We start from the raw sequence: 111,680 nt of genomic DNA, 5'->3' as shown, positions 1-111,680 counted from the left end.
CTCACGTGGCCGGCAAGAAGCTCTCCCCGGCCACGCTCGAGATGGAGCGGTTCATACGGGACTACACGGGCTTTCGCGGCGACCTGCCGATTACCCTTCAGCGCTCAGAGTGACCGTTCCTTGCCTGACCCGTAGTCGAGCGGATTCCAACCGGTCTCGGCCGTCACGGTGGCCAGTCCCTCGCGGAAGAGGGGGTCGTTCTCCGCGAACTCGGCGGCTGAGCGGTCGTCCGTGAAGACGGCCATCGCGCGCGTCACGAGCGGCTCGTCGGTCTCGTTCTCGGTGTTGAGGAGGCCGATCAACCAGAGGCCTTCGAGGGTGTCGACATGGGCGCGGTGTCGCGGGTACGCGGCGCGGACGGCTGATTCTCGGTCTTTTGTCCAGCTGTACTCCACGACATGGAGCGCCCGTCTCTCAGGTGGCAAAGCGCGCCCCCAAGCCGCCATCCACATCCCAGGATGCGCCGGTGACGAAGCTTGCCTCCGGTGATGCGAGGAACGCGACCACCGAGGCGATCTCCTCCGGTTCGCCGACCCGCCCGAGGGGTTGGACGCTTTGAAGGTGCTCCCACGCCGCCTCGGGGTCGGGGCGCTCCTGGTACTGCGCGACCATGGGTGGCGTGCGCACGTAACCGGGACACACGGCATTCACGCGGATTCCGTCGGCGGCCAGTTCCAGCGCCATCGATCGTGTCAGCCCCAGCATGCCCGACTTGGCCGCGGCGTAGGGGAACAGTCCCTTCCGGGTCAGGTGGGCGTGGATGGAGGCGATATTGACCACCGAGCCGCCGCCGGCGCGGAGCGCGGGGAGCGCGGCGCGGGTGCACAGCCAGGCGGCTTTCAGGTCGACGGACATGAGCGCGTCCCAGTCGCTGCTCGTGAGGTCGTCGATCGACGCCGCCCGTCCCACACCCGCGTTGTTGACCAGGACCTGCACCTGTCCGAGCTCGCGCTCGATGGCGCCGAACGTGTCGACTATCTGCTGTTCGTCGCCGACGTCGCACGAGAAGAAGCGGTGTCCGGCTCCGAGCCTCTTCGCCGCGGCGCTCCCGGTCTCGATCGAGCGCCCGAGCATGGCTACGGCGAATCCGCGTTGTGCCAGCGATGCCGCGATGGCGAATCCGATCCCTTGCGTGCCACCGGTGACGACGGCCACGCGAGGGGAGTCGGATTCCGTGGGTGTCATGCGCTGGCCAGATCGGTCGTCGCTGCGCTCGCCTTCTGCGCGTCGATGTCGGCCAGCCGCTCGGCGAGAGCGTCGCGGATGTACTTCTGCGAGTCGCTGCCGGTCACGAGGCGCAGCGGAGCCGGGGACACATCGACCGAGGCGATGATGGCGGCGGCGACCTTCTCGGGGTCGCTGACCGAAGGCAGTGCCGGGTTCTGGATGCCGCGGCTCATCGCGGCGGGGGTGCCGTCGTAGGCTTCCAGCGGGGTGGGGAGCTGGGAGCTGTCGACACGGAAGCCGGTCGCAGCGCTGCCGGGCTCGACGATCGTGACCCCGATGCCGAACGGGGCGAGGTCGCGGGCATTGCCCTCCATGAAGCCCTCCACGCCCCACTTGCTCGCGTGGTAGAGCGACGCTCCGGGGTTGGTGGCTTGGCCGCCGTAGGTCGACACCTGGATGATGCGACCGCCGTTCTGCTCACGGAGGTACGGCACCGCGGCGCGCAGCAGCTGGATCGGCGCGATCAGGTTCGTCGCCAGCTGAGCCTGAATCTGCTCGTCGGAGAGCTCCTCGGCGGCGCCGAAGAGGCCGTAGCCGGCGTTGCTCACGATCACGTCGATGCGCCCGAGCTCGGCGAAGGCGCGCTCGACGACGGCGCGGAGCTCCTCAGTGTCGGTGACATCCAGGTGAGCGGTCCAGAGCGCGTCGCCGTAGGTGGCGGCGAGATCGTCCAGGGCTTCCGTGCGTCGTGCGGTCGCGGCCACGCGGTCGCCGCGGCGGAGGAGCTGCTCGGTCATCAGGCGACCGAATCCGCTGCTGGCACCGGTGATCAGCCAGGTACGTCGTTCCATTTCGATTCCCTTCGTTTAGGTTGACGACCTCATCGTGCGCCCGGCTCGGCGGGGCATCCAGGCCTCGGGATTACCTAGTAAAAGCGGGGGCAGGCTGAGCGGTGCGCGAGGTGCACGCGGCCGTATCGTGATCGCATGGAGAAGGACAACCTGCTCGGAGAGTTTCTGAGGGCTCGCCGCGAGTTGATCCGACCGGATGAGGTCGGGCTGCCCTCCGGGTCGCGCCGTCGCGTTCCGGGGCTGCGGCGTGAGGAGGTCGCCACTCTGGCGGGGATCAGCGCGGAGTACTACCTGCGGCTCGAGCAGGGTCGAGACAAGCATCCCTCGCAGCAGGTCCTCGACGCCCTCGGCGATGCGCTGCTCCTGGATCGAGAGAGCCGGGCTCACTCGAACGAGCTCGCACGCGACAGGGGACGACGTCGGCCCGACCGTGCACATGAGTCGACGTCGGTCGTGCCGAAGGGGATCGCGCTGCTGCTCGAGACCCTGAACGTCCCTGCGTTCGTGATGAACCGCTACCGAGACGTCCTGGCGGTGAATCGGATGGCGTCCGCCCTCGAGCCGTCATTGCAGGTCGGACGGAATCGATTGATCTCGCTGTTCACCGACGAGATCGCCCGGTCGTACCATCCCGATTGGGAGTCGAGCACGGCCTCCGTCGTGGCCCAGCTCCGCGCCGACATCGGCACGGATTACAGCGATCCGCGATTCCAGTCCTTGGTCGGGGAGCTGTCGCTCCGGAGCGATCGCTTCCTGATGCTGTGGTCGCGTCATGAGGTGCGCATCGGCGGGTCCGACGCGGCTCTCATCGACCATCCCGAGCTCGGCCGGCTCCATCTCCTGCGGGAGAAGCTCTCCATAGACCCCGAGGGGCTCGTCCTCGTCATCTACCACGCGGCGCCCGGGTCGGCGTCGGCGCACGCACTCGAGCGCCTCTTCTCTGAGACGCCACCCTGAGCGCGGTGGTGGCCCTCTCTGGGGCACGACGACCTCTCTCGACCTGGCGATCCTCGAAGTGGACGCAGTGCATCGGTATCTAAGGGGTACTCGATGCCCTTGCGGGTAACCACTATCCCGGGAGAAGCATGAGGTCATGACCAGTACACGGAACCCAGAGCAGCCGCTGCCCTCGTCGATGGCGGCGGTCGGCTACAGCGCCAACCGACCGATCGATGCGCCGGATGCGCTTATCTCCAGCACCATCCCGGTACCGAAGATCGGCCCCCACGACCTCCTCGTCGAGGTGCGTGCCGTCAGCGTGAACCCCGTCGATGTAAAGCAGCGCGCCCACGCGAACCCCGGCGGATTCCGCGTGCTGGGATACGACGCGGCTGGCGTCGTGGTCGCACGAGGCGAGTCGGTCACCCTGTTCGAGGAGGGTGCCCACGTCTACTACGCGGGAGCGATCGACAGGCCCGGTTCCAACGCGCACTACCAGGCCGTGGATGAGCGTATCGTCGGACGCAAGCCGGCTTCCCTCTCCTGGGCCGATGCAGCCGCCTTGCCGCTGACCGCTCTCACGGCGTACGAGGCGCTGTTCGACAAGCTCCAGCTGACCGAGACGAGCTCGGGCACGCTCCTGATCGTCGGAGCTGCAGGCGGGGTCGGCTCGATCATGATCCAGCTCGCCAAGGTGCTCGCGCCCCGGGTCCGTGTGATCGGGACCGCTTCGCGTCCCGAGACGCAGGACTGGGTGCGGTCGCTGGGTGCCGACGAGGTCGTGGACCACGCCGGGGATCTGGCGGAGAACGTCCTCGCCGCAGCGCCGGACGGCGTTGATTGGATCTTCACCGCCGCATCGGCCAAGCCCGGCGCGGTCGACTCGTACGTGCGGATCGCCAAGCCGTTCGGGCAGATCGTCGCTATCGACGACCCCCACCACCTCGACGTCGTCAGCCTCAAGGGCAAGGCGCTGTCGTGGCACTGGGAGTTCATGTTCGCTCGATCGCTCCGCCAGACAGCCGACATGATCGAGCAGCACCGCATCCTCGACCGTGTCGCCGAACTCGTCGACGAGGGGCGCGTCCGCACGACAGCCACCGAGCGTCTCTCGCCGATCGGCCCTCAGAACCTCATCGCCGCCCACCGGATCGTCGAGTCGGGTCGTGCGATCGGCAAGGTCGTTGTCTCCGACGAGTGACGCGACCGTCCCCCTGCCGCCACTAACGTCCGGTGCGCACCCGTGCGTCGGCCCACTCACGAATCCAGAAGGAAAATACTATGACCACTCCTTACGATCACCTGCCCGCCGTTCCCGCGCTGACCCTGACCAGCGCCGATGTTGAGGACGGCGGCGAGTTCGCGACCGCGCAGTACTCCGCGATGTTCGGCGTGCCGGGCGGAGAAGATCGCTCGCCCCAGCTCAGCTGGAGCGGTGCGCCGGAGGCGGCGAAGAGCTTCGTTGTCTCGGTGTACGACCCCGAGGCGCCCACGCCGTCGGGCTTCTGGCACTGGATGGTCGTCGACCTCCCCGCTGACACGACCGAACTGCCCTCCGGCGTGACCGAGCTTCCTGGCCAGGCGTGGACGGTGAAGAACGATGCACGAGCTGCGCAGTTCATCGGATCGGCGCCGCCCGCCGGTGCGACCGACCACTACGCCATCGCCGTGCAGGCCCTCGATGTCGCCAGCATCACCGAGCTCGGACTCGACGCCGAAGCCACGCCGGCCTTCGTGTCGTTCAACATCCTCCCGCACGTCGTTGCCCGCGGTGTCATCACCGTGATCGGACGGCGGTGACGTCGCTCCGAGGGCGTCGGGTCCTGATCGTCGGTGGCGGCTCTGGGATCGGTCGTGAGATCGCGTCCCGGGCCGTCGCCGACGGCGCCGATGTCGTCATCGCGGGCAGACATCCGGAGAAGGTCGAGGTGTCCGCAGGCATCCGCGCCATCGCGCTGGACCTGACCGATGAGTCGTCAATCGAGCGCGCCGCCGCCGACCTCGGTGCGATCGACGCGATCGTCGCCCTGGCCGCCGATCACGCCAACGGACCGCTCGTGACCCTTGACGTCGATCGCGTGCGACGTGCACTCGACGCGAAGGTGGTCGGACCGATCCTCCTCGCGAAGCACTTCGCCCCTACAATGCCGGAAGACGGCGCGATCGTTCTCTTCTCCGGTGTTGCGGCCAGCCGGCCCAGCCGCGATCTGGTCGTGATGGCGACCGGGAATCGAGCCGCCGAGGGGCTCGCTGACGCACTCGCCGTCGAACTCGCGCCCATCCGCGTCGTCGCCGTCTCGCCCGGCATCATCGATTCAGGGGCGTGGGACACGATGGGAGCAGAGCAGAAAAGCCGATTCTTCGCCTCCACCGCGGCTGCGAACCCGGCGCGACGCATCGGGTCCCCTCAAGACGTCACGGACGTGGTGATGCTCGCACTCACCAACCCGTTCCTCACCGCGACGACCATCCACATCGACGGCGGAGGCCGACTGGCTTGACTGCCACGCGGCGTTCCCGCTCCTCAGTGTCGGGTGATGGTCTCGTTCACCCAGTCGCGCAGGTGAGCGAGCGGGGACGCCGCGCTCACACCTAACGGGGTGAGCGAATACTCGACACGGAGCGGCACCTCCGCGAACACGACCCGATTGACGAGAGAGGCACTCTCCAGACGCTTCAGCGTCGCGGACAGCACCTTCGGCGTGACGCCCTCGAGCGTGCGCTTCAACTCCCCGAACCGGAGCGGACCGTCCTCCAACGCACCGATGGCCAGCGCAGTCCACTTGTTCGCCAGAAGATCGAGCATGTCCCGGCACGGACACGCCGCCGCGTACACGTCATTGCGATCGCAGGCGGCTTCGTGAGGGGAGTGCACGTGTTCGGCGAGCAGTGACATAGGTTGCTCCTTACCGGTATAAGAATAGCTCTAAGTAGCCAATGTATACCAACCCGGAACTCGAGGGTCGGGAGAGCTCTGACGAGGTCCCCGGCGCTCGAGTCCCGTTCGAGCTCAGCGAGTTCGGGGGTCGGTCTGCGGTGTGCCGAGCTGGTTGCCGCCGTTGACTCGGATCGTCTGACCCGTCATCCAGGCGCTGTCGTCGGAGAGCAACATCGCGGCGACGGCCGCCTGGTCGTCCGGTGTGCCCAGACGTGCTGCGGGCATCAGGCTGAGCATCCACTCGCGCATCTCGACCGGCATCAGATCCATGCCGCCGGGTGTAAGGGTCACCCCGGGCGCGACGCAGTTGCTGCGGATGCCCTGTTTTCCCCAGCGAGACGCCGTGTTCTTCGAGAGGGCTTCGATTCCTGCCTTGCTGACGGCATACGCGAGCCTGACAGGTTCGCCCAAGTAGACTGCGTCGGAGACGGTGTTGACGATGCTGCCCCCGCCGCGTGCGAGGAGATGGGGTACTGCGTAGCGGATGCTCCACATGTACCCGGTGAGGTTGACCGTAAGGGTGTTCCACCAGATGTCGTTCGGGATGGTGACGGCGTCGGTGTCCTGGGACTGCATGCTCGGCCTGAGGTCGGCAGCGTTGTTGAAGAGTCCATCGAGTCCTCCGAAATCGGACGCGACCGAATCGATGAATGCCTGGATCTGCTCTTCGACACCAATGTCGACAGAATATGCGCGAGCGGTTCCGCCAGACGCGGTGATCTCGTCTGCAGCCTGGGCTGCGCGTTCGGTGTTGAGGTCGCCGATTGCGACGATCGCGCCTTCGCTGGCTATGCGCTTGGCGGTCGCCAGTCCGATGCCGGACGCGGCGCCGGAGATGGCGATGATCTTTCCCTCGAGACGGGCTGTCATGGTGCTCCAATCTTAAACGGACGAAAGTGTCCGATTCCGAACTCTACGCCCGGTGCTGTTGGCTATGTGCATGGTTGAGTCGAGAGGACCAGGCTCGCGAAGCGATGCTCGGGCGAATCGCGCACGGATCTTGGCTGCGACGAGAGAGGTCGTCGCCGAGCACGGGGCGGGCGTTGCAATTGATGTGATCCTTCGGAAGGCGTCGCTAGGAAGGGGTACCTTCTATCGCCACTTCCAGGATCGAAATGCCCTATTCGTGGCGCTCTACGACGAAGCACTCGATCGGCTGACGGCGGTGGGGCAGGATCTCCCGCCGGAGCAGAGGCTGGTGGCGATCATTCGAGCGGCCGCGCCGATGCAGAAGGAAGTCTTCCCTTTTGCCTCGGCGCTGAACCGGACCGCGCCGGAGCATGTGCTCCGCGAGATCGACCGCCGATTCGGACAGATCATCCGGGAACCGCTCTCTGCGGCGAAGCGGGCAGGGCTGGTCCGACCGGACCTGGACGCGGACGACATCATCACGCTGCTGACCATGATCGGTGGAGCGTCCGTTTTCCGTCCTGACGCAGATGAGCCGCGACACAGGGGCAAGGCCCTCCGCTTTGTGCTGGAGTCGATCGTGCGCCACCCCTGAGTCAGCGGCCCAGGAAGGTTCGCATCTGCTCGAGTGCTAGGTCCAGCTCTGCACCAATGACGGCGAAGTCATCCTTTTCGAAGCATGACAGCAGCGCCTTCTCCCAGGCCTGCAACATCAGAGCGCACTGCATCCCGGCGAGAAGGGAGTCCCCTCGGTCAGGTGATCGCTCGAGCAGGGCTGACCGCAAGCGTGTGATCCATTCGTCCTGCTGCTGAAGATGCCGTCTCCGCAGCGCCGGCTCGGCCCGATTGACGCTCATAATCACGGCGATGGTCGTCGGGTCCTCGGCGACGGCGGCGACGGCGACATCGAATGCTCCGCGGAGCGCCTCAAAGGCTGTCTCCGCGGAGGGCCGCCGGCCTAGCGCGGCGGCTATGGCGGGGCCCATTGCTTCGACACGTTGCAGGACGGCGTCCTCCTTGGTCGGGAAGTACCGGAAGAAGGTTCGCTCGGACACTCCGACCGTTGCAGCTATTGCGGCCGCGGTTGTGTTCGCGAAACCCACCTCCCGAATGGAAGCCAAGGCTGCTGTCATGAGTTCGGCACGAATCGCGTCACGCATCCGCTCCCTGACGCCCCCCGAGGGGGTCACCTTCGAGGTTTCCATCACGACAGTTTATCTGCCATAGTCTCTCACTGTCGATATGGCATTGACTGACACGAAGGCAGTCACAGAGATTGGAGCAACATGGCCGACACGATCCAGATCGGTGACTTCACCGTCACCGTGCTCACCGACGGTGCGTCATACCTGCCGCCGTCCGCGTACCCCGGTGCCGACTTCTCGCAGTATCCGGGTCTGCTGGACGATCACGGAACCCACAAGATCCGCATCGGCGCCCACCTCGTGCAGGGGCCGGCGGGTACCTTCCTCATCGACGCCGGGGCTGGTGAACTGGTGCTCCCCTTCCCCCCGGAGCTCGCCGCCGCGAACGACCTCCAGGACCCGCCCCCGAACATGGCCTCCGCCGGTGCGCTGCCGAGTGCCCTGACCGACGCCGGCGTCACTGTCGATGAAATCGAGCACATCTTCATCACGCACCTTCACCTCGACCACGTCGGCTGGCTGATGAAGAACGGCCAACCGTTCTTCCCGCGCGCGACCGCGTACTTCGGTCGCGAGGACTGGGCGGAGCTCGTCGACAACGTCCCCCAGGACGACCCGGCACGAGTTCTCATGCATGAGGCCGAGAACGCTGGCATTCTTCGAACGTACGAGCCGGAGGACGTCGAGGTGCTTCCTGGCGTGACAGCCATGCACGTCCCCGGGCACACCCCGGGACACATGATGATCCAACTCGAGTCCAAGGGCGAGAAGCTCTGGTTCGTCGGAGACCTCATCGAGCACCCGGGACAGCTCACCGACTCGGGCATCCACTTCATGACGGATGTCGACCGTGACCGAGCGGCGAGCGAGCGAGCACGCCTCTTCGCTCAGGCGAAGGAGGAGTCGATCGTGATCGCTGCTGCCCATCTCGACAACCCCGTGTTCCGGCGCATCAGCGCCGATGACACCTGGACTGACGCCACGCACAACTAGCCGCACGCCCAGCGCGGTGCCCCTGGCCGCAACCCGAGGGGCGCCGCGCCGCCGAAGAGAGTTTCCCCATGGCCGATCAGCCGAAGACACCCCCGTTTCCACGGCGTCTTGCCGTACCGATGGTAATCGGGGCGGTGCTGAACCCTGTCAACACCTCGATCATCGCCGTCGCTCTGGTGCCTATCGGGGTGGCTCTCGGGGCCCCCGCCGATGAGACGGCGTGGCTCATCTCAGCCCTTTTCATCGCGACCGCCGTTGGTCAACCTCTCGCCGGCCGGCTCGCCGACACCCTCGGTCCTCGCAGGCTGTACCTCGCGGGCGCCATCCTCACAGTGGTGGCCGGGGTCATCGGCGCGCTGGCGCCGACGATCTGGGTCTTGGTCGGGGCTCGCGTTGTGCTCGGGCTTGGCACAAGCGCGGCTTACCCCGCCTCGATCGCCATGTTGGGTCAGGAGAGCAGACGAAGCGGACGGCCAACGCCAGGCTCAGTCCTGACACTTCTCGCGATCGCAGGCCAGACCGTGGCCGTCGTCGGTCCGACGCTGGGTGGTGCACTCATAGAGCTCGGAGGGTGGCGCGCCACGTTGGCTCTCAACGTCCCTCTTGGACTACTCAGCCTCATTCTCGGCGTTCTCTGGTTGCCTCGAGATCGACCGCGGGGAACCGGCACCGGTGCTGGTCCGCGCGTTGATGTGGTCGGCGTCCTCCTCTTCACCGTCACGCTCGTGACGATCCTCATCTTCATCAAGCAGCCTTCCGCAATCGGGCTGTGGCTGCTCGTGGTTGCCGTTGCGGCCGCCGCCTGCTTCGTCGCGAGGGAACTCCGGACCGTCGATCCGTTCATCGACCTACGTGTCCTTGCCGGGAGCGGACAGCTGCTCGTGGTCTATCTGCAGATGTTCCTGTCGGCGATCGTCACGTACTCGTTCATCTTCGGCTTCACTCAATGGTTGGAGGGTGGACGGGGACTCAGCCCCGCGGTCGCCGGGCTGATCCTCCTTCCGTCGTTCGCATCCGGACTGCTCATCGCTGCTGTCACGGGCAGGAGCAAGCGCTTCAGAGGCAAGTTGGTGGTCTCGGCCGTTGCTCAGATCGTGGGCGTGATCATGCTGCTTCTGGTCCGCGACGGTGCCGAGTTGTGGTACCTGATCCTGATCGCGATCGTAATGGGGATACCCCAGGGCCTCGTGAACGTCGGAACACAGAGCGCTGTCTATGAGCTTGCAGACCAAGAGAAGCTGGGGGCAGCAGCCGGGTTGCTGCGCGCGTTCATGTACCTGGGAGCGATTACATCATCGGCACTCGGTGGCATCGCATTCTCCGGAGGCCACGGAGCTGATCAGCTCCGGCTTCTCTCGGTGATGATGCTGACATCTGCGTTGCTTTTCGGTGTCCTACTGTTCGCGCGAAGGCCGGGCCAGCCCGCGGTGGCGCGGGACTGACGCTGGTTACGCGCTCCGCGCAGCCTGTCCCAGCTGTCCGCGATGAAGAACGATCAGGACAAGTCCCCGGTCACCCGGCACCTGAAACGCCTGCTGCGTGAACGAAGACTCTTCCCCATCTGAGGTCACGAGATCGACTTCTGTCACCACCGGTGGGGCAGCCAGATGGTTTCCCCACAGTCCACGGAACGTGGCGTCACGCAGCGACAGGACACCAACCAGATCATGAAGCTCTGGGTCACCAGGGTCGCTCGAGTAGCGAAGAGCAGCAGCAGTCGTCCGAGCTGAACGCTCCCACTGCAGGTCGCATCGCTTCCAGTCGTCGCCGAACACGACCAAAGCTGCGTTGGATCCGGGCTCCCATCGACCGGGCAGTTCGGAACGCGCCGACTCATTGGACATTCGGATACCAAGATTCCGGTCCACGATCATCGCGGGCGTGGAGGGCCACTGCGCCAGCATCGATCGCAGACCCTCATCTACGGCCGCTGCGAGTTCCTCCGAATCCTGCAGCCTTACACCTCCGGACTGTATTCGAACCAGCCGATGCATGTACTCAACGCCGTCACTGCCCAGCCTCAGCGCCCGAGCCAGCGCCCGCAGCACCTGATCTGAGGGTTGATGGTCGCGACCCTGCTCAAGGCGGATGTAGTACTCCTGGCTGATGCCGGCGAGACGCGCCACCTCATCGCGACGTAGTCCAGCGACTCTCCGCTGTCCGATTGCGACCAGATTGACGTCCTCGGGGCGCATAGAAGCTCTCCGCGCCTTCAGATAGTCGCCTAATGGTGATCCCGTGCCCATCGATTCCTTATTCATCACGAATGCCCACTGGAGATCATCTCATTCGGCGACCGGTGATGCTTCGGTCAAATGACTGCGATGTGGAGCGTGAGCAGTGCCGTAGACGGCGGACGCCGCGACCAGTTTTCACATTCCCATTCGCGCGTGTAGATGGCTAGTGACACAGTCGCAGCGGTGGCGATCATGGCGAGCATGTGGCGGGCAAGTCGCCGTGAACGAAGTGCAGGTGAGATCCGATCGTGTGGCGCTCAACGCGTCCGCCCCGTCTCTGTCTTGTATGCAAGCTGGCCATGCCGGGGTTAGGTTGCCCGTGCCGACAGCGCTCCGGGACTGCATAGCCCTGGAGAGAGCAGGCTGACCACGGTCATCACTTCTAGCGTCTCCCGTATGGACCTTCGCAACCGCCACTGGCCTAACCCGCGTCGGACGGTCCATTTCACCCGCCTTGAGCCGGCCGTTACCTCATCAACCCCCGAACCGATTGTCATGGTGGCCGGCCCGACAACAGAAGGAGTTTCGCATGAACCGTCCTACCTCGCTCGGATCCTGGGTCGCCGACGACTACGACGTGGTCGCGGAGATCGCGGATAACATGCCCACTGGACTGACGGTGGCGGACGACGGACGTCTCTTCGTGTCGTTCCCGCGGTGGGGCGACGACGTCCCCTTCACCGTCGCCGAGATCGTCGATGGCAGGCCCATCGCGTATCCGGACCTCGAGAGCAACACCTGGACCGAGGGAGACGGTTCGGGGCGCCTGGTCTCGGTGCAGAGCGTCATCGTCGATCCGAACGGTCACCTGTGGCTGCTCGACACGGGCGCGCCGAGCTTCGAGCCCTTCGTCTCACACGGCCCGAAGCTCGTGGAGATCGACCTCAGCACTAACAGGGTCGTCCGGGTGATCGAACCCTCGCAGGACGCGATGACGGCGACCACATACCTGAACGACGTGCGCTTCGACTTCTCGCGCGGAGACGCCGGCGTCGCCTACATCACGGACTCCCAGGCCGTGGGGGCCCTGATCGTCGTCGACCTCGCCACAGGAGAATCGTGGTCCCGGCTGAGGGGGCATACGTCTACCAAAGCCGTCGACCAGTTCCGGGCGGTCGTCCAGGGGGTGGTCCGCGAGGGCTACCGGGTCGGGGCGGACGGTATCGCCCTGAGCGCCGACGGGTCCCGTCTCTGGTACTCGCCGCTGTCGAGCAGGCGCCTGTACTCGGTGTCCACCGCCGCTCTGCTCGACCGCGAGCTCTCTGAGGACCTCGTGGCCGCCACCGTCACCGATCACGGCGACAAGAGCGCGTCGGACGGCATGGAGTCCGACACCGACGGCAACCTCTACGTCACCTCCTACGAGCACTCCGCGGTCCTCAAGCTCGATGCCCGCGGTGTCTGGTCGACCGTGATGCACGGCCCCGAGCTGCTGTGGCCCGACACTCTCGCTCTGGCTGCGGATGGGAACCTGTACCTGAGCGTGAATCAGCTGCCTCGGTCGCCGCTGTTCAACGGGGTGGACGATCGTGTCGGGCCCTATCTCATCGTCCGGGCTCAGGTGCACGCGGCTCCGATCCGGCTGACGAAGACCTCCGCATGAATGCAATCGTCCACTTCAAACCGGGCGACGCTGATGTCCTTGAGCTCATCGACCGTCCGCTCCCGGATGTCGGCCCAACTGACATTCGGGTCAATATCAAGGTCGCTGGGGTCAACCCGACAGACATTGATGCACGCCGCAGTCGCACCGGAAAGATACAGCACTTCCGCGAGCCTCATGTTCCCGGCCAGGACGGCGCTGGCGTCGTCGATGCGTTTGGCCATGATGTCCAGGGTTTCGCCGTCGGTGATCGCGTCTGGGTGTGGGATGCGGCCTGGCGGCGCCATGAAGGCACCACGCAGGAATACGTCGTCCTGCCGTCCCATCAGGTTGAGCATCTCCCCGCCGAAGCCACCTTCGACTTGGGTGCATCTTTGGGTATCCCTGCGCTGACGGCACACCGGGCCCTAACGAGCTTCGCCGATGGTCCTGCCGAACTCATACCCGGTGCGCTGCGTGGGAAGACCGTTCTCATCCAGGGCGGGACCGGTGCCGTCGGGCACAGTGCCGTACAACTCGCAGTGTGGTCCGGCGCGGAGGTAATCACCACCGTGGGTGACTCCACCAAGGAGGCTCTCGCGCGAACTGCCGGAGCGCACCATGTCATCAACTATCGGGACGGAAACATTCGCGATGAGATAAAGCGAGTGCGTCCCGGGGGAGTGGACATCATCGTCGAGGTGAATGCTCGTAGCAATCTGCCTACGGACATGTCCGTCATCGCCCCGCACGGGGGAATCTCTATCTACACGGCGGGTGGCGGCGAGACGCGCGTTCCTTCGTATCAGGCGATGACAAAGAATGTGCAATTTTCTTTCATTCTTACCTATACGACGGCCCAGGTGCAGAAGGAGGCTGCACTCCGATCCGTCGGATTAGCCGTCGCGAGCGGGGCCCTGAACGTAGGCTCGGATGCAGGTCTGCCGATAACGAGGTTTCCGCTTTCCCAAGCGTCGGCAGCGCACCTGGCAGTGGAGCGTCACGTCACAGGAAAGGTACTTATCGACGTTGCAACGGGCGGTGGCCCCGCCTGAGTCATTGCTGCTCGGTTCGTGGCGCGGAGGCAGTCGGTTGCGGGTACTACGGTGCGTGGTTGGCATCAACGATTCCGACCACGCACCCACGGGCCGGTCCGCGCCATTGCCGGCTGCGATGATCGGTATTGCGGGAAGGCGTGAAGGAGCGGCACAGTTGGCGCTATGCCGCGATTCGTTCCACTGCCTGACAGGGACGGTCCTGCTGGAAGCGCACGGATGTGGATTAATCCCGAACACGTCGTCTCGGTCGTGCCGAAAGTGCACCGAGACGGCACCCACCACATTCTGCGGGTTGAGATTCTGGGCACGCCGGCCTTCGACACATGGCTGGGTGAATTCGACTCTGGAGCTGACGCCGACACGCGTTGGGGGGAATTCCTGCACGACCTCGGCGACTAGCCGGCTGCTAATCCGTAGTGCTGGTAGCGAGCAATATTCGAGTCCATGGTAATCCCTGGCGTATAGCTATCGAGGCCGCCCGTCAGAGTCCAAAGATGCCGATCTATCGCCGTCATGCCAGCAAAACTGCGGAGTGGTCTGGGCGGGAACTCGTGCCATCGCCACTGGCTGCGGAGTCCGATTCCGAGGTCTGGTTCGCTCTCCCTAGGGAGGGCGACGGGGACCAAATCTGGGAAGCGCTGAACGGCCGGCTCACTGAGACCGGGCTCGTCGAGGTTCGTGCTGCTCCAGCCCTCGCCTATGGGGTCGCCTTTGGTGACAGGGTGAGCGTGATCCGCTCCGCAGAGGGCTCACTTGTTGTGAACGAGATTCGCGAGCGGGGTTCGTTCGGAGCGTTCCGGATCTGGCTTGGTGAAGATGAGGCGCTTACTACGAAGTGGAAATCGGTTGCCGAGAAGTATCGGGAACTCGGCTGTCTCATCGACGTCTATTCGGAGAAGTTGATTGCGCTTGCGTGCCCGGAGGACAGAATCACGACAGTCCGCGATGCTCTTGAATCGCAGGCGTCAGAGTCAGGTCTGATTTGGGAGGAGAGTTCCTTCCCGCCATCGGCGCTATGAGGCCAACGATTCACCGAAATTCTTGGCGGGCGGCTGTGTAGCGAGCGAACTCGACTGCGTTCTCGTTGGCGTGTTTTGTGGTGCCTTGGTAACTGTAGGCGAAGAGTTCTGCGACGAGTGGTGCGGGCATGGCGGTGACGAGGTCGTCGAGGGCCCGGTTTCGGGTGGCGAGTGGGTTGAGGCCAAGTTCGCGGATCTGGGTGAGCAGATAGCTGTGGGTGATGTGGTGGCCGGCCTTGCCTCCGGGAAAGACCCAGGGGGGAGTGGTCGGCATTTCTTGTTCTGGCTGGTGAGCGGTGGGCGAGGTGCTGATCGATCAGAGTGGCGAAGAGCGCCGGGAGCTCGTTGGGCTGGGCGTCGAAGGTGATGGTCATGCCGTTCGGCTCTCTTTGGACGGCATCGGTCGTGAGTGAGCAGACGCGTGAGAGTGGTTGTGCGAAGAGCAGCAGGAGCAGGGCCGCAACTCGGGTGGAGACCGGGATGGTTGTGTTCTCAAGACAGTTCCGGATGCCGTCGAATCGGTCTTCTGGCGTCAGGCGCCTGCTGCTGCGCGCGGATCGATGCGGGACGACAAGTGGCGGACTGAGTCGTTCGTCCACGGCGAAGATGATGAACGTGCGGATGTTGAATCTGGTCGTTGGTCCGCTCGAGAGCCAGCGGTCGATGTCGCTTTGGGTGCAGGTGGACAGTGTGTGATTGGCGTCGTCCGTGAGCCAGGCGAGAAAGGTGATCGCTGCAGTGATCTCTTGTTTCGCGTTGTGAGTCGCGGCTTGGCTGGTCGTGTCGGCGGACGATCGTTTCCGGATGCTGCGGAGGTGATGCCAGCGGGCGAATTGTTCGACTGGGCGGCGCATCGTGGCGTCGGTGATCGGTGCGAGTTTGTCGGCGAGCCAGCGTTCGAAGCGGGCGAGGGCGTCGTCTCGGGGCGGGAGTTGTCCGGTGTCGATGAGGATGGCGCGGATGTGTTCCATGTGGCGGCCGGGAGGGAGTGCGTCGAAGGCTTCGTGGGTGGGCGAGAGGGTGCCGCTTCCGAGCTGGGTGAGGACGTCGATCACGCCGGGGTGTCGCATCCAGGTGATGATGCTCTCGGGACGGTCGGCGGTGACCAGCGATTCCAAGAGCGCCATCGCGGTTGGCTTCGCGGCGCCGTCGGGGATAAGGAGACCTGCGAGGTCGATGCGGAGGCTGCAGCGGGCGCAGGTGCCTTTGCGATAGCGGGGTTGTTCTTCGCGGCAGGTCCCGCAGTGGAACTGGGTAGGAATGCCGGCGCACTCAACACAGATGCTCCGGCCCTGCGTGTCTAGTCCGGGCAGCATCCGGTCGACGCCGCATCCGGGACAGGTTCCGCGGGTGTTGGTGGCGGCGGTGAAGCAGATCCCGCAGAGATCCCTGTCGGGCCAGCGGGCGGCGATCCTGTTGCAGTCGCGGCCGCAACGGTCGCAGTGCAGGTTCCCGGTCGAGCGGGGCCGACCTCGTCGTTCAGCCGGCCTTGGCTGCTGCTTAGTCATCGCTGACGACGCGTGCCCGTCGTGGGCGGACCTGGGTGTTGAGGTCGATGACTTCGGAGTTCACGATCTTCTTGGTGGGCTTCGCGTTCTCGGCGGTGACGGTGATGAGTTCGGCGGGGGTGCAGCCGAAGATGTCGCAGAGCGCCGAGAGGATCGGCAGGGAAATGCGTTCAGGCCGGTTCGTGACGAGGCGATAGACCTGTGAGGCCGACAGGGTGATGCCGCGTTCTGTGAGGTGGGAGGCGAGGTCGGTGGTGTTGTGCATCGCGTTGCGGGCCATGAGCTCGGTGAGGTGCCACTGGTAGTCGACGGCACGGCTGGTCATGGTGTGGGGGCCTTCCTGTTGAGGGCGTCAGTGATGGTCTGGTCGAGCACGCGGCGGAGTGTTCGGGTGCGGTAGTCGCTGGAAACGGAGGTGTAGAGACCCGTGGTCGAGGCGTATTCGTGGCCGACTTGCCGCTGGACGAAGAGAGCGTCGTAGCCGTCCTCGATCAGGTGCGTGACGTAAGAGCGGCGCAGCGAATGGAAATCGAGTCCGGGGGAGAGGGCGAGCTCGTCACGGTAGCGGCGGAACCTCGGGCTAAACGCTGCCTCGGCGACCAGGGTCCCGCGTTCGCTCGGCAACAGTTCGTGGCCATCGGTCATCCGGGTGCGGCCGCGTTCCTCCCACTCGTCGAGGATCTCGGGCGTCCAATCGAACACCGTCAGAACACTGCGGCGTTTCGGCGCCGAACCCTTCATCGCCTTGCCGTGCCGGACGTTGAAAACACCCTTCGACCCCAACTCCCTCGCGTGCCGGTTGCGGGTGAAATCGACGGTCTCGAGGTGACGGACCTCGTTGCGGCGAAGACCGTAGGCATAGGCGATCTTGAACACGACACTGTCTCGGAACGCCGGCAGCCACCCCTTCCTGTTGTGACGGGCGATGCGGATCGTCTCGTCGTCGGCGCGGTCGAACAGCGATTGCAGCTCGACCTTTGTGAAGGCTCGCTTGCCCGGGCCTGCCTCGGCCTCCTGAACGTGGGTCGCGGTGTTCCACTCGAAGCAGACCTGCGTCGGGTGAGTGCCGAACAGCTCGAGGCAGACCCTCGTCCAGCCGTAGCCGGGGTCGCTCACGTAGCCGCAGAACAGGCTCAATGTGTTCTGATAGTTCCGGAGAGTCGTCTGCTTGACCCCGCTCGTGGAGCGGAGATCTCCGAAGAACTCGTCGACGAGTGCGGGTGACCAGTTCCAGGGATGCTCATTCGTGAAGGCCAGGAAGCGGGTAATGATCTGCTCCCGCTGCGCGATCGTTTGGAAACTCAACGCCCGTGACAGTTGCTGATTCCGCCACCCATCGAGCATCTCCTGGACGATCTGATCCTCAGGGTGAAGCAGAGTGATCCGAGGCGGGGGAGAAGCAATCCCTCGGAAATCGACGGTCATCGTAGGCCTCCGCAGTGCATCAGTTGCATGATTATTGCATTTGATGCACGATGACTAAAGTGTCGAAAAATACTCACCTACTAAGATGCTTCAGATGTCGGAGCGTGGCCTTCTCCACTTTCACCAGTCCGACGTCTTTGTGGCGGGGGAGTTGGGGTCCGCTGGCTGCCAACTCGAGAGCCTTCAATGCCAGCGAGCGGGCAGCATTACGATCGCCAACACGCTCAGCGATCCGAATTTGAGCCAGGTGCCAGCGGAAGAGGGTCGAGTTGAACTTCAACTGGTCGCGGCTCATCCACGAATCGAGTAAGGCGCGAGACTCGTCGAGATCGTTTGGTCGCCCTGAGTCGAGGAGGACTTCGGCGAGAGAGATCTCGGTCGCACCAGATGTGCCACTGAGCGAAGGTTGCTCGATGATGACTTTTCGAAAGTACTTGATCGCTTCTTCCCGATCGCCTCGATGCGCAGCGATCTCCCCGAGGCTCTCCCATGCCGACACGGTTTGAAAGAAGTATGTGCCTTCGGCGATCGATCGATGAAACAGCTCTACGGCATCGCTTTCACGACCGCCGCCCAAAAGTCCGAGCGCTTTGATCCTCAGATACTGTTGACGATTTGACCTGAGAGCTCTTCGGAGCTTGGACTCGAACAAATCTCGGGTGTCTGCGTCCCACTCGGGACCTCTAAACCAGTCATCGCTCACAGTCGGATCATCTCGGCTCGTGGGGGATGAGAGGCAAGACGCGCCGAGACTGAAATGGTGCGATTGCATCAGATGCAATAATGCTCATTCTTGTTGACATAATGTGCATTATCGGTGGTTCGGAATCGATCTGTCAGAAGAGGCGGTCCGGAGCGTCGTCCGCGAGCATCAGGATGCCGATCACGCGGCCGGCGGAGTCGTAGGCGACGCGGCCCGTGAGGTCGTCGCGAGCGAAGTGCAGCGCGGTCTGGAAGACGTGGGTGACCAGCTGGCGATGCGCCCAGCGTTCGATCGGCGTTCTGCCGTCGGGCTGCTGGGGAACGGCGTTCGCGCAGCCGACGAAGGCTCCGGATGCGCGCACGGCATCGGCCCAGGCGCCCAGCAGCTTCCGCTTGGTGAGCGCCCGCGCGCAGCTGTAGCTCATCATCGTGCGAACGGATTCGTAGTCGCCCGCGGACAGCGACTCGAACAGCTGCGTGGTGCGCAGTGCGAGCTGATCGCCGGACCGGCCGGTCTCGTCGCCGAACCGCGTGAACGCCGCCTGGCGACTCGTCCCGAGCGCATCGCCGATCTCCCGCCACGATGCTCCGGCGGCGCGGGCGGCCGTGACCGACTCGCGAAGGCGGTTCTCCGACGCCTTCAAATCGGCCGCGGCCCGGCGGATGTCCAGAGCGGGATCCATCATCTGAGGATAGTTCGGGAGATGTGAATTGTCAAGCTATCTTGACGAATCACCGATTCATACGATCGGCCAGCTGCCGCCGCGACGAGATGCCGAGCTTCCGGAACACCTTGCGCAGGTGGTAGTCGACCGTGTTCGCGCTGATGAAGAGCGCCGCCCCGATCTCGCCGTTCGTGGCGCCTCGCGCGGCCAGCCGGGCCACCTCGCTCTCCTGCGCCGTGAGCTCAGGCGATGCCGCGTCGGCCGGAGCCACCACCCGCACTCCCCCGGCTTCGAGCTCCCGCCGAGCACGGGCGGCGAACCTCTCCGCGCCCACCGTCGTCAGCCCGCGGAGCGCCTCGTGCAGCTGCACCGCGGCCTCGGCGCGACGCCGCTGCCGCCGCAGCCACTCGCCGTAGAGCAGTCGCGTTCTCGAGCGGTCTCCGAGGTGCCCAGGCCGGTCGAGCGCCGCGAGCGACGCGAGGAAGTGCCGCTCGGCGACGGCGACGTCGTCGGCGAGCAGCGCACGGGCCCTCTCGTGCAGCCCCGCCGCCACCGCCGACCCGCTCGCCGAGGCGTACCGGCCGAGCGCGCGCGCCGCCTCCTCTCCCGCCCCGCGGTTCCCGCTGCGCACCGCGGCCTCCACGAGCTCGGCGTAGTGGTGGAAGGACGCCTGGAGAAAGGGCTGCCGCAGCAGCCCACGCAGCCTTTCGAACGCCGGCTCGGCCGCCCCCTCGGCGATGTCCTGCACCGCGACGGCCGCCACCGCCATCCGGGCGACCCCTCCCCATCCGGCCTCGCGCAGCGTGTGGGCGATCTGATCGACCACGACCGCCGGTGTGCCCTGCCACGCCAGCAGTGCCGCGTTGACGGCCTGATCGTCGGCCGATCCCAGGGCGCGGCGCAATTCGATCGACTGCGCGATGTAGGCGGCGGCCGAGGCGGGGTCGGAGCGGCTGATCTCGACGGCGCTGAGGATCCACAGCGCCCCGTCGACCTCGCGCAGCGCCCCGCGCCGTCGACCCACAGACACCACCCGCTTGAGCAGACGGGCTGCGGCCTCCCAGTCCCAGAGCGCGAGGCTCGGCACGGTGACCGCGAACGCGAAGCGCACCACCTCGTCGTCGTGCAGCGTGTCGAGGGCGGCGACCGCGGCCCGGAGCCGCGGCACGGCATCTTCGTAGGGATCGAGCACGAACGACGCCACCGCATCGAGCACCACGGCTGCGGGATCGCCGCGTCCGCTCGCGTCGGCCTGCGCGGGCGGAAGGGAGCGGATCGCGACCGCCACGTCGGCAGGCGTCGCACCGGTCGCCCTCTCCTCGGTGACGGTGGCCGCGTTCACGGCGAGCAGCAGCGCATACCGTGCGAGGTGGGGTGCCGTGCCGCGCAGCAGCGACGCCGCCTCGATGAGCCGCGCCATTCCGGCCCTGAGCGCATCGGAGTCGGCGAGGAACATGCCGCACATGGCCTCCACGATGAGCCGGCGCCCGCGCCCCACGTCGTCGAGTGACGCCACCTCCACTCGATCGAGCATCTGCAGGGCGAGCGTGGCTGCACCCGCGCTGATCGCGGCCTCGGCCGCCGCCACGAAGTGCTCGTGGCGAGCGGCCGCGTCAGGGCTGAGCTCCCCCGCGCGCGTCAGCAGCTGTGCCCGCGAGAGCATCCCTCCCCGGGCGCCGGCGTCGTCGGCCGCGACCGCGAGCGCCGCGGCGATGGACTCGTCCTGCCTTGCCGCGGCCGCCGCGGCGTGCCAGGCGGCGATTCCGTCGCGCCCCCGTGCGGTCGCCACCTCACCGAGCAACCGGTGCACGCGGCGCCGTTCCGAGTCGGTCGCCTGCAGCGAGACGGCCGAGCGGATGAGCGGATGCCGGAACGAGATCGCGTCGCGCACCGTCACCAACCCTGCCTCCTCGGCGGCGGCGGGCGCGTCGTCGGTCACTCCCATCGCCTGGGCCGTCTCGTCGACGACGGCGGTCGATCCGGTCGACTCGAGGGCGGCGATGAGCAGCCAGGTGCGGGTGCCGGAGGGCAGCGACCGGATGCGCGCCGTGTACACCTGCTCGAGCCGGCGCCCGATCGGGAGCGGCGCGTGGCCCAGCACCGTGGCGGTGAGCTGCTCGGCCTTCCTGCCGGCGGCCATCTCGCGCAACGCCAGCGGATTGCCGCCCGTGGCGCTCACGCACCCGTCCACCACCGTCGCGTCGAGCCTGCCCTCCACGGATCGCTGCAGGAGGGCGGCCGCCGACTCGTCGTCGAGCCCGCCGAGCTCGATGCGCGGCACCCCGGCGAGCATGCGGTCCACCACCTCGTGCGGGCGGGACGCGAGCACGATGCACACGGCGTCGGCCGCGAGCCGGCGCGCCACGAAGCCCAGGGCGAGCAGCGACTCCGCGTCGACGTCGTGCGCATCGTCGACGACACAGACCACCGGGCGGGCGTCTCCCGCGCGCGCGAGCGCCGAGAGCACGGCGAGGCCGACGAGGGCGAGCTGCGGCGGCTCCCCTTCCTCGAGCCCGAGCGCGACTCCGAGGGCCGCGCGCTGACCCTCCGGGATCTCGTCGACGTCTCGCGCCAACGGACGGAGCAGCCGCTGCAGTGCCCCGTAGGCGACGGCGGTCTCGACCTCGACACCGTCGGCCCGCAGTACGAGGAATCCCTCGAGGTCGTCGAGCGCGGCCGACACGACCGAGGTCTTGCCGACGCCGGGCTCGCCGTGCAGCAGCACCGCTCCCCCGCTGCCGTTGCGGGCGCTCGACAGCAGCGCGCGGAGTCGCTCTCGTTCCGCGGCGCGCCCCAGGAGCTCGGAATGGTCGATGCGTTCACGGTAGCGGTCGCGACGACACCGCCGAAACCCCGCCCGCCCTCGGAGCCTCGTAGTCCCGGTGACACACCGCGACGGCACGACTACGTGCTTCACGTGGTGCGCGGCCCGCCCGCATCCGCTTGTCTGATCGCACACCGAGGGAGGGCCGCCCATGCCGCACGTGACCACCGACGACGGCACCCGCCTGTTCTACCGCGACTGGGGCCCCGACGACGGCGAGCCGGTGCTGCTCAGCCACGGCTGGCCGCTCAACGGCGACGCCTGGGAGGCCGCCGCGCACCACCTCGCCCGTGAGGGCTACCGGGCGATCGCGCACGACCGGCGGGGCCACGGCCGGTCGACCCGGAGCTGGTCGGGCAACGACATGGACACCTATGCGGACGATCTCGACTGCCTGCTCACCGCGCTCGGCCTGTCGGGCGTGACGCTCGTCGGCCACTCGACGGGCGGCGGCGAGGTGGTGCGCTACCTCGCCCGCCACGGCAGCGTGCGGGTGGCGCGTCTCGTGCTCGTCTCGGCGGTGCCCCCGTTCCTCCGCCGCGGCGACGACAACCCCGGCGGCGTGCCGCCCGAGGTCTTCGACGGCCTCCGCGCCGGCGAGGCGGCGAACCGCTCCGAGCTCTACCGGCAGCTGGCCGACGGCCCCTTCTTCGGGCACAACCGGCGATCGGATGTGCCCCAGGGCACCCGGGACGCGTTCTGGTCGCAGGGGCTGGCCTCGGGTACCCGCAACGCCTACGAGTGCATCGAGGCGTTCAGCGCCACCGACTTCAGGGCCGACCTCGCCGACGTCGACGTGCCCACGCTCGTGGTACACGGCGACGACGACCAGATCGTGCCCTTCGAGCTGAGCGGCCGGCTCTCGGCGGAGCTGGTGCCCGGTGCCCGCCTCCTCGTCTACGAGGGGGGAGCGCACGGGTTGCCCGACACCGAGCGCGACCGCCTCCACGCCGATCTTCTCGCGTTCCTCCGCAGCTGACGACGCACATCCGCCGCCCTTCGACCGCACCGCACCGACCGCATCCACCGGCAACTCCACCCTCACGAAAGGTACCGACATGAGCACCGCCCCCGACACCATCGTCCTCGTCCACGGCCTCTGGGTCACCCCGCGCAGCTGGGAGGAGTGGAAGGCCCGCTATGAGGCGCAGGGCTTCACCGTCGTCACCCCGACCTACCCGGGCTTCGAGATCGAGGTCGAGGAGCTCCGCGAGAACCCCGAGGTGATCGCGAAGCTGACCGTGCCCGAGACGCTCGACCATCTGGCCGGCGTGATCGAGGCGCTGCCCACGCCGCCCATCATCATGGGTCACTCCTTCGGCGGCCTGTTCACGCAGATGCTGCTGGCCCGCGGCCTCGGTGTCGCGGGCGCCGCGATCGACTCCGCCCCCGTCGAGGGTGTGCGCGTGACGCCGCTCTCGCAGGCGCGATCGCTCTTCCCCGCCCTCAAGAACCCGGCGAACTACCACCGTGCGGTGGGCTTCACCCCCGACGAGTGGCACTACGCCTTCACGAATACGCTGAGCCGCGAGGAGTCGGATGCGGCCTACGAGCGCTACGCGATCGCCGCGCCCGGCAACTGGGTGTGGGCGTACGGGCTGCTGGCGAACTTCCAGCCCGGGCACCAGGCCACCTGGGTCGACTTCTCGGTCGACCGCGCTCCCCTGCTGTTCATCGGCGGCGGCTCCGACCACATCATGCCGCCGGCGGTCAACAAGTCCAACGCCAAGCACTGGGGCAAGTCGCCCGCGCTGACCGAGTACCACGAGTTCCCGGGGCGTGATCACTGGACCTGTGGCGCCCCCGGCTGGGAGTCCGTCGCCGACTACGCCCTGGAGTGGACCCTGGCGCACGCCCGTCCCGTCTCCCCGCGCGAGACCGTCTGAGGTGAGGAAGTCTCGGGGGCTGTGTCATACTGCTTGAGCACCTGACCCGGCTTCCATCCCTATCCGTCGCTCTCGTCTGCGTGCGCGGTGGCGCATCCGCGTCGCCGATCGGCGAACGAGAGCGACGGGGCAGGGATGCGACTGGCTTCGCTCGACGGGTTGCGCGGTCTCGCGGCCGTGGTCGTGGTGGTGGGCCACGCCCGGCTCGTGCTCCTCGGCGACCCCACGTTCGTGTGGCCGGTGCCGGCCGAGCTCGTGGAGGCCGGGTCGGCGGTCGGCGGGCGTGCGGTCTGGCTCTTCTTCGTGCTCTCCGGCCTCGTACTCACCCGCCTGGCGCAGCGCTCCGGCTTCGAGTACGGCCCGTACCTGCTCTCGAGGCTCGTGAGGCTCTACCTCCCGGTGGCCGCGGCGGTGGCCTTCACGATCGTCACCATGCTGCTCGTCCCGCGCACGGGCACCGGATTCGGACCCTGGATCGACACCCACCCCGAGCGGTTCAGGGTCACCGACGTCGTCGCCGACCTCACGCTCGTGAGCGGGGTGAGCGGTAACCTGTCGCCGCTGTGGAGCCTCCAGTGGGAGGTGTTGTTCTCGATGCTGCTGGTGCTGTACGTGACGGTGCTCAGGCGCGCGCCCTGGTGGTGCGCCGTGGCGGCCGGGGTCGTGACGAGCGCCGCGGGCGCCGCGATCGGCTCGGCCCTGCTCCAGTACCTGCCCATGTTCGCGATCGGCGTGGGGCTCGCCTTCGGATGGGAGCGCCTCGGCTCCGCGATCGCGAGGTTCCGGCGCGTGGTCTCGGGCGGACCCGCCACCGCGATCGCCGTAGCGGCACTCGCGGCGGCGGCGTGCCAGCCCTGGGCGACCGGTCAGCTCCTCCGAGCGGGCTTCACGCCGAGCGTCGTCAACGCCCTCGCCGTGGGCGCCGATGCGGTCGCCTCGCTCCTGGCCGCCGTCGTCGTCACGCTGGTGGTGGGCTTCGACCCGGTTCTTCAGCGCCTGTTCTCCAGCCCGCCGTTCCTGTGGCTCGGCACGATCTCGTTCAGCCTCTACCTCATCCACGAGCCCGTCCTGATCGCGGCGGCGCGCCTGGCGGGTCCGGTTCCGCTCACGGTCGGGGTGTCGCTCCTTCTGTGCCTCGCCGTCGCCGTAGTCTTCCAGCGCGTCGTCGAGGGCCCCGCCCACCGCCTGTCGCAGGGGCTGCGTCGCGGCCGAATCGGGGTGAACGGCCCCGACTGAGTTCACTCGCGACTCGCGCGCACGATACGGCGGTGCCGCACGTCGAGGAAGCGCACGAGCTCGGCGAGCACCGTCTCGATGTACTCGCGGCGGGGATGGGTGGCGCTCCACGCGGCGATGACGGGCACGAGCAGCGGACCGTCGGGGCCGACGACCGGCACGGCCACGCATCCCCGGGCCGAGTCGTCGGTGAGCAGCGCGATCCCTTGTCCGCCCGCGGCGAGCCCGGCCGCCACCGAGGGGTGCCGCACGATGAGTGGCGCCTGCTGCCACTCGATCCCGGATTGCGATGCCGCGTGGTCGACCACCCGCCGCGCCGCGTTGTTGGGCGTGAGCAGGATGAGCGGCTCGGGCGAGAGCTCCTCGAGCGTGAGCGACGCCCGGCCGGCGAGCGGGTGCCGCCGCGGCATGTGCGCCCGCACGAGGCCGTCGGAGAGGCGCATCCGCTCCCAGCCCGGGGGCGGGTTCCTGGTCGAGATCGCGATGTCGGCGTTCCGTGCCGTGGCGATGTCGAAGACGAGGAACGGGTCGGCCGGTTCGCAGTCGAGCAGGGGTGCCGTCGTGCCCCGTGACACCAGGAACGGCACGATACCCGAGTCGATCGTGGCGGAGGGTGCGACCACGTGGAGGGTGCGCGCCCCTTCCCCTCCCTCTTGCTTGGTGCGGCCGATCACGTTCTCGGCGTGGGAGAGCAGATCTGTTACGCGTTCGTAAAATCTCGCGCCTGCGGGCGTGGTTCTGAGCGGCCCCGGCCCGCGGATGAGGAGCTCGACGCCGAGGTCGCGTTCGAGCCCGCTGATCTGGCGGCTCATGGCGGGCTGCGTGATACCGGTGCGCTGGGCCCCGCGCGAGATGGAGCCCTCCTGCACGACGGCGACGAAGGAGGCGAAGACGCGGAGGTCGAGCATGCAACCAAAGCATAGACTGTGAACCTTCATGCATTTGAGATCGTGGGCGCGGTGTAGTCGACTCGTCGCTGTCGGAATCGGTTCCGGCAGAACGACGAATCGGATGGCATGAAGCTCGACACCCTCATTGAGAACGGCAGGATCTGGACCGGCGACGCCCGGCGCCCCTGGGCCACGCGCATCGGCGTCTTCGCCGGCCGCGTGATCGGGGTCGACGACGAGCTCGACGGCACCGACGCCGAGACGAGGCTCGACCTCGGGGGTGCTCCCGCCGTCCCCGGCTTCCACGACGCCCACCTCCACTTCAGCCTCTACGGCCACCGTCTGCTGCAGGTCGACCTCTCGATCACGGCGTGCCCCGATCTCGACTCCCTCTACCGCGCCGTGCAGACGGCCGCCGAGGCCGCGGAGCCTGGCGAGTGGGTTCTCGGCACCGGCTACGACCAGAACAAGCTCGGCGCGCATCCGCTGCTCTCGGTGCTCGACCGCGTCGCTCCCGAGAACCCGGTCTTCCTCGAGCACACGTCCGGCCACATGGGCGTGGCGAACAGCGCCGCCTTCCGGGCGGGCGGGCACGGCGACCTGCGACTGCTCCCCCGCATCGACGGCGGCCTGGTGGAGACGGATGCGGAGGGTCTGCCCACGGGTCTGCTCCAGGAGCGCGCACAAGAGCTGGTGAACGAGCTCTTCCTCCCGGTGACCCTCGCCACGCACCGTCGCGGCTCCCGGCTCGCCTCGGCCGAGCTGCTGAGCCTCGGCATCACCAGCATCACCGAGCCGGGCGTGGGCGTGCCCGGGCAGATCGGCCGCACGCCGATCGAGATCCGCGCCTACCAGGACGGCATCGACGCCGGCGAGATCAACCTGCGGCTGAACGTGATGCCCTACATCCGGGCCTTCCACGAGCTGGGCGAGATTGGTGGCGGCGAGGAGGGCTGGGGGCTCGACCTCGGCATCCGTTCGGGCCTCGGCGATGACCGGCTGCGCCTCACCGGCGTGAAGGTGCTCACCGACGGCTCGCTGATCGGGCGCACCGCGGCCGTGTGCTGCGAGTTCCACGATGCCCCCGGCAACACGGGCCTGCTCATCCAGGACGAGTCGGAGCTGAAGCGCATGGTGGTGGGCGCGCACCGCAACGGCTGGCAGGTGGCGATGCACGCCATCGGCGACCACGCCCTCGACCTCGTGATGGACGCCGTCGACGAGGCGCAGCGACTGCACCCGCGCGCCGATCCGCGGCACCGCATCGAGCACTGCGGCATCTCGCGGCCCGACCAGCTCGACCGGGTGGCCGCTCTCGGCCTCATCCCCGACCCGCAGGGCACCTTCCTGCTCGAGACCGGCGACGGCCTCCTGGCGGCCGTCGGGCCCGACCGCATGGAGATGCTCTACCGCATGGCCAGCTGGCTCGAGCGCGACATCGTGCTGCCCGGGTCGACCGACGCGCCGATCGTGGCGGCCGACCCCATCCGCAGCATCCACGCCATGGTCAACCGCCGCACCGAGCAGGGGCAGCTGATCGCGCCCGAGGAGGGCATCACACCCGCCCAGGCGCTGCGGGCCTACACCTACGGCTCCGCCTACGCCGCGCACGAGGAGCACCGCAAGGGCACGCTGTCGCGCGGGATGCTCGCCGACCTGGCCGTGCTGAGCGACGACCTGCTCGCCGTGGCGCCCGACCGCCTCGACGGAGTGAGCGTGGGCGCCACCATCGTGGGCGGCGAGCTGGTGCACGACTCGGGGGCGGTGACACGCTCGTGACCACGACGGCTGACGACAGGAGCATCGAGATGACGGACACACTGAGCATCGGCCATGTCATCGACGGGGAGTCGATCCCCGGCACGGGGGATGCCCTCCTCCTCGTCGACCCGGCGAGCGGGGTGACGATCGGCTCCGCCGCGGTGGCGGGGGCGACCGAGGTCGACGCGGCCTTCGCTGCTGCGCGCCGAGCCTTCGGGAGCTGGGGCCGCACCACGCCGCAACATCGTTCCGAGCGCCTGCTCGCGCTCGCGGCGCTGATCGTGGAGCACGCCGACGAGCTCGCCGAGCTCGAGATCCGCCTCACCGGCAAGCGCCGCGAGTTCACGAGGGCGGTCGAGATCGAGCGCGGCGCCGACGTGCTGCGCTTCTTCGCCGGAGCGGTGCGGGTGACGACCGGCCTCACCCAGACCGAGTACTGGGAGGGGTTCACCAGCTCCATCCGCCGCGAGCCGGTCGGCGTGATCGCGCAGGTCACGCCCTGGAACTACCCGTTCATGATGGCGATCTGGAAGATCGCGCCCGCCCTGGCCGCGGGCAACACCGTCGTGCTGAAGCCCGCCGAGTCGACGCCGGCCACCACGGTGCGGCTCGCCGAGCTCGCCGCCGAGGTGCTCCCGGCCGGCGTGCTCAACGTGGTGTGCGGTGCCCGGGCGACGGGTGAACTGCTCTCCGCGCATCCGGAGGCCGACATGGTGGCCATCACGGGCAGCACCCGAGCCGGGTCGCAGGTGATGGTGACGGCCGCCGCCGACCTCAAGCGCGTGCACCTCGAACTCGGTGGCAAGGCGCCCTGCCTGGTGTTCGACGACGCCGACCTCGAGGCCGCCGCCGCGGGCATCGCGGGCGCGGCCTTCTTCAACGCCGGCCAGGACTGTACGGCGGCCACCCGCGTGCTCGTGCACGAGTCGGTCGCGGAGCGGTTCGAGCAGCTGCTCGCGGCCCAGGCCGCCGCCCTGCCCGTCGGCGCTCCCGATGTGGACGCCTACTTCGGGCCCGTCAACAGCGCCGCGCAGTTCGACCGCATCCGCGGTGTGCTCGACCGGCTGCCCGCCCACGCACGCGTGATCGCCGGGGGCACCACCCACGGCCCCGGCTACTTCGTCGAGCCGACCGTGGTCGCCGGCGTGCAGCAGCACGACGAGGTGGTGCAGACCGAGATCTTCGGGCCCGTGCTCACCGTGCAGACCTTCTCGACCGAGGAGGAGGCGCTCGAGCTCGCCAACGGCGTGGAGTACGCGCTCGCGTCGAGCGTGTGGACGCGCGACCACGGCCGGGCCACGCGCCTCAGCACGCGCCTGGACTTCGGTGCCGTGTGGATCAACTGCCACCAGATCATCCCCGCCGAGACCCCGCACGGCGGCTTCAAGCACTCCGGCTTCGGCAAGGACCTCAGCTACTACGGCCTCGAGGACTACACCCGCATCAAGTCCGTCACGAGCGCCCACATCTGACCCGAGAGCACCCAGGAGACCACCATGACCGAGTTCACCGCCGTCGTCTACGACGGCCCGGGCACCGAGCCCCGCTTCGACACCGTGTCGCTGCGCGAGCCCGTGGGCGAGGAGGTCGTGCTGCGCATGACCGCCGCCGGCATCTGCCACTCCGACCTGCACGTCGTGAACGGCGACTGGCCCTACGACCACCGGCTGGCGCTCGGCCACGAGGGCACGGGCGTCGTCACCGCGCTCGGCCCCGACGCCACCGGCCTCGAGGTGGGCGACCACGTGCTGCTGAGCTGGTTCGCCACCTGTGGCCGCTGCCCCGCGTGCCTCGAGGGCACCACCTGGCTCTGCAGCCGCAGCACCACGGTCGGCAACGCCGCGCCCGACGGCGGCACCCCTCTCAGCTCCCCCGACGGCGTCGAGGTGCGTCCCTACCTCGGCGTGGGCACCTTCTCGGAGTATGTGCTCACCGGCCGTCGCTCGGTGGTGAAGATCCCCGAGTCGTTCCCGGCCGACGTGGCGGCCCTCATCGGATGCTCGATCCTCACCGGCTTCGGCGCGGTCGTCAACACCGCCCAGGTGAAGATCGGCGACACCGCCGTGGTGGTGGGATGCGGCGGCGTCGGCCAGGCGATCCTGCTCGGCCTCGGGTTGGTGCGCGCCTCGACCGTCATCGCGGTCGACATCAACGACGCTCAGCTCGAGGGCGCGCTCGCCCTCGGCGCGACCCACGCGCTGCGCGGTGACGACCCGGAGCTCGCCGCGAAGATCGTGGAGATCACGGGCGGCGGCGCCGATTTCGCCTTCGACGCGATCGGGCAGCCCGCTGTCTCGGCCTCGCTCCCGCTTTTCGTGAAGCAGGGCGGCGCATCCGTTCTCGTCGGTCTGCCCCGGCGCGACGCCACCGCCGCCATCCCCACGTGGCCCGTGGTGGCGGCCAACCAGCGCATCCTGGGCTGCCACTACGGCTCGTCGAACATCCAGCACGACTTCCCGCTCATCGCCGAGCTCTACCTCTCCGGTCAGCTCGAGCTCGACCGGCTGGTGGGGCGGCACGTGCCCTACTCCGAGACCATCACCGCCCTGTTCGACCTCCCCCACGCGACCGGTGGACGCACCGTCGTCGACTTCGCCGCGTGACCTCGACGTTCCACCCCGCACCGCGCATCACCCCATCCCCAACCGCAACCATCCCGCACCGCTACCGAAAGGACTGGACCATGTTCAGCAGCACCACCCTCCGACGCGCGACCGTCGCGCTCGCGGCCGCTGCGGCCGCCTCCATCGCCCTCGCGGGCTGTTCCTCCGGCGCCGCCTCCAGCACCGACTCCGCCTCCGGCGAGTCGAAGGGCGCGCTCGCCATGAGCTTCGGCGGCCTCGACGTGCCGATCTGGAACGCCGAGCTCGTCTACATGAAGGAGCTGGCCGAGGAGGCCGGCTACGAGTTGCTGAGCGACGACCCGCAGTGGGACGTGCAGAAGCAGATCGCCGACTGGCAGGCCTGGATCCAGCGCGGCGACGTCAAGGCCATCATGGGCTTCCCCGTGCAGGCCGACGCGATCGTCCCCGTCACCGCCGAGGCGGTCGCCGCCGGTATCCCCGTCGTGGGCTACGCCAACGTCTGGGAAGGCACCACCGGCAGCCTCGGTTCGGACTACTACGCCGACGGTTACATGGTGGGCGAGGCCGCCGCCGCGTGGATCAACGAGAACATGGCGGGCGAGACGGATGTGCCGGTCGTCATCATGGGCGAGCAGACCTCCGACCTCGGCCGAGGTCACGCCGAGGGCACCCGCGACGCGCTCAACGAGCTGGTGGAGGGCGGGGTCTCGATCGCGGAGATCGACGCCCAGACCCGCGACGAGGGCTACTCCACCGCGCAGAGCCAGATGATCGCCGAGCCCGACACCAAGGTGTGGCTCGGCACCACCGACGGCGTGCTGCTCGGCGCCTACCAGGCCGTGATGGACTCGGGTGTGGCCGCCGACGACCCGACGTACGCGTTCGGCTCGCTCGACGCCACCAACGAGACGCTCGACGTCATCAAGATCCCCGACACCATCTGGCGCTTCGGCTACTCGATCACCGCCAAGGAGATCGCGGAGGCGAACATCAAGCTGCTGCTGCAGGCCGCGAACGGCGAGGAGGTCGACGACATCGTGCTCACCTACAACGTGGTCGACGGCTCCAACGCCGACGAGTTCTACAGCGAGTGATCCCCGCGAGTGCCCGTCCCGCCCCGGCGCGACGGGCACTCGCCGTACCCCGAAAGGACGCCCATGATCTCTCCAGAAGGCACCTCTCCCGAACGGCTGGGCTTCTCCGGCCTCTCCGTGCGCTTCGGCTCCACGGTCGCCCTCGACGCGATCGAGCTCTCCTTCGCCCCGGGCGAGATCGTGGGCCTGCTCGGGCACAACGGCGCCGGCAAGTCGACCCTGCTGAACGTCGCCACCGGTGCGGTGCCCCGCACAGAGGGCAGCATGCGGCTCGACGGCGACGAGCTGCCCGAGCCCGTCACCCCCGGCCGGGTGGCCGGGCTCGGCATCGCCGTCATCCATCAGGAGCCGGCGCTCGCACCGAACCTCTCGGTCTTCGACAACCTCTACCTCGCCAGCGGTGACACCTCGTCGCGTTCGTCGAGGCGTGCCCGTGCGCGTGCCGCCCTCGACGCGGTCGGGGCCCGCGGCATCGGGCTCGACTCGCCGGTCGGGATGCTCCCGCTCGGCAACCGGCAGATCGTCGACCTGGTGCGCGCCCAGCTGCGCGGCCACCTCAAGGTGCTGCTGCTCGACGAGCCGACCGCGGCGCTCGGCGAGGCGGAGACCCGGGTGCTGCACCGCCTCATCCGGGAGCTCTCGGAGCAGGGCACCACCATCGTCTACGTCTCGCACCGGCTGCCCGACATCATCGACGTCTGCCGCCGCGTGGTCGTGCTGCAGGGCGGTGCCGTCGTGATGGACAGCCCGGTCGAGGGTCTCGACTCGCGCGACCTCTCGCACGCGCTCGCGCCGCAGGTCGATCTCGAGGCGAGCTGGGAGTCGACCGCCGCCGGCCCCGGCCTCGAGCTCGGATCCCCGTTCGGCATCTCGTGCCGGGCCGGTGAGATCGTGGGGCTGTACGGCATCGCGGCCGGGCCGCAGTTCCGCATCCTGGAGCAGCTCTACGGGCTCCGCAGTGGCGCGGGTCCCGTGCCCGAGGCGACCCTGGCCGGCTCCCCGCTGTCGTTCTCGGCCCCGGCCGCCGCCATCGCGCGCGGGGTGCACTACGTGCCCGCCGACCGCGAGCGGGACGGCCTCATCGCCGGCATGAGCGCGCTCGACAACGTCTACCTGCCGTGGCGCGGCCGGCTCAGGATGGGCGCCCGCGCCGCGCACCAGGGCTACGCCGAAGCGCGCGAGACCTACAACATCCTGGGCCCCTCGGGCGACGCCGCCATCGCCGCCTTCAGCGGCGGCAACCGGCAGAAGCACCTGCTCGCCCGCTGGACGCTCCCCCGCAGACCAGAGCTCCTGCTGCTCGCGCAACCCACCCAGGGCGTCGACGTCGGCGCGAAGGTCGACATCCGCCGCGCCCTCCGCGGTCTCGCCGCGGCAGGCACCCCCGTGCTCGTCGCCTCGAGCGAGAGCGACGAGATCGCGTCGATGTGCGACCGCGCCTACGTGGTGACCGGCGACCGTGCGGTGCCGGTGGAGCGCGACGAGCACATGGAGGAGAACCTCCTCCGCATCCTCCTCGAATCGACCCCCAACGAAAGTGCAGCCTGATGAACCGGTTCCGCATCATCCTGGCGCAGAACGGCACCCTGTTCGCGCTGCTCGTCCTCATCGCGGTGTTCGCCACGCTCAACCCGCGCTTCTTCTCGCTGCAGAACGGCGCCACCGTGCTGCTGCAGATCGCCGAGCTCGGCATCGTGGCCATCCCGCTGGCCTTCCTCGTGATGACCGGCACGCTCGACCTGTCCATCGGGTCGGTGGCGAGCCTCGGCGCGGTGATCTCGGCGTTCACCGTGGTGGGCACCCAGAACATCCTGCTGGGGCTGCTGGCCGCGGTGGCGGTCGGTCTGGTCACGGGCGCCATCAACGGCTTCCTCGTCTCGTTCCTGGGGCTGAATCCGCTCGTGGTCACGCTCGGGTTCCTCAGCGTGTGGGGAGGCCTGGCGCTCTTCCTCACGAACGGGGCCACGGTCACCGGCATGGGACAGGCCTTCCGTGACTTCGGTCTGTGGCGGCTGGGCCCGGCGAACCTGCAGCTCATCGTGCTCATCCTGGTGCTGGTGTTCGGCTGGTTCGTTCTCAACCGCCGCCCGTTCGGCCGCAACGTGCTCGCCATCGGCGGCAACGCCAAGGCCGCCCGCCTCATGGGTGTGAAGGTGCGGCAGACTCGGTTCGTGCTCTTCATCATCACGGGTGTGGCCGCGGCGGTCGTGGGCTTCCTGCTCACGGCCAAGCTGCAGTCGGCCCCGCCGACGGTGGGCACGGGCATGGAGATCCAGGCGCTCACCGTGGTGCTGCTCGGTGGCGTCGCGATGGAGGGTGGCGCCGGGCGTATCAGCGGCGTCATCGCCGGCCTGCTCTTCGTGGGCGTGCTCCGCAACGGGCTCGTCATCCTCGGGGTGTCGCAGTTCCTGCAGACCATCCTCATCGGCGCCACGCTGGTGGTGGCGATCCTCCTCGACAGCTCCATCCAGCGCCTGCTCAAGGCCAGCTGGAACAACATGGTGAGGCCGGCCTCCTCGTGAACGGAGCCGAGAGCGTCATCCGCACCCTGGCCGACGCCGGGGTGCGGGTGTGCTTCGCCAACCCGGGCACCTCGGAGATGCACCTGGTCGACGCGATCGACCGGGTCGACGGGATGCGCGTGGTGCTGGGCCTGTTCGAGGGCGTGGTCACCGGCGCGGCCGACGGCTACGCGCGCATGACGGGCGAGCCCGCGGCCACCCTGCTGCACCTCGGTCCGGGGCTCGGCAACGGGCTGGCGAACCTGCACAACGCGCGCAAGGCGCAGGTGCCGATGGTGAACCTCGTCGGCGACCACGCCACGGCGCATCAGCGCTTCGAGGCGCCGCTCACCGCCGACGTGCAGGCGTTCGCGGCGACGGTCTCGCACTGGGTGGAGGAGCCCGTGCTCTCCTCCGAGGTGGGCGCCGCGACGGCCCGGGCGGTCGAGGCGGCCCGGAGCGCTCCCGGGCGCATCGCCACGCTCGTGCTGCCGGCCGACACGGCGTGGGGCGACGGGGGCGTACCGGCCGTGGCGGGTGCGGGCACGCCGCCGGCCGCCGTGCGCGGAGCGGTCCTCGACGCGGCCCGTGCGGCGTTGCGCCGGGGCGGGCCGGTCGCGCTGCTGTTGCGAGGTCCGGCGCTGCGCGGTGAGGCCCTCGTGGCCGCGGGCCGGATCGCCGCCGCCACCGGGGCGAGACTCTTCTGCGACACCTTCGCGCCCCGTCTCGAGCGCGGCGCCGGCCGGGTGCCCGTCGAACGGATGCCGTACCGCGCGGCCGACGCGACGGCGGCGCTGGCCGGACTGCAGACGCTCATCGTGGTGGGCACCCAGGCGCCCGTGGCGTTCTTCTCCTATCCCGGCCAGCCGAGCGAGCTCACTCCCGAGGGCACCGAGGTGCTCGTGCTGGCCACCGAGCAGGAGGACGGCGCTGCGGCATTGCTCGAGCTCGCCTCTGCGGTCGCGCCCGATGCGGTGCCCCGGCTCTCGCCGGCGCAGCTGCCCACCGCCCCGGCCGACGGGCCCCTCACGGCCGACGCCGCCATGCGCATCCTGGCCCGGCGCCTGCCCGAGGGGGCGATCGTGAGCGACGAGGGTCTCACCAGCGCGTACTCCGGCTACGCCCACCTCGCGGGAGCGGCACCGCACGACGTGCTGTTCCTCACCGGAGGGGCCATCGGCGACGGCATGCCCCTCGCCGTCGGTGCCGCCGTGGCCTGCCCCGACCGCCGGGTGGTGACCCTCGAGGGCGACGGGAGCGCGATGTACACGCTGCAGGCGCTCTGGACGCAGGCGCGGGAGCGCCTCGACGTGGTGACGGTCGTGTTCGTGAACCGCGCCTATGCGGTGCTGGAGGAGGAGCTCGCCTGGGTGGGCGGTGGCACCGCGGGGCCCAAGGCGCGTTCCACGCTCGAGCTCGGCGACCCCGACATCGACTACTCCTCGCTCGCCCGCGGACTCGGCGTGTCCGCCGTGCGGGCCGACACCGTGGCCGACTTCGACCGGGCGCTTGCCGAGGCACTGGAGACGCCGGGGCCGGTTGTTCTCGAGGCGGTCGTCTACCATGACTGAACGATCGGAGTGCAGATGAGCGAGACCACGACCTCCCCCGCGGAGGCGTTGCCCCCCACCCATCCCGAGGCGACCGCGCGGGACAGCTGGAGCGTCGCGGACGGCCGTGTCGACCTTCGCAGGCAGGCTCTCGACCCCCGGCCCGCCGAGCTCGACACCCTTCCCTCCCCCGTGACGGCCGACCTCGCGCGCAGTGCCCTCGTGGTGATCGACATGCAGAACGACTTCTGTTCGCCCGAGGGGTGGCTCGCCGGATGGGGGGTCGACGTGAGCGGGGCCGCGCCGGTGATCGAGGCGGTCGGCCGCCTGGTCCCCGCGGCGCGAGCCGCCGGGGTGCCCGTCATCTGGGTGAACTGGGGCACCCGCCTCGACCAGGCCAACCTGCCCGCGGGCGTGCGCCACAGCATGGACCCGTTCGGCGACGGCCGCGGCATCGGCTCGGTGGGCGCGCACGACTCGCGGGCCATGACCCGGGGCAGCTGGGGTGCGGCGCTCGTCGACGGCCTCGAACGCGCTCCCGGCGACATCGACGTGGACAAGCACCGGCTGAGCGGGTTCTGGGACACCCCGCTGGACTCCATCCTCCGCACCCTCCGGGTCGACACGGTGTTCTTCGCCGGGGTGAACTCCGACCAGTGCGTGTACTCCAGCCTCATCGACGCCGCGTCGCTCGGCTACGACGTGGTGCTCGTCGACGGCGCATCCGGAACCACCTCCCCCGCTTACTGCCACGACGCCACGCTCTACAACACCCGGCAGTGCTACGGGTTCACGGTCGACGCCGGGCCGCTGACGGAGGCGTTCGAGCGGGCGGCCGAGGCGGTGCCGGCGTGAGCGGGGCGCTGGAGGCCTTCGGTCACGAGTTGCACGAGGTCGACCTGGCCGAGATCCGCGCCACGCTCGGGACTCCGGCCCAGGGTGCCTTCGACAAGATCACCGACCACCTCGACGAGAACTGCCTCCGCTTCCTCGCGCACTCCCCGTTCTGCTGCCTCGCCACCGTGGGCGCCGACGGCGCCTGCGACTGTTCGCCGCGCGGCGACTACCCCGGCTTCGTGCGGGTGCTCGACGAGCGCACGGTCGCCATCCCCGACCGCGTGGGCAACAAGCTCGCCGACTCGATGCAGAACATCGCGGCCACCGGGCGCATCGGCATCCTGAGCTTCGTGCCCGGCATGACCGAGACCCTGCGCATCAACGGGCGCGCCATGGTGACGAACGACCCCACGGTGCTCGCCATGCTCGAGCAGGACCACTCCGTGCCCGACCTCGCGATCGTGGTGCGCACCGAGCAGGTCTACCTGCACTGCGGCCGCGCCATCCTCAGGGCCGGGCTCTGGGACGCCGAGATGCAGGACCTCGCCGACGAGGTGCCTCCGGCGGGCCGCATCTGGGCGAGCATGTCGGGGCTCGACGAGGAGGTGGGCGACGAGATCGGCCGGGGCGTGGGACTGGCCTACCGGAAGCTGTACTGATGCGGGGACGGGAGGGGATGCTGCCGCTGGTGGTGTCGTCGATCGACCGGCAGACGCCGTCGATCGTGAGCGTGGTGCTGGAGCATCCCGATCGCGAGCAGCTACCGGACTGGAAGGCGGGTGCGCACATCGACGTGCAGCTCGTCACCCGGCATGAGCGGCAGTACTCCCTCTGCGGCGACCCCGCCGACGCCCGTCGCTACCGCATCGCGGTGAGCCGCGCGGAGCTCTCGCGGGGAGCCTCCCACTACGTGCACGAGTTCTTGCGGGTCGGCTCGCGGGTGCACGTGCGACCGCCGCGCAACCTGTTCGAGCTGGGGCCCGCCGAGCGCTATCTGCTCGTCGCGGCCGGCATCGGCATCACGCCGATGCTCGCGATGGCGCGAGAACTGGATGCGCGGGGCGAGCCGTTCACGCTGGTGTACCTCGTGCGCGACGAGAGCGAGGTGGCGTTCGGCGACGAGCTGGCCGAGTGGGGCGATCGGGTGCGGGTGCACTCGGGCGCGAGCGACGGGCGGCTCGACCTCGCGGGCATGCTCGCGGGCCTCGATCCTGGCACGGCCGTCTACGCGTGCGGGCCCGCGCGGTTCTCGGATGCGCTGTCGGCGGCCGAGGCCGGCGGGGTGCTGCCGGCCGGTTGCAGCCTGCACCTCGAGCGGTTCGAGCCGGTGCAGCGCGAGACACTGCCCGACGAGGCGTTCACGGTGGTGTGCGCGGAGTCGGACATCACCCTCCAGGTGTATCCCGACACCTCGATGCTGGTCGCGCTCTCGCAGGCGGGCATCGAGCTGCCGGCCTCGTGCCGGCGCGGCGTGTGCGGCACCTGCGTGGTGCCGTTGCTCGACGGCGCCGCCGAGCACCGCGACTCGCTCGGCGCGGACGCGGCGTCGGGGGTGGTCTACCCCTGCGTGTCGCGGGCGCCCGGAGGCACCCTCACGCTCGGGATCTGACGGCGCCGAGCGGTCAGCTCACGCTCCCACGTAGGCGGCGAGGTGCTCACCCGTGAGGGTGGAGCGGGCCGCGACGAGCTCGGCCGGAGTGCCCTCGAACACCACCTGCCCGCCGTCGTGACCGGCGCCGGGGCCGAGGTCGATGATCCAGTCGGCATGCGCCATGACGGCCTGGTGATGCTCGATCACGATCACCGAACGGCCCGCCTCGACCAGCCGGTCGAGCAGCCCGAGCAGCTGCTCCACGTCGGCCAGGTGCAGGCCGGTCGTCGGCTCGTCGAGCACGATGATGTCGCCCTTCTCCCCCATGTGCGTGGCGAGCTTGAGCCGCTGGCGCTCGCCGCCGGAGAGTGTGGTGAGCGGCTGCCCGAGGCTGAGGTAGCCGAGACCGACGTCGGCGAGGCGTTCCAGGATGGCATGCGCCGCCGGGATGCGCGCCTCGCCCGCGGCGAAGAAGGCCACGGCTTCGGAGACGGGCATCGCGAGCACCTCGCTGATGTTCTTGCTGCCGAGGGTGAATTCGAGCACGGCCGCCTGGAAGCGGCGGCCCTCGCACTCCTCGCAGACCGTGGCGACGCCGGCCATCATGCCGAGGTCGGAGTACACCACCCCGGCCCCGTTGCAGGTGGGGCAGGCGCCCTCCGAGTTGGCGCTGAACAGCGCGGGCTTGACGCCGTTGACCTTGGCGAAGGCCTTGCGAATGGGCTCGAGGAGCCCGGTGTAGGTGGCGGGGTTGCTGCGGCGGGAGCCGCGGATGGCGGTCTGGTCGATGGCCACGACGTCGTCGCGCGTCGAGACCGAGCCGTGGATGAGGGAGCTCTTGCCCGAACCCGCCACCCCTGTCACCACGACGAGCACGCCGCGCGGGATGTCGACGTCGACGCCCTGGAGGTTGTGCGAGGTCGCCCCGCGCACCTCGAGCGCGCCCGCGGCGGTGCGCACCCCGGCCTTGAGAGCGGCGCGGTCGTCGAGGTGGCGGCCGGTGAGCGAATCGCTCGCGCGGAGGGCCTCGACTGAGCCCTCGAACACGATTTCACCGCCCGCGGTGCCCGCTCGCGGACCGAGGTCGACGACATGGTCGGCGATGGCGATCGTCTCGGGCTTGTGCTCGACCACGAGCACGGTGTTGCCCTTGTCTCGCAGGCGTAGCAGGAGCGCGTTCATGCGCTGGATGTCGTGGGGGTGCAGCCCCACCGTCGGCTCGTCGAACACGTAGGTGACGTCGGTGAGAGAGGAGCCGAGGTGCCGGATCATCTTCACCCGCTGCGCCTCTCCGCCCGAGAGGGTTCCCGAGGGGCGGTCGAGGGAGAGGTAGCCGAGGCCGATGCCCACGAAGGAGTCGAGCGTCTCGACGAGCGACTCCAGCAGGGGCGCCACGGCGGGCTCGTCGAGGCCGCGCACCCACTCGGCGAGGTCGCTGATCTGCATCGCACACACGTCGGCGATGCTCTTGCCGGCGATCTTCGACGAGCGCGCCCCCTCGTTGAGGCGGGTGCCACCGCAGTCGGGGCAGGGCTGGAACGCCACGGCGCGGTCGACGAACGCCCGGATGTGGGGCTGCATCGCATCGCGGTCTTTGGCGAGCATCGACTTCTGGATCTTCGGCACCAGGCCCTCGTAGGTGAGGTTCATGTTGTCGACCTTCACCTTCACCGGCTCCTTGTAGAGGAAGTCGGCGCGCTCCTGCTCGGAGTAGTCGCGGATAGGCTTGTCGGCGTCGACGAAGCCCGAGGCCGAGAAGATGCGCACCATCCAGCCGTCGGCGGTGTAGCCGGGCACGGTGATGGCTCCCTCGTTGAGCGACTTCGAGTCGTCGAAGAGCTGCGAGAGGTCGATGTCGGAGATCTCTCCCCTGCCTTCGCAGCGCGGGCACATGCCGCCGGTCACCGTGAAGTCGTTGACGACGGTGGTCTTGCCGGTGCCTTTCTCGACGGTGAGCGCGCCGCTGCCGCGCACGGAGGCGACGTTGAACGAGAACGCGTTCGGGGAGCCCAGGTGCGGCTGGCCGAGCCGCGAGAACACGATCCGGAGCATCGCGTTCGCATCGGTCGCCGTGCCGACGGTCGAGCGCGGGTTCGCGCCCATGCGCTCCTGGTCGACGATGATGGCGGTCGTGAGACCCTCGAGCAGATCGACGTCGGGGCGGGCGAGCGACGGCATGAACCCTTGCACGAAGGCGCTGTAGGTCTCGTTGATCATGCGCTGCGATTCCGCGGCGATGGTGCCGAACACGAGCGAGCTCTTGCCCGAGCCCGACACCCCGGTGAAGACGGTGAGGCGGCGCTTGGGGATCTCGACGGAGACGTTCTTGAGGTTGTTCTCGCGGGCGCCCTGCACCCGGATGAGGTCGTGACTGTCGGCGATGTGGGAGGGGGCGTCGGGGGCGTCGGGGCTCGTCGGCGTGTCCATGCCGCACAGCCTACTGGCGGCCTCCGACAGCCGCCGCACGCGGAGCTAGCCCCGGCCCCGCACCACGGCGGCCTCCACCGCGGCCAGCTGCTCGCCCGCCACCAGGTCGAAGGCGGAGATGTCGCGTTCGGCCCGGGCGAGCACCACGGCGCCCTCGGCTCCGGCGATGAGCGAGACCGCCAGCGCCGGGGCGTGAGCGGGATCGACCCCGCCCTCGGCGAGGAGCTCGGCGAGCCGGGCACGCCAGGTGCGGAACACCTCGCCCGCGCGGTCGAGCAGCGCCCCGTCACCGGCGGCGACCGTGACGGCCGCCACCGCGCATCCGGCGGCGTACTCGGAGTGCACCAGCACGGCGCGCCACAGCGCCAGGAACGCCGTCGCGATCTCGGGGGCCGGTTGTCCGGCGAGCGAGTCGAGGATGCGGACGGCCCGGTCGCCGGCCACCCCCACCGCCGCGAGCACGAGCTCGTCCTTGCCGCCCGGGAAGTGGTGGTAGAGCGATCCCCGCGGCGCACCGGAGGCCTCGAGCACCTCGGAGAACGAGGTCCCCTGCAGTCCCCGCTCGGCGAGGAGACGGGCGGTGCTGGTGTGGTCTCCATGCCCATGATCGACATCACCGCCGCGGCGGGAATTTTCGCGGACACGCACGCGCTCGCCTGCCGCGCGGCCGAGATCGTGAAGGAGGTCGAGGCCGTGCCCGACATCCCCATGTTCCGGCGCAACACCGCCGCGTTCGTGCACGAGCTGCCGTCGGCGGCTCTCTCCAACACGGAGGGGGCGAGCGACTACGTGCGGGTTCAGGTGCTCACCAACGCCGGTGCCCTCGACCGCGCGAAGCAGCTCGAGGTGGTGCGCCGGCTCACCGAGCTGGTGAGCGAGTCGGCGGGTGATCCGGGCCTGGCCGACCGCACCTGGGTGCTCCTCACCGAGGCTGCGGAGGGAGGCTGGGGTCTCCAGGGAGTCGCCCACACCAACGCCGAGCTCGTCGCCGCCGCCCGAGCCGAGATCGCCGCGCTGAGCTCGTGACCCGTCACCGCCGTCGCCCGGGTCACTCCCGGAGTGCGTCGGCGGGTTCGATCCGGGCGGCCGAAAGGGCGGGATAGGCGCCCGCGACGAGGCCGATGACGCCACCCGCGACGGTCGCGCCGAGGGTCGACAGCGGATCGAGCACCGGTGTCCAGCCCTGAGCGGCTGCGATCGCCACCACGATCAGCACGCCGCATCCCGCTCCGATGAGCCCGCCGAGCGCGCCGACCAGCACGGTCTCCACGGCGAACTGGGCCGCGATCTGCCGGCGGGTCGCGCCGAGTGCGCGCCGGAGCCCGATCTCGCCCCGCCGCTGGGCCACGCTCAGCATCGTCACGTTGGCGATGCCGAGACCGCCCGCGACGAGGGTGATCACCCCGATCGCGAGGAAGGCCAGATCGAGGTCGCCCGCCACCTCGCCCTGCAGCACCGCCGGCGCGGCGGGGGCCGCGGCAGTGAACGCGTCGGGCGCACCCGAGTCCAGGGCGATCGGAACCTGGTGCGCCACCACCTCCCCGGCACCCGGCTCGATCGCGATCATCAGTCCCGTGGCGCTCGTCGCGGAGCCGAAATCGTGTCGGGCGGTGGAGAACGGGATGATCACCGCCGTGAGGAGCGACTGCTCGACCTCCACGGAGTCGAGCAGGCCGACGACCGTGTAGGCGATCCCGTCCAGGAAGATCGAGGGTGCCGACTCCGCACCGCGCACGCCGAGCCGCTCGGCCGCCTCGGCGCCGAGCACGGCGACCCGATCGCCCCGCAGCTCGTGCCCGCGGTCGAAGGCTCGGCCGTGCACCACATGGGCACCGATCGCTTCCATCAGCTCGCCCGAGGCGACCCGCACGGGCGGGTCGGTCACCGCGGGCGCCGAGGGGTCGTCGATCGGGACCGCACGCACCGCGGGGCCGGGTTCGACCGCACCGAGCAGCACGGCCGACCGGATGCCGGCGAGCCCGTCGACGCGGTCGACCGAGTCGGTCGGAAGGGTGGAGACCGCGTGCTGCTGACCGTCCGCGCCCGCCCGCTCGGCGGGCGTCACCTCGACGTGAGTGGAGGCGACGGCGTCGAAGTGGGCCGACACCTGTCCCGACGCGGTCGCGCCGAGTCCCAGTGCGAGCACGAGGGCGCCGATGCCCACGGCCGTGCCGAGTGTTCCGACGATGAGCCGCCCTGGTCGGGCCGCGGCGCCCGAGAGAGCCTCCGCCAGCACGTCGCGGAACCCGAATCGAGCGGCGGCGGACGACCGGTCCCAGGTCTTCACGCCTTCGCCTCCGTGTCGAGGCGGCCGTCGCTGAGGCGCGCGTGACGCCGGGCGCGCCGGGCGATCTCCCGGTCGTGGGTGATCATCACCACGGCGAGACCGTCGTCGTTGAGCTCGGCGAACAATCGCATCACTCCGTCGGCGTTCGCCTGGTCGAGGTTGCCGGTCGGCTCGTCGGCGAGCAGCAGCCGCGGCCCCGTGCACACCGCCCTGGCGATCGCCACGCGCTGCCGCTCGCCCCCGGAGAGCGTGCCGGGGAATGCGTCCATGCGGTGCGTCAACCCGACCTTCGTGAGGGCGTCCCGCGCCCGACTCGTGCGTTCGTGGCGCGGCACCGACCCGTAGATGAACGCCAGCAGTACGTTCTCGAGCACCGTGCGTGCCGCGAGCAGGTGGAAACCCTGGAAGACGAAGCCGATCCCCGAGCCCCGCAGTGCCGCGCGCTCGGTCTCGCGGAGGTCGCGGGTCGGCGCGCCGTCGAAGCGGTACTCGCCCTCCGTCGGCCGGTCGAGGAGGCCGAGGATGTTGAGGAGCGTCGACTTGCCCGCTCCCGACGGACCCGTGATGGCGAGGAAGTCATCGTTGTGTACGACGAGGTCGAGCTGGTGGAGCACGGGCGGCGCGCCGACACCGAACGAGCGCCCGACGCCGGACAACTCGAGCAAGGCGGTCATCGGCCGACCACCACCCGCGCCCCGGCGACGACCTCGGGATCGTCGGAGCGGATCTCCACGAAGCCACCCGCAGAGAGGCCGGTTGTCACGGTGATCAGCCGCGAGGTGGCCTCGCCGTCGGCGAGCAACTCGATGCGGCTCGCGCCGTCGGCTCCGGCCGTGAGCGCCGCTACGGGCACGGCGAGCACCTCTCCCTCGGTCGCCTGGATCGGGACTCCCACCCGGACGTTGGTGCCTCGCAATGATTCGGCCTGCTCACTGCTGAGCGGCTGAGGCACGAGCACGAGGTCGTACGTCTTCGCATCTGCGCCGTCTTTCCCCGTTTGGCCGGCAGCGGCGGCGCTCCGGGCATCGATCGATCGGACCGTCGCCGTGAACGCCGTGCCGTCGGCCGCCGTGAACTCGGCGGTCATGCCGGGTTTAAGGGCATCGGCGGTGCGCTGGTCGATCGAGGCCTGCAGCACGAGCTCCGCGCCGGAGACCTGCAGGGCGGCCCCCTGCAGAATGGCGCCGCGCTCGGTCTTCACCTCGTCGACCCGGCGCGGGAGCGACGAGAGGTAGGCGATCTCCCCTGCGGGCACCGGTGTCATGGCCTGCTCCTCGGCGCGACCGAGCTGCTCTCGGGCGTCGTCGAGTTGATCCCGGGCGGAGTCGAGAGCAGCGATCTCCGCGGTGGTGTCGGGGGCGCGGTCGAGCTCGGCCCTGAGGGCTCGCGCCAGGGCCAGCGCGTCGTCGAGACGGTCGAGCTCCGCAGGTGCCGCGCCCTCGGCCGCTGCGCCGTCGCGTTCGCGCTGGGCCTGGCGCACCCCGTTGTCGGCCTCGAGGAGGGCTGCACCGGAGGCGGGGTTCGACGCCGTGGCCAGAGCGGACTGGGCCTGGTCGACCCCCGCGGCGGCGGCGCGCTCGGCCTGCCGGGCGGCGTCGAGCTGCTGCTGGGCATCGGGGACGGAGGGCGCCGGATAGCCCGCCCGGCGGTAGAGCTCGGCGACACCGGCCGCGGCTGCGGCGTCGTAGCGGTCGGAGCCCCGATCGCCCGGATCGATGCCGAGTGCCGCCAGTGCGGTCTTGAGCTCCGTGACGTCGGGACCCGACATCCCCGAACGAAGCGTGCGGTAGGCGGGGAGGTCTCCGGGCATGACGATCACCGGCCGCCCGGCGACCTCGAGCGCCACCGAGCCGGCCTCGAGCGTGGCGCCGACCTCCGGAACGTGTCCGGTGACCACGGCAGGGCCTCCCAACCCGGTCGTGTCGACCTTGAGGTCGACCGCGTCGGCGTGAGTCACGTCGGCCCGCAGGGTGAGCGTGTTGCGCACCACCCGCTTCTCGATCGGTGCTGTGATGGGCCCCGCCACCGGCGCCTTCGCCGAGGCCTGCAGCTCGGCCGGCGACACCACGAACCTGCTCAGCACGAGGCCCGCCGCGAGCGACAGTGCGGCGACCCCCGCGATCACGATCACGAGACGTGCACCGCGGAGCCGGACCCGGCGCCGCACCACGGGTCCGCCCGCGCTCATCGCGAGCCGTACTTCGCGAGCATCGCGTCGAGCTCGGCCCGGTGCTCGTCGACGAACCGCTGCTCGATCTCCCGTTCCACTCGATCGGCCACCTCCTGGTACCCCGTCTCGGTCGCGCACCGGAGATCCGCCGTCGCGACCTCGATCTCCCACGCCTGCACCTCAGCGAGCACGGCGGTGTCGACGTCGTCGGCCTGCCCCGAGATGGTGATGCCGTTCGACTCGAACTGGGCGTCGCTCCCCGTGATCTCGCCGTAGCGCTCGGTCACGGCGTTCGGCGCGTCGAGCTTGGCGGTGAAGCCTCCCAAGCCCGCCTCTGCCATGCACGCGGACCAGTCCTCGTTCGGGCCGTCAAGCTCGGGCGAGGATTGGGCTTCGGTCGTCGTCGCGTTCATCCCCTCGAGCAGATCGGCGAACTCCGGGTCGTCCCACACATGCTGCCCTCCGTCCACCTCGTGCTGGGCCGCCCCCATGCACCCGGCCTTCGTCCAGTCGTAGGCGAGTGGCTCGGTGGACTCGCTCTCTGTGACCTCGCCCCCCTCGGCGGCACCGGGGTCTGCAGGAATGCCCCAGAGCGCCTCGTTGTAGGCGGCCGCCTCCGCCTCGCTCAACGACTCCAGGTAGTCGGTGTTCGGATCGACGTACTCTCCGTGGTCGCCCTGCAGGTCGCCGAACGGGTCGGTCGAGATGCCGTAGCCGTACTTCTGCACGAACTCGTCGCTGCCCCACTCCATCCCGAGCGACTCGCTCGACACCATGGGGGTCGACGCGGTGTCGGGCGTGTACTCGAAGCCCTGCTCCTTCATGCACGCGGCCGCCTTCTCCTGCACGCGCGCGTTCTGGGCGTCGAGCTCCTCCTGGCTGGTCGCGGCGCCGTACACCGCGGAGTAGGGCGCCAGTGGGCTCTCCTCGGCGCTCGGCGTGCTGCTGCCGGCGCCGGCAGCGGTGCAGCCCGACAGTGCCAGCCCGAGCGCGAGAACGCCCAGGCCCACTCGTGCGCGATTCAGGTGGTTCATGTCACTCCTCGATCAAGAAGATGAATATTGCTCGCCTGAGACTAGATCGCGCCGCCGACATCGTCACGCATGGTCACGACGCTCACAGCCGATTCGCACGGAGGTGCCAGCGCAGCGATACAGTGAGTGAACATCCGCATCACACAGGGGGCGACATGACCACACCCACCGTCAACACCGATCCGCTCGGTTTCTGGCTCTTCCCGGGAGACCTCTCCGGCACGGCCGTGCGCTGGCTGAAGGGCGGGCTCTGGATCCGCGCCATCCTTTCGGTGGTACTCGGCGTGGTCGTGCTCGTGCTGGCTTTCAACAACCCCGACGCGATCGTCTACACGATCGCGTTCCTGTTCGCGATCTACTTCTGGATCGTCGGCCTCGTGCGCATAGTGCAGGGCATCGTCAACAACACGGTCTCGGGCGGCATCCGGGCACTCCAGATCATCCTCGGCGTGCTGCTGATCGTCGCGGGCGTCGTTGCCATCCGCAACCCCGTCGTCTCGCTCATCGCGCTCGCGCTCGTGATCGGCTTCTCGTGGATCATCGAGGGCGTGATGGCCGTCATCGAGACGGCGAAGGACAGCTCGAAGTGGTTCGGCACCATCCTCGGCGTCGTCTCGGTGATCGCGGGAATCGTCGTGATCTTCCTGCCGCTGGAGTCGATCGGCATCCTCGTGCTGTTCACGGGCATCCTGCTCATCGTCACCGGCATCATGTCGGCCGTCACCGCTGTCACTCTCGGCCGCACGCCCAAGGCGAAGGTGGTCTGAGCCGAAGGTGGTCTGAGCCCCGGCTCAGCCGTCGAGCCCGTCGAGCCCGTCGAGCCCGTCGAGCAGGCGCCGCATCACCGCGGCCAGCTCGGCGGGCTCGACCGCGTCTGGGGTGGCGGCGAGTTCGTCGGCGCTCCACCACCGCCACGCCTCGATGTCGACGCGCTCCTCGGGCGTCCACTCCGCGTCGGCGGGCTCGAACCGGTCGACCACGAGCCGGTACCACTCCTCGTGGTAGTCCCTGAAGACCCCGGATGCGGGCTCCCCCACGAAATCGCGCGACCACGCGGGCTCACCCACCGTCGCCACGACCAAGCCGGTCTCCTCGCGGAGCTCCCGCACCGCGGCCTCGTGATGGGTCTCCCCCGGTTCGAGGTGACCGCCGGGCGTCAGCCAGCGGGTCGGATGCGCCGCCACGTCGGCGCGCGTGAAGAACAGCAGGGTGCGCCCGGTGCGGTCGACCAGCAGCACGCGCGACTTCAGGATGACGCCGCCAGCGGGCGTGGCCGCGTCGGCGGCGCCACTCATGCGGAGGCGACGCCGAAGTCGGAGACGTCACCGACGTACCGCGTGTGGTTCTCGGGGATCGGGTCGACGGCGGCGGCGGCCACCTCGGCCGCGAACTCGCTCACGTTGTAGAGGCGGCCTGCCGCCTCCTTGCGCGCGCCGATGGCACCGGGGTTGGCACGTTCGAGCAGTGTCGCCGTGATGGTGCCCTCGATCATGTCGCCCGACACCACGACGAAGCCGATGCCGAGCTCGTCGAGCTTCGGGATGAGCGCACGCAGCGCATCCTCACCGGCCCGCTTCGACAGCGCGACGGGCTCGTACTCGGGCATCGTGGGTGTGGTGGCGATGAAGTGCGCCTGGTGGCTCGTGACGAACACGATACGCGAGCCCGGCGCCAGCAGGGGCAGCGCCGCGTTCAGCACGTTCACCTGCGCGTCGCGGTTGAGCTGCAGGGCGTAGTCGGCGGCCATGCCGCTCTCCATGCCGCCCGAGGCGTTGAGCACGAGTACGTCGAGCCCGCCGAGTTCGGCCTGCACGGTGTCGAACATCGCGGCCACCGAGGCGGGGTCGGTGAGGTCGGCGCCCACCACGACGGCGGTGCCGCCGGCCTCGCGGATGCCGTTCGCGAGCTTCGCGGCCCTGGCCTCCTTGTTGCGGTAGTTGATGACGACGGAGGCGCCTGCGTCGGCGAAGTAGCCGACGGTGTCGGCGCCGATGCCGCGCGAGGAGCCGGTGACCAGGGCGCGCTTGCCTGCGAGCGAACCGGGGGCGAGTGGATTGGACACAGCTGACTCCTCGTGGATCGGAACGACCCCACGAGACTACCAAGCTGCCGATCGCCCGATCCGCAGATTGCCCCGCGGGCGGGCGGCGATCCCTGCTAGCGTCGAAGACACGGATGCCACGAGCTGAGGAGGTGCGCCGTGTCCGAGTTCCTCGACTCCTACGCCTGGATCTTCTGGCTGGGCCTCATCCTCCTGTTCATCGTGGTCGAGATGCTCACGCTCGAGTTCACCTTCCTCATGATCGCCGTCGGCAGCCTCGGCGGCCTCATCTCTGGTGCCCTCGGTGCCCCCTGGTACCTGCAGATCGTCATCGCCGCCGTGCTCTCGGTCCTGCTCATCCTGACCCTCCGGCCACCGCTGCTGCGGCTGCTGAAACGCGGCGGCGACCCGGCCAAGAGCAACGTCGACGCGCTGCTGGGCCTGGAGGGTCTCGTGCTCGACGAGGTCACGGCGGTGGCGGGGCACGTGAAGCTCTCCAACGGCGACACCTGGACGGCGCGGATCTCCCCCTCCGTGGTCGCGGCGGGTCTCTCGCGCGGTCAGCGCGTGAGGGTCGCCGCCATCGATGGTGCGACCGCCCTCGTGGAGCCCTCGGAAGCCGTCACGACCACCGATTCCGCCACCGACCCGAAGGAGCAGCCGTGAACGACGTCGTGGGCCAGGTCATCCTCATCGTGGTGCTCGTCATCATCGTCGTCTTCGTGCTCGTCGTGGTGGCGAAGTCGGTGCGCATCATCCCGCAGGCCAACGCCGGCATCGTCGAGCGGCTCGGGCGCTACCACAAGACCCTCTCCCCCGGTCTCAACGTGCTCATGCCGTTCATCGACCGCCTGCGCCCGCTGCTCGACATGCGCGAGCAGGTCGTGTCGTTCCCGCCGCAACCGGTCATCACCGAAGACAACCTGGTGGTCTCCATCGACACGGTCGTGTTCTTCCAGGTGACGGATGCGCGGGCCGCGACCTACGAGATCTCCAACTACCTGGGCGCGGTGGAGCAGCTGGCCACCACCACGCTCCGCAACGTCGTCGGCGGGCTCAACCTCGAGGAGGCGCTCACCAGCCGCGACGAGATCAACGGGCAGCTGCGCATCGTGCTCGACGAGGCCACGGGCAAGTGGGGCATCAGGGTGTCGAGGGTGGAGCTCAAGGCCATCGATCCGCCCGCCTCGATCCAGGACTCGATGGAGAAGCAGATGCGCGCGGAGCGGGAGCGCCGCGCGGTCATCCTCACCGCCGAGGGCACGAAGCAGTCCGCGATCCTCGAGGCGGAGGGCCACCGGCAGGCCGAGATCCTGCGCGCCGAGGGCGACGCCCGGGCCCAGGTGCTGCGGGCGCAGGGTGAAGCCGAGGCCATCACGACGGTGTTCGGCGCCATCCACCGCGGCGAGCCCGACAACCTGCTGCTGGCCTACCAGTACCTGCAGACCCTGCCGAAGATCGCCGAGGGCGGGGCGAACAAGCTGTGGGTCATCCCGAGCGAGCTCACCGAGGCTCTGAAGGGCATCGGCTCGGCGCTCGGCGGAGCGACGGCGGCGGTGAGACCCCAGGCGGCCACCCCCGCGGCGCCCGCCGCGGCAGCACCGGATGCGCCCCCTGCGGCCCCCGGGCCTGCTGCGCCGGTCGTGCCGCAGGCGGCACCTCCCGCTCCACCGGCCGAGCGATCTGCACCGCCGGTTCCGCCCGCGCCGCCTGCACCGCAGCAGTGACCCTGGCCCCGTGACCACCGCGTACTTCGACCCCGCGCGCCCGCGCATCTTCGCCCACCGCGGACTGGCCACGCACGCCACCGAGAACACGCTCGCCGCCTTCCGGGCCGCCGTCGACACCGGGGCCGATTACGTGGAGACCGACGTGCACGCCTCCCGCGACGGGGTCGCGGTCGTGGCGCACGACCCGACGCTCGAACGGATCGCCGGCCGCACCGACCGCGTGGACTCCCTCTCGCTCGCCGAGCTGCGCTCGATCGACCTCGGCGACGGGCTCGGCTTCCCGACGCTCGAGGAGGCGCTCCTGGCCTTCCCTGACACGAGGTTCAACATCGACGTCAAGTCTGTCGCAGCGGCCGAGCCCACCGCCCGGGCGATCGCCGCCACGGGCGCGGCCGGCCGGGTGCTGCTCACCTCGTTCTCGCGTGACCGGCGGCGCGCGGCGATGGGGCACCTCGCCCGCCTCCTCGCCGGTTCGAGCGGTCGGCCTGCAGCGGCCTCCGCGGCAGCGGAGGAGTTCGTGCCCGCGCTCGTGGCGGCCAAGCTCGGGCTCGTGCCGGTCGCCCGGGCGCTCCTGCGCGAGGTCGACGCCGTGCAGATCCCCACGCGGGTGGGCCCGCTGCGCACCACGACGGAGGCCACGATCCGCCGGCTGCACGCGGCCGGGGTGGAGGTGCACGTCTGGACGATCAACGATCTCGACGAGGCGGCCGGCATCCTCGCCCGCGGCGCCGACGGCATCGTCACCGATCGCGCCGACGCGGTGCTCGCGCTCGTCGAGCGGCGCCGCGGCCGACAGCCGTCGTAGAAATACCCCCCGAATTGGGAGTTTTGTCGAGTTCGCTGAGAGAGTACTGGCAATAGGCGTCTCCGGAAAGGTTCGCGCCGCTTCGCAGGTTTATAACTGGGAAGCTACGCGAGAGGAGACCACACAATGGCAGATCGCAGCTTGCGCGGAATGCGCCTGGGCGCACAGAGCCTGCAGAGCGAAGAGGGAGTGGTGTTCTCACCCCGGGCCACCTACACCTACCGGTGTGCGAGCTGTGGCCGCGACACCGAGATGGTGTTCTCGGCCGAGGCCGAGGCGCCCGAGACCTGGGAGTGCAAGTTCTGCTCCCGCGAGGCGACCCTGATGGTGGGCTCGGAGCCGGTCGTCATCGACCACTCCGACGCCAAGACGCCCCGTTCCCACTGGGACATGCTGCTCGAGCGCCGCACGCGCGCCGAGCTCGAGGAACTCCTCGAGGAGCGTCTGCAGTACCTGCGCGCCCGCCGCGGCACGCAGAAGATCGGCGCCTAGACTCGGTCAGCGCCCGACCCGGCGAGTGGACAACGCCAGCGCGAGGCCTGCCAGCCCGAGGCCGGCGACCAGCCACTCGACCTGGAAGCCGATCAGCGACGCGGGTGTCTGCACGGTCGCGAGCGGAACGTCGGCGACCATCGCCCCCGCCTGATAGGGCGGGATCGCCGCGATCGTGCTGCCGTCCGGGGCGATGATCTCGCTCGTGCCCACGGTCGAGATGTTCACGACGCTGCGCCCGAACTCCACCGCGCGCAGGCGCGTGATGGCCAGCTGCTGCAGGTTCTCGTCGGTCTGGCCGAAGTCGGCGTTGTTGGTCTGGGCGAACACCACCTGCGCGCCCTCGGCGCTCATCGCGCGCATCACCGCGTCGTCGGTGATGTCGAAGCAGATCGAGATGCCGGCGATCAGCCCGTCGATGTCGAAGGTGAGATCGGTGCTGCCGAACTCGTAGTCGCGGGTGACCAGGTCGACCAGGTCGGGCGCCAGGGCCCGGAAGAACGCGCGCTCGGGCATCCACTCCGCGAACGGCACCGGGTGCCGCTTGTCGTAGAAGTCGGTCACGGCGCCGTTCTGCCAGAGCAGCGAGGTGTTGTAGACCTTGTCGCCGCGTTGCTGGATGGTGCCGGCCACGATGGGCACTCCCCCGAGCTCGGCGCTCACGGCGTCGAGCGTGGCCGCGGCGATGGGGTAGGTCTCCGGGTCGAGGTCGCTCGCGTTCTCGGGCCAGACGAGCACGTCGAGGTCCTCCCCCACGAGGGCCGCCGACCCCGAGGCGTGGTCGCTCAGGATGTCGCCCGGCGCGTGCTGCGAGAACAGCCCTGCGTCGGAGTTGCCCTGCACCGCCCCGATGCGCGAGGTGCCGGAGGTGGGGGCCGGCCACGCGGGCACGGCGAGCGTGGCCACCACGGCGACGGCGGCGGTGAGGATGCGCGTGGCCGCGCGCATCCCGCTCTCTCTCACCAGCTGCAGCAGAAACGCCATCAGCCAGACGAGCACGAAGCTGAGCCCGGCCATGCCCACCCAGGCCACGAGTGACGTGTACGGGCTCTCGGACTGCGACATCGCCACCCGGCCCCACGAGAATCCTCCCCAGGGGAAGATCGAGTTGATGCCCTCGCGGAGCGTCCAGAGCCCGGCCACCACCACCGGCACGACACCCAGACGGCCCCAGCGGCTCGGCCAGGTGCGATCGGCACGGCGGTAGACCAGGGAGATGAGCAGGGAGCCGAGGGCGAAGTAGAGGGCTTCGAAGACGAACAGGCCGAGCCACGGCACCGGGCCGAGGTAGAGCGTCAGCCAGAAGATGTGCACCGCCCAGAACACGCCCCCGGCGACGAGGCCGACGAGGAACGCGGCCCCCGGCCGCCGGCCGACGAGCGCCGTGAGGATGACGCCGGTCGCCACGAGCGTGAGCGGCCACCAGCCCTTGTCGGGGAAGCCGGCGTCGAAGGCGATCCCCGCGCCGACCGCGGCGACCAGCGCGAGCCAGAGCGGCATGAGCGGGCGGCTGAAGCCACGGGCGTCGGTCTCGGTGACGCTGCTCGGGGAGCGGGCCGGAGAGAGTGCGGCAGAGGTCGTGGTGAGAGCCATCACGCCACCGAGGAGTAGGCGACGATGCCGCGCCGCACCGCGTCGATGGAGGCCTTCGCCGTCGAAGCGAGCCGCGCATCCTGGGTGCCCTGCAGCTGGTCGAGCAGGTCGATGGTCTGTTTGCACCAGCGCACGAAGTCGCCGGCCGCCATGTCGGCCTCGCCCAGCACCTCGTCGAGCCCGGCGCCACGCGCCCAGCGGTGCATGGCCGTGCACAATCCGAGCGCCACGGGCTCGGTACCCGGCAGGCGGTGCTCGCGCTCGATGTCGTCGACCTGCGCCCACAGCGTCTGGGTCTTGTCGAGCGCGACGCGGAAGGCACCGCGGGGCAGGAAGCGCTCCGGCAGATCGGACTCGTCGCGCCGGGGCTCGTACACGAGCGCGCAGGCGAGCGCCGCGAGCGAGGCGGCGTCGAGATCGTTCCAGATGCCCTGACGGATGCACTCGGCCACCAGCAGGTCGCGTTCGCCGTAGATGCGCTTGAGCGTGTGCCCGTGCGGGGTGAGCACGGTGCTGCCGTCGGCGGTCTGCTCGAGGTAGTCGAGCTGCAGCAGCACGTCGGTGACCCGGTCGAACACCTTAGCGATCACGTTCGTGCGGGTCTCGATCTGGCGGGTGAGCTTGTCGGTCTCGCGCTTGAGGGTGAACCAGCGCTCCGCCCAGCGGGCGTGCGCCTCGCGGTCTTTGCAGCCGTGCACGGGATGCGCGCGCAGCTGACGCCGCAGGTCGCCGATGCGGCGCTGGCGGCGGTCGCGCTCCGCATGCGACTGCGAGTCGGAGCGCCCTTGGCCCGCGCGTTCCAGGTCGGTGAGCTCGCGACGGATGCGCGCGTACTCCCTGAAGTCGCCGAGGTGGCAGTGCATCGCCGTCTCGTAGCCCTCGAGCGACTCCTCCTGCTGCCTCACCTTGCGCGCCAGGTCGACCACTGCGCGGTCGGCCTGGAACTGGGCGAACGACGACTCCAGCACCTCGCGGGTGCGGGCGCGCCCGAACTGGTCGATGAGGTTCACCGCCATGTTGTACGTGGGGCGGAAGCTGGAGTTGAGCGGATAGGTGCGGCGCGAGGCGAGCGACGCCACCTCCTGCGGGTCGAGACCGCTGCGCCACTGGATGACGGAGTGTCCCTCCACGTCGATGCCGCGGCGGCCCGCCCGGCCGGTGAGCTGGGTGTACTCCCCCGCCGTGATCGGCACGCGCGCCTCGCCGTTGAACTTCTCGAGCTTCTCGAGCACCACCGTGCGGGCCGGCATGTTGATGCCGAGGGCGAGCGTCTCGGTGGCGAACACCACCTTGACGAGCTTCTTCTGGAACAGCTCCTCGACCACCTCCTTGAAGGCGGGCAGGAGACCGGCATGATGCGCCGCCACACCGCGCTGCAGACCCTCGCTCCATTCCCAGTAGCCGAGCACCGCGAGGTCTTCGTCACGGAGCGTCCGGCAGCGCTCCTCGACGATGGCGCGGATCTCGTCGCGCTCCTCCGTGGTGGTGAGGCGCACGCCGGCTCGCAGCACCTGCTTCACCGCCTGGTCGCAGCCGATGCGGCTGAACACGAAGAAGATCGCCGGCAGCAGGCGGTGCTCGTCGAGCAGAGCCACCACCTCGGGGCGGTCGATGCGCTCGAAGCCCTGGCCGCGGAAGTCGCCGCGACCCCGGCCGGAGCCGCCGCCACGGCCGCCCCCCGTGCTCGGGCCGCCGCGTGAACCGCCGCCGCGGCCACCACCGCGCCCACCGCCGCCGCGTCCACGCCCGCCGTGGAGATTCGCCGGGCCACCCCAGGAGCTCCGCACCAACTGCACCAGTTCGGGGTTCACCCGGTTGGTCGCCGCGCGCCCGCTGGAGTCGAACAGGTCGAGCATCTTCGTCTTCACCAGGGCGTGCTGGTCGAGCGGCACCGGGCGGTCTTCGGAGACGATCACCTCGGTGTCGCCGCGCACGGCCTGCAGCCAGTCGCCGAACTCCTCGGCGTTGGAGACGGTGGCCGACAGCGACACGAGCTTGACGCTCTGCGGGAGATGGATGATGACCTCCTCCCACACCGCGCCACGGAAGCGGTCGGCGAGGTAGTGCACCTCGTCCATCACCACGAAGCGCAGGTTGCGCAACAGCGCCGAGTCGGCGTAGAGCATGTTGCGCAGCACCTCGGTGGTCATCACTACGATGCGCGCCTCGGCGTTGACGTTGGAGTCGCCGGTGAGCAGCCCCACCTCGTCGGGACCGTACTCGGCCACGAGCTCGGTGAACTTCTGGTTGGAGAGCGCCTTCATGGGCGCGGTGTAGAAGACCTTGTCGCGCACCGACTGCATCGCGAGGTGCACGGCGAACTCGGCCACCACGGTCTTGCCCGCTCCGGTCGGGGCCGCGACGAGCACGCTGCGCCCGTCTTCGAGCGCGGCGGCAGCCTCGATCTGGAACGGATCGAGGTCGAAGCCGAGGCCGCTGCGGAACACCTCCACCTGTGGATGGCCGGCGCGCCGTCGGCTGGCCGCGAACCTCTCGGCGGGGCTCAGCGCCTCGCCGGTGTCGATCCCGGCCATCAGACGGCCAGCTCGAGGTCGAGTCGTTCCGCGCTCCGCCGCTTGCGGCGGTCGTGCAGGAAGGCGATGCCGGCCGCGCCGAAGTAGAGCACGAGCATGGGGATGGCCAGCAGGAACATCGACATGACATCGGCCGCCGGAGTGGCGATGGCGGTGAACAGGGTGATGGCGAGGATGGCGATGCGCCACGACTTGAGGATGGTCACCGCGCTCAGCACTCCGGCGAAATTGAGGATGACGAGGAAGACGGGCAGCACGAAGGCCACGCCGATGGCGAGCACGAGCTTCAGCACGAAGTCGTAGTAGGCCCGGGCGGTGAGCAGGGCGGTCGTCCCCTCCGGGGCGAAACCGGTGAGCAGCGTCACCATGTGAGGCAGCACCATCCAGCCCGCCACGCATCCGGCGAGGAACAGCGGAACCGCGGCGAGCACGAATCCGAGGGCGAAGCGCTTCTCGTTCTTCTTGAGCCCGGGCATCACGAAGGCGAAGATCTGGTACAGCCACACCGGCGACGAGATGACCACACCCACCGTGAAGGCGATCTGGATGCGCAGGTCGAAGGCCGAGGAGACGTCGGTGAAGTTGAGGCTCGCCTCACGGCCCTGCTGGGCGGCGAGCTCGGCGATCGGCTGCGTGAGCGCCGAGAGCACGAAGTCGGAGATGACGAAGCCGGCGATCATGCCGACCAGCAGCCCCAGGGCCGCGATGAACAACCGCTTGCGGAGTTCGACCAGATGCGCACCGAGCGACATGCGGCCGTCGCGGGAACGGGGCTGCCGTGAGGTCTTGGCAGCCACCGCGGTCAGGACTTCGGGGCGTCGGTGCCGCTGTCGGTGCTCGGCGCGGGCGGTGCGGCGGGCGGAGCTGCGGGTGCGGTCGGGGGCGCCGTGGGCGGAGCCGGTGGTGCGGTCGGCGGCTCGGCCGGGGTCGAGGCGGCCGGTGACGCCGGTGCGACGGGCGCGGCCGGCGCCTCTGCCTCCGTGGCCGGGGCCGCGTTCTCGTCTTTCATCGCCTTGGTCTCGTTGCGGAAGATGCGCATCGACTGCCCCAGGCTCTTGGAGAGTGCGGGGAGTCTGGTCGCGCCGAACAGCAGCAGGATGACGACCAGGATGATGACCAGGTGCCACCCGTTGAGGTTACCGAGCATTGGTGGTCCGCTTCCTAAGGGTGGGGATGGTAGGTGGATTGATGAGGAGTTTACCCCGTGCGAGTCGCGCTTCTCTGCGTGCCTGCTTCAACTCGGCCCGTCTGGCCTCGTGCTCCTCGTGCCGGCGGGCGGTCTCGGCGTAACCCAGGGCGATGGCGCGCTCGGTGGGTTCTTCGGGAGCGAGCTTCTCGGCGTTCTCGGCCAGGGCGCCCACCTTGCGGCTCAGGGCGTCGAGTTCGCGCAGCACGTCGCGCCCCTTCACGAACAGCCGGTAGCCGAGCCAGGCGAGCATGCCGAGGAGACCGAGCACGAGCACGGTCCAGATGATCAACCACGACCACCACGCCATGGATCCAGCCTATTCGAGGTAGCGGCGGAGCGCTGCGTCGGCCCAGTCGGCGACGGCGGCGCGCGCCTCGGGCGGGCCCACCACGGTGAGCGAGGAGGCGTTCGAGGTGACGAGCCGCTTGAGCCCGTGGATGTGGGCGACCCGGATGTGCGCCCGCACCCGTCCGTGGGCGCCGGTCTGCGCATCCGGAGCCTCGTCGACCTGCGAGAGGTACTCGCCGAGCAGCCCCACCGCGGCCGGGTCGACCTCCACCGTCACGATGAGGTCGTCGTCGCCGCCCTGGAAGACCAGATCGCCGAGCCGCACGTCGTCGTGGGCCGAGCTCGCGGGGCGGTCGGTGACCACCAGCGCGGAGAGCCGGTCGAAGCGGAAGGTGCGCACCGCGCCGCGCCGGTGGTCCCAGGCGCGGAGGTACCAGCTCTCGTCGTCGGAGTCGATTCGCAGCGGGTCGACGGTGCGGTGCTCGCGGGTGCCGCGGGAGGCCAGGTAGTCGAACTCGAGCTGCACACCGCGAGCGAGGGCGTCGCGCACCTCGGCGAGCGAGCCGGTGGCTCCCTGGCGGGCGATGGCGACCTGGCTCGGCCGCTCGGAGGCGCCTCGGGCGAGCTTGTCCATGAGGGAGGAGTACACGCCGCGGTCGATGTTCTCGGGCAGCGACTGCAGGTACTGCAGCCCGGCGATGAGCGCGGCGGCCTCACGCGCCGAGAAGCGTGGCGAGTCGTCGAGGGCCACCCGGTGGGTGATGACGATCTCGTCGTGCTCGTCGAAGTCGTCCCACGCGATGTCGAAGAGGTCGCCGTGCTGGTACTGGAAGGTCTCCCCCGGCACGCCCGAGACGGCGATGAGCGAGACGGCGTCACGGATCTGCTGCTCCGAGACCTGGAAGTGCGCGGCGGCGTCGCTCACCGAGACCCTGCCGATGTCGACGAGGTACGGCACGAGGGCGAGCAGGAAGGTGAGCTTGTCCTGTGCGTAGGAGAAGGACTGCCCGGAGTCGGCCATCAGCGGGCCTCCTGCTCGATGCCTGGAGAGGTGGTGCCGGGAGCGGTGGTGCCGGAAGCGGTGTCGCGGTGGGCGGCCGACACGGCGCGCAGCCGATCCACCACCGACTCGACCAGCTGAGCCGGACCGAGCACCCGCACCTCCGGTCCGAATCCGGCCAGCTCGTCGGCGAGCAGGGCGGTGTCGGTGAAGTGCAGGCGGATGCGGCCGTCGCCGGCGTCCTCGGCCCCGCGCCGGCGGCTCAGCCGCAGCTGTGCATCCGTGCCGTTCTGCACCTCGAGCTCGGCCACGTTGGCGTCCCAGATGGCGTCGAGCTCGGCGAGGGCGAGGGCCGCGTAGTCGGCGGCGGGCAGGTCGAGGGGCTTGCGGCCGAGGGTGACGGCGCCGCTGATGCGCGAGAGGAGGAAGGTGCGGGGCTCGTCGAGGTCGAGGTCGGTGGCCTTGAGGTGCCAGCGACCCTGATGCTGCACCAGCGCGAGCGGGGCGACCGTGCGCATCCGTGCGGCCGGGTCGCCGGGCTTGAGGTACAGGAACCGGGCCGAGACCCGCCGGGCGAGCGCCGTCGAGAGGGGTTCGAACGCGCTGTCGCGGGTGCGGATGCGCGGGGCGTAGCCGAGCACGGGCTCGGTGGTCTCGACACCGGTGGAGCGGAGCTTCAGCAGTGCGCGCCGCGACTCCCGTGAGAGCGAACCCTCGCGCCAGGCCATGGCCGCGAGGTTGAGGAGGGTGGTCTCGGCCGCCGAGAACGCGATGTCGGCGGGCAGCTCGTAGGCGGTGCGCGGGATGCGGTAGCGCAGCTGCTGGTTGTTGCCCGGGTCGCCGGGCGACTCGAGGGTCTCCAGCGGAACGCCGAGCTCGCGGATGTCGTCCTTATCGCGCTCGAACTGGCGCTCCAGGCTGGCGTTGTCGCCGCCCGACCGGTAGCGCTGGCGATACCCCTGCACGGTGGAGAGGATCTCGTTCTTCGTGAGCCCGGTCTCCGTCGCGAGGAGGGCCAGCACGAGGCTGAACAGGCGCTCTTCCACCGGAACCGGCGCAGGAGTCAGCTTCTCAGGGGCCACACCGGAATCCTAGTTCGTGCGGCGGGTGCGCGATCAGGATGCGGGCAGCACGCCGAGCACGTCGACCACGTAGGCGGTGGCGTCGCCGTCGCTCTCGCCGGGGATGACGATGAGCACCTGCGAGCCCACGGTCTGGCCCACGAGGAAGGGCGTGACGCCGGCCGGCTGGCTGGAGCCCTGCGTCTGGGTCGCGTCGTCGGACATGAGCCAGAGCTGGGGGCTGCCGTCCCACGTGGTGGAGAGCACGTCGCCGGTGGAGTAGGAGACCGCGAGCGACTGCACGAGCACGGTGTCGCCCTCGGCGATCTCGGCGCCGTCGCCGGCGATGAGGGTGGTGGCCTTGGCCTCGGTGGGGGCCTCGCCGGAGATGTTGACTCCGGGGCGGCCGTTCGCGTCGCGCACCACGCTCGGGAAGCCCGAGGCGCCCGACTGCAGCGTGCCGGAGGCGGCGCTCGGGTAGACGTCGATGACGTCGAAGACCATCACGATCGAACCGGGGGCGCCGGTGACGACCTCGGCCGCCTGCTCGTTCGGCAGGGCGATCGCCACACGCTCGCCCGCGGTGGTGCAGAGCAGGCCGTCGAGCAGCCCGCCGGGCAGGCCGTCGTTCACCACGATGAGGCCGGTCTGCACCGATCCCACCGCCGCGCCGGTCTCGCCGTCGTACGCCGCGTAGCTCACGTTCACCGTGGATCCGCTGCCCACCACCGCGCCGTCGCCCTCGATGAGGGCCGAACGCTCCACGCTCGCGGGCACGAGCGGCGAGGGGAAGCTCGCCTCGGGGTCGGCACCGAAGTCGCCGGAAGCCGTGACGGTCGAGCTCGACTCGCCCGAGACCGCGGCGGCCGAGCAGTCGGGCGCGGCGGGCGAGGTGCTGCAGCCCGCGAGGGCGAGCAGGAGACCTGCCGACAGGGTGAGCGCGAGGGACTTGCGCACGGATCCTCATTTCCTGCGTACGACGAGCCGGCGGGCCCGATGAGCGAACCTATTCTATTCCACCGTCGGAGCCGGCTCGTCCGCCGCGTCGCCTCGGCCGGAGGAGTCTCCGGCCTCGCGGGCCTCGCGGGCCTTGGCGGCGTCGGCGGTGGCCGAGGCGGCGCGCACGCGCTTGCGCAGGCTCTTCGGGCTGATGCCGCGCTCCCCCAGCGCGCCCGGGGTCCAGGCCTCCACGTCGTCGTCGCTGTAGTCGCTCTTCGAGGCCCGGCGCTTGAGCTCGGGCAGCACGGCGCCCGGGGCGAGCCGGCGCGCGGTGACCAGGAACCCGGTGTGGCCGATCATCCGGTGGTCGGGCCGCACGGCGAGACCCTCGACGTGCCAGCCGCGCACCATCGTCTCGCTCGGCACCGGGTTGGTGAACAGTCCGCTGTCGCGCATCGTCTCCACCACACGGGAGAGCTGGGTGACGGTCGCCACGTAGCAGAGCACCACGCCGCCGGGCTTCAGGGCCTCCGCGACCGCCTCGATGCACTCCCACGGAGCGAGCATGTCGAGCACGACGCGGTCGACCGAGTGCGCCTCGTGCTGCTCGGGCAACGCCTCGGTGAGGTCGCCGACGGTGACGGTCCAGTTCTCGGGGTCGCGGCCGAAGTAGCCGCCCACGTTGCCTCTCGCCACATCGGCGAACTCGTCGCGCCGTTCGAAGCTCGACAGCCGCCCTTCGGGGCCGATGGCCCGCAGCAGCCAGAGCGAGAGCGCCCCCGAGCCCACGCCGGCCTCCACCACGGTGGCACCGGGGAAGACATCGGCCTGGGCGAGGATCTGCGCGGCGTCTTTCGGGTAGATGATCGCGGCGCCTCGAGGCATCGACATGACGAAGTCGGTGAGCAGGGGGCGGAGGGCCAGGTGCTCCACACCGACCGAGTTCTGCACCACGGAGCCGTCGGGCAGACCGATGAGGTCGTCGTGCTGGATGAAGCCGCGGTGGGTGTGGAAGACCTTGCCCGACTCGAGGGTGATGCTGTTGAGCTTGCCCTTGGGGCCGGTGAGCTGCACGCGGTCGCCCTCGCGGAAGGGGCCGCTGAAGCGGGCGCTCACGAGGCCGCCCGCTCGTCTGCTACTCGTCCGCCAGCCGTCCGCGCGCTCCGCGCATCTGCCAGCACCGCGGCGAGATCGTCGAGGCCGCGGCCGTCGAGCGTCGTCCAGATGCGGTCGGCGCCGGAGTCGTCGAGGTTCAGCAGGTGCTGCACCCCGATCACGACCGCGCCCGAGGCGACGGCCGAGGTGACGCCGGTCACGGAGTCCTCGATGGCGACCGAGCGCGTGACGTCGACGCCGAGGAGGGAGGCGGCCGTGAGATAGGCCTCGGGGTGCGGCTTCATCTCGGTGACGACGTCGGCCGAGACGACGGTCGCGAAGGCGGGGAACGGGATGTAGTCGGCCACGTGGTGGGCCATGCGCCCGATCGACATGGTGACGAGCGCCTGCGGGATGCCGGACTCGTGCACGGCGGTGAGCAGCTCGAGGGCGCCCGGACGCCACGGCACCTGGTGCGAGATCTGCTCCATCACCTCGCTCGAGAGCAGCTGGATGATGGCGTCGGACTCCATCCGCACGCCGAACTCCTGCAGGATGGCGGCGCTACGGTCGAGGCCCGAGCCGACGAGCGTCATGGCGGCCTCGTGGGTCCAGGTGCCGCCGAACGACTCGACGAGACGCTCCTGGGCGAGCATCCAGTAGGGCTCGGTGTCGACGATGGTGCCGTCCATGTCCCAGAGGACCGCGGCGGGGAGGAGTGCTGTCACGGGCGACAAGTCTACGTGTCGCCTATCCTTGACTGATGGCACCCGCACCGTGCGGAGGTCTCGGAAGGCTGTGAGGTACCCACCACGGTGACAGACAACGGATTCCAGCGGGGCCGGCTCCTGCTCGTCGCGTTCGAGGGGTGGAACGACGCGGGAGAGGCGGCGACCGGAGCGCTCCGGGTGCTGAAAGACCAGCTCGACGTCATCGGCATCGCGGAGGTCGACTCCGAGCGGTACTACGACTACCAGTTCAACCGCCCGAACGTCGTCGTCGACGACGACGGCAAGCGCGTGCTCGAGTGGCCGGGCACGAGTGTCTACGGCCCGAGCGACAGCACCCAATCCGACGCCGGGGCCTCGCGGGTGTACCTGCTCATCGGCACGGAGCCCTCGCGCAACTGGCGCTCGTTCACGGCCGAGGTGATGGCCACGGTGCTCGCCGAGGAGATCACGGGGGTGGTGCTGCTCGGCGCCATGCTCGCCGACGTGCCGCACACGCGGCCCATCTCGGTGTTCGCGAGCAGCGAGAACGCCGTGGTGCGCAGCGAGCTCGACGTGGAGCGGTCCACCTACGAGGGGCCCGTCGGCATCCTGAGCGTTCTCGCCGAGGCGGCCGAGGCGGCGGGCATCCCCACCGTGTCGGTGTGGGCGAGTGTGCCGCACTATGTGCACAACGCGCCGTCGCCCAAGGCGACGCTGGCCCTGGTGGAGAAGATCGAGGAGCTCGTGCGGTTCGAGGTCGACCGCGGCGAGCTCGCCGACGAGTCTGCGGCGTGGGAGGCGGGCATCGACGCCCTCGCGGGCGACGACGACGACATGGCCGCCTACATCCAGCAGCTCGAGCAGGCGCGCGACACCGTCGACTCGCCCGAGGCGAGCGGCGAGGCCATCGCGCAGGAGTTCGAGCGCTACCTGCGCAAGCGCGGCGACGGGCGCGCGGGCGGCGACGGCCGCCCCGACGAGCCCTGGCGCCGCGACTGACCGGGAACCGCGACGCGTCAGAGGCGGATGCCGAGCAGCGCGTCGAGCGCGTCGGCGGCCACGGCGTTCGCCGCGGCACCGTGCGAGCGGTCGAACCACTCGTCGAAGAGCGCCAGCGCGCCGGGCGTGTCGAGGTCGTCATGCAGTCGCGCGCGCACCGCGTCGAGCAGCGCGAGCGGGTCGTCGTCGAAGGCGGCCCCCGCGCCGCCGGCCGTGGCCGTGGCCGCGCGCGCCACGCTCTCGCGCCACCCCGCGAGCCGCTCGGCCGCCCGCACCTCGTCGCCACGGTGCCACTCCCAGTCGTCGCGATACGGATGCGCGAGGATCGCCAGGCGGATCGCCGCCGGCTCCACGCCTTCGGCACGCAGCTGCGACACCAGCACGAGGTTGCCGAGCGACTTCGACATCTTCTCGCCGTCGAACGCCACCAGCCCGCCGTGGGCGTTGATGCGGGCGAAGCGCTCCTCGGTGAGCGCGGTCGCGTGCGCCGCGCTGAACTCGTGGTGCGGAAAGACGAGGTCTCCCCCGCCGCCCTGCACGTCGATGGTGTCGCCGAGGGTCTGCCGGGCGATCACCGAGCACTCGATGTGCCAGCCCGGTCGCCCGCGGCCGAGTGACGCGCTCCACGGCGTGTCCCAGGCGGGCTCGCCCTCCCGGGCGGCGCGCCAGAGCAGCGGGTCGAGCGCCTGCCGCTTGCCGGCGCGCGCCGGGTCGCCGCCGCGCTGGGCGAACAGCTCGGCCATGGTCGCCTCGTCGAGCCCGCTCTCCGAGCCGAGCACCCACGGGGTGGCGGCCTCGGCCGCCGCGATGTCGAAGTACCAGTCGGCCGCACCCGGCACGAGCGCGTCGGGCGTGTCGACCGCGTAGGCGATGCCGCGCTCGCGCAACTGCTCCACGGCCGCCGCGATCTCCTCGATCGTCTCGGTCACCCCCACGTAGGAGTCCGGCGGCACCACGCCGAGCGCCGCCATGTCGGTGCGGAAGAGCTCGACCTGGCTCGCGGCCAGCTCGCGCCAGTCGGCGCCGGTGGCGTTCGCGCGCTCGAGCAGCGGGTCGTCGACGTCGGTGATGTTCTGGGTGTACTCCACCTCGAGGCCCGCGTCGATCCAGCTGCGCACGAGGGTGTCGAAGGCGAGGTAGGTGGCCGCATGGCCGAGGTGCGTGGCGTCGTAGGGCGTGATGCCGCAGACGTAGAGCGTGACCGCGGAGGCGCCGTCGGCGCTGTCGAGGAAGTGCCCGCTCGCGTCGTCGTGGAGCCGGGGCGCTGCCCCACGGCCGGGGAGGGAGGGGATCGCGGGTCGGGTCCAGGAGCGCACCGATCCAGCCTAGTTGCCCTGGGGCAAGCTCCTGCGCGAGAAGGAAGAACCGCGCCCGTCAGGCCGCGATGACCCCGAACGACAGCAGCACGATCAGCACCACGCCGAGCGCGATGCGGTAGATGACGAACGGCAGGAAGCTGCGCTTGGAGATGTAGCTCATGAAGAACGCGATCACCACGAGACCCACCACGAACGCCACCACCGTGGCGACACCGGTCTCCAGCGGCCCGTAGATGCTCGGCTCGCCGATGCTCTTGTACACCTGGTAGAGCCCCGAGCCGAACACGGCGGGGATCGCCAGCAGGAACGCGTAGCGGGCGGCCGCACGCCGCTCGTAGCCGAGGAAGAGCCCGGCGGTGATGGTGCCGCCGGACCGCGACACGCCCGGGATGAGCGCGAGGGCCTGCGCGAACCCGAACACGATGCCGTGCCCGAGTGTGAGGTCTTTCAGACGCCGGCGCTTGGCCCCCACGTAGTCGGCGATGCCGAGCAGGATGCCGAACACGATGAGCATGATCGCCACGATCCAGAGCGAACGGAAGGTGGTCTCGATGGCGTCCTGGAAGAGCAGGCCGAGCACCACGATCGGGACCGAGCCGACGATGATGAGCCAGCCCATCCGCGCATCCGGGTCGTTGCGGGGTACCCGGCCCACGAGCGACTTGGCCCAGCGGCTCACGATCTTCACGATGTCGCGCCAGAAGAACACCACGACGGCCGCCTCGGTGCCGATCTGGGTGATCGCCGTGAAAGCCGCACCCGGGTCTTTGGCACCGGGGAGGAACTCGCCCAGGATGCGCAGGTGGGCGCTGGAGGAGATGGGGAGGAACTCGGTCAGACCCTGGACGAGGCCCAGGATGATGGCGTTGAGAAGGTCCATGGCTCCCTTACGGAGATCGGGGGGTCAGTAGCGGAGCAGCAGATCGGTGAGAACGTCTGTGCCAAACCCTAACGCCTCGATCGGCACCCGCTCGTCCACCCCGTGGAACATGGCCGGGAAGTCGAGGCTCGGCGGCAACTGCAACGGGGCGAACCCGAAGCCGCGGATTCCGAGCAGCGAGAGCGCCTTGTTGTCAGTGCCTCCGGAGAGCAGGTAGGGCAGCACCTCGGCGCCCGGGTCGTGCTCCTGCAGGCTCGCGACCATGGCGTCGACGAGTTCGCCGTCGAAGGTGGTCTCGAGCCCGATGTCCTCGTGCGAGACCACGATCTCGATGTCGGGCCCCACGATCTCGCGGATCTCGGCCATCACCGCCTCCTCGTGGCCGGGCAGCACCCGCACGTCGATCATGGCCTCGGCCCGGTCGGGGATGACGTTGTGCTTGTAGCCGGCGGTGAGCCCCGTGGGGTTCGTGGTGGTGCGGAGCGTGGCCGAGATGAAACGCGAGGCCGTGCCGGTCTGGATCGCGATCTCGTCGGGGCTGAGCTGCGTGGCGTCCTTGCCGAGCAGGGCGGCCACCCGGTCGAGCAGCTGACGCGTGGTGTCGGTGAGGTGCACCGGCCACTCCCGGCTGCCGATCGCGGCGACGGCGGTGGCCAGACGCGTGACGGCGTTGTCGCGGTTGATCTGCGAGCCGTGCCCGGCGGTGCCGCGCGCCACGAGCTTCATCCAGATGAGGGCCTTCTCGCCGGTCTGCACCAGGTAGGCGCGCTTGCCGGCGAGGTCGATCGAGTAGCCGCCCACCTCGCTGATGGCCTCGGTGGCGCCGGCGAAGAGCTCCGGATGCTTCGTGACGAGGTGGTGCGAGCCGAACACTCCCCCGTTCTCCTCGTCGGCGAAGAAGGCGATCACGAGGTCGCGCGCGGGCCGGCGGCCCGAGCTCAGGATGCGGTCGAGGGCGGCGACGATCATCGCGTCCATGTTCTTCATGTCGACGGCGCCGCGCCCCCACAGCATCCCGTCTTTCACCTCGCCGCCGAACGGATCGACCGACCAGTCGTCGGCGATCGCGGGCACCACGTCGGTGTGACCGTGCACGACGAGTGCGGGTTTCGACGGGTCCGCCCCCTCCACACGGCTGACGATGCTCGTGCGACCCGGTGCGCTGTCGAACGACTGCACGGTCAGGCCCAGGCGTTCCAGGTGCGCCGCGAGGTACTCCGCCGCGAGGGTCTCACCGTTCGACCGGCCCTCGCCGTAGTTCGAGGTGTCGAAACGGATGAGGTCGCGGGCGATGGTCGTGGTGAGGTCGAGGCTCATGGTTTCACGCTACCGTCCGCCGGTGAAGGGGAGTGGAATTGCGGCGCCCCGAGACGTGCTATTGTCTTTCCTTGGCAGTCGAGAGATCGGCTGGCCACGACACTCGTCCGGGTGGCGGAAATGGCAGACGCGCTAGCTTGAGGTGCTAGTGCCCGTATAGGGCGTGGGGGTTCAAGTCCCCCCTCGGACACACTGAGTTGAGACAGTGGAAGAAGACCCGGCCTCGTGCCGGGTCTTCTTCTTTTCGGGCTTCTTTTCACGACACGTTCTCCCTGTCGTTCGGTCGCGTCGCCTACGCTGTGGCCTGACACGAAAGGAACTTCATCATGGCCGATCTCATCGTCATCGCCTTCGACTCCGAGACCGAGGCGGAGGGCGCCTACGACAAGGTGCAGGAGCTGCAGGGCGACCTCATCGTGCAGCTCGCCGGGCTCGCACTCGTCACCGTCGACGCCGACGGCAAGACCCACGTCAAGAACCCCGGAGCGGCGGGCAACATCGGGCTCGGCGCCGCGGGCGGCGCGCTCTTCGGCACCCTCATCGGCATCCTGTTCTTCGTGCCGTTCTTCGGGCTCGTCTTCGGCGGCCTGCTGGGCGCGCTGTTCGCCGGCATCGACAAGACGGGGCTCAACAGCGAGTTCCGCTCGCAGGTGAAGGATGCGGTGTCGGCGGGCAAGTCGGCCGTCGTGGTCTACGCCACGAAGCTCACCGAGGACAAGTTCGCCCAGGCCCTCGCGCCCTTTGGCGGCACCGTCATCAAGACCTCGCTGAGCGACGAGGACGAGAAGACGCTCATCCACGACCTCTCGCAGCAGCCGACCGCCTGAGCGCTCTGCCGACCGCTGTGGGCGGGTGCCCTCATCCGCCCACGGCCGCCTTCACCACGCACCACTCGTTGCCCTCGGGGTCGAGCAGCACCTGAAAGCTGCCGACCGAGTCGGCGTGCACCGACCCCACCGCGGTCGCCCCCAGCTCCTCCGCGGAGCGGGTGGCGGCCGCGATGTCGTCGACGGCCACGTCGAGGTGCACCCTGTTCTTCACCGCCTTGCCCTCCGGCACGCGCTGAAAGGCCACCCGCAGCCCTGTGGGCGCGTCGAAGAACGACCAGTCCTCCGATCGGTCGACGGGTGTCGTGCCGCCGAGCACGGCGTGCCAGAAGCGCGCCAGCTCGGCCGGCCGCGCGCAGTCGAAGACGACCTCGTCGAGTGAGCCGAGCATCCGGAGCCCCTAGCGCACGCCGACCATCATGCGGCGCACCCAGGGGGTGAGCGCGAACAGCACACCGCCCACCGCGATCGCCACGAGGCCAGAGATGCCGAAGTAGGGCGGCTCGTCGTTCTCGTTGTAGAACGCGGCCAGAATGCCCGACAAGGCCGTTCCGAGGGCGATGGAGAGGAAGAACAGGGCGACCATCTGTGTCTGGAACACCTTCGGCGCGAGCTTCGTCGAGAGCGAGAGCCCCACCGGCGAGAGCAGCAGCTCGGCGATGGTGAAGACGAAGAGGATGCCCACGAGCGCGAGCAGCGGCGTGCCGTGCGCCCCGGTGCCCGAGAACGGGATGAACAGCAGGAACGCGATGCCCATCACGACCGCGGCCGCCGCGAACTTGTAGGGGGTGGCGGGTTGGCGGTCGCCCCACTTCGTCCAGATGGCGGCGAACACGCCCGAGAGGATGATGATGAAGATCGGGTTGATCGACTGCACCCAGGCCACGGGCATCGTCCAGCCGAACAGGTCGAGGTTCAGCCGGTCGTTGGCGTAGATGGTGACCACGGTGAACTGCTGCTGGTAGAGCGCCCAGAACGCCACGCTGGTGAGGAACATCGGGATGAACGAGATCACCCGCTTGCGCTCGGTGCCGTCGATCTTGGGGCTGGCGAGAATGATCGCGAACAGCGCGATCGACGCGGCGAGGGTCACGAGCGCCACCGCGTCGGCCAGGTTGTCGGCGGTGAGCACCCCCAGAACGACCGCGAGCACGATGACGACGATCGCGGCGATGCCGATGCCCACCATGATGAGGCGGTTCTTGCGCGGCAACGGGTTCGGCACCTCCTTCGACTTCGCCGGCAGGCTGCGGCGCCCGAAGGAGTACTGCACGAGGCCGATGGCCATGCCGACGGCGGCGAGCCCGAAGCCCCAGTGGAAGCCGAGCGATGTCTGCAGCAGACCCGTCAGCAGCGGGCCGAGGAACGCGCCCAGGTTGATGCCGAGGTAGAAGATCGAGAACCCGGCGTCGCGCTTGGCGTCGCCCTCGTCGTAGAGGGTGCCGACGACCGAGGTGGCGTTGGCCTTCACCCCGCCCGAGCCGAGCGCGATGAGGATGAGGCCCGCGCCGAGCCCGACCAGCCCCGGCAAGAGGGAGAGCGCCAGGTGACCGGCCATGACGACGATCGCGCTGAAGAAGAGCGTGCGCTCCGAGCCGAGCAGCCGGTCGGCGATCCAGGCGCCCAGGATCGTGGCGAGGTAGACCGCTCCCCCGTAGGCGCCGATGATGCCGACGGCGACCGGCTTCGGAATGCCGAGACCGCCCTCGGCGGCCGTGTAGAACATGTAGAGCAGCAGGATGCCCTGCATGCCGTAGAACGAGAACCGCTCCCACATCTCCACCCCGAAGACGTGCACGAGCGAGAACGGCTGACCGAAGAACGTCCTCTCCTTCTTCGCGGGGGCGGGAGCGGCGGCGGTCTCAGTCGTCATCCCGCCATCCTGGCACGCGCCCACGCGGCGGCCGGGCATGCGCTCCACCCGCTTTCGGGGGTGGGAGCCGGGCACGGTTCCGGCCTCAGCGGCCGGCGGCGCCCATCCATTTGCGCACCGTGACGATGCGGGCCTGCAGCTGGGTGACGCTCGCCTGGGCGACCGCGGGCCCCCCGCAGATGCGGCGGAGCTCGGCATGGATGAGGCCGTGCGGTTCGTTCGACTGCTTCGACCAGATGCCGACCAGCGAGTTGAGCAGCGTGCGCTGCTCCTTGAGGGTGCGGTAGAGGGGTGCGGGCACGCCACCCTGGTCGGGCGTGTCGCTCTTGGGCAGCCCCGTCTTCTGGGCGTGCTTCTGCTGCCGCGCCTGGCGGTGCTGCAGCAGATCTTTCACCTGGTCGGGTTCGAGCAGGCCCGGCAGCCCCAGGAAGTCGAGTTCCTCCTCGCTGCCGACGACCGCCTGGAAGCCGAACTCGCCGCCGTCGTAGACCACCCGGTCGAAGGTCGCCTCCGACCCGATCGCCACGAACGAGAACTCCTCGGTGAGGCTCTCCGACGCCTTCTCCTCGCGGTTGGCAGCCGCCACCATGGCGTCTTCGGGGTTGTAGAAGTCGCCCTCGGGGTTCGACCCGTCGTCGCGCTTGTCGAGCGCGTGGTCGCGCTCGAGCTCGAGCTTCTCGGCCAGCGCCATGAGCGCGGGCACGTTGGGGAGGAACACGGATGCGGTCTCGCCGCGCCGCCGCGCCCGCACGAAGCGCCCGATCGCCTGGGCGAAGAACAGCGGGGTGGAGGCGCTCGTGGCGTAGACGCCCACCGCGAGCCGGGGCACGTCGACCCCCTCCGACACCATGCGCACCGCCACCATCCAGCGGGAGGTGCCGTCGGAGTACTGCTGGATGCGCTCCGAGGCCTCCTTCTCGTCGGAGAGCACCACGGTGACGCGCTCCCCCGTGATCGACTCGAGGATGGCGGCGTAGGCCCTGGCCACGGTCTGGTCGGTGGCGATCACCAGGCCCCCCGCATCCGGGATCGACTGCCGCACCTCGCTCAGCCGCTTGTCGGCGGCGCCCAGCACCTGTGGAATCCAGTCCCCGGCCGGATCGAGTGCCGTGCGCCAGGCCTGCGAGGTGATGTCTTTCGTGTTGCCCTCGCCGAGCCGGGCCTCCATCTCGTCGCCGACCTTGGTGCGCCAGCGCATGTGGCCGGCGTAGACCATGAACAGCACCGGGCGCACCACGCCGTCTTTGAGCGCGCGACCGTAGCCGTAGCTGTAGTCGCTGCGCGACACGCGGATGCCGTGCTCGTCGGGGAGGTACTCGACGAACGGGATGGGCGAGGTGTCGGAGCGGAACGGGGTGCCGGTGAGGGCGAGCCGGCGGGTGGCGGGCTCGAAGGCCTCGCGCACGGCGTCGCCCCAGCTGAGGGCGTCGCCGCCGTGGTGCACCTCGTCGAGAATGACCAGCGTGTTCGCGCCCTGGGTGAGCTCGCGGTGCAGCGCAGGACGCGCGGCGACCTGGGCGTAGGTGAGTGCGACGCCGTGGAAGTGGCGGCCGAAACGGGACTCGCTGTTCTTGAAGCCCGGGTTCAGCCGCACGCCCGCGCGGTCGGCCGCGTCGGCCCACTGCCGCTTGAGGTGTTCGGTGGGGGCGACCACGATCACGCGGTCGACGGTGCGCCGGTGCAGGAGCTCGGAGGCCAGGCGCAGAGCGAAGGTGGTCTTGCCGGCGCCGGGGGTGGCCGCGGCCAGGAAGTCGCGCGGCTCTTTCGCGAAATAGGCGGTGAGCGCCTCCTCCTGCCAGGCCCGCAGACGGCCCGCCGTGCCCCAGGGTGCACGGGCCGGGAACGAGGGCGAGAGGTGGCCCGCCGCGCTCGTCCCGGGGGCCGGTTCGAAGGCGGGCTGGTCTGTCACGATGTTCGAGGATACCCCCCGCCGATGACACCGCCGAACCGGGCGGAGCTACGCTGGAGGGGCGCGTGAGAGGAGTTCCATCGCATGTCACAGCCCCATCCGTGGCGTCGCTACGTCGCCCTGGGCGACTCGTTCACCGAGGGCATCGGCGACGCCGAGCCCGCCAGCCCCGGAGGTCACCGCGGCTGGGCCGACCGGGTCGCCGAGGTGCTCGCCACCACCGCCGACGGCGAGTTCTCGTATGCCAACCTCGCCATCCGCGGTCGGCTCCTGCAGCAGATCCTCGACGAGCAGGTCGAGCCGGCGCTCGAGCTGCAGCCCGACCTCATCACCATCTCAGCCGGCGGCAACGACGTCATCCGCCCGGGCACCGACCCCGACGACATCGCCGCCCGCTTCGAGGTGGGCATCCGCCGCCTCCGCCGCGACGACGCCACCGTGGTCATCTTCACGGGCGTCGACACCTCGTTCACGCCGGTGTTCCGCGGCATTCGCGGCAAGGTCGCGATCTACAACGAGAACCTGCGGGTCATCGCCGACCGCTACGACTGCATCGTGGCCGACCAGTGGGGTCTCAAGGAGATCCAAGACCCGCGCATGTGGGCCGACGATCGCCTGCACCCCAACTCCCTCGGCCACCACGAGATCGCCCGCATGGTGCTGCGCGCCCTCAACGTCGACAACGACCTGCAGCCGGGCGAGCCCGAGCCGCTGCCCGATCGCAGCTGGCGCCAGGCGCGCGCCGAAGACCTCGTGTGGGCGCGGGTGCACCTCGTGCCCTGGGTGCTGCGGCGCATCACCCATCGCTCGAGCGGCGACGGCATCACGCCCAAGCGCCCGCTCGCCGAGCCCGTGTTCGCGACACCCGCCCAGGCGCAGGAGGGCTCAGCCGAATAGCCGTCCCGGGTTGGCCAGCCGCCAGCCCGCGTCGGCGCCGTCGAGCGCGTCGCCGAGCTCGACCGGCACGGTCAGCTCAGGCCCGTCGAGCGACACCCCGGTCACCGTGAAGCGCGCCGTGCCCACCTCGGTTCCGGATGCGCCCGACTCCAGCGCCTCCGCGTCGACCGAGCGGGTCGCCTCCACCGCAGACCACACCGTCGCGCGCACGTCTTCTGCCGCCACGATGTCGGCCGTGTCGCCCCACGCGGTGGTGTAGCTGCCGAGCACCTCGCCCGCGGTGGCGAGCTGCACGGTCTGGAACCCGCCCGCCGCCGACTGCAGCAGCGCCAGCACCGACGCCTGCAGTGCCTGCTCCGTCGGCGCACCGAGCACCACGCCGACCACCTGCACGAGGCGGTCGCCCGCGGCGACCTCGGCGGCGAAGAGCAGGCAGTAGCCGGCCTCGTCGGTGGTTCCGGTCTTCACCCCGTCGATGCCGGCGGTGCCGAGCAGGTCGTTGGTGTTGTCGATCTGACCCAGCTGCGGGAGGGTGTCGGAGGCGGTGGCCACGATCGCCCCCAGCACCGGGTCGGCCGTGGCGAGGGCCCCGAGCACGAGCAGGTCGTGAGCGGTGCTGCGGGAGCCGGGGTCGAGTCCCGAGGTGTCCACCACGGTGGTGCCCGTGAGCCCCCGATCGGCGAGCCAGGTCGTCGCCGCGGCCAGGTAGGCCTCCACCGAACCGAAGGCCCAGGTGGTGAGGGTGAGGCTGTAGTTGTTGGCCGACTCGAGCATCATGATCTCGATCACCTGACGCTCGCTGAGCACCTGGCCGGGGTACACCGAGGCCCACGACCCGCCCACCGCGATCGTCTGCGCCAGGAAGGCGGCGTCCTGATCGGTCATGGTGAGATCGGGGCCCTGGCCGCCGTCGGTGATGGGCATGGCGTCGAGCACGACGAGCGCGGTGACGGTCTTCGTGATGCTCGCGATCGGCACCGGGTCGGTGCTGCCGCTCGCGCCGAGCACGAGTCCGGCGGGATCGTCGCCCTCTCCGGGCAGCGCGATGGCGCTGGTGCCCTGCGCCGGGGTCGAGAGGGCGGTCGCCGGGGTGATGAGCGGCTCCGAAGCCGTCAGCTCCGCCGCCGCGGCGGGTACCGGGGCCAGCAGGGCGACCGGGAAGTAGGTCGCCGTCATCACCAGCACGAGCAGGAGCGCCCCCACGGCGATCCGCCGTCGCCGGTACACGGCGGGGCTGTGGCGTCGGGTCACCCGCCCATCCTAGGCGAGCGGATGCTGGGCGACCGCTGCGCGCATCCGGCGCCGCGCAACCGCCGCCGTGGGGCTACATCAACCCGCCGTCGACCGAGCGCGGCACCGGGTGTTCGTCTTCGGGCACGAGCACGGCGGTCTCGCGGTTGAGGCTCTGGCCGCGGAAGAAGGGCTTCGCGCGCGGGAAGAACGCCCAGATCACCATGAGCACCGCGCCCAGCGCGAGCGACCCGATGCCGATCACGAACACACCCCCGATGCCGAAGATGACCGTGTAGCCGTAGTCGGGGTCGTACATGTCGACGGCCGACTGGATGAACGCGGCGGTCAGCATGAGGCCGCCGATGAGCGGGAACAGCCCCTTGAAGAGGAAGTTGCGCGGCGTGGTGAAGATCTCCTTGCGGAAGTACCACACGCACGCGAAGCTCGTGAGCGAGTAGTAGAACGCGATGGCCAGGCCGATCGAGAGGATCGTGTCGGAGAGCACGTTCTCGCTCACGAGCGTCATGCCCACGTAGAACGCCACCGCCACCACGCTCATGAACACTGTGGCGAACCGCGGCGTGCGGAACTTCGGGTTGATGCGCCCGAAAGCCTCCGGCAGCGCCTTGTAGGTCGACATGGCAAGGGTGCCGCGGGCCGTGGGGAGGATGGTGGTTTGCGTCGACGAGATGGCCGAGACGCACACCGCCACCACGAGCAGCCATGCCCAGGGGCCGAACACGGCGTCTTTGAGGGCGAAGAACACGTCCTCGGCGTTGTCGGCGTTGCCGAGACCCAGGCCGCTCGTGCCGAGCCCGGCGAACGCCATGGCCGCGACGGTGACCGAGACGTAGGTGACCAGCAGGATGACCGTGGAGAGCACCGCGGCGCGCCCCGGGATGCGCTGCGGGTCTTTCGTCTCCTCGTTGAGCGCGAGGCAGGTGTCCCAGCCCCAGTAGATGAACAGGCACAGCAGGATGGCCTCGGTGAAGCCCGAGAGCGAGGTGAACGCGAACGGGTTGAACCAGTCGAGCTGCGGCGAGGTGGAGCCGGCCGGGGCGGTGCCGGCGAACACGTTCCAGAGCGCGATACCCACGAACAGGATGAGCGCCAGGTACTGGATGCCGAGCAGCACGTTCTGCAGGCGCTCCCCGATCTCGAGCCCCCGCACGCTCACGAAGGTCATCACGCCGATGAACACCACGCCGGTGGCGGTGACCAGCGGCACGTTCTCGTAGAGGTCGGGGTTGTTCGTGAGCAGCCACAGGTACTTGCTGCCGATCTGGGCGAGGTTCGCCAGCACGATGATGCCGGCCACCGCCACGCCCCAGCCGGCCAGCCACCCGGTCCACGGGCCGAACGCCTTCGTCACCCAGGTGAAGGCCGTGCCGCAGTCGGGCACGGCGCGATTCAGCTCACGGTAGGCGTAGGCCGTGAGGAACATCGGGATGAAGGCGAGGATCATCGCGATCGGCGCCTGCGCCCCCACCGCCAGCACCACGAACCCCACGGTCGCCGCGAGCGAGTAGACGGGCGCGGTGGAGGCGAGCCCGATGACCGTCGAACCGACCAGGCCCAGCTTGCCGGCGGCCAGTCCCTTGCCGCCCGTGGCCGTCGACGGCTCCGCCGTGGGCACGGTGCTCTTGTCGCTCACGATCGGGCCTCCCTTGGTTCGGTAGAGGAAGCATAGTGGTCAGGGGCGACGCGCGGTGAGAAGCGCGTAGAGCGCCACGGCACTGGCCGCCGCGACGTTCAGCGAGTCGACCCCGTGCAGCATCGGGATCTCCACCCGCACGTCGGCCGCCGCGAGGGCCTTGCGCCCCAGTCCGTCGCCCTCGGTGCCCATCACCACTGCCACGCGCTCGGGCGCCGACGCCGCGAACTCGGGCAGCGGCACCGAGTGCTCGTCGAGTGCGAGCGCGGCGATGGTGAACCCGGCCTCGTGCAGCAGCGGCCCGGCCTGGCGCCACTCCCCGATGCGCGTCCACGGCACCTGCAGCACCGTGCCCATGCTCACCCGCACGCTGCGACGGTAGAGGGGATCCGCGCAGCGCGGGCTGATGAGCACGGCGTCGGCGCCGAGACCGGCGGCCGACCGGAACGCGGCGCCCACGTTGGTGTGGTCGACGATGTCGTCGAGCACCACGACGGTTCGGGCCGACCGGAGCAGCTCGGCCGCATCCGGGAGCTCGGGCCGGTGCATCGACGCGAGCGCGCCCCGGTGCATGGCGAAGCCGGTGAGCTCCTCGAGCAGCGTGTCGGAGGCGACGAACACGGGCACCTCGGGAAAGCGTTCCGCGATCCACTCCAGCTCGGGCAGCCACTTGCGCTGCAGCAGCACCGAGCGCGGGCGGTGCCCGGCGGCCACCGCGCGGGCGATCACCTTGCTCGACTCGGCGAGGTAGAGCCCGCCGGCGGGTTCGAGCAGTCGCCGCATCGCCACGTCGGTGAGCCCGGCGTAGTCGGCCAGCAGCGGATGCTCGAGCGTCTCGATCTCGATCACGGGCACGGCAGTCTCCTTCCGCCGTCGGCGAATCCACACGTAACTCTGCCAGCTTCGAAACATCCCCGAAAACTTCGCGGCCTAGACTCGCATCAGGCGGCAGCACCGCGCCGCCGAGGAGGTGTCATGATCCCGCTCGTGTCGTCGGTCCCCGGTGTGGCCACCTCTCCCGCGATCGAACAGGCCGTCGAGGTGCTTGCCGGCAAGGCGTTCGTGGTGCTCACGGGTGCCGGAGTCAGCACCGACTCGGGCATCCCCGACTACCGCGGTGCGGGCGCGCCGAAGCGCAACCCCATGACCTTCGACCAGTTCCTCTCCAGCGAGAACTACCGCAAGCGGTACTGGGCCGGCAGTCACCTCGGGTGGACACTGTTCGACGCCGCGCAGCCCAACGAGGGCCATCGAGTGCTCGCCGAGCTCGAAGACGCCGGCGTGGTGACCGGCGTCGTCACCCAGAACGTCGACGGCCTGCACGCGCGCGCCGGCAGCCGCCACCTGGTCGACCTGCACGGTTCGATGGACCGGGTGAACTGCCTGCGGTGCGGTCAGACCTTCGCCCGCGCGAGCGTCGCGCAGCGGATCGTCGAGGCGAACCCCGGCCTCAGCGAACCCGACCTCGTGCGCCTGGCGCCCGACGGCGACGCCGACGTGGCCGAGTACGAGGCCTTCGTGGTGCCCGAGTGCACCGTCTGCGGCGGCACGCTCAAGCCCGACGTGGTGTTCTTCGGCGAGTTCGTGCCCACCGAGAAGTTCGCCGAGGCCTCGGCGATGGTCACGACGGCCGATGCCCTCGTCATCGCGGGCTCGTCGCTCGTGGTCAACTCGGGCATCCGTCTGCTGGAGCTCGCCCGCCGGCGGAAGCTCCCCATCGTCATCGTGAACCGAGGGGTGACCAAGGGCGACGGGCGGGCCACCATCAAGATCGACGCGGGCACCACCGAGACCCTCACCGCCCTCGCCGGGATGCTGCTCTCCTGAGGGCTCGTTCGGGAGCGCCGCCCGCCGCTTAGGATGGGTGGCGATGACTACCTTCACCTTCGTCAGGCACGGGCAGACCGACTGGAACTTCGAGAAGCGCATCCAGGGCACCACCGATGTTCCGCTCAACGACACCGGCCGCGAGCAGGCGAGGGAGACCGGGCTCCTGCTCGCCGAACGCCAGCGCGCGGAGGCCACCTGGAACGGCATCGTCGCGAGCCCGCTCAGCCGGGCCCGCGAGACGGCGGAGATCATCGCCTCGATCGTGGGATTCGACGACGTCGAGCTGGTTCCCGCCATCGCGGAGCGCAGCTACGGCGAGGTGGAGGGCCTCAACGCCGAGGAGCTGCGCGCCCGCTTCCCCGACCCGCTCGCCCCGGTGCCCGGCCGTGAGCGCCGCCGTCACGTGGTGGCGCGCGTGCTCCCCGCACTCGAACTGCTCGCCGAGGAGCACCCGGGAGAGTCGCTCATCGTCGTGTCGCACGGCGGCGTGATCGGCTCGCTCATCCGCTACGTCACCGACAAGGCGCTCCCCGGCCAGGGTCAGTTCATCCCCAACGGCTCGGCGCACGACTTCGTCATCGACGACGGGCACCTCTCGCTCTCCGAGTTCAACGGCGAGGCGATCGACCCCGCCATCCGCCGACGAGCGCCGCTAGCGATCGAGCTGACGCTTCCCAGCTGAACGTCTCGGCCTGGGTGCGCGAGACGCGGGAGCGCTCCGCCCAGGTGCCGGGGTCTTCGAGCGTGCGCACCGCGGCCGCGAAGGCGTCGGGGTCGCGAGCCGGCGCGAGCAGAGCGGCCTCTCCCCCGATCTCCCGGAACACCGGGATGTCGCTCACGACCACCGGTGTGCCCGCCCCCATCGACTCCACCAGCGGGATGCCGAAACCCTCGTCGAGCGACGCCGTCACGAGCGCCGTGGCCTCGCCGAGCAGCTCCTGATAGCGCTCGTCGCTCACCCCGTCGTGGAACACCAGCCGTGCGTCCGGGGCCGCCGCCCTCAACCGCGCCTTGTCCGCATCCGTCGACCGGCTGAGCAGGTGCAGCGTGTAGCCGGGCAGCGCGGCCGTGGCCCGCACGAGGGTCTCCACGTTCTTGTAGGGCATGAACGAGCCCATGTAGAGCAGTGAGCGGGCGGATGCGCGGCGCGCGGCATCGGCGGCGGCCGCGTCGGCGACGTCCCGCCCGGGCAGATCGGCCGCGTTGCGGGCCACCACGACGGGCCGCTTGGTGAGATGGTGCTGCTCGATGAGCTGCTCGGTCGTGTGCGAGACCGTGACCACGGCGTCGGCCCGGTTGAGCAGCATCCGCTGCGGCCACCAGGCGAGGTGGTACAGCCGCCACAGCACCCGCACGAAGGCCGGCAGGTCGTGCGGCGGGGTGGGGTTGGAGTAGTAGATGAGGTCGTGCACGGTGAGGGCCAGCCGGTAGCGGCGGCCCAAGGTGCCCATGGTCTGCATGGGGCTGAACACGGCGTCGGGATGCGCGCGGTCGACCTGGAGGGCGACGAGGGGCTCGAGCGGGCTGGTGGGGCCTGACACCAGGCGCCAGGGCAGCTCGGGGAGCATGGCGAGCTGGCGCTCGTCGCTGATGAGCATGAGCAGTTCGATCGGCTCGCCGGCGTCGTCGAGCAGTTCGCCCCGGTCGGAGAGCGCCTTCAGGGCCCCAGCGATGCCCGCGGTGTAGCGGCTGATGCCGTCGTGCCGGGCGATGCGGGTGTAGCGGCAGTCGAGGGCGAGTCTCATGCGGTCGTGGTGCCCTCGGTCGCGCCGTCGGCGATTCTGGGCCGCTCGCCCAGGAAGAGCTCGATGGCGGCGGCGGCCTCGCAGGGCCTTTCGTAGTGGATGAGGTGGCCCACCTCGTCGAGCACCACCAGTTCGGCGGCGGGCATCGCCGCCTGCAGTGCGTGCTGGGCCTCGATCGGCGTGATGTCGTCGCGGTCGGCGGCCACGAGGAGCGTCGGCGTGGCGATGGCCGGGCCGAACTCGCTCACGTCGTGGCTCACCGAGGCCCGGAACGCGTCGAGCACCACCGAGCGGTTCGTGAACGCGCTGAAGTAGCGGTCGTGCTGGTCGTGGATCCAGCGGCGCAGCTCGCGGTCGTGGGTCTTGGCCATCGACACGCTGATGACGCGCACCACCAGGGCGCTCCGCAGCACCGCGAAGCCGAGGCGCTCGGGCAGGGCGGCGGCGACGCGGTAATAGCCGATGGCGAGCTTGGTGAGCACGCCTCGCGGCCCGCTGAGCGCGGGCGCGGCGATGGGGTTGATGAGCACGATCGAATCGGCGGCGGGCGGCTCGAGTCCGGTCGCACCGGCGGCGGCGGCCGAGACGACGATGGAGCCGAAGGAGTGCCCCACCAGCACCACCTGCGCCGTGGGTGACTCCGCCTTCACCAACGGCACCAGCGCATCCAGCCAGCCCACGTAGCCGGCCAGGTCGTGTTCGCGCGGCAGGGGGCCCGACTCGCCGAAACCGGGCAGGTCGGGGGCGACGATGCGCCTGCCCGCGGCCCCGAGGTGAGCGATCACGGGTTCGAGGCCGTGGTGGTCGCCGCGGAAGCCGTGCACCACCACGATCACGGTGTCGGCAGCCGTGCGGGAGCCGGCGTCGGTGCCTGCCGCGCCGTACTCCCAGATGCGGGTGGTGGCACCCGCCACCTCCGCGACCCGTTCGGTGACGGGTATCCGGGCGAGTTCGACGGCATAGGGCGAGGCGACGGTCATCCGTTCCAGCTTAGACGCCGGTTGCGGTGCGGCCCTGGTGGACTAGCGTGAGTCCTCGAGTGCAACGACCTGCCGAAGGGATGCCCGTGAGCTTCACCGCCCCCATCCAGCTGCCCGGACTCACGCTCGACACCCAGTGGTACAAGCGCTCGGTGTTCTACGAGGTGATGATCCGCTCCTTCGTCGACTCCAACGGCGACGGCTTCGGCGACATCGCCGGGCTCATCTCCAAGCTCGACTACCTGCAGTGGCTCGGCATCGACGCGCTCTGGCTGCCGCCGTTCTACCAGTCGCCCATGCGCGACGGCGGGTACGACGTCTCCGACTTCAAGGCGGTGCTGCCCGACTACGGCACGGTCGAGGAGTTCCGCGAGCTCGTGACGAAGGCGCACGAGCGCAACATGCGCATCCTCATCGACTTCCCGCTCAACCACACCTCCGACCAGCACGAGTGGTTCCTGCAGTCGCGCGAAGACCCGGACGGCCCGTTCGGCGACTTCTACGTGTGGAGCGACACCGACGAGAAGTACGAGAACATCCGCATCATCTTCGTCGACACCGAAGACTCCAACTGGACCTTCGACCCGGTGCGACGGCAGTTCTTCTGGCACCGATTCTTCTCGCACCAGCCCGACCTCAACTTCGAGAACCCCGCGGTGCACGAGGCCATCTTCGACACGGTGCGGTTCTGGCTCGACATGGGCGTCGACGGCATCCGGCTCGACGCCATCCCCTACCTCTACGAGAGCGACGAGGGCAACGGCGAGGGCGAGCCGAAGACGCACGAGTTCATCGTGGCGCTGCGGGCGATGATGGACAGCGAGTACCCGGGCCGGATGCTCGTGGCCGAGGCCAATCAGTGGCCGCGCGAGGTGGCCGCGTTCTTCGGCACCGAGGAGGAGCCGGAGTGCCACATGGCGTTCGACTTCCCGGTGATGCCGCGCATCTACTACTCGCTGCGGTCGCAGAAGGCCGACGAGCTCATCCGGGTGCTGTCGGAGACCACCGCCATCCCGTCGGGCGCGGCGTGGGGAGTCTTCCTGCGCAATCACGACGAGCTCACGCTCGAGATGGTGTCGGAGGAGTACCGGCAGGCGATGTACGGTTGGTACGCCTACGATCCGCGGATGCGCTCGAACATCGGCATCCGGCGCCGGCTCGCTCCGCTGCTCGACAACTCCCGGGCCGAGCTCGAGCTCGTGCACGCGCTGCTGTTCGCCCTGCCAGGATCGCCGTTCCTCTACTACGGCGACGAGATCGGCATGGGCGACAACATCTGGCTGCCCGACCGCGACTCCTCGCGCACACCGATGCAGTGGACGCCTGACCGCAACGCCGGATTCTCGACGGCCGACCCGGGAAAGCTCTTCCTGCCCGTGGTGCAGTCGCTGGTCTACAACTACTCGCTGGTGAACGTGGAGTCGCAGCTGGCGCAGTCGCGCTCGCTGCTGCACTGGGTGCGCAACGTCATCCACGTGAGGAAGGCGCATCCCACTTTCGGGCTCGGCACCATGGAGGTGCTGCCGACCGATCACGAGTCGGTGCTGGCGTTCGTGCGCTCGTACGAGGGCGCGGGCGACTACTTCGGCGACGGGCCCGAAGACGTGCTGTGCGCATTCAACTTCGCGCACAACCCGGTGTCGACCACCATCACGGCGCCGCAGTTCGCCGGGCGGCGGGTGTTCGACCTGTTCGGGCACGCGGAGTTCCCGGCGTTCGACGCCGAGGGGCGGCTGACGCTCACGTTCGGCACGCAGACGTTCTACTGGCTGCACGTGGCGCCGCTGCCGGAGGGCGTGTCGGTGCCGGGTGTGCCAGGGGCGGGCGTGTCGGTGCCGGGTGATGTCGGGGGTGCCGACCAGACTGGCTAGATGCCGAGCATCGACGTCCCCCTCTTCGATCTCCCGGCCGAGCCCGCCGCTCCGGCCCGCACCGCTCCCGCGGTCGTCGACCGTCCCGGCCCGCAGCCGGCGCTGTTCGAGACGGCCGAGGTGCTGCTCAGCCCACTGCCGACCTGGGCCGGCCGACTCGCGGTGTTCGACCTCGAGACCACGGGCATCGACGTGGAGACCAGCCGGGTGGTCACCGCCAACGTCAGCCGTCTCGATGCTGCCGGCGCGGTGGTGCGGCGGCGTGACTGGCTGGCCGACCCCGGGGTCGAGATCCCGGTGCAGGCCACCGCGGTGCACGGGGTCGCGACTGCGCGTGCGCGCGCCGAGGGGCGACCGGCGGCCGAGGTGGTGGGCGAGGTGGTGGCCGAGCTGCGCGCCGCCCTCGAAGACGGCTACGCGATCGTGGTGTACAACGCGCCCTACGACTTCACCCTGCTCGCTCGTGAGGCGGTGCGGCACGGCGTCGAACCGCTGGTCGAGCCCGGGCCGGTGATCGATCCGCTCGTGATCGACAAGCAGGTCGACCGCTACCGCAAGGGCAAGCGCACACTCGAGGCCACGGCCGAGGTGTACGGCGTGGAGCTCACCGCGGCGCACGACGCCGGGGCCGACGCCATCGCGGCGGGGCGCGTGGCGCAGGCTCTCGGGTTGCGGCACGGCGCGGTGCTGCCCGACTCGGCGGCGGAGCTGCACGACGCGCAGGCCGCGTGGCACGAGGCGCAGTGCGCCGACTTCGAAGACTACATGCGCCGCGTGCGCGACCCCGGGTTCACGGCACGGCGGGGGTGGCCGGAGGTGCCGGCGGGCTCGGGGGCTCGCAGCGCTTCCTGAGCGCGTCGGCCCGCGCCGGATCGAGGCGGCGGAGGCGGGCTTTCCGGCAGTTCTGCGCCACGATCCAGCGCGCATCCGCATCGCCCGCCTCGGCCCACCGGTCGAGCGTGTCGAAGGCTTCGTCGGGCGTCCCCACCGCCAGCACACTCCAGCCGTAGCCGAGCGTCTGGCGCAGCACCCGCCTCGCCTCCCGGAGCTCGGCCGTAGGGGCGCTTGGCGCTTCACAGCCGTCTCCGGGGCGGGTGATCGCGGTCATCGCGGCCTCAAGGAGTGCCTGCCCGCGCAGCGCCGACTCCCGGTCGCGTACAAGCCTCGGTTCGGCGATCGCCGCCACCACGGCCCGGAGGAGCAGCATCCCCGAGGCGAGCACGTGCTGGGCATCGGCGTCATCAGCGTCGCCCTCGCCGGACGCGAGACCGAGCCTGGCGACGTTCATCAACGCGGTCGCGCGGGTGGTCCATTGCTCAGCGATCCGCCACATCAGTCCGGGCTCGACGTCTCCGACGTGCTGCAGCGCCATCGCCACGCCCTCGCGCACCCTCCACCGCGCATCCCCCGCCGAACGCACCAGCTCCCAGATGAACGGCGCGGCCCCTGCTTCCCCGTCACCCGCTGCGTCGTGGCGCACCGCGCCGGCGAGCTCTCCGATGACGGGTGCGGCCGACGCTTCACCGTCGCCCGCCGCGCCATGGTGCACCGCGCCGAGCAGGTCCCACCCCAGCGCGATCGTGCCGCACAGCGCCTCGAACTCGTCGTCACTCCCGCGCCACCGCGCCCGCAGCGCCGGAGATGCGAGCTCGGCCGCGGCCGACGCCAGCGCGAGATTAGCTCGCGGACCGGGCAATCCCGACTCGGCGGCGAGCACGCTCCCCCACCGCTCCTCCGGAACACCCTCCAACCGCTCCCGATACCCCGCCCCGCCCTTCACCCCGCCATCCTCCCACCCGCGTGGCGCCCCTCCCGCCCGGATGGCGCCCCCTGCCGCCCGCGTGGGGCCCCTCCCGCCCGGATGGCGCCCCCTGCCACCCGCGTGGGGCCCCTCCCGCCCGGATGGCGCCCCCCTGCCACCCGCGTGGGGCCCCTCACCCGATCGGCGCCTTTCTCACCCGCGTGGCGCTGATCGCGTTCACAACGCCACTCCTCACGACGACCGAGCCGTTTGTGGCGTCGATGTGGTCCAGGCGTGGCATGATCGACCGGCGCGCACCCGAACGCCGAAGGGCCCCGCCGACCGGAGTCAGCGGGGCCCTTCGAGGCGGTGGGGCGAAGGTTACTTCGAGCCGCCGAAGCCCTTGTAGCGGTTCTTGAACTTCTCCACGCGGCCGGCGGAGTCGAGGATGCGCTGCTTGCCGGTGTAGAACGGGTGCGACTCCGACGAGATCTCGACGTCGATGACGGGGTAGGTGTTGCCGTCCTCCCACTCGATCGTCTTCGACGACGACACGGTCGAACGGGTGAGGAAGGTCGCGCCCGAGGCGAGGTCGCGGAACACGACTGCTTCGTACGTGGGGTGGATCTCGGTCTTCATGGGTGTGTCCTTGATTCTTCGGCGGGATGGATGTCTTCGGGCGAACGGAGCGTCCGAAGGCGAAAATCGTCGGTCGCGGCGGGCGAACCAGCTACCTAGCTTAGCAGAAGGGTCACGCTGCGCGAGCAGTGAAACGCCCGTCGGTCTCGGTGAGCGAGATCGGCAGGCCGAACGTGGTCTCGAGGTTCTGGGCGGTGAGCACCTCACCGAGCGGTCCCTGGGCCACGACCCCGCCGCGGCCGAGCAGCAGCGCGTGGGTGAAACCCTTGGGGATCTCCTCGACGTGATGCGTCACCATCACGATCGCGGGGGCCTCGGGAGCCGAGGCATAGCCTCCGAGCAGGGTGAGCAGCTCCTCGCGCGCACCCAGGTCGAGCGAGGCCGCGGGCTCGTCGAGCAGCAGCAGCTCGGGGTCGGTCATGACCGAGCGGGCGATCTGCACCCGCTTCTGCTCGCCATCGCTCAGCGAGCCGAACAGCCGGTCGGCGAGATGGTCGAGCTTCCACTCGGCCAGTACGCGCTGGGCACGCCGCTCGTCGATCTCCTCGTACGTCTCGTTCCACCGTCCCGTGACCGAGTACGCCGCCGTGAGCACCACGTTCAGCACCGTCTCGTTGGCCGGGAAGCGCCGCGCCATAGCGCTCGAGGCGAATCCCACGCGCGGCCGCAGCTCGAACAGGTCGACCTCGCCCAGTCGCCCGTCGAGCACCTGCACGGCACCGCCCGAGGGGTGGCTCATCGCCGCCGCGATCTGCAGCAGCGTGGTCTTGCCCGCGCCGTTGGGCCCGAGCACCACCCAGCGCTGATCGCCGTCGACCTTCCAGTGCACCCCGCTGAGGATCGTGGTTCCATCGCGGACAACCGAAACGTCTTCGAGATCGAGCACACTGGGCATGCTTCTAAGCCTAGTCAGTCGCGACGACCCTCCTGCACCGTCGGCGCGCCGCGCATCCGCTCTCGTCGACGGTTGTCAGCCTGCCGGGGCGCTACCGGACGAGCGACCGATAGATACCCGCGGTCTGCTCGGCGATCCTCCCCCAGCTGAACTCGGCCTCGGCCCGTGCCCGCCCGGCGCGCCCCATGCGCGCGGCTTCCTCGGGGTCGGCGAGCACCCGGATGAGCGCGGCGGCCAAATCGGAGACGAAGCGATCCGGGTCGGTCGGCGTGCCCGTGCCGTCCTGCAGCTGCTCGATCGGCACCAGCACACCGGTGACGCCGTCGTCGACGACCTCGGGGATGCCGCCCGTGGCGGTGCCGACCACGGGCAGCCCGCAGGCCATGGCCTCGAGGTTCACGATGCCGAGCGGTTCATAGACGGAAGGGCATACGAACACCGTCGCCGCCGTGAGCACCGCCGAGAGCTCGTGCTGCGGCAGGATCTCCTCGATCCACACGATGCCCGTGCGGGTCTCCTGCAGCGCACGCACCGCCGAGCTCACTTCCTCGAGGATGGCGGGCGTGTCGGGGGCGCCGGCGCAGAGCACGACCTGCACCTCGGCCGGCAGCTTCTCGAGCGCGCGCAGGAGGTAGGGCAGGCCCTTCTGCCGGGTGATGCGACCGACGAAGACGACGGTGGGGCGGGAGGCGTCGATGCCGAGGCGTTCCAGTACCGACGCATCCTGAACCGGCTTCCACTTCGCGAGGTCGATGCCGTTGTAGACCGTGGTGACCTTCGCTTCGTCGAGCGCGGGGTACGAGCGCAGGATGTCGCGGCGCATGCCGTCGGAGACCGCGATCACGGCGTCGGCCGACTCGAACGCGTCCCTCTCGATCTGCGACGAGATGCGGTATCCGCCGCCCAGCTGCTCGGCCTTCCAGGGCCGCAGGGGCTCGAGCGAGTGCGCCGTCACGACGTGGGGAACGTCGTGCAGCAGAGCGGAGAGCCGCCCGGCCGCGTTGGCGTACCAGGTGTGGGAGTGCACCAGCGAGGTTCCCGCGGTCGCCTCGGCGATCTGCAGGTCGACACCGAGGGTGCTGAGGCTCGCGTTCGCACCCGCCAGCTCGACCGGGGGGCGGTAGGCGAACACGCCTGGCTCGTCACGCGGCGCGCCGAAGCAGCGCACGGCCACGTCGAGGTGCTCGCGCAGCCCCTTCACGAGCTCCGCGACATGCACTCCGGCACCCCCGTAGACCTCCGGCGGATACTCCTTGGTGATGACGTCGACTCGCATGCTTGAACCGTAGTACGCGCGGGCCCAAACCTCATTAGTGTTGTGCCTATGGCAGCATCAAAGAAGATCTTCGGCATCGTTCTCGCCGGAGGCGAGGGCAAGCGCCTCATGCCGCTCACCGCCGATCGCGCGAAGCCGGGTGTGCCCTTCGGCGGCGGCTACCGCCTCATCGACTTCGCGCTGTCCAACCTCGTGAACTCCGGGCTGCAGCAGATCGTGGTGCTCACCCAGTACAAGTCACACTCGCTCGATCGCCACGTGTCGCAGACCTGGCATCTCAACGGGCTGCTCAACTCCTACATCGCGTCTGTGCCGGCTCAGCAGCGCCTCGGCAAGCGCTGGTTCAGCGGATCGGCCGACGCCATCCTGCAGTCGCTCAACCTCATCCGCGACGAGAACCCCGACATCGTCGTCGTGGTCGGCGCGGATCACGTCTACCGCATGGACTTCGGCCAGATGATCGACGCCCACATCGCCTCGGGCGCCGGGGCGACCGTCGCGGCCATCCGCCAGCCGATCGAACTCTCCGACCAGTTCGGCGTCATCCAGACCGAGCCGGGCGACCCCACGCGCATCGCCGAGTTCCTCGAGAAGCCGAAGGATGCGGTGGGCCTGGCCGACGCCCCGCACGAGGTGCTCGCCTCGATGGGCAACTACGTCTTCGACGCCGACCAGCTCATCGACGCGGTCATCCGCGACGGCGAGCGGCCCGAGTCGAGCCACGACATGGGCGGAGACATCATCCCCGACTTCGTGGCCTCGAACAACGCGGCAGTCTACGACCTCAATCGCAACGACGTGCCCGGCTCCACCGATCGCGACCGCTACTACTGGCGCGACGTGGGCACCATCGACTCGTTCTACGACGCCCACCAAGACCTCATCGCCGCCCTGCCCGTGTTCAACCTCTACAACGAGCGCTGGCCCATCTACACGCAGGCGCTGAACTCCCCGCCGGCCAAGTTCGTGCGAGACAGCAAGGGCAACCCGGGCATGACGGTCGAGTCGATCGTCTCGCTCGGCTGCCTCATCTCGGGTGCTCGCGTGGAGGGCAGCGTCGTCGGCCCGTGGACGACGGTCGACTCCGGGGCGCTCGTGCAGCAGTCGGTGCTGTTCGACCGGGTGCAGATCGAACCGGATGCGGTGGTGCGGCGGGCTATCCTGGACAAGAACGTGGTGGTCTCGGCCGGTGCCCAGGTGGGCGTCGACCTCGAGCGCGACCGGGAGCGCGGCTTCACGGTCACCGATTCCGGCATCACGGTGGTGGGTAAGGGAGTTCGCGTAGTTCCATGAGTCTTCTCGTCGTGCTCGATGTCGATTCGACCCTCATCGAGAACGAGGTGATCGAGATGCTCGGCGACTACGCCGGCTGCCACGCCGAGGTGGCCGAGGTCACCGAGCGCGCCATGCGCGGCGAACTCGACTTCGCCCAGAGCCTCCGCGCCCGCGTCGCCCTCCTCGAAGGCCTCCCCGACGACTGCTTCGCGCGCGCCCGCGCCGAGATCACGGTCACCACGGGCGTGCCTGAGATGATCGCAGCCATACATGCCGCAGGCGGCATGGTGGGCGTCGTCTCAGGCGGCTTCCACGAAGTGCTCGACCCGCTCGCCGAATCCCTCGGCCTCGACCACTGGCGCGCCAACCGCCTGGGCGTCCGCGACGGCCGCCTCACCGGCGAGGTGTCCGGCCCCATCGTCGACCCCCAGAGCAAAGCGGATGCGCTACTCGAATGGGCGTCGGCCGAAGGCATCCCCCTCTCCCGCACGATCGCGGTCGGAGACGGAGCCAACGACCTCCGCATGATGGAGGTCGCTGCGCTCTCGGTCGCCTTCCACGCGCGACCCCTGGTCCGCGAGAATGCCGACCTGGTCATGGACGACCGAGACCTCTCCCAACTCCTCCCCCTGCTGGGCCTCCGGGGCTGACCCGAAGTAGCTCGGTGGGGTGGGTTTCCGGCCTCCGCCGCCTTTGAGCTCCGCTCAACCCTTAGGCGGAGGCCGGAAACCCACCCCACCGAGCGTCCCGCGCGCAGGACACGCTCCCGGAGGAGGCCCCCTAGTGGCCCATGCCGAGGCCCCCGTCGACGGGGATGACGGCGCCAGAGATGTAGGCGGCGTCGTCGGAGGCGAGCCAGGTGACCGCTTTGGCGACCTCGGCCGCGGAGCCGTAGCGGCCGGCGGGGATGTTCTTCTTGTACTCGGCCTGCTGGGCTTCGGGGAGTTCGGCGGTCATGTCGGTCTCGATGAAGCCGGGGGCCACGACGTTGGCGGTGATGCCGCGGGCGCCGAGCTCACGGGTGAGTGAGCGGGCGAAGCCGACGAGAGCGCTCTTGGAGGCGCTGTAGTTGACCTGGCCGGCGGAGCCGTAGAGCCCGACCACGCTGGAGATGAGCACGACGCGGCCGAAGCGGGCCTTGAGCATCCCCTTCGACGCGCGCTTCACGACGCGGAAGGCGCCGCCGAGGTTGGTGTCGATCACGTCGGTGAAGTCGTCTTCGGACATGCGCATCAGGAGGGTGTCGCGGGTGATGCCCGCGTTGGCGACGACGACTTCGACGGGGCCGAGGGCGGTCTCGACCTCGGTGAAGGCGGCGTCGATCGAGGCGGAGTCGGTCATCTCGGCGCGCACGGTGAGGCTGCCGGCGGGGCCTTCGCCCGAGCGGGCGGTGACGGCCACGCGGTGGCCCTGGGCGAGGAACTCCTCGGCGATGGCGTAGCCGATGCCGCGGTTGCCTCCGGTGATGAGAACGGTTCTGGGGGTGCTGGTCGTGGTCACCCTGACAGCGTAGTCACCTCGGCCGGATGCCGTCGGTCGCGCAGGATGCTGTCGGCTGCGGAGCGTAGGCTGGAAGCAATCATGAAGCAGCGGCACCCGTCGGTCACGAGTCTCCCGCCGTCGCCCGACGACGAGCGGCGCGGTCGCATGACCAAGTACCTCGTCATGATGTCGATCCGCGTGGTGTGCCTGGTGCTCATCCTGTTCGTGCGGGAGTGGTGGGCGGTGGTGCTGCTGGCGGCCGGGGCCGTGCTCATCCCCTATTTCGCCGTGGTGGTGGCGAACGTGGGCAGTTCGTGGGTGAGCAAGGCCGAGCGTCCCGGGGCGATCGAGGTGTTCCGGCGGCCGGATACGCCGGGCGGCCCGAGTGCGCAGGGCCCGGATGAGCGGGCCTTCCCGGATGCACAGGGCGCGAGTTCGGGCGAAGGGCGCACCTCGTGATCGGGTTGCCGTTCGGGGGTGAACCCGGGGCCTCGGAGTGCTCGCGCGCGGGTTGCCGTGTCGACGCCGCGTGGCGCATCGAGTGGCGCAACCCGAAGATCCACGACGAATCGCGACGCAAGGTGTGGGTCGCCTGCGACGAACACGTCGGGTACCTGCGCGAGTTCCTCGCCGCACGCGACTTCCCGCTCGAGGTGCTGCCGCTGTCGGCGCCCCCGTCGACAGCGGCGCTGCCGGCCACCGCGGCGTCCCCTGCGGCCGTCGACCCCACCGCATCCTCCCCCACTACATCCTCCCCCACCGAGGCCGCCTCGTGATGGGCTGGCGCTTCCTCCTGCACCGCCGTTGGGCGGGCTATCTCGCCATGACCATCGTGTTCGCGACCGTCTGCGTGCTGCTCGCCCTCTGGCAGCTCGCCCGGCGCGACGAAGCCGTGGCCGAGATCAACCGAGTCGCCGCCAACTACGACGCCGAGCCCGCTCCTCTGGCCGACGTTCTGCCCGCGCTCGACTCCTACGACCCGTCGCAGGAGTGGCTCACCGCCGAGCTCAGCGGCCACTACCTCATCGACGACCAGGTGCTCGTGCGCAACCGTCCGCTGGGCGGCGACGTCGGGTTCGACGTGCTGGTGCCGTTCCAGCTCGACAGCGGCGAGGTGTTCGTGGTCGACCGCGGCTGGGTGCCCACCGGTGAACGGCAGGATGCACCCGACAGCATCCCCGCGGCCCCGACCGGCGCCCAGACGATCGTCGTGCGGCTCAAGGCGAGCGAGCCCCACCAAGACAACACCGGGGCAGTGGACGGTCAGCTCTCCACCATCGAGGTGCCCGAGGTGGCCGACCGCGTCGGCCTGCCCACCTACACCGCCGCCTACGGCCTCCTCGACTCGGAAGACCCGGCGCCGGCCGAACGACCCATGGCCATGCCGCGGCCGCAGCCCGACGAGGGCGCGCACCTCAGTTACACCTTCCAGTGGTTCTGCTTCGGCCTGCTCGGGTTCGTGGGGCTCGCGTACATCGTGCGGCAGGAGTACCGCCGCGCGAACGAGGACGACCCCGAAGAGCAGGAGCGCGCCGCCGAGCGCGAGCGTAAGCGGCTGGCGAAGCGAACGGATGCTCAGGTCGAGGACGAGATCCTCGACGCCCGCTAACGTCTCGATCGGCTCCGCGCATCCGGCTCAGGCCAGGCTGATCAGCTCCGCGTAGTCCTTGTTCCAGTGGTCCTCGACCCCGTCGGGCAGGATGAGCACGCGCTCGGGGTTGAGGGCCTCGACGGCACCCTCGTCGTGGCTCACGAGCACCACGGCGCCCTCGTAGTGGGCCAGCGCATCCAGGATCTCGTCGCGGCTGGCCGGGTCGAGGTTGTTCGTGGGCTCGTCGAGCAGCAGCACGTTGGCACCCGAGACGACGATCATCGCCAGCGCGAGCCTGGTCTTCTCGCCGCCCGAGAGCACGCCGGCCGGTTTGTGCGAGTCGTCGCCCGTGAACAGGAACGACCCGAGCACCCGCCGCGCCTCGGTCTCGGTGAGGTTCGGCGAGGCCGACACCATGTTCTCGAGCACCGAGCGCTTCACGTCGATGGTCTCGTGCTCCTGCGCGTAGTAGCCGATGCGCAGTCCGTGCCCGGGCTCGAGCTGCCCGGTGTCGGGCTTGTCGACGCCGCCGAGTATGCGCAGCAGGGTCGTCTTGCCCGCACCGTTGAGCCCGAGCACCACCACCTTCGAGCCGCGGTCGATGGCGAGGTCGACGGCGGTGAAGATCTCGAGCGAGCCGTAGCTCTTGGAGAGGTTCGACGCCATGAGCGGCGTGCGCCCGCAGGCGGCCGGCGTGGGGAACCGCAGCTTCGCCACGCGGTCGACCGCGCGCACCTCTTCGAGACCGGAGAGCATCTTCTCGGCGCGCGCCACCATCTGGTGGGCGGCGGCGGCCTTCGAGGCCTTGGCGCCGAAGCGGGCGGCCTGCAGCTGCAGCTGGCTGGCCTTCTTCTCGACGTTGACGCGCTCCTTCTTGCGGCGCTCCTCGTCGGCCTCGCGCTGCTTGAGGTAGTTGCGCCAGTTCATGTTGTACACGTCGATCACCTGGCGGTTGGCGTCGAGGTAGAACACGCGGTTCACGGTCTCGCCCACGAGCTCGATGTCGTGCGAGATCACGATGAACCCGCCGTTGTAGCTCTTCAGGAACTCGCGCAGCCACACCACGCTGTCGGCGTCGAGGTGGTTGGTGGGCTCGTCGAGGATGAGCGTCTCCGCGTCCGAGAACAGGATGCGCGCGAGCTCGATACGGCGGCGCTGACCACCCGAGAGGGTCTTCAGCGGCTGGTCGAGGATGCGGTCGGGGAGGCTCAGGTTCGAGGCGATGGAGGCCGCCTCCGCCTCGGCCGCGTACCCGCCCAGCGCATCGAAGCGCTCGGTGAGGGTGCCGTAGCGCTTCATCGCCTTCTCGCTCACCCGCGCATCTGTCGACGCCATCTCGAGGCTGGCCTGCTCCATGCCGAGCAGCAGAGAGCCGAGTCCGCGGGCGTTCAGGATGCGCGTGCGGGCCAGCTCCTCGGGGTCGCCGGAGCGTGGGTCTTGCGGCAGGTAGCCGAGCTCGCCCGAGCGGTGCACGGCGCCGTCGGAGGGCAGCAGGTCGCCGGCGAGCACCTTGGTGAGAGTGGTCTTGCCCGCCCCGTTGCGGCCGACCAGCCCGACTTTGTCGCCGGAACCGACTCGGAACGACACGTCCTCCATGAGGGTTCGTGCGCCGACCCGGATGGCCAGGTCTGTAACGCTGAGCACAGAGAAATCCGTTTCTTTCGTTGCGTTGCCACAACGCGGGGTGGGGGGTGGTCTTCTAGTATATTTCGTGGACGCGGGTGCTCCGGCGCTCGGTAGGGCCTCGCGCCTGGCGTCCTGTGCCTGTCCGCCCGTGCTGGTTCGAGTGTTCTCGTCCAGCTATGGCGGAACCGCCGATCCCCTTGGAGACCGAATGTCAGCCCAGTCCCCCGCCGTCGGCCGCATCACGCTCGCCGACCGCCTGGTCACCCGCAGCCTCGCCACCGACATCGCGCTGGTCGCGGGCGGTGCGGCGTTCACCGGTCTGCTCGCGCAGGTGGCCGTGCCGCTGTGGCCGGTGCCCATCACCGGGCAGACGCTGGCCGTGCTGCTCGTGGGTTCGACCCTCGGAGCCCTCCGCGGTGTGCTGTCGATGGCGCTCTACGCCGTGCTCGGCGTGGTGGGCGTGCCGTGGTTCAGCGACGCGGCCTCCGGCTGGCACGTCATCGCCGGTCCCACCGGCGGCTACATCATCGGCTTCATCGCGGCCGCCGGCCTCACCGGCTGGCTCGCCCAGCGCGCGTGGGACCGCAAGGTTCTCGGCGCCTTCGTCTCCTTCCTCGCCGGCACCGGCGTCACCTTCGCGGTCGGCCTCCCCTGGCTCGCCGCCTCCCTCGGACTGAACCTCGAGCAGACCCTCCAGGCAGGCCTCTACCCCTTCATCATCGGCGGCATCATCAAGGCCCTCCTCGCCGCCGGCATCATCCCCCTCGCCTGGCGCCTCACCTCCCGCCGCTCCCGCTGACCCTGCGGGCCCCGGCCCGTTCCGTCGACTTCGCCACTCGAGGCGGCATCCGAGCTCTAGAGAGCGGAGTTGCACGCCTCGAGTGGCGAAGTCGTTTCTCGGTCACCGCCCGAGCGGCACGGTGCGACGATGCCGCGCGCTCCACCGGTGGTCGCCGCGAGCGACGATGCCGCGCACCGTGGCGAGCACCCGCTCCTGTTCGTGCACGACGTGCTGGTAGCTCAGGCGCAGGACCTTGTACCCACGCTCCGCCAGAGCGAGGTCGCGTCGTTTGTCGGCGGCGAATGACCGGGCGTCCGAATGCCATTCGCGCCCATCGGTCTCGATGACGAGCCTGTCGCCGACGAGGAGATCGACGCGCCCGACGCCGTCGATCCGCACCTGGACTCGTGCGTGGATGCCGACGGAGCGCAACAGCAGGCGAACGAGGGACTCGAGGCCCGATTCCGCGCGGCCGTCACAGATCACGAGGTACCGCGAGAAGGTCGCCGGAAGCGGAGCGAGCAGGCTCTTCACCTGCTCCGGGCGCATCAGTCGACGGAACATGACCGAATCGAGGGTCGCTACGGCGTCGCGCCACTGCTGGCACTGAACCGCGTGCACCAGAGCGTTCGCCACGTCGTCGAGCGCGCCCCTCGGCTCAGGGAGCGCGAGCCGTGGCCAGGTACGGTGCAGCGTCGCGTTCTGTCCTGCATCGGGGAGGTTCTTGGCGAACCGTGGCACGCGCACATGGATTGCGGCGGGACCAGCGTCCGTGGCCCCTGCGCCGGCCCCGACCCACACCTGCCGTCGAGCGAGTGCTGAGACGCACGAGAGCACTCCTCCGCAACGCACCGCCGCGATCAGCTCTGGGTCCGCATCCGGACGCGCCACCCACCCTCGACGCACGCGAAACAAGCGGCCTTGCCGAATCGCACGGTCGACCTCGATGCGAGAGAGCGCTGTATGAAGGTGGGCCGCAGCCGCGACACCACCGAGCGCGTCGAGCGCACCATCGAGTGAGGACATGATCCGATCATCGTGTCGTGACGCGCCGGGAGTCAGCACCAAGGCTGCAGCTGTGGATAATCTGCGCGAACGGCGGTGCTGTGGAGAAATGGACTTCGCCACGCCACAAGCGATCCGACCCGAATAGGGGTGCGATTGCGGTGTGGCGTGGCGAAACAGGAGTACAACTGCCCGGACCGGCGCGGGCGGCGGCGCACTGCGGCGCGGCGCGGCGTCAGATGGAGAAGCCGAGGGCGCGCATCATGTCGCGGCCGTCGTCGGTGATCTTCTCGGGGCCCCACGGTGGCATCCACACCCAGTTGATGCGGAACTGCGCCACGATGCCGTCGAGCGCCTCGGCGGTCTGCTCCTCGAGCACGTCGGTGAGCGGGCAGCCGGCCGAGGTGAGCGTCATCGAGATGACCAGTGCGTCTTGCTCGTCGTCCCACCCGAGGTCGTAGATGAGACCGAGGTCGACGATGTTGACCCCGAGCTCAGGATCCATCACGTCTTTCAGCGCTTCTTCGACCTGGTCGAAGAGCTTCGGTTCGAGTGTCGTGACCATTTCGTTATCCTACGGTCGAACCCTCGAGAAAGCGATCGTAGCCCTCGTTCTCGAGCCGCACGGCGAGCTCGGGCCCGCCCTGCTCGGCCACCTTGCCGGCCACGAACACGTGCACGAAGTCGGGCTTCACATAGCGCAGGATGCGGTTGTAGTGCGTGATGAGCAGCACGCCCATCCCGGTCGCCTCCTTGGCGCGGTTCACACCCTCCGACACGATCTTGAGCGCGTCGACGTCGAGCCCGGAGTCGGTCTCGTCGAGCACCGCGAACTTGGGCTTCAGCAGCTCGAGCTGCAGGATCTCGTTGCGCTTCTTCTCGCCGCCCGAGAAGCCCTCGTTGACGTTGCGCTCACGGAACGACTTGTCCATGCGCAGTCCCGACATCGCCGCGTCGACCTCTTTGAGCCAGCTCCGGATGGGCGGGGCCGCGCCGTCGATGGCGGTCTTCGCCGTGCGCAGGAAGTTCGCGTTCGACACCCCGGGGATCTCGACCGGGTACTGCATCGCGAGGAAGAGCCCCGCCCGCGCCCGCTCGTCGACCGAGAGGTCGAGCATCTCCTCGCCGTCGAGCGTGACGGAGCCGCCCTCGACGTGGTACTTCGGGTGCCCGGCGATCGCGTACGCGAGCGTCGACTTGCCCGAGCCGTTGGGGCCCATGATGGCGTGGGTCTCGCCCTGGCCGATGGTGAGGTCGACGCCGCGGAGGATCTGCTTGGTCCCCTGCTCGGTCTCGACGCTCACCTGGAGGTCTTCGATCTTCAGAACCGACATGCTGCTACTCAATCACTTTCGTCACGGTGGGGTCGATGTAGATGTCCCCGTCGATCACCTCGATCTCGAACACGGGGACGGGCTCGTAGGCCGGCAGCGTGAGCGGCTTGCCGGTGTCGAGCGAGAATTTGGAGCCGTGGGCCCAGCATTCGAGCGTGTCATCCTCGACGAAACCCTCGGCGAGCGAGATGTCGCCGTGGGTGCAGGTGTCGCCGATGGCGTGGCACTCCCCCGCCGAGTCCTTCACGAGGGCGATCGCCACGCCGCCCACGACCACGCGCAGGGCCTGGTTCACGGGCACGTCGTCGAACGCGCACACCTTCTCAGCCACGCACGCCCTCCGCGGCCACGAGCTCGGCCTCGACGGCCGCCGAGATGCGCTCCTCGAGCGCGGGCGAGCCGATCTGCTGGATGATCTCGGCGAGGAACCCGCGCACCACCAGTCGGCGCGCCTCCTCCTCGGTGATGCCGCGCGACTGCAGGTAGAACAGCTGCTCGTCGTCGAACCGTCCGGTCGACGAGGCGTGCCCGGCGCCGACGATGTTGCCCGTCTCGATCTCGAGGTTCGGGATGCTGTCGGCGCGCGCCCCCTCGCTGAGCACGAGGTTGCGGTTCTGCTCGTAGCTGTCGGTGCCGTCGGCGTGCGGGCCGATGAGCACGTCGCCCACCCAGACCGTGTGCGCTCCCGCACCCTGGAGGGCGCCCTTGTAGTTCACCCGGCTGCGCGTGTTGGCGGCCTGGTGGTCGATGTAGGGGCGCTGCTCGAAGTACTGGCCCGAGTCGGCGAAGTAGAGGCCGAAGGAGTCGATGGAGGCGCCCTGCTCGACCAGGTGCACCGACGGGTTCACCCGCACCGCGCGGCCGCCGAGCGACACGATCACGTGCCGCAGGTTGGCGTCGCGGCCCACGCGCGCGAAGTGGTTCGACAGGTGGACGGCGTCGTCGTCCCACTCCTGCACCGTCACGACGGTGAGCTGTGCGCCGTCGCCGACCACGATCTCGACGTTCTCCGCGAGGTTCGCGGCGCCGTTCTGCTGCAGGATGACGATGCCCGAGCTGTGCGGCCGCGCCTCGACGAGCACGTGCGCGGCGCGAGGAGCGGAGCCGAAGTGCGAGCGGGTGACGACGAGCTCCTCGGCGGGCTCGCCCGACACCACGATCGAGAGCACCTTCTCCACGCTCGACCACGCGTTGGCCGCGGCGCGGTCTTCGGGAAGGCCCGCGGAGCCGACCCGCGCATCCGAGGCGTCGATCCACTCGACGGCGGTGCCGGCCGACTCGGTGTAGCCGAAGGCGGTGGGCGAGCCGTCGAGCGCACCGTCGGTGAGGTGCTTCACGGCGGCGAGCGGAACGAACTTCCACTCGAACTCGAGTCCGGTGACGGGGGCGAAGTCGTCGACGGAGGCGGAGGCGAGGCGCTCCGAACGGGTCTGGACGGGAACCAGGGCGGGTGCAGCGGGTGACATCTAGCCGACGGAGCCTTCCATGCCCATCTCGATGAGCTTGTTGAGTTCGAGTGCGTACTCCATCGGGAGCTCGCGGGCGATCGGCTCGATGAAGCCGCGCACGATCATGGCCATGGCCTCGTCTTCGGGGAGGCCGCGCGACATGAGGTAGAACAGTTGCTCCTCGGAGACCTTGGAGACGGTGGCCTCGTGGCCGAGCTGAACGTCGTCGACACGGATGTCGATGGCCGGGTAGGTGTCCGAGCGCGAGATGGTGTCGACCAGCAGCGCGTCGCAACGCACCGTGTTCGCCGAGTGGTGGGCGTTCTCGGCCACGCGGATCTCGCCGCGGTACCCGGCCCGGCCACCGCCGCGCGCGATCGACTTCGACACGATCGACGACTGCGTGTAGGGCGCCATGTGGATCATCTTGGCGCCCGCATCCTGGTGCTGGCCCGGCCCGGCGAAGGCGACCGAGAGCGTCTCGCCCTTGGCCCGCTCGCCGGCGAGGTAGATCGACGGGTACTTCATCGTCACCTTGGAGCCGATGTTGCCGTCGATCCACTCCATGGTGGCGCCCTCGTGCGCGATGGCGCGCTTGGTGACGAGGTTGTAGACGTTGTTCGACCAGTTCTGGATGGTCGTGTAGCGCACCCGAGCGTTCTTCTTGACGATGATCTCCACCACCGCGGAGTGCAGCGAGTCGCTCTTGTAGATCGGCGCCGTGCATCCTTCGATGTAGTGCACGTAGGAGCCCTCGTCGGCGATGATGAGCGTGCGCTCGAACTGGCCCATGTTCTCGGTGTTGATGCGGAAGTAGGCCTGCAGCGGGATCTCGACGTGCACGCCCTTCGGCACGTAGACGAACGAGCCGCCCGACCACACCGCGGTGTTCAGCGCGGCGAACTTGTTGTCGCCGGCCGGGATGACGGTGCCGAAGTACTCGGTGAAGAACTCGGGGTGCTCGCGGAGCGCGGTGTCGGTGTCGAGGAAGATGACGCCCTGGGCCTCGAGGTCTTCGCGGATCTGGTGGTAGACCACCTCGGACTCGTACTGCGCGGCGACGCCGGAGACCAGGCGCTGGCGCTCGGCCTCGGGGATGCCGAGCTTCTCGTAGGTGTTCTTGATGTCTTCGGGGAGGTCGTCCCAGGTCTGCGCCTGCTTCTCGGTGGAGCGCACGAAGTACTTGATGTTGTCGAAGTCGATGCCCGAGAGGTCGGCGCCCCAGTTCGGCATGGGCTTGCGGCCGAACACCTTGAGCGCCTTGAGGCGCGTCTGCAGCATCCAGTCGGGCTCCTTCTTGAGCTCGGAGATGTTGCTGACGACGGCTTCGGAGAGCCCCCGGCGGGCGGCCGCACCGGCGGCGTCGGAGTCGGACCAGCCGAACTCGTACACCCCCAGGTTCTCGAGTTCCGGTCGGTCGATGAGCACGTCTGACACGACTGACTCCCTTCCTTGCTGCTGCGAACCTCTGTCACCTGTGTGCGCTGTTCAACGGTGCGGAGGTCTTCGGCATTCCACCTACGCGCCGAGATATCTGTCGGGCCGGGATGCCGGTGGGGTGAACCTACGCGTGAACAGCGGGTTCGTGAGCTTCCAGTGTATACGGCTGCATGCCCTTGGGGGCCCAGAGAGTGGGATGCAGATCGAGCAGAACCCGCAGCACGCCCACCCAGACGAGAGCGGAGCCGAGCAGGTGCAGCACCACCATCCACTCGGGAAGCCCCAGGAGCGCCTGCGCGATGCCGATCGCGGCCTGCGCGACGACCACCACGACGAAGGTGAGCACGCGCCGCCGGGCGAGCCGGGCCTGCGGGATGCGCCACACGGCGGCCAGCAGCACGACGCCGAGGGCGAGCACGGCGACGCCGAGCACACCGTGCACGATCGTGACGTGCTCCCACACGAAGGCCATCCGCGGCACTTCGGCCGAATCGCCCGCGTGCGGTCCGGTTCCGGTCACGAGTGTGCCGACCACGATGAGCACGGCCGTGGCCGCGACCAGCCACCAGGATGCGGCACGCACCCAGCCGGGGAAGGTCACACTCGCCTGCTGGCCGCGATGGGCACGGTGCCAGGTGAGCGTGGTGGTGGTGAGCAGCGCGATCGCCATGAGGAAGTGCATCGCGACGACCCAGGGGTTGAGCTCGGTGAGCACCGTCACTCCCCCGGCCACGGCGTTGGCGACGACGAGCCAGAACTGCGACCAGGCCAGCCGGGTCATGCTGCGTTCGCGCGGCTTCTGCAGGCGGGCGGCGACGATGGCCCAGCCGACGGCGGCGATGAGCACACCGGTGAGGGCCCGGTTGGTGAACTCGATGAACCCGTGGATGCCGAGTTCGGGCGTGGTCGTGAGCGAACCGTCGTCGCAGGCGGGCCAGGTGGGGCACCCGAGGCCCGAGCCCGTGACGCGCACCACGCCGCCGGTGATGATGATGAGGATGCTCACCACGAGCGCGGTGGTCGTTCCCCAGCGGAGTGCCCGGGGGGTGAGCGTGACGCGGTCGGCGATCCAGCCGAAGGGGGTCTGCACGACGGCCTCCTAGAAGCGCAGCAGCGGGACCAGCGGGTCGATCGCCACCGCGAGGAAGATGAGCGTGAGGTAGGTGATGGAGCCGTGGAACACGCGCATCGGCTTGATCGTGAGATCGCGGATCGACCGGCTGTAGAGACGGTGCGACTCGTAGAGGAACCAGGCACCGGCCGCGATGGCGGTGGCGGAGTAGATGATGCCCATGTGACCGACCGGGATGAGCAGCAGCGAGCAGGCCACCATCGCCCAGGCGTAGAGCACGATCTGCAGGCCCACCACCACGCGGCCGCGAACCACGGCGAGCATGGGCACGCCGGCGGTCTTGTAGTCGGACCGGTACTTCATCGACAGCGGCCAGTAGTGCGGCGGCGTCCAGAGGAAGATGACGCCGAACAGGATGAGGGCCTCCCACGACAGCGAGTTCGTGACGGCGGCCCAGCCGATGAGCACCGGCATGCAGCCCGCGGTGCCGCCCCAGACGATGTTCTGCGGGGTGCGGCGCTTCAGCACGAGGGTGTACAGCAGCACGTAGATGAGGATGGCGACCAGCGAGAGCGAGGCGGCGAGCAGGTTGGTGAAGACTGCGAGCCACACGATCGACGCCACGCCGACGGCCCAGGCGAACACGAGCGCCTCGCGGTCGCTCAGCACGCCGGTGACCAGCGGGCGGTTCGAGGTGCGGTCCATCACGCGGTCGATGTCGCGGTCGAAGTAGCAGTTGAACGCTCCGGCCGAGCCGGCCGAGAGCGCGCCGCCGATGAGCGTGGCGAAGACGAGCCAGAGATCGGGGATGCCACCCTGGGCCAGGATCATGACCGGAACGGTGGTGACGAGGAGGAGCTCGATCACCCGTGGCTTGGTCAGGGCGATGTAGCCCTTGACCTTCTCCGACGGGCTGATACGCCGTTGCTCGATCCGGCCGTCAACCGCTACGTCCATTACTCCTCTTTACCTGCCGGCCAATTCCCCGTGACAAGTCTAGGGGATGGCGGCAGCCGCCTCCGCGGCCCTCTATATGATTGACGCGGATCGGTTCCCGTTCTGAGGGACCGCAATCGAGAAGGGTTCGACACCTCGTGGCTTCACTCCAATGGGATTCCATTGACGACAAGGCGGTCACGACCGCGAAGATCCTCGCGGCCGATGCCGTGGAGAAGGTGGGCAACGGCCACCCGGGCACGGCCATCAGCCTCGCCCCCGCCGCCTACCTCCTGTTCCAGAAGGTGATGCGGAAGGACCCGAGCGACCAGCACTGGATCGGGCGCGACCGCTTCATCCTCTCGGTCGGCCACTCGTCCCTCACCCAGTACATCCAGCTCTACCTGGGCGGTTTCGGCCTCGAGCTCGACGACCTCAAGGCGCTGCGCACCTGGGGTTCGCTCACGCCGGGTCACCCGGAGTACGGCCACACCGACGGTGTGGAGATCACCACCGGCCCGCTCGGCCAGGGTCTGGCCTCCTCGGTCGGCTTCGCCTATGCGCAGCGGTTCGAGCGCGGCCTGTTCGACCCGGATGCGGCACCCGGCACGAGCCCGTTCGACCACCACACCTACGTGATCGCCGGTGACGGCGACATGGAGGAGGGCGTGACCTCCGAGGCCTCGTCGCTCGCGGGTCACCAGCAGCTCGGCAACCTCATCGCGATCTACGACTCCAACCAGATCTCGATCGAGGACGACACGAACATCGCCTTCACCGAAGACGTGAAGGCGCGCTACGAGGCGTACCACTGGCACGTGCAGGTGGTCGACTGGAAGAAGACCGGTCAGTACGTCGAAGACGTGCAGGCGCTCTACGAGGCGATCGAGGCGGCCAAGGCCGAGACCTCGAAGCCGTCGCTCATCATCCTCAAGACCATCATCGGCTGGCCCTCGCCCAAGAAGCAGAACACCGGCAAGATCCACGGTTCGGCCCTCGGCGCCGACGAGCTCAAGGCGCTGAAGGAGGTCGTGGGCTTCGACCCCGAGCAGAACTTCTTCGTGGCCGACGAGGTCATCGAGCACACCCGCGGCCTCGTGGCCAAGGGCGCCGAGGAGCGCGCCGAGTGGCAGAAGGGCTTCGACGCCTGGGCCGCCGCCCACCCCGAGAAGAAGGCTCTGCTCGACCGCCTCGAGGCCGGCGAGCTGCCCGAGGGCGTCGAGTCGGTGCTCCCGGTGTTCGAGGGCGGCAAAGAGGTCTCCACCCGCGCCGCCTCCGGCAAGGTCATCAACGCCCTCGCCGAGGTGCTGCCAGAGTTCTGGGGCGGTTCGGCCGACCTCGCCGAGTCGAACAACACGACCATCGAGTCGGGCGCGTCGTTCGTGCCCACCGAGCACTCCACCCACGAGTGGTCGGGCAACCCCTACGGCCGGGTGATGCACTTCGGCATCCGCGAGCACGCGATGGGCTCGATCCTCAACGGCATCGTGCTGCACGGCAAGACCCGTCCGTTCGGCGGCACCTTCCTCATCTTCAGTGACTACATGCGCCCTGCGGTGCGTCTGGCCGCGCTCATGAAGGTGCCCTCGATCTTCGTCTGGACGCACGACTCCGTCGCACTCGGTGAAGACGGCCCCACCCACCAGCCGATCGAGCAGCTCTGGGCGCTCCGCGCCATCCCGGGTCTCGACGTGGTGCGTCCGGCCGACGCCAACGAGGTCGCTCACGCCTGGCTCACCATCCTGGGCCGCCACCACAACCCGGCCGGCATCGCGCTCACCCGCCAGAACATCCCCACCTACACCCGTGGTGAGGGTGCGGCCTCGGGCGACACCTTCGCGTCGGCCTCGTTCGTGTCGAAGGGCGCCTACGTGCTCGCCGATGCGCCGAACGGCACCCCCGACGTCATCTTCATCGCCACCGGCTCCGAGGTGCAGCTGGCGGTCAACGCCCGCGAGATCCTCGCCGGCGAGGGCATCAACGCCCGCGTCGTGTCTGCCCCGTCGCTGGAGTGGTTCGAGGAGCAGTCCGAGGAGTACAAGGAGTCGGTGCTGCCCGCATCCGTCACCGCGCGTGTGTCGATCGAGGCGGGTCTCGAGCTCGGCTGGCGCAAGTACATCGGCGACCGCGGCCGCGCCGTGTCGATCGAGCACTTCGGTGCCTCGGCCGACTACAAGACCCTCTTCCGCGAGTTCGGCATCACCACCGAAGCGGCGGTCGAAGCCGCCAAGACCTCGCTGGCCCACTGAGCGCCGGCACCAAGGAGACAGAAGAAGTCATGACCGAAGCAACCCCCACCCAGCAGCTCTCCGCCGTCGGCGTCAGCATCTGGCTCGACGACCTCTCGCGCGAGCGCATCGCCTCCGGCGGCCTGCAGAAGCTGATCGACGAGAAGAACGTCGTCGGCGTCACCACCAACCCCACGATCTTCGCGGGCGCTCTCGCCAAGGGCGAGGCCTACGCCGAGCAGGTCGCGGTGCTGGCCAAGGCCGGCACGGATGTGACCACCGCGGTGTTCGAGATCACCACCGACGACGTCGCGGCCGCCAGCGACATCTTCAAGCCGATCTACGACGCCACCGCCGGGTTCGACGGCCGCGTCTCGATCGAGGTCGAGCCGGGTCTCGCGCACGACGCGCAGGGCACCATCGACCAGGCCAAGGCGCTCTACGCCAAGGTCGACCGCGAGAACGTGCTCATCAAGATCCCGGCCACGGTCGAGGGTCTCGAGGCCATCACCGCCACCATCGCGGCGGGCATCTCGGTGAACGTCACGCTCATCTTCTCGCTCGAGCGCTACCGCGACGTCATCAACGCCTACCTCGCGGGTCTCGAGCAGGCCAAGGCCGCCGGCCTCGACCTCTCGAAGATCCACTCCGTGGCGTCGTTCTTCGTGTCGCGCGTCGACACCGAGATCGACAAGCGACTCGCGGCGGTCGGCACCGACGAGGCGCTCGCCCTCAAGAGCAAGGCGGGCGTCGCGAACGCCCAGCTGGCCTACGAGGTGTACGAGCAGGCCTTCACCACCGAGCGCGCGAAGCTCCTGCTCGAGGCCGGCGCCAACAAGCAGCGTCCGCTCTGGGCCTCGACCGGTGTGAAAGACCCGAGTGTGCCCGACACCACCTACGTGGTGGAGCTCGCCGCCCCCGAGGTCGTCAACACCATGCCCGAGAAGACTCTCGACGCCACCTTCGACCACGGCGTCATCCGTGGCGACACCATCGACGGCTCCTACGCCGCCGCGAACAAGGTGCTCGACGCGGTCGCCGCGCAGGGCATCTCGTACGCCGAGGTGACCGAGCTGCTGGAGAAGGAGGGCGTGGAGAAGTTCATCGTCTCCTGGAACGAGCTTCTCGACACCGTCACGGCCGCCCTCGAAGCCGCGAAGTGACCTTCGAGCAGTGACCATCGCCATCCACGTCTCGGGCGACGCGAAGCGCGCCGTCGAGACGCACGTGCCGCTGCTGGCGGCCGATCTGGTGGCCTCGGGCATCACGGCGCAGGACCCCGCCCTCTGGGGTCCTGCCGCCGAGCCCGAGGCGGCGAAGCGGCTGGGCTGGACGGAGGCCGTCTCGGTATCCCGTCCGCTCGTCGCCGAGATCGCGGCTCTGCGCGAGGAGCTCCTCGCCGCGGGCGTCGACCACGTCGTGCTCGCCGGTATGGGCGGTTCGTCGCTCGCCCCCGAGGTCATCACCCGCACGCTGGGCGTCGAGCTGACTGTGCTCGATTCGACCGATCCCGGCCAGATCCGCGCCGCCCTGGCCGATCGGCTGGAGTCCACCGTCCTCGTGGCGTCGTCGAAGTCGGGCGGCACCCTGGAGACCGACAGCCAGCGCCGTGCCTACGAGTCCGCTTTCCGCGCCGCCGGCATCGATCCCGCCACGCGCATCGTCGTGGTCACCGACCCCGGTTCGCCGCTGGAGACGCACGCCCGCGACGCGGGCTACCGTGTCTTCCTCGCCGACCCGAACGTCGGCGGCCGCTACTCGGCCCTCACGGCCTTCGGCCTCGTGCCGTCAGGACTCGCGGGCGTCGACGTGGGTGAACTGCTCGACGAGGCGGAGGCCATCTCTCTCAACCTCGCCGATGACGGCGCCGACAACTTCGGGCTGATCCTCGGCGCGGTGCTGGGCGGCACCTCTCCGCTGCGCGACAAGATCGGAATCGTCGCCGACGGCACCCACATCGTGGGCTTCGCCGACTGGGCCGAGCAGCTGATCGCCGAGTCGACCGGCAAGTCGGGCAAGGGACTCCTTCCCGTCGTGCTCGACACGGAGTCACCCGAGCTCACCGAGTCGCTCGCCGACCTCCAGGTCGTGCGCCTGGTCGACAACGCCCACGCCTTCCACCTGCGCGAGCACCACCCCGGCGAACTTCTCATCAGCGGTTCGCTCGGTGCGATGTTCCTCACCTGGGAGTACGCCGTGGCCGTCGCCGGGCGCCTGCTCGGCATCGACCCGTTCGACCAGCCCGACGTCGAGGCGGCCAAAGCCGCCGCGCGCGCCCTGCTCGACGACCGGCCCGCGCCGGAGGCTCCGGCCTTCGTCGACGCCGGCATCGAGGTGCGGGGCACGGCCGCTGTGGTCGACGGAACCGACTCCGTGGCCTCCGCCGTGGAGAAGCTCCTCTCCGAACTGCCCGCCACCGGATACCTGGCCGTCATGGCCTACGTCGACCGCGTAGCGCATCCCGAGCTCGCCGAACTGCGCGACCTGCTCGCGGCCCGGGCCGGCCGGCCCGTCACCTTCGGCTGGGGACCGCGATTCCTGCACTCGACCGGCCAGTACCACAAGGGCGGCCCGGCCGAGGGAGTGTTCCTGCAGATCACCGCGAACGCCTCCGACGACCTCGAGATCCCCGACCGCCCGTTCACCTTCGGCCAGCTCATCCAGGCCCAGGCAACGGGCGATGCAGCGGTTCTCACCGAGCACGGCCGCCCTGTGCTCCGCCTCAACCTCACCGATGCGGCGACCGGTGCGGCGACCCTGCTCAGCGCTCTGCGCTGACGCCCGGCCGCCCGCCTCGCCGCCCGCCACGATCCAAGGAGTTCAATGCCTCCCGTCGAGATAACGCCGGAGTACAACCCGCTCCGGCTTCCGACCGATCGCCGACTCAACCGGATCGCGGGGCCCTCGGGTCTCGTGATCTTCGGTGTGACCGGCGACCTCTCCCGCAAGAAGCTGATGCCCGCGGTCTACGACCTCGCCAGCCGCGGTCTCCTGCCGCCCGGGTTCTCCCTCGTCGGGTTCGCCCGGCGCGACTGGGAGGACCAGGACTTCGAGCGCGTCGTGCACGACGCCGTGAAGGAGCACTCGCGCACCCCGTTCGACGAGGACGTGTGGCGTCAGCTCTCCGAGGGGATCCGCTTCGTCTCCGGCGAGTTCGACGACGACAAAGCGTTCGAGCAGCTGAAGTCGACCATCGACGAGCTCGACCGCGACCGCGGCACCATGGGCAACTACGCGTTCTACCTGTCCATCCCGCCGAAGGCGTTCCCGCTCGTCACCGAGCAGCTGCGCCGCTCCGGCCTGGCCGACCAGCAGGCCGACCGCTGGCGCCGCGTGGTGATCGAGAAGCCCTTCGGAAGCGACCTCACCACCGCCATCGAGCTGAACGACGTGGTGGAGTCGGTCTTCCCGCCCGACTCGGTGTTCCGCATCGACCACTACCTCGGCAAGGAGACGGTCCAGAACATCCTGGCCCTCCGCTTCGCCAACCAGCTCTACGAGCCCATCTGGAACGCCAACTACGTCGACCACGTGCAGATCACCATGGCCGAGGACATCGGCGTGGGTGGCCGTGCCGGCTACTACGACGGCATCGGCGCGGCCCGCGACGTCATCCAGAACCACCTGCTGCAGCTCATGGCCCTCACGGCCATGGAGGAGCCCATCTCGTTCGACGCCGCCGACCTGCGCGCCGAGAAGGAGAAGGTGCTGGCCGCGGTCAAGCTCCCGGATGATCTCAGCACCGTCACCGCCCGGGGCCAGTACTCCGGTGGCTGGCAGGGCGGCGAGAAGGTGCTCGGCTTCCTCGAGGAAGACGGGATGAACCCGCAGTCGACCACGGAGACCTACGCGGCCGTGAAGCTCGACATCGGCACCCGCCGCTGGGCCGGAGTGCCGTTCTACTTGCGTGCAGGCAAGCGTCTCGGCCGCCGCGTGACCGAGATCGCTGTGGTGTTCAAGCGCGCCCCGCAGTACCTGTTCGCCGAGAGCCAGACCTCGGAGCTCGGCCAGAACGCGCTCGTCATCCGGGTGCAGCCCGACGAGGGCGTCACGATCCGGTTCGGCTCGAAGGTGCCGGGCGCGGGCGTGCAGGTGCGCGACGTGACGATGGACTTCGGCTACGGGCACGCCTTCACCGAGGCCAGCCCCGAAGCCTACGAGCGTCTCATCCTCGACGTGCTGCTCGGCGACCCGCCGCTGTTCCCGCGTCAGAAGGAGGTCGAGCTCTCCTGGATGATCCTCGACCCGATCGAAGAGTACTGGGCGACCCAGGGTCAGCCCGAGCAGTATCGGCCCGGAACCTGGGGCCCCAGCTCGGCCGACGAACTGCTCGCCCGCGATGGAAGAACCTGGAGGCGTCCGTGATCGTCGACCTGCCCGACACCACGACCAGCAAGATCTCGAAATCCCTGGTCAAGATCCGCGAGGAGGGTGGTGCCGTCGCCCTCGGGCGCGTTCTCACCCTCGTGATCGTCACCTCGCTCGGTGAGGAGGAGGACGCCATCGAGGCGGCCAACGACGCCTCGCGCGAGCACCCGATGCGGGTGATCGTGGTCTCCACCGACGCGCACGACGACGGCAGCACCGGCCGCGGCGCCCGCCTCGACGCGCAGATCCGCGTGGGCGGCGACGCGGGGGCGAGCGAGGTCATCGTGCTGCGCGCCTACGGCGCCGCGGCGAGCGACCAGGAGGGGCTGGTGACGGGTCTCCTGCTCTCGGACGCCCCCGTGGTCGTGTGGTGGCCCGGTGCCGCGCCCGACGACGTCTCCGCATCCGACCTGGGCCGTATTGCGACGCGTCGCATCACCGACTCGTCGAACCAGGAGAACCCGAAGGAGGCGCTGCTCAAGCGCGCCGCGAGCTACAAGCCGGGTGACACCGACTTCGCCTGGACGCGCCTCACGTTGTGGCGCGCGCAGCTCGCCGCGGTGCTCGACCAACCGCCCTACCTGCCGGTGACCGCGATCGACGTGTCAGGCGCATCCGACTCGCCGTCCACGCTCCTGCTGGCCGCTTGGCTCCGCCACCAGCTGAAGGTGCCCGTGGCCTACGGCACGCTCTCGCGGGCGGCCAACGGCTCCAGCGGCATCCACGGCGTGGTGCTCACGCGGGAGAACGGGCCGATCGAGCTCGTGCGCGACATCCCCAACGTGGCGCGTCTGAGCCAGCCGAAGCAGCCCACCCACGACCTGGCGCTGCCGCGACGCAACCTCCGCGACTGCCTGGCGGAGGAGCTGCGCAGGCTCGACCCCGACGACCTGTATGGTGAAGTCATCTCCCAGGGGCTGGCCGAGTTGCTCGAGACGAACGACTCCGCCGGCGACCCGGTCTGACGACGACAGTGAAGGTGTAGCCCTATGACGACGGATCGCCGTGTGCTCGTCCACCCCGACAAGGAGTCGCTGGCCGGCTCGGTCGCCGCCCGGTTCATCACGAAGGTGATCGACATCCTCGACGAGTTCGAGGAGGCCCACATCGTGCTGACCGGCGGAACCATGGGGGCGGCGGTGCTCGCGGCGATCCGCGCGTCATCGGCCTCGCACACCATCGACTGGTCGCGCCTGCACTTCTGGTGGGGCGACGAGCGGTTCGTGCCGAAAGACGACGCCGACCGCAACGAGCTGCAGGCCCGTGAGGCGCTGCTCGACCACGTGCCCGTGGTGGAGTCTCAGGTGCACGCCTTCCCGGCCTCCGACGAGATCGCCGATCTCGACGAGGCGGCGCGCGTCTACGCGGCCGAGCTCGCCGCGGCGGCGCCGGAGGGCGCGCTGTACCCCCGCTTCGACATCATGTTCCTCGGTGTGGGGCCCGACGGGCACATCGCGTCGCTCTTCCCGGGCCACGACGAGATCCGCATCACCGACGCGACCGTCGTTCCGGTGCGCAACTCCCCCAAGCCGCCTCCGCTGCGCCTCAGCCTCACCCTGCCGGTCATCCAGTCGGCAGACCGCATCTGGATGGTGCTGGCAGGCGGCGACAAGGCCTCGGCCATCGGTCTGGCGCTCGCGGGTGCGAGCATCGACGAGGTGCCCGTGGCGGGCGCCGAGGGACGCAAGCGGACGGTGTTCTTCGTCGACCGCGAAGCCGCTGCCGAGGTGCCCGAGGGGCTCATCGCTCCGTCGTACTGAGTTCTGCTTCAACCCGAAAAGGGCACTCTCACGTCATTGTGAGAGTGCCCTTTTCGGGTTTCGGATGCTGTGGCCCGGGCTGAGCTATCGGCTCAGGAAGCGGCTGTCGTGCCCCGGCGCTCCCGCAGCTGCTGCAGGGCGTCTTCGAGAAGCTGCTCCGCCTCCTTCTCGGTGCGGCGCTCCTTCACGTAGGCGAGGTGCGTCTTGTACGGCTCGAGCTTCGCCACCGACGGCGGGTTGGCCTTGTCGCGACCGGCGGGCAGCCCCGACGTGGGGCAATCGATGGTCTCGGGGATCTCGTCGTCGGGCAGGTTGGCGGCGAAGTAGCGCACCGTCTCGTTGCCGAGTGCGTCCCAGTACGAGACCTGGATGCGCTCCGCGTGGAAGCCGCGATCCTGCTCCCCCATCGGACCTGCGCCGACTCGCGATCCACGGATCGCGCTTCCTCCAGATGCCATGTCTGTTTCCCCCTAGCTGGAAGTGACTGTGTTCGAGAACGGACTCAGAGACCCGAGTCGAACTTGGTGATAAGACCCAGGATGATGATGCTCGTCACCCAGACGAGCCCCAGGATCACCGTGATGCGGTTGAGATTGCGTTCCGCGACGCCCGAAGCGCCGAGGCTGGACGTGACGCCGCCGCCGAACATGTCGGAGAGCCCGCCGCCGCGCCCCTTGTGGAGCAGGATGAGGAGCGTCAGCAGGAGGCTCGTGATGCCGAGGATCACCTGGAGGACGACCTGAAGGATTTGCACTACTTGCCTTTCACAGACGGAGGAGCCGAATCGCTCCCCCGAAGACCACGGACAGTATACCGTGAGTCGTGCTCGGATCGGGCTTCCGCCCGGCGAGCTCAGACCCCGACGTGCTTCTGGTAGCGCACGATCGCGGCGAACTCGGCCACGTCGAGGCTCGCACCACCCACGAGCGCGCCGTCGACGTCGGGCTCGCGCATGAAGCCGGCGATGTTGCCCGACTTCACCGAACCGCCGTACAGGATGCGCGTGGCCGCGGCCGCGTCGGCGCCGAGCGCCTCGGAGACGACCGCGCGGAGGGCCGCGCACACCGTCTGCGCCTGCTCGGGCGTGGCCGCCTGGCCGGAGCCGATCGCCCACACGGGCTCGTAGGCCACGACCATGTCGGCGCCGGGCTTCAGGCCCTCGAGGGCCACCTTGAGCTGGGCCACCGGAACGGCGCTCGGCCCGAACTTCTCGAGGTCGTCGCTGGTCTCGCCCACGCACACGATGGGCACGATGCCGTGGCCGATGGCTGCCTTGGTCTTCGCCGCGACGATCTCGTCGGTCTCGCCGTGCAGCGTGCGCCGCTCGGAGTGGCCGATGATCACGTATTTCGTGTCGAGCTGGGCGAGGAACGCGCCCGAGATCTCACCGGTGTAGGCGCCGGACTCGTGCTGCGAGATGTCCTGACCGCCGTAGGCGAGGGAGAGCTTGTCGGCCGACACGAGCGTCTGCACCGAGCGGAGGTCGGTGAACGGCGGGAAGACGGCCACCTCGACGGCGTCGAAGTCGTGCTTTGCGTCGTCGAGAGACCACGCGAGCTTCTGCACGAAGGCGATCGCCTGCAGGTGGTCGAGGTTCATCTTCCAGTTGCCGGCGATGAGCGGGGTGCGGGTCAGGACCATCCGAGGACCTCCAGGCCGGGGAGACGCTTGCCCTCGAGGAACTCGAGACTGGCACCGCCTCCGGTTGAGATGTGACCGAAACGGTCGTCTGAGAAGCCGAGGGCGCGCACGGCCGCGGCCGAATCGCCGCCGCCGACCACGCCGAGGCCGTCGACCTCGGTGAGCGCCTGGGCGACGGCCTTGGTGCCGGCGGCGAAGGGGGCGAGCTCGAACACGCCCATGGGGCCGTTCCAGAACACCGTCTTCGACGAGGCGATGAGTGCCGCGAAGGCCTTCGCGGTCTCGGGCCCGATGTCGAGGCCGAGACCCGAGGCGCCGAAGGGCGTCTCCTCGATGGCGTCGGCCGGGGTGACCGCCACCTCGGCGTCGGCGCCGAACTTCGAGGCCACCACGATGTCGGTGGGCAGCACGATCTCGACGCCCAGCTCCTCTGCGGTGGCGAGGTAGCCGCGCACGGTGTCGAGCTGGTCCTCTTCGAGCAGGCTCGAGCCCACGGAGTAGCCCTGCGCCTTGAGGAAGGTGAAGAGCATGCCGCCGCCGATGAGGAGCGTGTTCACCCGGGGAAGGAGATGACCGATCACACCGAGCTTGTCGGAGACCTTCGAGCCGCCGAGCACCACGGTGTAGGGGCGCTCGGGGTTCTCGGTGAGGCGGTCGAGCACGTCGAGCTCGGTGGAGATGAGGAGGCCGGCGGCGCTCGGCAGCAGCTGCGCGAGGTCGTAGACGCTGGCCTGCTTGCGGTGCACCACGCCGAAGCCGTCCGAGACGAAGGCGTCGCCGAAACGGGCGAGCTGCTCGGCGAAGGCGCGGCGCTCCCCCTCGTCCTTGCTGGTCTCACCCGGGTTGAAGCGCAGGTTCTCGAGCAGGGCGATGTCGCCGTCGGCGAGACTCTCCACCGCCTCCTGTGCCGCCTGGCCCACGGTGTCGTGCGCGAACACGACGGGCTTGCCGAGCAGCTCGGAGAGCCGCTGGGCGACAGGCTCGAGGGTGTACTTCGTGTCGGGGGCGCCGTCGGGCCGGCCGAGGTGGCTCACCACCACCACACGGGCTCCCGCGTTGAGCAGGGCGTTCAGCGTGGGCAGGCTCGCGCGCACGCGCCCGTCGTCGGTGATGACCCCGTCCTTCACTGGGACGTTGAGGTCGCACCGCACGATGACGCGCTTGCCGGCGAGCGATCCGAGGGAGTCGAGTGTGCGCAGCGTCACGGATTCGCTTTCGATCGAGTCAGGAACCGGTGGCGCGCCTCGAGTGCGGGCGCGCCACCGGACTGAGGTGGTGAGGTGTCAGTGCTGGTGAGACGTCAGAGCTTACCGGCGACGTACTCGGTGACGTCGACGAGGCGGTTGGAGTAGCCCCACTCGTTGTCGTACCACGACGCGACCTTGACCTGCGAGCCGATGACCTTGGTGAGGCCGGCGTCGAAGATCGACGAGTGCGGGTCGGAGACGATGTCGCTCGACACGATCGGGTCTTCGGTGTAGCTCAGGATGCCCTTGAGCTCGCCCTCGGCGGCGTTCTTGTACGCCTCGTTGATCTGCTCGACGGTGGCCGGGGTGGTCAGCTCGACCGTGAGGTCGGTGATGGAGCCGGTCGGGACGGGAACGCGGAGCGCGTAGCCATCGAGCTTGCCCACGAGCTCGGGGATGACGAGGCCGAGGGCCTTCGCCGCACCGGTCGAGGTGGGGATGATGTTCGCGGCGGCGGCGCGCGCGCGGCGGAGGTCGCTGTGCGGGCCGTCCTGCAGGTTCTGGTCGGCGGTGTAGGCGTGCACGGTGGTCATGAGGCCGCGCTCGATGCCGAAGTTGTCGAGCAGCACCTTGGCCAGCGGGGCGAGGCAGTTGGTGGTGCAGGAGGCGTTCGAGATGATGTCGTGCACCTCGGGGTCGTAGGTGCCCTCGTTCACGCCGAGCACCAGGGTCGCGACGTCGCTGCCGGTGGCGGGAGCCGAGACGATGACCTTCTTGGCGCCGGCGGCGATGTGCTGACGCGCATCCTCGCTCTTGGTGAAGCGGCCGGTGGACTCGATGACGATGTCGACGCCCAGCTCGCCCCAGGGGAGGTCGGCGGGGTTGCGCTCGGCGAGCACGATGATCGGCTTGCCGTTCACGACGATCTTGTCGCCGTCGAGCTCCACCTTGGCGTCGAGACGGCCGGTGATCGAGTCGTACTTGAGGAGGTGGGCGAGCGCCTTGTTGTCGGTGAGGTCGTTGACCGCGACGATCTCGAGGTCACTCCCCTTCGCGAGGGCGGCGCGGAAGAAATTGCGACCGATGCGGCCGAAGCCGTTGATGCCGATCTTGACAGACACGGAGTACTCCTGTTGCTGGGGCCCGTGAGGGCAGTGGTGGTGGGGTAGCTGGGGAGAAGGATGCGGGGCCCGCGCTCGTGCGCCGGCCCCGGCATCCCGCATCGGTTATGACAGTACCAGCAGGCCTTCGGTCTTGGTGCGGGCGGCGGCGAGCCGCGAAGCGACGTTGGACCAGTTGGCGATGTTCCAGACGGCCTTGATGTAGTCGGCGC

General features: G+C 69.5%; 111 protein-coding genes, 1 tRNA gene and 3 pseudogenes (1 of these 115 running past the window's edge). 52 read left to right on the top strand and 63 right to left on the bottom strand.

Annotated elements, in window-relative coordinates; genetic code table 11:
* Positions 1-113, top strand: the 3' portion of a protein-coding gene (locus N1031_RS16440) for a LysR family transcriptional regulator (protein WP_259480838.1). Its footprint begins 823 nt before the window's first position; the window shows 113 of its 936 coding nt (coding positions 824-936); its start codon lies beyond the left edge, outside the window; its stop codon occupies positions 111-113.
* Here N1031_RS16440 and N1031_RS16435 read toward each other — a convergent pair.
* From N1031_RS16435 to N1031_RS16425, 3 genes are read right to left on the bottom strand one after another with little or no spacing between them, the layout of a single operon-like run.
* Complete coding sequence (locus tag N1031_RS16435) at positions 105-425, bottom strand: YciI family protein (RefSeq protein WP_259480837.1); 321 nt, start codon at positions 423-425, stop codon at positions 105-107. The two genes, N1031_RS16440 and N1031_RS16435, sit on opposite strands and share 9 nt — an antisense overlap.
* Positions 415-1,155 (bottom strand): SDR family NAD(P)-dependent oxidoreductase, encoded by a 741-nt coding sequence (locus N1031_RS16430; protein ID WP_259480836.1) that lies wholly within the window; start codon positions 1,153-1,155, stop codon positions 415-417. Before N1031_RS16430 ends, N1031_RS16435 begins: the two co-directional genes overlap by 11 nt.
* Positions 1,156-1,181: 26 nt before the next feature.
* Positions 1,182-2,018, bottom strand: a complete 837-nt coding sequence (locus N1031_RS16425; RefSeq protein WP_259480835.1) for an SDR family oxidoreductase — start codon at positions 2,016-2,018, stop codon at positions 1,182-1,184.
* A gap of 135 nt (positions 2,019-2,153) precedes the next feature.
* Between N1031_RS16425 and N1031_RS16420 the strand changes: the two genes are divergently transcribed.
* The 4 genes from N1031_RS16420 to N1031_RS16405 all read left to right on the top strand — a co-directional run bounded on the left by N1031_RS16420 (position 2,154) and on the right by N1031_RS16405 (position 5,458).
* Positions 2,154-2,975, top strand: a complete 822-nt coding sequence (locus N1031_RS16420) for a helix-turn-helix transcriptional regulator (RefSeq protein ID WP_259480834.1) — start codon at positions 2,154-2,156, stop codon at positions 2,973-2,975.
* A 136-nt stretch (positions 2,976-3,111) separates the two neighbouring features.
* Positions 3,112-4,158 carry a zinc-binding alcohol dehydrogenase family protein gene (locus N1031_RS16415; protein WP_259480833.1) on the top strand — a complete coding sequence of 349 codons (1,047 nt, stop codon included), beginning with the start codon at positions 3,112-3,114 and terminating at the stop codon, positions 4,156-4,158.
* Positions 4,159-4,238: 80 nt separating this feature from the next.
* Entirely contained in the window at positions 4,239-4,757 is a 519-nt protein-coding gene (locus N1031_RS16410; RefSeq protein ID WP_259480832.1) for a YbhB/YbcL family Raf kinase inhibitor-like protein, read from the top strand.
* Entirely contained in the window at positions 4,754-5,458 is a 705-nt protein-coding gene (locus N1031_RS16405; protein ID WP_259480831.1) for an SDR family oxidoreductase, read from the top strand. Before N1031_RS16410 ends, N1031_RS16405 begins: the two co-directional genes overlap by 4 nt.
* Before the next feature lie 23 nt (positions 5,459-5,481).
* Here N1031_RS16405 and N1031_RS16400 read toward each other — a convergent pair whose 3' ends face one another.
* Together N1031_RS16400 and N1031_RS16395 are read right to left on the bottom strand one after the other, a co-directional pair.
* Complete coding sequence (locus tag N1031_RS16400) at positions 5,482-5,853, bottom strand: winged helix-turn-helix transcriptional regulator (RefSeq protein WP_259480830.1); 372 nt, start codon at positions 5,851-5,853, stop codon at positions 5,482-5,484.
* Positions 5,854-5,967: 114 nt separating this feature from the next.
* On the bottom strand, positions 5,968-6,765 hold the full coding sequence (locus tag N1031_RS16395; RefSeq protein ID WP_259480829.1) for an SDR family NAD(P)-dependent oxidoreductase: 798 nt from the start codon (positions 6,763-6,765) through the stop codon (positions 5,968-5,970).
* 64 nt (positions 6,766-6,829) lie between these two features.
* On the opposite strand from N1031_RS16395, the pseudogene N1031_RS20525 reads away from it, so the two are divergent.
* A pseudogene (locus tag N1031_RS20525) lies at positions 6,830-7,018 on the top strand (TetR/AcrR family transcriptional regulator); the annotation flags it as partial.
* 3 nt (positions 7,019-7,021) lie between these two features.
* Positions 7,022-7,399: an SbtR family transcriptional regulator gene (locus N1031_RS16390; RefSeq protein ID WP_259480828.1), complete on the top strand. Its 378-nt coding sequence runs from the start codon at positions 7,022-7,024 to the stop codon at positions 7,397-7,399.
* Between the two features lies 1 nt (position 7,400).
* Here the strand turns inward: N1031_RS16390 and N1031_RS16385 are convergent, their stop codons facing one another.
* Positions 7,401-8,009, bottom strand: coding sequence for a TetR/AcrR family transcriptional regulator (locus tag N1031_RS16385; protein ID WP_259480827.1), 609 nt, complete (start codon positions 8,007-8,009; stop codon positions 7,401-7,403).
* 81 nt (positions 8,010-8,090) lie between these two features.
* On the opposite strand from N1031_RS16385, the gene N1031_RS16380 reads away from it, so the two are divergent.
* Complete coding sequence (locus tag N1031_RS16380; protein WP_259480826.1) at positions 8,091-8,942, top strand: MBL fold metallo-hydrolase; 852 nt, start codon at positions 8,091-8,093, stop codon at positions 8,940-8,942.
* Between the two features lie 68 nt (positions 8,943-9,010).
* Entirely contained in the window at positions 9,011-10,384 is a 1,374-nt protein-coding gene (locus N1031_RS16375; RefSeq protein ID WP_259480825.1) for an MFS transporter, read from the top strand.
* A 6-nt stretch (positions 10,385-10,390) separates the two neighbouring features.
* On the opposite strand, the gene N1031_RS16370 is transcribed toward N1031_RS16375, so the two are convergent.
* The gene (locus tag N1031_RS16370; protein WP_259480824.1) at positions 10,391-11,203 is read right to left on the bottom strand and encodes a helix-turn-helix transcriptional regulator; all 813 of its coding nucleotides are present in this window, start codon (positions 11,201-11,203) and stop codon (positions 10,391-10,393) included.
* Positions 11,204-11,708: 505 nt separating this feature from the next.
* Between N1031_RS16370 and N1031_RS16365 the strand changes: the two genes are divergently transcribed.
* From N1031_RS16365 to N1031_RS16355, 3 genes are all read left to right on the top strand, one after another.
* A complete protein-coding gene (locus tag N1031_RS16365; protein ID WP_259480823.1) occupies positions 11,709-12,782 on the top strand; it encodes an L-dopachrome tautomerase-related protein in 1,074 nt (357 codons plus the stop codon).
* Positions 12,779-13,816, top strand: coding sequence for an NADPH:quinone reductase (locus N1031_RS16360; RefSeq protein ID WP_259480822.1), 1,038 nt, complete (start codon positions 12,779-12,781; stop codon positions 13,814-13,816). The genes N1031_RS16365 and N1031_RS16360 overlap by 4 nt, the downstream gene beginning before the upstream one ends.
* Positions 13,817-14,313: 497 nt before the next feature.
* Entirely contained in the window at positions 14,314-14,838 is a 525-nt protein-coding gene (locus N1031_RS16355) for a DUF4265 domain-containing protein (RefSeq protein ID WP_259480821.1), read from the top strand.
* A 10-nt stretch (positions 14,839-14,848) separates the two neighbouring features.
* Here the strand turns inward: N1031_RS16355 and N1031_RS16350 are convergent, their stop codons facing one another.
* Entirely contained in the window at positions 14,849-15,112 is a 264-nt protein-coding gene (locus tag N1031_RS16350) for a hypothetical protein (protein ID WP_259480820.1), read from the bottom strand.
* 157 nt (positions 15,113-15,269) lie between these two features.
* On the opposite strand from N1031_RS16350, the gene N1031_RS16345 reads away from it, so the two are divergent.
* Positions 15,270-16,142, top strand: a complete 873-nt coding sequence (locus N1031_RS16345) for a hypothetical protein (RefSeq protein ID WP_259480819.1) — start codon at positions 15,270-15,272, stop codon at positions 16,140-16,142.
* 196 nt (positions 16,143-16,338) lie between these two features.
* Here N1031_RS16345 and N1031_RS16340 read toward each other — a convergent pair whose 3' ends face one another.
* The 5 genes from N1031_RS16340 to N1031_RS16320 form a co-directional block, all read right to left on the bottom strand.
* A complete protein-coding gene (locus N1031_RS16340; protein ID WP_259480818.1) occupies positions 16,339-16,671 on the bottom strand; it encodes a helix-turn-helix domain-containing protein in 333 nt (110 codons plus the stop codon).
* The gene (locus N1031_RS16335; RefSeq protein ID WP_259480817.1) at positions 16,668-17,771 is read right to left on the bottom strand and encodes a tyrosine-type recombinase/integrase; all 1,104 of its coding nucleotides are present in this window, start codon (positions 17,769-17,771) and stop codon (positions 16,668-16,670) included. The genes N1031_RS16340 and N1031_RS16335 overlap by 4 nt, the downstream gene beginning before the upstream one ends.
* A gap of 73 nt (positions 17,772-17,844) precedes the next feature.
* Positions 17,845-18,474: a tetratricopeptide repeat protein gene (locus N1031_RS16330; RefSeq protein ID WP_259480816.1), complete on the bottom strand. Its 630-nt coding sequence runs from the start codon at positions 18,472-18,474 to the stop codon at positions 17,845-17,847.
* 133 nt (positions 18,475-18,607) lie between these two features.
* Positions 18,608-19,156, bottom strand: a complete 549-nt coding sequence (locus N1031_RS16325) for a DUF3887 domain-containing protein (protein WP_259480815.1) — start codon at positions 19,154-19,156, stop codon at positions 18,608-18,610.
* Positions 19,157-19,205: 49 nt separating this feature from the next.
* Complete coding sequence (locus N1031_RS16320; protein WP_259480814.1) at positions 19,206-22,040, bottom strand: helix-turn-helix transcriptional regulator; 2,835 nt, start codon at positions 22,038-22,040, stop codon at positions 19,206-19,208.
* Between the two features lie 73 nt (positions 22,041-22,113).
* Here N1031_RS16320 and N1031_RS16315 point away from each other — a divergent pair, with 73 nt between their 5' ends.
* The 3 genes from N1031_RS16315 (at position 22,114) to N1031_RS16305 (ending at position 25,084) form a co-directional block, all read left to right on the top strand.
* Positions 22,114-22,941, top strand: coding sequence for an alpha/beta fold hydrolase (locus tag N1031_RS16315; protein ID WP_259480813.1), 828 nt, complete (start codon positions 22,114-22,116; stop codon positions 22,939-22,941).
* 79 nt (positions 22,942-23,020) lie between these two features.
* On the top strand, positions 23,021-23,848 hold the full coding sequence (locus tag N1031_RS16310) for an alpha/beta hydrolase (protein WP_259480812.1): 828 nt from the start codon (positions 23,021-23,023) through the stop codon (positions 23,846-23,848).
* Positions 23,849-23,983: 135 nt separating this feature from the next.
* Positions 23,984-25,084 (top strand): acyltransferase family protein, encoded by a 1,101-nt coding sequence (locus N1031_RS16305; protein WP_259480811.1) that lies wholly within the window; start codon positions 23,984-23,986, stop codon positions 25,082-25,084.
* A 2-nt stretch (positions 25,085-25,086) separates the two neighbouring features.
* Here the strand turns inward: N1031_RS16305 and N1031_RS16300 are convergent, their stop codons facing one another.
* Positions 25,087-25,992 carry a LysR family transcriptional regulator gene (locus tag N1031_RS16300; RefSeq protein WP_259480810.1) on the bottom strand — a complete coding sequence of 302 codons (906 nt, stop codon included), beginning with the start codon at positions 25,990-25,992 and terminating at the stop codon, positions 25,087-25,089.
* A 108-nt stretch (positions 25,993-26,100) separates the two neighbouring features.
* On the opposite strand from N1031_RS16300, the gene N1031_RS16295 reads away from it, so the two are divergent.
* The 10 genes from N1031_RS16295 (at position 26,101) to N1031_RS16250 (ending at position 37,911) form a co-directional block, all read left to right on the top strand.
* A complete protein-coding gene (locus N1031_RS16295; protein WP_259480809.1) occupies positions 26,101-27,753 on the top strand; it encodes an amidohydrolase in 1,653 nt (550 codons plus the stop codon).
* Positions 27,754-27,782: 29 nt separating this feature from the next.
* Positions 27,783-29,207, top strand: a complete 1,425-nt coding sequence (locus N1031_RS16290) for an aminobutyraldehyde dehydrogenase (RefSeq protein ID WP_259480807.1) — start codon at positions 27,783-27,785, stop codon at positions 29,205-29,207.
* A gap of 24 nt (positions 29,208-29,231) precedes the next feature.
* Positions 29,232-30,338: an alcohol dehydrogenase catalytic domain-containing protein gene (locus N1031_RS16285; RefSeq protein ID WP_259480806.1), complete on the top strand. Its 1,107-nt coding sequence runs from the start codon at positions 29,232-29,234 to the stop codon at positions 30,336-30,338.
* An 80-nt stretch (positions 30,339-30,418) separates the two neighbouring features.
* On the top strand, positions 30,419-31,414 hold the full coding sequence (locus N1031_RS16280) for a sugar ABC transporter substrate-binding protein (protein WP_259480805.1): 996 nt from the start codon (positions 30,419-30,421) through the stop codon (positions 31,412-31,414).
* A gap of 63 nt (positions 31,415-31,477) precedes the next feature.
* On the top strand, positions 31,478-32,962 hold the full coding sequence (locus N1031_RS16275; protein WP_259480804.1) for an ATP-binding cassette domain-containing protein: 1,485 nt from the start codon (positions 31,478-31,480) through the stop codon (positions 32,960-32,962).
* Complete coding sequence (locus N1031_RS16270) at positions 32,962-33,936, top strand: ABC transporter permease (RefSeq protein WP_259480803.1); 975 nt, start codon at positions 32,962-32,964, stop codon at positions 33,934-33,936. The genes N1031_RS16275 and N1031_RS16270 overlap by 1 nt, the downstream gene beginning before the upstream one ends.
* Complete coding sequence (locus N1031_RS16265; protein ID WP_259480802.1) at positions 33,933-35,486, top strand: acetolactate synthase large subunit; 1,554 nt, start codon at positions 33,933-33,935, stop codon at positions 35,484-35,486. Before N1031_RS16270 ends, N1031_RS16265 begins: the two co-directional genes overlap by 4 nt.
* A gap of 15 nt (positions 35,487-35,501) precedes the next feature.
* Positions 35,502-36,320 (top strand): cysteine hydrolase family protein, encoded by an 819-nt coding sequence (locus tag N1031_RS16260; protein ID WP_259480801.1) that lies wholly within the window; start codon positions 35,502-35,504, stop codon positions 36,318-36,320.
* Positions 36,317-36,961 (top strand): MSMEG_1061 family FMN-dependent PPOX-type flavoprotein, encoded by a 645-nt coding sequence (locus N1031_RS16255; protein WP_259480800.1) that lies wholly within the window; start codon positions 36,317-36,319, stop codon positions 36,959-36,961. Before N1031_RS16260 ends, N1031_RS16255 begins: the two co-directional genes overlap by 4 nt.
* Positions 36,961-37,911, top strand: coding sequence for a PDR/VanB family oxidoreductase (locus N1031_RS16250; RefSeq protein WP_259480799.1), 951 nt, complete (start codon positions 36,961-36,963; stop codon positions 37,909-37,911). Before N1031_RS16255 ends, N1031_RS16250 begins: the two co-directional genes overlap by 1 nt.
* An 18-nt stretch (positions 37,912-37,929) precedes the next feature.
* Here the strand turns inward: N1031_RS16250 and N1031_RS16245 are convergent, their stop codons facing one another.
* Positions 37,930-40,320 carry an ATP-binding cassette domain-containing protein gene (locus N1031_RS16245; protein ID WP_259480798.1) on the bottom strand — a complete coding sequence of 797 codons (2,391 nt, stop codon included), beginning with the start codon at positions 40,318-40,320 and terminating at the stop codon, positions 37,930-37,932.
* Between the two features lie 45 nt (positions 40,321-40,365).
* Positions 40,366-40,968, bottom strand: coding sequence for a TetR/AcrR family transcriptional regulator (locus tag N1031_RS16240; protein WP_259480797.1), 603 nt, complete (start codon positions 40,966-40,968; stop codon positions 40,366-40,368).
* Between N1031_RS16240 and N1031_RS16235 the strand changes: the two genes are divergently transcribed.
* The gene (locus N1031_RS16235; protein WP_259480796.1) at positions 40,924-41,346 is read left to right on the top strand and encodes a tautomerase family protein; all 423 of its coding nucleotides are present in this window, start codon (positions 40,924-40,926) and stop codon (positions 41,344-41,346) included. The genes N1031_RS16240 and N1031_RS16235 overlap by 45 nt on opposite strands.
* A 22-nt stretch (positions 41,347-41,368) precedes the next feature.
* Here the strand turns inward: N1031_RS16235 and N1031_RS16230 are convergent, their stop codons facing one another.
* The 4 genes from N1031_RS16230 to N1031_RS16215 are packed head-to-tail and all read right to left on the bottom strand — an operon-like array spanning position 41,369 to position 45,811.
* On the bottom strand, positions 41,369-42,607 hold the full coding sequence (locus tag N1031_RS16230) for an ABC transporter permease (RefSeq protein ID WP_259480795.1): 1,239 nt from the start codon (positions 42,605-42,607) through the stop codon (positions 41,369-41,371).
* Positions 42,604-43,281 carry an ABC transporter ATP-binding protein gene (locus tag N1031_RS16225; RefSeq protein WP_259480794.1) on the bottom strand — a complete coding sequence of 226 codons (678 nt, stop codon included), beginning with the start codon at positions 43,279-43,281 and terminating at the stop codon, positions 42,604-42,606. Before N1031_RS16225 ends, N1031_RS16230 begins: the two co-directional genes overlap by 4 nt.
* Positions 43,278-44,795 carry an efflux RND transporter periplasmic adaptor subunit gene (locus N1031_RS16220; RefSeq protein ID WP_259480793.1) on the bottom strand — a complete coding sequence of 506 codons (1,518 nt, stop codon included), beginning with the start codon at positions 44,793-44,795 and terminating at the stop codon, positions 43,278-43,280. Before N1031_RS16220 ends, N1031_RS16225 begins: the two co-directional genes overlap by 4 nt.
* On the bottom strand, positions 44,792-45,811 hold the full coding sequence (locus tag N1031_RS16215) for a hypothetical protein (protein WP_259480792.1): 1,020 nt from the start codon (positions 45,809-45,811) through the stop codon (positions 44,792-44,794). The genes N1031_RS16220 and N1031_RS16215 overlap by 4 nt, the downstream gene beginning before the upstream one ends.
* 155 nt (positions 45,812-45,966) lie before the next feature.
* On the opposite strand from N1031_RS16215, the gene N1031_RS16210 reads away from it, so the two are divergent.
* The gene (locus N1031_RS16210) at positions 45,967-46,578 is read left to right on the top strand and encodes an HdeD family acid-resistance protein (RefSeq protein WP_259480791.1); all 612 of its coding nucleotides are present in this window, start codon (positions 45,967-45,969) and stop codon (positions 46,576-46,578) included.
* A 24-nt stretch (positions 46,579-46,602) separates the two neighbouring features.
* On the opposite strand, the gene N1031_RS16205 is transcribed toward N1031_RS16210, so the two are convergent.
* Together N1031_RS16205 and N1031_RS16200 are read right to left on the bottom strand one after the other, a co-directional pair.
* On the bottom strand, positions 46,603-47,106 hold the full coding sequence (locus tag N1031_RS16205; RefSeq protein WP_259480790.1) for an NUDIX hydrolase: 504 nt from the start codon (positions 47,104-47,106) through the stop codon (positions 46,603-46,605).
* Positions 47,103-47,873 carry an SDR family oxidoreductase gene (locus N1031_RS16200; protein ID WP_259480789.1) on the bottom strand — a complete coding sequence of 257 codons (771 nt, stop codon included), beginning with the start codon at positions 47,871-47,873 and terminating at the stop codon, positions 47,103-47,105. The genes N1031_RS16205 and N1031_RS16200 overlap by 4 nt, the downstream gene beginning before the upstream one ends.
* 138 nt (positions 47,874-48,011) lie before the next feature.
* Between N1031_RS16200 and N1031_RS16195 the strand changes: the two genes are divergently transcribed.
* From N1031_RS16195 to N1031_RS16180, 4 genes are all read left to right on the top strand, one after another.
* Positions 48,012-48,518: an NfeD family protein gene (locus N1031_RS16195; protein ID WP_259480787.1), complete on the top strand. Its 507-nt coding sequence runs from the start codon at positions 48,012-48,014 to the stop codon at positions 48,516-48,518.
* A complete protein-coding gene (locus tag N1031_RS16190) occupies positions 48,515-49,579 on the top strand; it encodes an SPFH domain-containing protein (RefSeq protein ID WP_259480785.1) in 1,065 nt (354 codons plus the stop codon). The genes N1031_RS16195 and N1031_RS16190 overlap by 4 nt, the downstream gene beginning before the upstream one ends.
* A gap of 10 nt (positions 49,580-49,589) precedes the next feature.
* A complete protein-coding gene (locus N1031_RS16185) occupies positions 49,590-50,387 on the top strand; it encodes a glycerophosphodiester phosphodiesterase family protein (RefSeq protein WP_259480784.1) in 798 nt (265 codons plus the stop codon).
* A 126-nt stretch (positions 50,388-50,513) separates the two neighbouring features.
* Complete coding sequence (locus tag N1031_RS16180; RefSeq protein WP_259480783.1) at positions 50,514-50,879, top strand: RNA polymerase-binding protein RbpA; 366 nt, start codon at positions 50,514-50,516, stop codon at positions 50,877-50,879.
* Positions 50,880-50,885: 6 nt separating this feature from the next.
* On the opposite strand, the gene lnt is transcribed toward N1031_RS16180, so the two are convergent.
* From lnt to N1031_RS16130, 10 genes are read right to left on the bottom strand one after another with little or no spacing between them, the layout of a single operon-like run.
* The gene (gene lnt, locus N1031_RS16175) at positions 50,886-52,472 is read right to left on the bottom strand and encodes an apolipoprotein N-acyltransferase (protein ID WP_259480782.1); all 1,587 of its coding nucleotides are present in this window, start codon (positions 52,470-52,472) and stop codon (positions 50,886-50,888) included.
* Positions 52,472-55,006 carry a DEAD/DEAH box helicase gene (locus tag N1031_RS16170; RefSeq protein WP_259480781.1) on the bottom strand — a complete coding sequence of 845 codons (2,535 nt, stop codon included), beginning with the start codon at positions 55,004-55,006 and terminating at the stop codon, positions 52,472-52,474. The genes lnt and N1031_RS16170 overlap by 1 nt, the downstream gene beginning before the upstream one ends.
* The gene (tatC, locus tag N1031_RS16165) at positions 55,006-55,758 is read right to left on the bottom strand and encodes a twin-arginine translocase subunit TatC (protein WP_259480887.1); all 753 of its coding nucleotides are present in this window, start codon (positions 55,756-55,758) and stop codon (positions 55,006-55,008) included. Before tatC ends, N1031_RS16170 begins: the two co-directional genes overlap by 1 nt.
* A gap of 50 nt (positions 55,759-55,808) precedes the next feature.
* Positions 55,809-56,153 (bottom strand): Sec-independent protein translocase subunit TatA, encoded by a 345-nt coding sequence (tatA, locus tag N1031_RS16160; protein ID WP_259480780.1) that lies wholly within the window; start codon positions 56,151-56,153, stop codon positions 55,809-55,811.
* Positions 56,143-56,502, bottom strand: a complete 360-nt coding sequence (locus N1031_RS16155) for a hypothetical protein (RefSeq protein WP_259480779.1) — start codon at positions 56,500-56,502, stop codon at positions 56,143-56,145. The genes tatA and N1031_RS16155 overlap by 11 nt, the downstream gene beginning before the upstream one ends.
* Positions 56,503-56,511: 9 nt before the next feature.
* Positions 56,512-57,504 (bottom strand): helix-turn-helix transcriptional regulator, encoded by a 993-nt coding sequence (locus N1031_RS16150; protein ID WP_259480778.1) that lies wholly within the window; start codon positions 57,502-57,504, stop codon positions 56,512-56,514.
* Complete coding sequence (locus tag N1031_RS16145) at positions 57,504-58,565, bottom strand: helix-turn-helix transcriptional regulator (protein WP_259480777.1); 1,062 nt, start codon at positions 58,563-58,565, stop codon at positions 57,504-57,506. The genes N1031_RS16150 and N1031_RS16145 overlap by 1 nt, the downstream gene beginning before the upstream one ends.
* A gap of 33 nt (positions 58,566-58,598) precedes the next feature.
* A complete protein-coding gene (locus N1031_RS16140) occupies positions 58,599-59,501 on the bottom strand; it encodes an FKBP-type peptidyl-prolyl cis-trans isomerase (protein ID WP_259480775.1) in 903 nt (300 codons plus the stop codon).
* A gap of 54 nt (positions 59,502-59,555) precedes the next feature.
* A complete protein-coding gene (locus N1031_RS16135; RefSeq protein ID WP_259480774.1) occupies positions 59,556-60,599 on the bottom strand; it encodes a tRNA (adenine-N1)-methyltransferase in 1,044 nt (347 codons plus the stop codon).
* A complete protein-coding gene (locus tag N1031_RS16130; RefSeq protein WP_259480773.1) occupies positions 60,596-61,306 on the bottom strand; it encodes an HAD family hydrolase in 711 nt (236 codons plus the stop codon). Before N1031_RS16130 ends, N1031_RS16135 begins: the two co-directional genes overlap by 4 nt.
* An 87-nt stretch (positions 61,307-61,393) precedes the next feature.
* Here N1031_RS16130 and N1031_RS16125 point away from each other — a divergent pair, with 87 nt between their 5' ends.
* Entirely contained in the window at positions 61,394-62,287 is an 894-nt protein-coding gene (locus tag N1031_RS16125; RefSeq protein ID WP_259480772.1) for a PAC2 family protein, read from the top strand.
* A 17-nt stretch (positions 62,288-62,304) separates the two neighbouring features.
* Here N1031_RS16125 and mshC read toward each other — a convergent pair whose 3' ends face one another.
* The 3 genes from mshC to N1031_RS16110 are packed head-to-tail and all read right to left on the bottom strand — an operon-like array spanning position 62,305 to position 65,803.
* Positions 62,305-63,603 (bottom strand): cysteine--1-D-myo-inosityl 2-amino-2-deoxy-alpha-D-glucopyranoside ligase, encoded by a 1,299-nt coding sequence (gene mshC / locus N1031_RS16120; RefSeq protein ID WP_259480771.1) that lies wholly within the window; start codon positions 63,601-63,603, stop codon positions 62,305-62,307.
* A gap of 58 nt (positions 63,604-63,661) precedes the next feature.
* Positions 63,662-64,486: an undecaprenyl-diphosphate phosphatase gene (locus N1031_RS16115; RefSeq protein ID WP_259480770.1), complete on the bottom strand. Its 825-nt coding sequence runs from the start codon at positions 64,484-64,486 to the stop codon at positions 63,662-63,664.
* Positions 64,487-64,510: 24 nt separating this feature from the next.
* Positions 64,511-65,803: a M20/M25/M40 family metallo-hydrolase gene (locus N1031_RS16110; protein WP_259480769.1), complete on the bottom strand. Its 1,293-nt coding sequence runs from the start codon at positions 65,801-65,803 to the stop codon at positions 64,511-64,513.
* 105 nt (positions 65,804-65,908) lie between these two features.
* Here N1031_RS16110 and N1031_RS16105 point away from each other — a divergent pair.
* Both N1031_RS16105 and N1031_RS16100 read left to right on the top strand, forming a co-directional pair.
* Positions 65,909-65,993 (top strand) — tRNA-Leu (locus tag N1031_RS16105).
* A 136-nt stretch (positions 65,994-66,129) separates the two neighbouring features.
* Positions 66,130-66,630, top strand: coding sequence for a DUF1269 domain-containing protein (locus N1031_RS16100; RefSeq protein ID WP_259480768.1), 501 nt, complete (start codon positions 66,130-66,132; stop codon positions 66,628-66,630).
* Between the two features lie 31 nt (positions 66,631-66,661).
* Here N1031_RS16100 and N1031_RS16095 read toward each other — a convergent pair whose 3' ends face one another.
* The 3 genes from N1031_RS16095 to N1031_RS16085 form a co-directional block, all read right to left on the bottom strand.
* On the bottom strand, positions 66,662-67,021 hold the full coding sequence (locus N1031_RS16095) for a VOC family protein (protein ID WP_259480767.1): 360 nt from the start codon (positions 67,019-67,021) through the stop codon (positions 66,662-66,664).
* A gap of 9 nt (positions 67,022-67,030) precedes the next feature.
* A complete protein-coding gene (locus N1031_RS16090; RefSeq protein ID WP_259480766.1) occupies positions 67,031-68,503 on the bottom strand; it encodes a peptide MFS transporter in 1,473 nt (490 codons plus the stop codon).
* Between the two features lie 85 nt (positions 68,504-68,588).
* Complete coding sequence (locus tag N1031_RS16085; RefSeq protein WP_259480764.1) at positions 68,589-70,412, bottom strand: DEAD/DEAH box helicase; 1,824 nt, start codon at positions 70,410-70,412, stop codon at positions 68,589-68,591.
* Positions 70,413-70,496: 84 nt separating this feature from the next.
* On the opposite strand from N1031_RS16085, the gene N1031_RS16080 reads away from it, so the two are divergent.
* Complete coding sequence (locus tag N1031_RS16080; RefSeq protein ID WP_259480763.1) at positions 70,497-71,309, top strand: SGNH/GDSL hydrolase family protein; 813 nt, start codon at positions 70,497-70,499, stop codon at positions 71,307-71,309.
* Here the strand turns inward: N1031_RS16080 and N1031_RS16075 are convergent.
* The 3 genes from N1031_RS16075 to N1031_RS16065 form a co-directional block, all read right to left on the bottom strand.
* On the bottom strand, positions 71,298-72,560 hold the full coding sequence (locus N1031_RS16075; protein ID WP_259480762.1) for a D-alanyl-D-alanine carboxypeptidase family protein: 1,263 nt from the start codon (positions 72,558-72,560) through the stop codon (positions 71,298-71,300). The genes N1031_RS16080 and N1031_RS16075 overlap by 12 nt on opposite strands.
* Positions 72,561-72,633: 73 nt before the next feature.
* Positions 72,634-74,196, bottom strand: a complete 1,563-nt coding sequence (locus N1031_RS16070) for an APC family permease (RefSeq protein WP_259480761.1) — start codon at positions 74,194-74,196, stop codon at positions 72,634-72,636.
* A 39-nt stretch (positions 74,197-74,235) separates the two neighbouring features.
* Entirely contained in the window at positions 74,236-75,051 is an 816-nt protein-coding gene (locus N1031_RS16065) for a TrmH family RNA methyltransferase (RefSeq protein ID WP_259480760.1), read from the bottom strand.
* Between the two features lie 120 nt (positions 75,052-75,171).
* On the opposite strand from N1031_RS16065, the gene N1031_RS16060 reads away from it, so the two are divergent.
* Both N1031_RS16060 and N1031_RS16055 read left to right on the top strand, forming a co-directional pair.
* On the top strand, positions 75,172-76,023 hold the full coding sequence (locus N1031_RS16060; RefSeq protein WP_259480759.1) for a Sir2 family NAD-dependent protein deacetylase: 852 nt from the start codon (positions 75,172-75,174) through the stop codon (positions 76,021-76,023).
* 43 nt (positions 76,024-76,066) lie between these two features.
* The gene (locus N1031_RS16055; protein WP_259480758.1) at positions 76,067-76,708 is read left to right on the top strand and encodes a histidine phosphatase family protein; all 642 of its coding nucleotides are present in this window, start codon (positions 76,067-76,069) and stop codon (positions 76,706-76,708) included.
* On the opposite strand, the gene N1031_RS16050 is transcribed toward N1031_RS16055, so the two are convergent.
* Entirely contained in the window at positions 76,635-77,771 is a 1,137-nt protein-coding gene (locus N1031_RS16050; RefSeq protein WP_259480757.1) for a glycosyltransferase family 4 protein, read from the bottom strand. The genes N1031_RS16055 and N1031_RS16050 overlap by 74 nt on opposite strands.
* The gene (locus N1031_RS16045; protein WP_259480756.1) at positions 77,768-78,751 is read right to left on the bottom strand and encodes an alpha/beta fold hydrolase; all 984 of its coding nucleotides are present in this window, start codon (positions 78,749-78,751) and stop codon (positions 77,768-77,770) included. The genes N1031_RS16050 and N1031_RS16045 overlap by 4 nt, the downstream gene beginning before the upstream one ends.
* Positions 78,752-78,831: 80 nt before the next feature.
* On the opposite strand from N1031_RS16045, the gene treS reads away from it, so the two are divergent.
* Together treS and N1031_RS16035 are read left to right on the top strand one after the other, a co-directional pair.
* Positions 78,832-80,622 (top strand): maltose alpha-D-glucosyltransferase, encoded by a 1,791-nt coding sequence (treS, locus tag N1031_RS16040; protein WP_375163644.1) that lies wholly within the window; start codon positions 78,832-78,834, stop codon positions 80,620-80,622.
* Complete coding sequence (locus N1031_RS16035) at positions 80,623-81,474, top strand: exonuclease domain-containing protein (protein WP_259480753.1); 852 nt, start codon at positions 80,623-80,625, stop codon at positions 81,472-81,474.
* Here the strand turns inward: N1031_RS16035 and N1031_RS16030 are convergent.
* The 4 genes from N1031_RS16030 to glgA form a co-directional block, all read right to left on the bottom strand.
* Positions 81,413-82,402 carry a hypothetical protein gene (locus N1031_RS16030; RefSeq protein WP_259480752.1) on the bottom strand — a complete coding sequence of 330 codons (990 nt, stop codon included), beginning with the start codon at positions 82,400-82,402 and terminating at the stop codon, positions 81,413-81,415. The two genes, N1031_RS16035 and N1031_RS16030, sit on opposite strands and share 62 nt — an antisense overlap.
* A 342-nt stretch (positions 82,403-82,744) precedes the next feature.
* Positions 82,745-83,002 (bottom strand): type B 50S ribosomal protein L31, encoded by a 258-nt coding sequence (locus N1031_RS16025; protein ID WP_259480751.1) that lies wholly within the window; start codon positions 83,000-83,002, stop codon positions 82,745-82,747.
* A 112-nt stretch (positions 83,003-83,114) separates the two neighbouring features.
* The gene (locus tag N1031_RS16020) at positions 83,115-83,897 is read right to left on the bottom strand and encodes an ABC transporter ATP-binding protein (RefSeq protein WP_259480750.1); all 783 of its coding nucleotides are present in this window, start codon (positions 83,895-83,897) and stop codon (positions 83,115-83,117) included.
* 91 nt (positions 83,898-83,988) lie between these two features.
* A complete protein-coding gene (glgA, locus tag N1031_RS16015; protein WP_259480749.1) occupies positions 83,989-85,173 on the bottom strand; it encodes a glycogen synthase in 1,185 nt (394 codons plus the stop codon).
* Positions 85,174-85,221: 48 nt separating this feature from the next.
* Here glgA and N1031_RS16010 point away from each other — a divergent pair, with 48 nt between their 5' ends.
* Both N1031_RS16010 and serB read left to right on the top strand, forming a co-directional pair.
* Positions 85,222-86,466 (top strand): glucose-1-phosphate adenylyltransferase, encoded by a 1,245-nt coding sequence (locus tag N1031_RS16010; RefSeq protein WP_259480748.1) that lies wholly within the window; start codon positions 85,222-85,224, stop codon positions 86,464-86,466.
* Positions 86,463-87,098, top strand: a complete 636-nt coding sequence (gene serB, locus N1031_RS16005; protein ID WP_259480747.1) for a phosphoserine phosphatase SerB — start codon at positions 86,463-86,465, stop codon at positions 87,096-87,098. Before N1031_RS16010 ends, serB begins: the two co-directional genes overlap by 4 nt.
* Positions 87,099-87,228: 130 nt before the next feature.
* Here the strand turns inward: serB and fabG are convergent, their stop codons facing one another.
* Positions 87,229-87,948 (bottom strand): 3-oxoacyl-ACP reductase FabG, encoded by a 720-nt coding sequence (gene fabG, locus N1031_RS16000; RefSeq protein ID WP_259480746.1) that lies wholly within the window; start codon positions 87,946-87,948, stop codon positions 87,229-87,231.
* 81 nt (positions 87,949-88,029) lie between these two features.
* On the opposite strand from fabG, the gene N1031_RS15995 reads away from it, so the two are divergent.
* From N1031_RS15995 to N1031_RS15985, 3 genes and pseudogenes are all read left to right on the top strand, one after another.
* Positions 88,030-88,389 carry a DUF3099 domain-containing protein gene (locus tag N1031_RS15995; RefSeq protein WP_259480745.1) on the top strand — a complete coding sequence of 120 codons (360 nt, stop codon included), beginning with the start codon at positions 88,030-88,032 and terminating at the stop codon, positions 88,387-88,389.
* Positions 88,389-88,610 (top strand): annotated as a pseudogene (locus N1031_RS15990) (hypothetical protein); the annotation flags it as partial. The gene N1031_RS15995 and the pseudogene N1031_RS15990, both read left to right, overlap by 1 nt.
* A 95-nt stretch (positions 88,611-88,705) precedes the next feature.
* Positions 88,706-89,539, top strand: a complete 834-nt coding sequence (locus N1031_RS15985) for an SURF1 family cytochrome oxidase biogenesis protein (protein WP_310795711.1) — start codon at positions 88,706-88,708, stop codon at positions 89,537-89,539.
* A gap of 27 nt (positions 89,540-89,566) precedes the next feature.
* Here N1031_RS15985 and N1031_RS15980 read toward each other — a convergent pair whose 3' ends face one another.
* Positions 89,567-91,165 carry an ABC-F family ATP-binding cassette domain-containing protein gene (locus tag N1031_RS15980; protein WP_259480743.1) on the bottom strand — a complete coding sequence of 533 codons (1,599 nt, stop codon included), beginning with the start codon at positions 91,163-91,165 and terminating at the stop codon, positions 89,567-89,569.
* A gap of 190 nt (positions 91,166-91,355) precedes the next feature.
* On the opposite strand from N1031_RS15980, the gene N1031_RS15975 reads away from it, so the two are divergent.
* Complete coding sequence (locus N1031_RS15975) at positions 91,356-91,946, top strand: biotin transporter BioY (protein WP_259480742.1); 591 nt, start codon at positions 91,356-91,358, stop codon at positions 91,944-91,946.
* A gap of 102 nt (positions 91,947-92,048) precedes the next feature.
* On the opposite strand, the gene N1031_RS15970 is transcribed toward N1031_RS15975, so the two are convergent.
* The 8 genes from N1031_RS15970 to N1031_RS15935 form a co-directional block, all read right to left on the bottom strand.
* On the bottom strand, positions 92,049-92,954 hold the full coding sequence (locus N1031_RS15970) for a DUF559 domain-containing protein (protein WP_259480741.1): 906 nt from the start codon (positions 92,952-92,954) through the stop codon (positions 92,049-92,051).
* Between the two features lie 214 nt (positions 92,955-93,168).
* Positions 93,169-93,498 carry a metal-sulfur cluster assembly factor gene (locus N1031_RS15965; protein ID WP_259480740.1) on the bottom strand — a complete coding sequence of 110 codons (330 nt, stop codon included), beginning with the start codon at positions 93,496-93,498 and terminating at the stop codon, positions 93,169-93,171.
* A 4-nt stretch (positions 93,499-93,502) separates the two neighbouring features.
* A complete protein-coding gene (gene sufC / locus N1031_RS15960) occupies positions 93,503-94,267 on the bottom strand; it encodes a Fe-S cluster assembly ATPase SufC (RefSeq protein WP_259480739.1) in 765 nt (254 codons plus the stop codon).
* A gap of 4 nt (positions 94,268-94,271) precedes the next feature.
* Positions 94,272-94,598: a non-heme iron oxygenase ferredoxin subunit gene (locus N1031_RS15955; RefSeq protein ID WP_259480738.1), complete on the bottom strand. Its 327-nt coding sequence runs from the start codon at positions 94,596-94,598 to the stop codon at positions 94,272-94,274.
* Complete coding sequence (gene sufD, locus N1031_RS15950) at positions 94,591-95,733, bottom strand: Fe-S cluster assembly protein SufD (protein ID WP_259480737.1); 1,143 nt, start codon at positions 95,731-95,733, stop codon at positions 94,591-94,593. The genes N1031_RS15955 and sufD overlap by 8 nt, the downstream gene beginning before the upstream one ends.
* Positions 95,734-97,152, bottom strand: a complete 1,419-nt coding sequence (gene sufB / locus N1031_RS15945; RefSeq protein ID WP_259480736.1) for a Fe-S cluster assembly protein SufB — start codon at positions 97,150-97,152, stop codon at positions 95,734-95,736. It lies immediately after the preceding gene.
* A gap of 127 nt (positions 97,153-97,279) precedes the next feature.
* Positions 97,280-98,245, bottom strand: a complete 966-nt coding sequence (locus tag N1031_RS15940; protein WP_259480735.1) for a COX15/CtaA family protein — start codon at positions 98,243-98,245, stop codon at positions 97,280-97,282.
* Positions 98,246-98,254: 9 nt separating this feature from the next.
* Positions 98,255-99,184, bottom strand: coding sequence for a heme o synthase (locus N1031_RS15935; RefSeq protein WP_259480734.1), 930 nt, complete (start codon positions 99,182-99,184; stop codon positions 98,255-98,257).
* A gap of 137 nt (positions 99,185-99,321) precedes the next feature.
* Here N1031_RS15935 and tkt point away from each other — a divergent pair, with 137 nt between their 5' ends.
* Genes tkt through pgl form a run of 6 tightly spaced genes read left to right on the top strand, consistent with a single transcriptional unit; the run spans position 99,322 to position 107,519 of the window.
* Positions 99,322-101,412 carry a transketolase gene (gene tkt, locus N1031_RS15930; RefSeq protein WP_259480733.1) on the top strand — a complete coding sequence of 697 codons (2,091 nt, stop codon included), beginning with the start codon at positions 99,322-99,324 and terminating at the stop codon, positions 101,410-101,412.
* A gap of 29 nt (positions 101,413-101,441) precedes the next feature.
* Entirely contained in the window at positions 101,442-102,554 is a 1,113-nt protein-coding gene (gene tal, locus N1031_RS15925; protein WP_259480732.1) for a transaldolase, read from the top strand.
* Between the two features lie 10 nt (positions 102,555-102,564).
* Complete coding sequence (locus N1031_RS15920) at positions 102,565-104,169, top strand: phosphoglucose isomerase-related protein (protein ID WP_259480731.1); 1,605 nt, start codon at positions 102,565-102,567, stop codon at positions 104,167-104,169.
* Between the two features lie 45 nt (positions 104,170-104,214).
* Positions 104,215-105,756 carry a glucose-6-phosphate dehydrogenase gene (zwf, locus tag N1031_RS15915; RefSeq protein ID WP_259480730.1) on the top strand — a complete coding sequence of 514 codons (1,542 nt, stop codon included), beginning with the start codon at positions 104,215-104,217 and terminating at the stop codon, positions 105,754-105,756.
* A complete protein-coding gene (locus tag N1031_RS15910; protein WP_259480729.1) occupies positions 105,753-106,724 on the top strand; it encodes a glucose-6-phosphate dehydrogenase assembly protein OpcA in 972 nt (323 codons plus the stop codon). The genes zwf and N1031_RS15910 overlap by 4 nt, the downstream gene beginning before the upstream one ends.
* A 24-nt stretch (positions 106,725-106,748) precedes the next feature.
* Entirely contained in the window at positions 106,749-107,519 is a 771-nt protein-coding gene (gene pgl / locus N1031_RS15905; protein ID WP_259480728.1) for a 6-phosphogluconolactonase, read from the top strand.
* A gap of 92 nt (positions 107,520-107,611) precedes the next feature.
* Here the strand turns inward: pgl and N1031_RS15900 are convergent, their stop codons facing one another.
* The 6 genes and pseudogenes from N1031_RS15900 to N1031_RS15875 all read right to left on the bottom strand — a co-directional run.
* Positions 107,612-107,977, bottom strand: a complete 366-nt coding sequence (locus N1031_RS15900; protein ID WP_259480727.1) for an RNA polymerase-binding protein RbpA — start codon at positions 107,975-107,977, stop codon at positions 107,612-107,614.
* A gap of 44 nt (positions 107,978-108,021) precedes the next feature.
* Entirely contained in the window at positions 108,022-108,273 is a 252-nt protein-coding gene (gene secG / locus N1031_RS15895; protein WP_259480726.1) for a preprotein translocase subunit SecG, read from the bottom strand.
* Between the two features lie 98 nt (positions 108,274-108,371).
* Entirely contained in the window at positions 108,372-109,160 is a 789-nt protein-coding gene (tpiA, locus tag N1031_RS15890; RefSeq protein WP_259480725.1) for a triose-phosphate isomerase, read from the bottom strand.
* Positions 109,151-110,365 carry a phosphoglycerate kinase gene (locus N1031_RS15885; RefSeq protein WP_259480724.1) on the bottom strand — a complete coding sequence of 405 codons (1,215 nt, stop codon included), beginning with the start codon at positions 110,363-110,365 and terminating at the stop codon, positions 109,151-109,153. The genes tpiA and N1031_RS15885 overlap by 10 nt, the downstream gene beginning before the upstream one ends.
* A gap of 95 nt (positions 110,366-110,460) precedes the next feature.
* Complete coding sequence (gene gap, locus N1031_RS15880) at positions 110,461-111,468, bottom strand: type I glyceraldehyde-3-phosphate dehydrogenase (RefSeq protein WP_259480723.1); 1,008 nt, start codon at positions 111,466-111,468, stop codon at positions 110,461-110,463.
* Positions 111,469-111,573: 105 nt separating this feature from the next.
* Positions 111,574-111,680: pseudogene (locus N1031_RS15875) on the bottom strand (Fe-Mn family superoxide dismutase); the annotation flags it as partial.

The sequence above is a fragment of the Herbiconiux moechotypicola genome, from assembly GCF_024979255.1.
GTDB lineage: Bacteria > Actinomycetota > Actinomycetes > Actinomycetales > Microbacteriaceae > Herbiconiux > Herbiconiux moechotypicola.
Note: the sequence above shows the minus strand (reverse complement) of the source record. Positions and strands in the feature narration are given on the sequence as shown.

Coding starts and splice junctions, on each gene's coding strand:
- N1031_RS16425 (WP_259480835.1), bottom strand. CDS start 2,018: ATGGAACGACGTACCTGGCTGATCACCGGTGCCAGCAGCGGATTCGGT.
- N1031_RS16420 (WP_259480834.1), top strand. CDS start 2,154: ATGGAGAAGGACAACCTGCTCGGAGAGTTTCTGAGGGCTCGCCGCGAG.
- N1031_RS16415 (WP_259480833.1), top strand. CDS start 3,112: ATGACCAGTACACGGAACCCAGAGCAGCCGCTGCCCTCGTCGATGGCG.
- N1031_RS16410 (WP_259480832.1), top strand. CDS start 4,239: ATGACCACTCCTTACGATCACCTGCCCGCCGTTCCCGCGCTGACCCTG.
- N1031_RS16400 (WP_259480830.1), bottom strand. CDS start 5,853: ATGTCACTGCTCGCCGAACACGTGCACTCCCCTCACGAAGCCGCCTGC.
- N1031_RS16395 (WP_259480829.1), bottom strand. CDS start 6,765: ATGACAGCCCGTCTCGAGGGAAAGATCATCGCCATCTCCGGCGCCGCG.
- N1031_RS16385 (WP_259480827.1), bottom strand. CDS start 8,009: ATGGAAACCTCGAAGGTGACCCCCTCGGGGGGCGTCAGGGAGCGGATG.
- N1031_RS16380 (WP_259480826.1), top strand. CDS start 8,091: ATGGCCGACACGATCCAGATCGGTGACTTCACCGTCACCGTGCTCACC.
- N1031_RS16375 (WP_259480825.1), top strand. CDS start 9,011: ATGGCCGATCAGCCGAAGACACCCCCGTTTCCACGGCGTCTTGCCGTA.
- N1031_RS16370 (WP_259480824.1), bottom strand. CDS start 11,203: ATGAATAAGGAATCGATGGGCACGGGATCACCATTAGGCGACTATCTG.
- N1031_RS16365 (WP_259480823.1), top strand. CDS start 11,709: ATGAACCGTCCTACCTCGCTCGGATCCTGGGTCGCCGACGACTACGAC.
- N1031_RS16360 (WP_259480822.1), top strand. CDS start 12,779: ATGAATGCAATCGTCCACTTCAAACCGGGCGACGCTGATGTCCTTGAG.
- N1031_RS16355 (WP_259480821.1), top strand. CDS start 14,314: ATGCCGATCTATCGCCGTCATGCCAGCAAAACTGCGGAGTGGTCTGGG.
- N1031_RS16350 (WP_259480820.1), bottom strand. CDS start 15,112: ATGCCGACCACTCCCCCCTGGGTCTTTCCCGGAGGCAAGGCCGGCCAC.
- N1031_RS16340 (WP_259480818.1), bottom strand. CDS start 16,671: ATGACCAGCCGTGCCGTCGACTACCAGTGGCACCTCACCGAGCTCATG.
- N1031_RS16335 (WP_259480817.1), bottom strand. CDS start 17,771: ATGACCGTCGATTTCCGAGGGATTGCTTCTCCCCCGCCTCGGATCACT.
- N1031_RS16325 (WP_259480815.1), bottom strand. CDS start 19,156: ATGGATCCCGCTCTGGACATCCGCCGGGCCGCGGCCGATTTGAAGGCG.
- N1031_RS16315 (WP_259480813.1), top strand. CDS start 22,114: ATGCCGCACGTGACCACCGACGACGGCACCCGCCTGTTCTACCGCGAC.
- N1031_RS16310 (WP_259480812.1), top strand. CDS start 23,021: ATGAGCACCGCCCCCGACACCATCGTCCTCGTCCACGGCCTCTGGGTC.
- N1031_RS16305 (WP_259480811.1), top strand. CDS start 23,984: ATGCGACTGGCTTCGCTCGACGGGTTGCGCGGTCTCGCGGCCGTGGTC.
- N1031_RS16300 (WP_259480810.1), bottom strand. CDS start 25,992: ATGCTCGACCTCCGCGTCTTCGCCTCCTTCGTCGCCGTCGTGCAGGAG.
- N1031_RS16295 (WP_259480809.1), top strand. CDS start 26,101: ATGAAGCTCGACACCCTCATTGAGAACGGCAGGATCTGGACCGGCGAC.
- N1031_RS16290 (WP_259480807.1), top strand. CDS start 27,783: ATGACGGACACACTGAGCATCGGCCATGTCATCGACGGGGAGTCGATC.
- N1031_RS16285 (WP_259480806.1), top strand. CDS start 29,232: ATGACCGAGTTCACCGCCGTCGTCTACGACGGCCCGGGCACCGAGCCC.
- N1031_RS16280 (WP_259480805.1), top strand. CDS start 30,419: ATGTTCAGCAGCACCACCCTCCGACGCGCGACCGTCGCGCTCGCGGCC.
- N1031_RS16275 (WP_259480804.1), top strand. CDS start 31,478: ATGATCTCTCCAGAAGGCACCTCTCCCGAACGGCTGGGCTTCTCCGGC.
- N1031_RS16270 (WP_259480803.1), top strand. CDS start 32,962: ATGAACCGGTTCCGCATCATCCTGGCGCAGAACGGCACCCTGTTCGCG.
- N1031_RS16260 (WP_259480801.1), top strand. CDS start 35,502: ATGAGCGAGACCACGACCTCCCCCGCGGAGGCGTTGCCCCCCACCCAT.
- N1031_RS16250 (WP_259480799.1), top strand. CDS start 36,961: ATGCGGGGACGGGAGGGGATGCTGCCGCTGGTGGTGTCGTCGATCGAC.
- N1031_RS16245 (WP_259480798.1), bottom strand. CDS start 40,320: ATGGACACGCCGACGAGCCCCGACGCCCCCGACGCCCCCTCCCACATC.
- N1031_RS16235 (WP_259480796.1), top strand. CDS start 40,924: ATGATCGACATCACCGCCGCGGCGGGAATTTTCGCGGACACGCACGCG.
- N1031_RS16225 (WP_259480794.1), bottom strand. CDS start 43,281: ATGACCGCCTTGCTCGAGTTGTCCGGCGTCGGGCGCTCGTTCGGTGTC.
- N1031_RS16220 (WP_259480793.1), bottom strand. CDS start 44,795: ATGAGCGCGGGCGGACCCGTGGTGCGGCGCCGGGTCCGGCTCCGCGGT.
- N1031_RS16215 (WP_259480792.1), bottom strand. CDS start 45,811: ATGAACCACCTGAATCGCGCACGAGTGGGCCTGGGCGTTCTCGCGCTC.
- N1031_RS16210 (WP_259480791.1), top strand. CDS start 45,967: ATGACCACACCCACCGTCAACACCGATCCGCTCGGTTTCTGGCTCTTC.
- N1031_RS16205 (WP_259480790.1), bottom strand. CDS start 47,106: ATGAGTGGCGCCGCCGACGCGGCCACGCCCGCTGGCGGCGTCATCCTG.
- N1031_RS16180 (WP_259480783.1), top strand. CDS start 50,514: ATGGCAGATCGCAGCTTGCGCGGAATGCGCCTGGGCGCACAGAGCCTG.
- lnt (WP_259480782.1), bottom strand. CDS start 52,472: ATGGCTCTCACCACGACCTCTGCCGCACTCTCTCCGGCCCGCTCCCCG.
- N1031_RS16170 (WP_259480781.1), bottom strand. CDS start 55,006: ATGGCCGGGATCGACACCGGCGAGGCGCTGAGCCCCGCCGAGAGGTTC.
- tatC (WP_259480887.1), bottom strand. CDS start 55,758: ATGTCGCTCGGTGCGCATCTGGTCGAACTCCGCAAGCGGTTGTTCATC.
- tatA (WP_259480780.1), bottom strand. CDS start 56,153: ATGCTCGGTAACCTCAACGGGTGGCACCTGGTCATCATCCTGGTCGTC.
- N1031_RS16155 (WP_259480779.1), bottom strand. CDS start 56,502: ATGGCGTGGTGGTCGTGGTTGATCATCTGGACCGTGCTCGTGCTCGGT.
- N1031_RS16150 (WP_259480778.1), bottom strand. CDS start 57,504: ATGGCCGACTCCGGGCAGTCCTTCTCCTACGCACAGGACAAGCTCACC.
- N1031_RS16115 (WP_259480770.1), bottom strand. CDS start 64,486: ATGGACCTTCTCAACGCCATCATCCTGGGCCTCGTCCAGGGTCTGACC.
- N1031_RS16110 (WP_259480769.1), bottom strand. CDS start 65,803: ATGAGCCTCGACCTCACCACGACCATCGCCCGCGACCTCATCCGTTTC.
- N1031_RS16100 (WP_259480768.1), top strand. CDS start 66,130: ATGGCCGATCTCATCGTCATCGCCTTCGACTCCGAGACCGAGGCGGAG.
- N1031_RS16095 (WP_259480767.1), bottom strand. CDS start 67,021: ATGCTCGGCTCACTCGACGAGGTCGTCTTCGACTGCGCGCGGCCGGCC.
- N1031_RS16090 (WP_259480766.1), bottom strand. CDS start 68,503: ATGACGACTGAGACCGCCGCCGCTCCCGCCCCCGCGAAGAAGGAGAGG.
- N1031_RS16080 (WP_259480763.1), top strand. CDS start 70,497: ATGTCACAGCCCCATCCGTGGCGTCGCTACGTCGCCCTGGGCGACTCG.
- N1031_RS16060 (WP_259480759.1), top strand. CDS start 75,172: ATGATCCCGCTCGTGTCGTCGGTCCCCGGTGTGGCCACCTCTCCCGCG.
- N1031_RS16055 (WP_259480758.1), top strand. CDS start 76,067: ATGACTACCTTCACCTTCGTCAGGCACGGGCAGACCGACTGGAACTTC.
- N1031_RS16050 (WP_259480757.1), bottom strand. CDS start 77,771: ATGAGACTCGCCCTCGACTGCCGCTACACCCGCATCGCCCGGCACGAC.
- N1031_RS16045 (WP_259480756.1), bottom strand. CDS start 78,751: ATGACCGTCGCCTCGCCCTATGCCGTCGAACTCGCCCGGATACCCGTC.
- treS (WP_375163644.1), top strand. CDS start 78,832: ATGCCCGTGAGCTTCACCGCCCCCATCCAGCTGCCCGGACTCACGCTC.
- N1031_RS16035 (WP_259480753.1), top strand. CDS start 80,623: ATGCCGAGCATCGACGTCCCCCTCTTCGATCTCCCGGCCGAGCCCGCC.
- N1031_RS16025 (WP_259480751.1), bottom strand. CDS start 83,002: ATGAAGACCGAGATCCACCCCACGTACGAAGCAGTCGTGTTCCGCGAC.
- N1031_RS16020 (WP_259480750.1), bottom strand. CDS start 83,897: ATGCCCAGTGTGCTCGATCTCGAAGACGTTTCGGTTGTCCGCGATGGA.
- glgA (WP_259480749.1), bottom strand. CDS start 85,173: ATGCGAGTCGACGTCATCACCAAGGAGTATCCGCCGGAGGTCTACGGG.
- N1031_RS16010 (WP_259480748.1), top strand. CDS start 85,222: ATGGCAGCATCAAAGAAGATCTTCGGCATCGTTCTCGCCGGAGGCGAG.
- serB (WP_259480747.1), top strand. CDS start 86,463: ATGAGTCTTCTCGTCGTGCTCGATGTCGATTCGACCCTCATCGAGAAC.
- N1031_RS15995 (WP_259480745.1), top strand. CDS start 88,030: ATGAAGCAGCGGCACCCGTCGGTCACGAGTCTCCCGCCGTCGCCCGAC.
- N1031_RS15985 (WP_310795711.1), top strand. CDS start 88,706: ATGGGCTGGCGCTTCCTCCTGCACCGCCGTTGGGCGGGCTATCTCGCC.
- N1031_RS15975 (WP_259480742.1), top strand. CDS start 91,356: ATGTCAGCCCAGTCCCCCGCCGTCGGCCGCATCACGCTCGCCGACCGC.
- N1031_RS15970 (WP_259480741.1), bottom strand. CDS start 92,954: ATGTCCTCACTCGATGGTGCGCTCGACGCGCTCGGTGGTGTCGCGGCT.
- N1031_RS15965 (WP_259480740.1), bottom strand. CDS start 93,498: ATGGTCACGACACTCGAACCGAAGCTCTTCGACCAGGTCGAAGAAGCG.
- sufC (WP_259480739.1), bottom strand. CDS start 94,267: ATGTCGGTTCTGAAGATCGAAGACCTCCAGGTGAGCGTCGAGACCGAG.
- sufD (WP_259480737.1), bottom strand. CDS start 95,733: ATGTCACCCGCTGCACCCGCCCTGGTTCCCGTCCAGACCCGTTCGGAG.
- N1031_RS15935 (WP_259480734.1), bottom strand. CDS start 99,184: ATGGACGTAGCGGTTGACGGCCGGATCGAGCAACGGCGTATCAGCCCG.
- tal (WP_259480732.1), top strand. CDS start 101,442: ATGACCGAAGCAACCCCCACCCAGCAGCTCTCCGCCGTCGGCGTCAGC.
- zwf (WP_259480730.1), top strand. CDS start 104,215: ATGCCTCCCGTCGAGATAACGCCGGAGTACAACCCGCTCCGGCTTCCG.
- pgl (WP_259480728.1), top strand. CDS start 106,749: ATGACGACGGATCGCCGTGTGCTCGTCCACCCCGACAAGGAGTCGCTG.
- N1031_RS15900 (WP_259480727.1), bottom strand. CDS start 107,977: ATGGCATCTGGAGGAAGCGCGATCCGTGGATCGCGAGTCGGCGCAGGT.
- tpiA (WP_259480725.1), bottom strand. CDS start 109,160: ATGGTCCTGACCCGCACCCCGCTCATCGCCGGCAACTGGAAGATGAAC.